Below are 115343 nucleotides of genomic sequence, written 5' to 3' on the forward strand. Positions count from 1 at the left end.
CGACTGTCACCGTATTATTGATTGGTTTTCCTTTGCGTAATACCGTCACTGTAATTTTGGTACCTGGTTTTGCCTCAGCAATCATATCCATCGCGGCTCGAACTCCTGCGACTGGCTTTCCATTAATTTGCGTGAGAACATCCCCGCGCTGCAGTCCTGCCTTAAATCCTGGCCCATCAGGATCTAGGTTTTCAATCACTAATCCACGAAGTTCGCCTAAATTAAGTAGCCTGGCGGTGACCGTATCTACCTCTACGGTAGATATACCCAAATAGCCACGCATCACACGCCCGTGTGTTACTAGGTCTTGCATTATTCGATGGGCTAAGCGATACGGGATGGCGAAGCCGATGCCTGAATTATCGGAGTTGCCCAGTTGATAGGATGCTGAGTTGATGCCGACTAATTCACCATTGGTATTCACCAAGGCTCCGCCAGAATTTCCTGAGTTAATTGCTGCATCAGTTTGTAATAAATCCTGACGGCCATTACTATCTGGTCCCATAGTGCTTAATCCAATGCGACCCGTCGCACTAATTATGCCTTGTGTGATGGTTTGGCCAACATTATATGGATTACCTATAGCAAGAACGACATCCCCAACTTGAGGAGATAGTGATTCCTCTTGAGGAATAACAGGGATATTTTCAGCATTGATGCTGAGTACAGCAAGATCTGTCGGAATATCGGAGCCAACTAAATCAGCTGTAAATACGCGGCCATCCTGCAAGGCAACAATAATTTGGTCGGCTGAGGCAATCACATGATAGTTGGTTAAAATATGCCCTTTGTTCGTCATGATAACGCCCGAGCCAAGGCTTTCAGGTTTGAGTTGTGAATCTGTTCGTACATTAGTGTCTTGATAGCTGCGGGTATAAATGTTTACAACAGCTGGGCCTGCATTTCTGGCTGCTGTAGCGTAACTCAAAGGGGCTTGGTTTCTCTCGGCTGATAGAATGGAGGTAGAGTTTGGCGTTAGTTCTGGGAGCGCGAGAAGCAAAGCGGCAGCAACACCTGCGCCTAATAATACTGATTTAGCCAAGTAACTGATCGAAGATGGTATTTTCATAGCGTTAATCAAGTCATTGAGCGATTAAAGCAGAATAACATAGAAAGAGAGGGATGAGGCAAAGGCTGGCCCGATACCAGCATGGATATCGGGCCAATAGATGTTTAGCGGAGGACCAGATACAGAGAGGAGTCACCGCGAATAATATTGAGGGCTAAAACGTCAGAGCGGCCTTTTATCGCCTTACTGAAGTCGCTCATATTGTTGACCCGCAGGCGGTTGATACCGGCAATGATATCGCCTTTACGCAACCCGATTGCAGCCGCAGGAGACTTAGGGGCAACTTCGGCTACTTCAACGCCTTGTGGTTGCTGTCCTTTCTTGGTGTTCTCCAATTTGGCACCTTCCAACGCGGGGTGGATAGATTTTGCGGGTGCTGCCATCTCATCGGATTGCTTCAGGGTCACCTGGATTGTTTGCGGTTTTCCATCACGGATGATACCGAGATTTACAACTTTACCCGCTCCCATAGTTGCAACTTTTGCCCGGAGTTCACCAAATGAGCGGACCGGGTTGTCATTGATGCTGACGATGATATCCCCGGCTTTGATGCCTGCACTATCAGCCGCAGATCCTGACATCACTTGGCTGACGAAAGCGCCATTTTGCTTATCGTAACCAAATGCTTTGGCGAGATCCGTGGTTAATTCACCCCCCATCACACCCAAGACACCGCGGCGAACTTCTCCATATTTTATAATTTGATCGGTTAGATCTTTTACCATATTGGATGGTATCGCAAACCCTATTCCAATATTCCCCCCATTGGGGCCTAGAATCGCAGTATTGATACCGATAAGTTCACCACGAAGATTAATTAGTGCGCCACCCGAATTCCCCGAATTAATTGCTGCATCAGTTTGAATAAAGTTTTCGAGGTTTTCGATATTCAATCCGCTGCGGCCCAGCGCACTCACAATACCGGAAGTGACGGTTTGTCCGAGGCCGAATGGATTTCCTATTGCGATGGCAAAATCACCTACTCGTAGTTGATCTGAATTGGCGAGCTTAACCTGGCTAAGGTCTTTGGCCTTAATTTGCAAAAGGGCTATATCGGATTGCTGATCTTCACCTATCTTCTTCGCAGTAAATTCTCTGCCATCTTTCAGCGTTACCTTTATTTCGTCTGCTTCCTGAATGACGTGGAAGTTGGTGATGACATAACCTTTATCCGAGTCAATGATGACGCCTGAGCCGAGTGCCTGAAAGGGTTGCTCCTGGATTTGATCCGGAGGCAAGTCAGGGCCGAAGAAAAAGCGGAATTGCTCCGGAATAGCTTGCTTGGTGACCTTTTTCCCGGACACTGAGATATTAACGACTGCGGGTGTGACGCCTTCCAAAACTGGAGCCAAGGTGGGCATCTCCTGCCCATTCATTACAAGCGGGAGAGCGGCTTGAGCCGTGGTAGAGCCGAAAGATAGACCAACACTGATGGCAATAGCGGACAACATTAAGCGTGTGGATCGAGTCATTGATTACAACTCCTAATAAAGACAAGTGATGAAAATGTCACAACACTATGACTATCGGTTGTAATGAATAGTTCCTAGCCCAGTTTAGTTCTGTCTGTCAAAAGTCCTGAACGCTCACCGGAATAGTCAAGAGGCTGGGATTCAGGAGCTGACTCAGTCGTCTCTGTATCGTCGGCCTTGGTGTCATGCCGGAACAGTGGGCTGGCATGAGGAACCAGCTTTTCACTTTGCTCTGCAAAATGCTGGCTGAGACGTTGGTAATGTTCATCTAGTTGCTCAAACATGACTGCGGTGCTGGTGAAGTGATCACCCATTTCCCGCTTGTACTGGGTCAATTCTTTTCGTGCCTTAGTCAGCTCATTGTGTAGTTTTGTTGCATCTCCGGCCCTAGATGTGGCTCTGCCAGCTACAAAACCAATGATGACGCCAATGAGGACAAAAAGAATGGTGGTGAATTCAGTCATGACAGTACCTTGTATACGACAAGTAAGGGTGCTTCAGTCCATGCACTATACCGTCAAGCTCTCCTGGTGGGTACTCTTCAGCATCATTGGTATTTGATTGATCACATGTCTTGAGGCTCGACTCGGCTCAGATGGCAAGAAATGAACAATAAAATCGCCAAGATTGCACGAATGCCTTGCCAGAGTGTGCTTTTGTTAGTCAAAATATTGCGCCTTTGGGTTATGGGGGCATCCATTTCCAAAGGCGGGCCGGGCGTGTTGCAAATTTCACGGGCAATGAAATCTGCAGGTGATTTCTTGGGCGACTTCACTTATAATCGCCCGGCCCACGTTACAGGCCACCAATCTGGTGGTACTAGCAATCGCGATCTGACTTGTATTCGAAGGGATACGGGTGGTCTTTAATTTGTTATGTGCGGCATCCGCCGGACGTAATGTTCATCTTTCAAACAGTAATTTGGGTTAACTGTAATGAAAACTTTCGTTGCCAAGCCAGAAACCGTTAAGCGTGACTGGTATGTTGTTGATGCCGAGGGCAAAACCCTGGGGCGCATCGCCACTGAGATCGCCAGCCGTCTGCGCGGCAAGCACAAGCCAGAATACACCCCGCACGTTGACACCGGTGATTACATCATCGTTATCAACGCTGAGAAGGTTGCTGTTACTGGTAAGAAAGCTTCCGACAAGATGTACTACGCTCACTCCGGTTTCCCGGGTGGCATCAAGTCCATCAGCTTCGAGAAGTTGATCGACCGCAAGCCTGAGATGGTTATCGAAGCTGCTGTTAAAGGCATGTTGCCGAAGGGCCCGCTGGGTCGCGCCATGTTCCGTAAGCTGAAAGTTTACGCTGGTGGCGAGCACAACCACGCTGCTCAACAACCTCAAGTTTTGGACATCTAATTCGGGATCTGGCAAATGGCAGAAAATCAATACTACGGTACTGGCCGTCGCAAAAGCTCTACCGCTCGCGTGTTCGTAAAGCCAGGCAAAGGTAACATTGTTATCAACAAACGTTCTCTGGAAGAGTACTTCGGCCGTCCGACTGCCCGTATGGTAGTTCGTCAGCCGCTGGAACTGGTCGAGATGACTGAGAAGCTGGATCTGTTCATCACCGTTGTTGGTGGTGGTATTTCCGGTCAAGCTGGTGCTATCCGCCACGGTATCACCCGTGCGCTGATGGAATATGACGAAAGCTTGCGCCCAATTCTGCGCAAAGCTGGCTTTGTTACTCGTGATGCTCGTAAGGTTGAACGTAAGAAAGTCGGTCTGCACAAGGCCCGTAAGCGTCCTCAGTACTCCAAGCGTTAATTCGTTTTGGGTATTTAAAAGCCTCGGCATGCCGAGGCTTTTTCATTTCCGAAGATTTGCATAGCCGCCCTATCGAGGGATGGTTTACTGCCTTTAGAATCCAGATCCCGAGTCTTAGTCCTATACGCAATAGTCTTGCTGGATGTGAAGGGCGCGCTTGGTATGAATTTAATGCCGAAGATCCTGCTCAAGTGGGGCGAGATCTGGTACACTTGCTCACCTATTCTGCAGTGCAAGTCTGATTCAAGAGACCATTACTGCCCCTCAACAGGGACAGGATCTGGCACAATCTTGAAAGCAACGCATCGCTGCATGATGCCAACTTGGTTCCCTATGTATCTGGTGGAACTAACTAACTTTTTGGCAATGAAGGTCTATTCCTTCATTGCTTTTCTCTGCTTGTAAATGGAGGGGTCGATGGCTTTTGCTGCCAATAAACGCTCTATCATGACTCTGTTTTCTGGGGCGAACGACATGTTCAGCCACCAAGTGCGTATCGTGCTGGCCGAAAAGGGCGTCAGTGTCGATATCTGCCATGTTGATATGGCTAACTTGCCGGAAGAATTGTTGGAGTTAAACCCCTACGCCTCAGTACCGACGCTGGTCGATCGTGACTTGGTTCTCTATACCTCACGGATCATCATGGAGTATCTGGATGAGCGTTTTCCTCATCCGCCACTGATGCCTGTTTATCCGGTGGCGCGTGGCAATAGTCGCTTGATGATGCATCGTATTGAGCTGGATTGGTACTCGCTAGTGGATAAGATCATGGCGAATGGCGATGAGGCAGAATCTGCGCGCAAAGAGCTCCGTGAAAGCTTGCTAGCCATAGCTCCGATTTTTGCCGAATACCCATATTTCATGAGTGAAGAGTTCAGCCAGGTGGATTGTTTTATGGCTCCGCTGTTGTGGCGTTTACCTCAGTTGGGTATTGAACTGACCGGCAAAGGTGCCAAAGAGCTCAAGAACTACATGACACGTCTGTTTGAACGGGAGTCGTTCCAGGCGTCCCTGACCGAAGTTGAACGCGAACTACGTAACGGATTCTGAGCATGGAACACCAGATGACCCCCAGTCGTCCCTATCTGTTACGAGCTTTCTACGATTGGTTGCTCGATAACGATATGACGCCGCACTTGCTGGTGAACAGTGAAGTGCCGCATGTGCAGGTACCACGGCAATTTGTGCAGGATGGACAGATTGTTTTGAACATAGCGCCACAAGCTGTGATGTCATTTGCGATGGGTAAAGAGTCATTGAGTTTCAATGCTCGTTTTGGTGGTGTGCCGTTTCAGGTTTATATCCCCATGGCGGCTATCGTTGCTATTCACGCCCGCGAGAACGGGCTTGGCACTTTTTTCCCGCCTGAGCCTGCCTATGAGGCTTGGTTGGCGAGCGATGCAACGGAGCAATCGGTCAGTATTGAAGTGCCGGATGATGAACCCGAACCTCCGAAACCGTCAGGCCGCCCCAGCCTACGTATCGTCAAATGAATCGGTTTATTGCGCTATCTTTAGCCTCGCACAAATAAAAACGCGCCCTTGGGGCGCGTTTTTTTACATCCGTCATCTCTGGATTAGTATTGAATAACCTCATCGGCGGCACTGCCCAACTGTACATCTCCTCCTGTCGCAGAATCATTACTGTTGGCGGGTAATGATGTGCTGCTGGAGGTCTGGGTTGTAGAGCTCTTGCCGCCATTTTGAATATATTCGAATACCTTGATGACCTTCTTTACCCCTGAGACGTGGCGCGCCAAATTAACGGCTTTTTCAGCTTCATCACGGGTCACCAGGCCCATCAGGAATACTTCGCTGTTTTCGGTAACCACTTTGAAGTGCGTGCTATCGATGCCCTTGGTGGTCAACATTTCTGATTTGATCTTCGATGTGATCCAGGAGTCTTGGCTCTGAACGCTAAATCCAACTGGTTTACGGATCCGTAACTCATTGTATACATGACGAACGCCGTCGATTTTGCTGACCAGTTGTTCGGCATCGCGGCTGAATTGGCCATAGGGTGTCTGTCCGACCAACAGGACTTTGCCATTCACGCTAACCGCGCTGATACGACTGGCTTTATCCATATCCTTGCGCGAAGCGATTGTATTGGCCGCTTTAAGTTCAATATTCTGGTCGTCGATAACGGAGCCCACAGTGCGTCGATCATTGGCGATGGATGCTGTCGTGGCGGCGCCTGCCACAAAAACTCCCGCACACCCTTGCAACAAGGACAGGCTTGCTACGGTTACCAGTAGCAGTCGATTTTTCATGCGTGTTTCTCCAATCACATCATTGTGGGAACAGGGTGCGATCGATGAGATCACACAGACATTGCAAACAGAGTAGATTGACCTCCAGGATGCGGGGCATGTTGGCTGATGGAACCCGTATCTCTACATCACTGGGACCCAGCAAACCGGCGATTTCTCCACCGTCGCTACCGGTCAGGGCGATGATGGTCATATCACGGCTCAAGGCTGCCTCGGCGGCTTTCACTAATGCCTTTTCCCGGCCATCTCCCGCCAAGACCAACATGATATCGCCACGTTGACCGAGGGCGCGTATCTGCTTGGCATATACATCGGCAAAGCCGCTATCGGCGGCTACTCCGCTGAGAAGGATACTATCGGCCGAGAGTGCCAGGGCCGGGAGCGAAGGGCGCTCGGTTTCGAAACGATGCACCAATTGACTGACAAACAATTGACTGAGTGCTGCGGCAGGGCCATTGCCGCAGGCCAGGATCTTGTTGCCGTTCAACAGACAGATGGTCAGCATCTGGGCCGCGGTCTGGATATCATCCGACAGGGCTTCGGCGGCTGCGATCTTGGTCTGAATACTCTCGGTGAAGTTCTCTTTGATACGATCCAACTCTAGGTCCCCTGAATAGCATTTTTGTACCACTGGCAGGCATCATCACCATCGAAGGCTACAACATCGAAGCGGCATGCCTGATTTGACTCGTTCCATCCTTGCTGCAGCAAGAATGTTTGGGCGGTAAGCCACAGTTTTCGCTGTTTGCTCCGGGTGATGGAGGCTGCGGCTCCACCGTGACTGCGGGAGGCGCGATACCGGACTTCGACGAAGACCAGGTAGTGCGCATCCCGCATTATGAGGTCTATCTCTCCGCTACGGCAGCGAAAGTTTTTGGCGATGAGTATCAGGCCCTGCCGGGTGAGAAAGTGCAGGGCCAGAGCTTCAAACTGTTGCCCTTTCGGGTTATTGAGCCGCAGGCTCGGCAACAGGTTTCGCAATCTCATGGCTTGGCTCGCTCTTTTCGATGCGGATCCAGTGCAGTTGACGGCGTACAACGCCCTGTTCATTGATGCTCAAGGCACCGGTTAATCCTTCGCGTTGTTGCCCCGTTGCGGCACGGAGCTCGGCAAGATGCGGTAACAAGCTGATGCTGTCGTAGCCCATGGCGAAGAAACGTAACAGGTCATTATTGGCTTGCGGCCACAAGGTGAGCACCTTGTCGCGCAGGGGCGAACTGGAGTCCAGCATCCAGGGCATATCGCCCAGCTGCATACCCAGCACATTCTGGGCAACTCCAGGATTATTCAGGCCCGGATTACCCTTGGCACCCAGATAATAGGTGGGGGGGGGCGCAAAGGGGCTCTGGGATATATCGATAAACGATTTAATGATCCCGGCTTCCAGAGGGGAGGCGTAGATATAGATCGCATCGACATCCTGGCGGTTGAAAGCCTGAGCAAACACCTTCTGGCCAATACTCTTCTGTAAGGCATCAATTCGTTGCTGGCTGGCACCGACCCCCATCGCCTGACGCAAAATGGCCTCCAGACTTTGCCGGTCGGTGAACCGAGCCACCAGTGGCGCGCCGCCGGTTTGTGGTTGCCATTGGTTCGTGAAGCCATCGACGACGCGCTGTCCCTGGGCTCCTTGCGGCACAATCAACAGCGGCAGACGTTTACCATCCTGACGAAGTTTTTCGGCCGCTTCTGCGGCATCTGCCGCAGGTGAGAGTGAAAAATAGAAGTGGGTGTCGGTAGTGGATTTGCCATCCGTTTCGTTGAGTGCGAGCAGGGGGACTTGCGGTTTCAACGCGATCAAGGCCTCGACCTGATCCTTGAGCAGGGGGCCGACAATGAACTCGGCACCCTCTTTCACGGCCTGTTGGTACAGGGCGGCTATGGGTTGGCTGGCGCTGTCGTAAAAGCGTAAGTCACCCTGCAACCCGGCTTCTTTATAGGCGGTGAGCATGCCGTTGCGCAGGGCATCCCCCTGGGCAGCCAGATTACCGGAGAGCGGGATCAGAATGGCAACTTGTTTGGGCATGCCGAAAGCAAGGGCTGTGGTTGCTGTCTCGCTGCTTGTCTGATCTTTTTGATACAGCTGACTACCGGGGTGATCCGGATACTCGGCCTGCCAACGGGCGTACTGGGTGGCAAACTGTTGCGGCTGATTGCCTAAGGTGCGTTGCAACACCGCTAGCGCTAACCAACCGGTCTGTATTTTTGGTGCTGGCTCGGCCATGGCTTGCTGTAAACGGGCGGTCTCTTGAGCTTGCAACAGGCTCCAGATCGTCTCGTTGTTAGTTTTTTGCTCCGCAGGCGACAGGTAATTGTTCAAGGCGATATAGGCTGGCAAAGCACTCAACGGGTTTGCTGTTTGGCTGAGTAAGCTGGCCTGCAACTTGTAGTAACTGGCGGTTGCATCATCGGACAAGGGGCGCAGATCGATATCGGCGATTTGTGCCAGCGCTTCGCCGCTCTTGCCTTGCTGTTGCAGGATCATCGCTTGGATGATGCGCTGTTCGTGCTTTTGCTTGGGCGTAAAGGCTTCTTTAGCCAACTGCTGGGAGAGTGCGGAGGCCTGTTGTAAATCGCCCGCCGCGATCAGGCTGCGAGCCGCGAGTGTTTCCCAGGTGAAACGATAGGCGGCATCGGATTGCGCCAGCTGCTGCAGATACCAATCCGACTTATGTTCGAGACGCGAAAAAGCGGACGGTGGCACTGTGGGCGCGCTATTGGAGTTGTCCGGCGTGCTGGCACAGGCGCTCAACAACAGGCTGAGCAGAACCAGAGACAGGAACTGTGATACGCTAAATGGCTTATTGAACCGATACAAAATTATTCCCCGACCGCAATGTGGTGTGCGACATAGTGTAATCGGGCCATTTTTCCGACACAATTGTTCGGCGAGGAGAAGCCATGCAATCGCCCCCCTCTCTTTACATAGTACCGACCCCGATTGGTAATTTGGCTGACATCACCCAGCGGGCCATCGAAGTGCTGACCATGGTCGATGTGGTAGCAGCAGAAGATACGCGACATTCTTCCGTGTTACTCAACCACTTGCAGATTAAAGCTAATCTGCTTGCGTTGCACGATCACAATGAACAGCAACGTGCAGATGCCTTGATTGCCAGGGTCCAGCAGGGGCAGTCTGTGGCGCTGATTTCTGACGCCGGAACGCCACTTATCAGTGATCCAGGCTATCATCTGGTCACTCGCTGCCGTGAGGCGGGTGTCCGGGTTATTCCGCTTCCCGGCGCTTGTGCTGCGATCACCGCTTTGAGTGCTTCGGGCTTACCCACCGATCGTTTTACCTTCGAAGGCTTTCTGCCAGCCAAAGAAAAAGCTCGGGATGATCGGCTGACGGAATTGTTGGATGAGACCCGGACCTTGATCTTCTATGAGTCACCGCGTCGCTTGCTCGAGACAGTACAGGCGGTTGCTCGACTCTATGGTGAACGACAAATCGTGGTAGCGCGTGAGCTGACCAAGACATTCGAGAGCTTCCATTCGCTGCCGGCACCGGCCATGGCCGAGTGGTTGGCTGCGGACAGCAACCGCTGCCGGGGAGAAATAGTGCTGATGATCGCAGGCGCCAAGCCGGATCCGGAGGCCATTCCCAGCGAAGTGTTGCGAACGCTGGCGCTGTTACAGAAAGAATTGCCGCTGAAGCGTGCCGCGGCGTTAACCGCCGAGATCCACGGAGTGAAGAAGAACGCGCTGTATAAACTGGGATTAGAGCAGGCTTCTGTTTACTCTGAAGGGACATAAGCCCTATAATCCGCGCCGGAGTTGGCCAGGGCAGTCGCTGCCTTGTCGTTGTACCTTCGGGTAGACGGATAGGGGAGAGGAAAGTCCGGGCTCCATAGGGCAGGGTGCCAGGTAACGCCTGGGAGGCGTGAGCCTACGACTAGTGCAACAGAGAGCAAACCGCCGATGGCCCGTCAGGGATCAGGTAAGGGTGAAAGGGTGCGGTAAGAGCGCACCGCGCGACTGGTAACAGTTCGTGGCACGGTAAACTCCACCCGGAGCAAGACCAAATAGGCTCCCATTGGCGCGGCCCGCGTTGGGGGCGGGTAGGTTGCTTGAGCCAGTGAGCGATTGCTGGCCTAGAGGAATGACTGCTACCGCGCAAGCGGCACAGAACCCGGCTTACCGGCCGACTCCCCCTCTTGAACAGGAAGCCCGGATTACGCGATGCGTACTCCGGGTTTTTTTTATGCCATTCGAAGAGCCATTTGCCGCTACTGGCGATGTTCAGGCATGCCGCGCCACGGATTGAGAGTGGCATCCAGGAATGCTGGTGATCGCAATGTAAAGAAATCGTGAGTTCTCTCGCATTTCCCTGCATTGCTTACTGCTTGCCATTTACCTGAAAAATAAGCGCCTTTTAGCGATTCACACGGTGGAACGCCAGTAATATCGCGGCTTGCAGCCATTTGCTCCCTTGCAAAGCAGGGGGGGCATCCTTACACTCTTGCGTGGGGAAAAGTGGTTTATTGTGGAATAAAGTAGATCAGCAGGAAGACATCCTATGCTACGCGGGGCTCACGCCATCACTCTCGATACTAAAGGTCGTTTGGCTCTGCCAACCCGATATCGTGAATGGCTGCGTGACGAATGCGAAAATCAGCTGGTTTGCACCATCGATATTAGTCATCCCTGTCTGCTCCTCTATCCATTACCGGAATGGGAGGAGATTGAAAAAAAGCTCAAGGCTCTTTCGAATGTGAATCCGCTGGAACGACGGTTACAACGCTTGTTGCTGGGGTATGCCAGTGAATGCGAACTGGATGGTAATGGCCGTTTTCTGGTTCCAGCTCCATTGCGCCAACATGCTGCGCTGGATAAGCAGGTCATGCTGGTCGGGCAACTGAATAAGTTCGAGATCTGGAGCGAAGCAGGCTGGTTGGCACAGGTTGATGCGGATCTAGAGTCCCTGCCCGCTGCCGATTGGTCCCAATCAGACAATTTACGGGATTTCTCACTGTAACCATGGAACAGACTTTTAGCCATGTAACCGTCATGTTGCATGAAGCGGTTGATGCGTTGGCGATCAAACCGGACGGTATCTATGTCGATGGCACCTTTGGTCGAGGTGGTCATTCGCGTCTTATTTTGTCGAAGTTAGGTCCCAAGGGGCGCTTATTGGCCATCGACCGGGATCCGTTAGCAATTGCCGAAGCACAGCGGATTGATGATCCCCGGTTCGAGATGATTCCTGGTGCCTTCTCCGGTCTGGTCGGTTATCTGGCGGAGCGGGGGCTTGCGGGCAAGATCGATGGTCTGCTACTGGATCTGGGAGTCTCCTCACCGCAATTGGATGATGCCGAACGCGGCTTTAGTTTCCAGAAGGATGGGCCACTCGATATGCGCATGGATCCGACCTCCGGTATCAGTGCCGCCGACTGGCTCGCCAAGGCTGAAGCCGACGACATCGCCTGGGTACTCAAGGAGTTCGGCGAGGAACGTTTCGCCAAGAAGATCGGACGCGCCATTGTTCATGATCGGGTGGAGAAGCCGTTTACGCGCACTCGGCAACTGGCCGAGCTGATTGCCCGGCTGATCCCCAACAAAGAGAAGAACAAGCATCCGGCTACCCGTAGTTTTCAGGCCATTCGTATCTATATCAATTCCGAGCTGGAAGAGGTGGAACGAGCAATGGAAGGGGCTCTGACCGTTCTGGCTCCGGCAGGGCGACTGGCGATTATCAGCTTCCACTCCCTTGAGGATCGTCTGGTTAAACAGTTCATCCGTAAACAGGAAAAAGGTCCCGAGGTGCCACGCGGACTGCCCTTGACCGAGGCCCAACTGGCCGTCGGCCGGACTATGAAGAGTATTGGCAAAGCCATGAAGCCCAGCGACGCCGAGATTGACGGAAACCCTCGTTCTCGCAGTGCCGTGTTGCGAGTGGCGGAGCGGTTGCAGGAGTAGGGATGGATACCCGTATCAATCTGGCACTGGAAATCCTGCGGGATCTGGGACGACATAAATTTCAGGTGATCCTGGTGCTGTCGATCATCGCGTCGGCCATGACCACCATAGTGGTGACCAACGAGACCCGTTTGCTTACGATCACTCTGAACCAGCTTCAGGATGAGCGGGACAAACTGGATATTGAATGGCGCCACTTGCTACTGGAGCAAAATGCATTGGCCGAGCACTCCCGAGTGAGTGATATCGCCAAGAGCAAGTTGCAAATGGCGCGTCCGTCGCCGCTTAAGGAACAGATCATCAACCAGCCATGAGTGTAAAACGTAAAACCAAAAAGCCGGATCACAGCTTACCGCAATGGCGGTTTTTGACGGTGATTGCATTTATTTTGCTGGGTTTTGCCGGTTTGGTGGCCCGTACCGGCTGGATCCAGATCGTGGATCCGGATCGCCTGCGTCTGGAAGGGGATCTGCGCTCGTTGCGGACTACCGCAGATGAGAGTGGGCGCGGCATGGTGACTGACCGCAATGGTGAACAACTGGCTGTGTCTGTGCCGGTGCAAGCAGTGTGGGCCGATCCCAAAGCGGTACATGAAAGTGGTAGTCTGGATAACACTCGGGCCTGGAAGGCCTTGGCCGAAGTGTTGGGGCTCGATGTCAAAGAACTGACCTCGCGGATTGCCGATCCCCGGCGTCGTTTTGTCTATTTGCAGCGGCAGATCACTCCTGCCGTGGCAGAGTATGTCAGCAAGCTGAAACTGGGTGGTGTCTATCTGCGACGGGAGTCCCGTCGTTATTATCCTGCGGGCGAAATTAGCGCGCATATAGTCGGTATGACCAATATTGATGGCTCCGGCATCGAAGGGGTCGAGCGCAGTTTCAATGAATGGCTCTCCAGCGTGCCGGCTGAGCGCAAGGTTCGCAAGGATCGCCAGGGGCGAGTCATCGAGAACATCGGGATCGTCAAGGAAGGCAAGAAAGCCAATAATCTGGTGCTGAGTATCGATCAGCGCCTCCAGTCTCTTGCCTATAGCTCGCTCAAGTATGCGACCGAGGTCAATAAGGCCACTTCTGGCTCCTTGGTGTTGCTGGATGTTACCACCGGGGAGGTGCTGGCCATGGTCAATACCCCCTCCTACAACCCGAATAATCGCGGGCAATATCAAGGCTTCCGTGCTCGCAACCGGACGGTAACCGATACCTATGAGCCAGGCTCAACCCTCAAACCGCTGGTGGCGGTTAGTGCGCTGGAGCATGGTGTCACCAACTGGAGCGAAGTATTCGATACCCGCCCGTTCAATATCGGCGGCAAACGAGTCACTGATAGCCATCGCATGGCACAGGGCAATCTGGGCGACATCCTCAAATTTTCTTCGAATATCGGCATGGCGCATATTGCCCTGCGCATGCCGCCACAACAGATCGTGGATACCTTGACTCAGTTTGGTCTGGGCGTGGATTCCGGGACCGGTCTGATGGGTGAAAGTTCCGGTATGCTGCCGGTCCGGCGTCGCTGGTCCGAGATTGAACGCGCCACTTTAGGCTTTGGCTACGGACTGCGCATTACACCGCTACAGCTGGCTTCGGCTTATGCCACTCTGGCTAATAAGGGCATCCGCAAACCCATCTCCATTCTCAAGGTCAATGAGGCGCCGCAGGGCGAGCAGGTCGTATCCCGTAAGGATGCCGAGGCGGTAATGCTGCAACTCGAATCTGTGGTAGAGCATGGCGGCACCGGTACCAAGGCGGAAGTTCCAGGGTATCGGGTTGCCGGTAAGACAGGGACCGCCAAGGTGGCGATAGCCGGTGGATATGGCAAGGATTACGTCGGTACTTTTGCCGGTTTTGCACCTGTATCCAACCCGAGATTTGCCATGGTGGTCATCATCAACGAGCCGCAAGCGGGTGCCTATTATGGTGGCATGGTCGCCGGACCGACCTTCGCGGAAGTAATGAGCGGCGCCTTGCAGCTGTACAACGTACCGCCGGACGCCCCCCAGACCATAGATCCCAATAAACCCCAAATTAGCCTGGCTCGTCAGGAGGTTAAAGTTGTCCCTCACACTTGATGCCTTGCTTGCTCCGCTCGGAATACTGGCAGATAGTATTCCGCTGCGACAGATGCAACTCGACAGCCGGGCCGTTCAGCCCGGCGACCTGTTTATCGCCCTCAAAGGGCACGCGGTCGACGGCCGCGACTATATTCCAGCCGCAGTCGCCTTGGGTGCCGCGGCCGTGTTGTATCAGCCTGATACCGACTTCGCGTTGCCGCCGTGTGACATTCCTTGCATTCCGGTTCCAGCATTAGCTTCTCACTTGTCGGCCCTGGCGGGCCGCTTCTACGGTGAGCCTGCCCAGCAACTGCAACTGGTCGGGGTGACGGGAACCAATGGCAAGAGCACCACCACCCAGTTAATCGCCAATTGGCGCAGCCTGTTGGGTGGTGTGGCTGGCGTGATGGGAACCATAGGTAATGGTCTGTTTGGCCAGCTGACACCTTGTGAAAATACCACTGCCAGCGCTGTGGCTATCCAGCAAGAGCTGGCTCACCAACTGGCTCAGGGCGCCGATCTGGTAGCCATGGAAGTCTCTTCGCACGGCTTGGTGCAACATCGTGTGGCAGCGTTGCCCTTTGCGGTGGCGGCGTTTACCAATCTCAGTCGGGATCATCTGGACTATCACGGCACCATGGCGGCCTATGCGGCCGCCAAACGCAGCCTGTTTCGTGGACTACCAGCATCGGATTGCGTTCTCAATGCCGATGATGAAGTAGCACAGCAATGGCTGCGCGAGATCCCGGAAGCGGTGACCTATAGCTTGGCGGCGGGCTCCGCACCTCGTGGTGCTCGTTTCATTGAAGCCATGGCGCTGACCTTCCATGACCGGGGCTTTTCGGCCGAGATTCGATCCTCATGGGGAAACGGAGTATTATCCGCGCCCTTGCTGGGGCGCTTTAATGTGGCCAATGCCCTTGCGGCGCTGGCGTCGCTGCTGGTTCTGGGATACGACCTCAAGGCTCTCCTGGCCGTCGCGGGAAAGCTGCAACCAGTCACCGGCCGGATGGAGTGCTTCGGAGGGGGCGAGCAACCGCTGGTGGTGGTGGATTACGCCCATACCCCGGATGGTCTGGAAAAAGCGTTGGAGGCTGCACGGCTGCATTGCCGCGGGCGCCTGTTCTGCCTGGTTGGTTGTGGCGGCGATCGGGATCGGGGCAAGCGCCCCATGATGGCGGCTATCGCCGAGCGCTTGGCTGATGTGGCGATCCTGACCGATGACAATCCCCGTACCGAGGATCCGGCGCTGATTATTGCCGACATGCAGGCGGGTCTTCAGCATCCCGAGCGGTTGCTGGTCGAGCATCAGCGGCCTCTGGCGATCCAACGAGCATTGGAGCAGGCGCAGGCTGGCGATTTAATCCTGGTGGCGGGCAAAGGTCATGAGGATTACCAGATCATCGGTAAGCAAAAATTGATGTATAGCGATCGGGATACGGTCGCACAATTATTGAAGGAGCAGGCATGATCCCGCTGTCATTACAGGATATCGCCAAGACGCTGGGGGCTACTCTGCAGGGGGATGACGCCACCATAACTGCGGTTACCACCGACAGTCGGCAGGTGAGTTCCGGATGCTTGTTCGTTGCCCTGCAGGGTGAACGCTTCGATGGCCATGACTTCTGTGCCCAGGCAGTGGCGGACGGAGCTGCCGCTTTGCTGGTCAGTGAGCCGCTGGCGTTGGATTGTCCACAACTGCTGGTGGCCGATACCCGTTACGCCTTGGGGCAGTTGGGCGCCATGGTGCGGAATCGACTGGTCCCCAAAGTCATCGCCATTACCGGTAGTTGTGGCAAGACCACAGTCAAAGAGATGTGCGCGGCGATCCTGAGTCAATGCGGGCCTGTACTCGCTACCCAGGGAAATCTGAACAACGAGATTGGTGTGCCGTTGACGCTGCTGCGTCTGACTCCGGAACATCAGTATGCCGTGTTGGAATTGGGTGCCAACCATCCGGGTGAAATCGCCTGGACCACGTCGCTGGTGAAACCGGATGTGGCACTGATCAACAACGTCGCCGCCGCCCACCTGGAAGGGTTTGGGTCCTTGCAGGGGGTGGCCTTGGCCAAATCTGAAATTTTCAATGGTCTCGATGATCGTGGCATGGCCATCGTCAATGCCGACAGTGAGTTTTATAGCCACTGGTGTGCCGATCTGGAACCGAACCTGCTCAGTTTTGGTTTGGATAACCGTCGTGCGGATTTTCTGGCGCGGGATATCACGACGGACGCATCAGGCTGCTGCAGCTTTACCCTGGTGAGTCCGCAAGGCGAGATGGATGTTGTATTGCCGATCCCGGGACGCCACAACATCGCCAACGCCCTGGCAGCCGCCGCGGCTACCGAGTCTCTGGGCGTCAGCCTGACCGTGATCAAGCGAGGTCTGGAGGCCATGAGATCGGTCAAGGGACGGCTCTGCGTCCAGCAGTTGCCCGGTGTGACTTTGATTGATGATACCTACAACGCCAGTGCGGAGTCGGTACTGGCGGCAATTGATACTCTGGCAGCCATGACTGGCTACCGGGTACTGGTGTTTGGTGACATGGGCGAACTGGGGCTCGAAGCTGAGGCTCAGCATCGGCGGATTGGTGTGCACGCCAAGCTGGCGAAACTGGATGCGGTGTACACAGTCGGTCAGCTCTCGGCCTTGACCTCAGCTGAAGCGGGAGGACGGCATTTTGCCGATAAAGCATCCCTGCTCCAGGCTCTGGAAGAGCTGTTATCCCAACACCCGGCAATCACCTTATTGGCCAAGGGAGCGCGGAGTGCGCGTATGGAAGAGGTGGTTGAGTTCGTGAAAACTATTAAGGAGCAGGCATGTTAGTCTGGCTGGCGGAGTATTTGACGCCCTATATTTCGCTATTTCATGTGGTCTCGTATCTGACCTTCCGCGCCATCATGGCGATCCTGACCGCGCTGGGCGTAGCCCTGTGGATGGGACCGCATCTGATCCGCCGTCTGCAACTGCTGCAGATCGGACAAGTGGTGCGTAACGATGGCCCTGAGTCCCATTTCAGCAAGCGCGGCACGCCAACCATGGGTGGCTTGATGATCCTGGCCTCGATCCTGATCTCGGTGTTGCTGTGGGCCAAACTCAGCAACCCCTATGTCTGGGTCGTGCTGTTTGTGCTTGTCGGTTACGGTGCCATCGGTTTTGTCGATGATTACCGCAAGGTGGTGCGCAAGGACACCAAGGGATTGATTGCGCGCTGGAAGTACTTCTGGCAATCCCTGGCGGCGTTGGCGGTCGGCGTCTATCTCTATGCTTCGGCGGGGAGTGATGCCCAGACCACCTTGGTGCTGCCGTTCTTCAAGAATTTCATGCCCGAGTTGGGGTTGCTATTCATCCCGCTGTGCTATCTGGTGATTGTCGGTTCATCCAATGCGGTGAATCTGACCGATGGTCTCGACGGTCTGGCCATCATGCCAACTGTGATGGTAGCGGCTGGCTTGGCTCTGGTCGCCTGGCCGACTGGCAACGTCAATTTTGCTGAATATCTGCATATTCCCTATATCGCCAATGCCTCCGAGCTGGTGATCGTCTGTACCGCCATCGTCGGTGCCGGATTGGGTTTCCTCTGGTTTAACACTTATCCGGCTCAGGTGTTCATGGGCGACGTCGGTTCGCTGGCCCTGGGTGGTGTATTGGGGGTGATCGCGGTGCTGATTCGGCAGGAGTTCTTGCTGGTGATCATGGGCGGGGTATTCGTGATGGAGACCCTTTCGGTGATCCTGCAGGTCGGCTCCTACAAGCTGCGGGGACAGCGCATTTTCCGCATGGCTCCAATCCATCATCACTATGAATTGAAAGGCTGGCCAGAGCCGCGGGTGATTGTCCGCTTCTGGATCATTACGCTGGTTCTGGTTCTGCTGGGTCTGGTGACCCTGAAACTGAGGTAACAAACGCAGATGAGCAAGGTGGTCATCCTCGGACTGGGGAAAACGGGTCTTTCGTGTGTGCATTACTTCCTGCGTCAGGGGATCACTCCTATGGTGTTGGATACCCGTGCCAATCCACCGGGACGTCAGGAGTTGCCTGCTGGTGTCGAACTGCTTTGTGGCGAACTGGATGTGGCACTACTGACCCAGGCCGAGCTCATCATCGCCAGTCCCGGGATCGCGCTGGCGACTCCGGCACTCCAGGCGGCAGCCGCTGCAGGCGTCGAGATTATCGGTGACATCGAGCTGTTTGTCCGCGATGCCCGGGCGCCTATCGTGGCGATCACCGGTTCCAATGGTAAGAGTACCGTGACCTCGCTGGTGGGCGAGATGGCCGCAGAGGCCGGGATCCAGGTTGGAGTGGGCGGTAATATCGGTACACCCGCACTGGATCTGTTACTAGAGCCTTGCGATCTGTATGTGCTCGAGCTTTCCAGCTTCCAGTTGGAGACTACTCATTCTCTGCGTGCGGCCGCTGCGACCATCCTCAACCTCAGCGAAGACCACCTGGATCGTTATGAGGGTATGGCCGGCTACCTGGCGGCCAAGCAACGGATATATGCCGGAGCACAGCACATTCTGGTCAACCGCGACGACCACGCCACCCAACCCCAAGCGGGAAGCGTGTGGCAAAGTTTCGGGCTGGATGCCGCCTCGTATGGCCGTATCCTGCACCAGGGGGCTCTCTGGCTGGCGGTACAGGGCGAACCCCAACTGCCAGTCAAGGAATTGAATATTGTCGGTGCCCACAACCAGATGAATGCACTGGCGGCCATGGCACTGTGTGATGCTGTGGCTGTACCGCGCGCCGCGCAACTGGCGGTGCTGCGCCGCTTCAGCGGTCTACCTCATCGCTGCCAATTTGTGCGTGAATATCAGGGCGTGCGCTGGATCAATGACTCCAAGGCCACCAATGTCGGCTCGACCCTGGCGGCAGTGGCTGGTCTGGCGGAGGCGGTCCAGGGACGTTTGATCCTCATCGCTGGCGGTCAGGGCAAAGGACAGGATTTTGCGCCGCTGCAAGCGCTGCTCGGTCACGGCATCGATCTCATGCTCTGTTTTGGTCAGGATGCTGATTTACTCTGTGCTCTTGGTGCGCAAACCGAGCGAGTTGCGGATCTGAACGCTGCCGTGGTTCGAGCCCAGGCCGTAGCGCAGCCCGGCGATTGGGTGTTGCTGGCACCGGCCTGTGCCAGTCTGGATATGTTCAAGAATTTCGAGCAACGGGGCGACTGCTTCACGGCTCTGGTGGAGGCGCTATGAGCCAGATGTTCGCCTGGATCTGGCAATGGCTGGTGCCGGAACGGCAGTCGATTTACGATCGACAATTGTTGGTGCTGGCCTTCAGTCTGATGAGTGTTGGCTTAATCATGGTCGCTTCTGCATCGATCACCGAAGGGGTGTCGTTGCAGAATGATGCGTTTTTCTTCGTCAAACGCCATCTGATCTTCCTGGTGCTCTGTTTGCTGTGTGGAGTTGGAACCCTGTATGTGCCAGTCCGCTATTGGCAGCAATGGGGGGGCCAGTTGTTGATTTTCTCTATTCTGATGTTGCTCCTGGTGCTGGTGGCCGGACACAGCGTCAATGGTGCCAAGCGCTGGTTGCCATTGGGGCCCTTTAATTTGCAACCGGCGGAAACTGCCAAGCTGGTGCTCATCACCTACCTCTCTGGTTATCTGGTGCGTCGCATTGACGAAGTCCGCGGACGCTTTACCGGGTTCGTTAAACCCCTGGCGCTGGTGTTCTGCATGGCGTTGTTGCTGTTGGCGCAACCGGATTTGGGCTCTGTGGTGGTGCTGTTTGTGACCACGCTGGGACTGTTGTTTCTGGCGGGTGCCCGGGTAATCCAGTTTGCCTTGATGATCCTGATGGGGGTGGCTGCGCTGGTGATGCTGATCCTGTTTGAACCCTATCGGATGCGGCGGGTGACTTCGTTCATGGACCCGTGGGCGGATCCTTTTGGCAGTGGCTATCAGCTGACCCAGTCCTTGATGGCTTTCGGTCGCGGTGGTTTCTTCGGCCAAGGGCTGGGGAATTCGGTGCAGAAGCTGGAGTATTTGCCGGAAGCGCATACCGACTTCGTATTTGCCATTTTGGGCGAAGAGCTGGGATATCTCGGAGTGCTGAGCGTACTGGCATTGCAGCTGGCTCTGGTGTTCAAAGCCTTGCAGATTGGTTACATAGCCCTGCAAGAGAAGAAGTTCTTTGAGGGCTATGTCGGCTGCGGGATTGGCATCTGGTTTGGTTTTCAGACCGTGATTAACGTCGGCGCTGCGGCTGGCATGCTGCCGACCAAGGGATTGACCTTGCCGCTGGTCAGCTACGGTGGCTCCAGTCTGATTGCGATGAGTATTGCCGTCGCCCTGTTGCTACGCATTGATTTCGAGATGCGGCGGGATCGGGTGCAAGTGTTACAAAAGGGAGCCGTATGAGCAAAACACTGCTGATTATGGCGGGTGGTACTGGGGGCCACGTCTTCCCGGGATTGGCGGTTGCCCATCAGCTGCAGGCCGAAGGGTGGCAGATCCACTGGTTGGGTACGGCGGATCGTATGGAAGCGCAGCTAGTCCCCGCTCACGGATATCCCATCTCGTTTATCGATATCCAGGGAGTACGAGGCAATGGCCTGCGACGCTTGTGCATGGCACCTTGGCGCATTCTCAAATCCATCTGGCAAGCTCGCCGGATAATCAAGTCCCTACATCCGGACCTGGTGTTGGGAATGGGCGGCTTTGCGGCTGGTCCTGGTGGCATTGCGGCCTGGCTGGCTGGCATTCCGCTGGTGCTGCATGAGCAGAATGCGGCTGCAGGCATGACCAACCGATTGTTGTCTCGTCTAGCCAGCCGTGTGCTGATGGGTTTTTCCGGTGCTTTCGGACGCGATATCCAGGGCGAGGTGGTGGGCAATCCGGTACGGGCTGAGGTTGTCGCCTTGGCGGCTCAGCCGTTGAGGTTGCCGGATCATCAACAACCGCTGCAGGTCTTGATTATCGGTGGTAGTCTCGGCGCCCGGGTTCTCAATGAGATGGTTCCTCAGGCTCTGGCTGCGGTCGATCAAGTTCGCATCCGGCACCAGACCGGCAAAGGCAACGCGGAAGCCGTGGAGATGAGCTATCGCGATCTGGGTGTCGGCGATGTTGAAGTCAGCGAGTTTATAAGCGATATGGCTCAGGCCTATCAGTGGGCAGATCTCATCATCTGTCGAGCCGGAGCCCTGACCGTGGCCGAAGTGGCCGCGGCCGCCGTCCCCGCCATTTTTGTGCCGCTGCCCCATGCGGTGGACGATCACCAGACCCGCAATGCCGAGAGTCTGACCCGTGAAGGTGCGGCCTTGTTGTTGCCGCAACGGGAGCTGACACCTACCCGGCTGGCACACCAGGTCGAAGAACTGAATCGGCATCGGGAACAATTAGTCGGTATGGCACAAGCGGCTCGCCGCGTTGCCATATTGAATGCCACGGAGCGGGTTGCTGCCGTGTGTAGACAACTAGTCAAATAATGAGAGAAGAGCATGACAAAGGTTGAACTGGCAAAACTACGTACCATGATCCCGGAAATGCGCCGGGTTCGTCGCATCCATTTTATCGGTATTGGCGGCGCTGGTATGGGCGGTATTGCCGAAGTTCTGGCCAATGAGGGCTACCAGATTTCCGGCTCGGATATCGCCAACAATGCGGTGACCCAGCGACTGAACCAGTTGGGCGCTACTATCTTTATCGGGCACGAAGCCAGTCATGTTGCCGGGGCGAGCGTGGTGGTCGTGTCGACCGCCATCAAGAACGACAACCCGGAAGTGGTTGCCGCCCGTGAACTGCGCATCCCGGTGGTGCGTCGGGCTGAGATGCTTGCTGAATTGATGCGCTACCGCCACGGGATCGCGATCGCCGGTACCCATGGCAAGACCACGACTACCAGTCTGGTCTCCAGTATCTATGCCGAAGCGGATCGGGATCCGACCTTTGTGATCGGCGGCTTGCTAAATAGTGCGGGAACCAATGCCCGTCTTGGATCCAGCCGCTATCTGATTGCCGAGGCTGACGAGAGCGATGCCTCCTTCCTGCATCTGCAACCTATGGTTTCCATTGTGACCAATATCGAAGCCGACCATATGGATACCTATGGTGGGGACTTCAACAAGCTCAAGGCAACCTTTATCGAGTTTTTACATAACCTGCCGTTTTATGGTCTGGCTGTGTTGTGCATCGATGACCCGGTGATCCGCGGGTTACTGCCGGATGTTGGTCGCGCGACTATTACCTACGGCTATAGCGATGATGCAGATGTCCAGGTTCTGGATTTTGTGCAGGATCACAACCGCAGTAGTTTCAAGGTTCGACGCCAGGATGGCTCCTTGTTGGCGGTCACCTTGAATCTACCGGGCCGCCATAATGCGCTGAATGCGGCAGCGGCCATTGCCGTTGCAACTGAAGATGGCATTGACGACGCGGCCATTACCGCGGCGTTATCTCGCTTTGAGGGAGTTGGTCGTCGCTTCCAGCACTATGGCGAGTTTGCCACTGGTCAGGGCCAGGTGATGCTGGTGGACGATTATGGCCATCATCCCAGCGAAGTCAGAGTCACCATTAATGCGGTACGTGCCGGCTGGCCGGAACGGCGCCTGGTAATGATCTTCCAACCGCACCGCTACACCCGGACACGGGATCTGTACGAAGATTTCGCTGAAGTGTTGTCGAAGGTGGATGTACTGATCCTGCTGGATGTGTATGCCGCCGGTGAAGAGCCGATCCCGGGCGCTGACAGTCGGGCTCTGTGTCGTTCCATTCGCCAGCGGGGTCAACTGGATCCGGTGTTTGTGGCGACTACCGCCGAAGTTCCCGCGGTGTTGGCCGGATTGTTAGCCGAAGGCGATCTGGTATTGACTCAGGGCGCAGGCAATGTCGGGGCACTGGCCCGCACTTTGGCGGATTTGCAGCTGAATGTGGAACAAATGAAGCAAAATGGCTGATGTTCGCTCAGGTTTTTACAAGCGTTGTTTTGACCAGACGGGGGCGGCCGATATAATGGCGCACTTGATTTTTCGCGATGCCGCATCAGGCAAGTACTAGGCGGCATCGACAATGGTTTGGGCAGGGGTAGGCGCAGCAAGATGAGTGGAACAGTCATGCGTACCCGCGGTGAGTTTTTGTTTGGCGTTTTGTTTTTTGTGGCCGTTATTTTTGGCTTGAGCTCGGCGGTCACCGATTTGAAACGCTGGTTTTTTGAAGAGGACCGGATCCCGGTCAGTGGCTTGGTGGTCCAGGGCAAGCTGGATTATGTCACGGTCGAGGATGTGCGTTCGGCGCTGCGCGACGAGCCTGCGGTCAGTAATTTTTTCAAACTGGATGTCAATCAGATCCAGCAGCGGATTGAAGACTTGCCCTGGGTGTACCAGGCCTCGATCCGGAAACGCTGGCCCGCTCTGCTGTACGTCTATGTGGTGGAACAATCGCCCTTGGCGTTATGGGGTGAGGATCGGTTGCTCAGTGACAAGGGCGGAATTTTCAAGGCGCCGTTAGAGCGTTTGAAGCGACCACTGGTGAAGCTTTCTGGCCCGGATGATATGGCCGAGCGGATCTGGGATGAATACAAGAGTTACGAACGAATTTTGGCTCTGAATGGCTATCATATCGAGTCCCTGAATTTGACTAAACGCCACTCGTGGGAGTTGCAGGTCAAGGGAGGGCCCAGATTGATACTCGGACGGGGTGATGCAAGAGCGCGTCTACAGCGCTTTATCGATGTCTATCCCTTGCTGGAGATGCGAGATCAAATCGCCTATCTGGACATGCGCTACGACACCGGAATTGCTGTAGGTTGGAAACCAATTGAAGGGACTGGCAATGACCAAGACCGCGGACAGAAACCTGATAGTCGGACTTGATATCGGCACCACCAAGGTTGCCGTATTAGTGGGAGAGGTCTTGCCTGATGGCGAGATCAATATTATCGGCTTGGGTACTCACTCGGCGCGCGGCATGGATAAAGGCGGGGTCAATGATCTGGAATCAGTGGTCAAGTCGCTGCAGCGGGCGGTTGATGAAGCCGAGATGATGGCGGATTGCCATATCTCGTCAGTATTTCTCGGTGTCTCCGGACGCCATATCGAGTGCCGTAACGAGAAGGGTATGGTCCCTATCTCCGATGAAGAGGTTAGCCAGGAGGATGTCGATAACGTCATCCATACCGCCAAGTCGGTACGGCTGCCGGAAGAGCATCGGGTGTTACATGTGCTGCCACAGGAGTACTCAATTGACTATCAAGAGGGAATCAAAAACCCGATTGGGCTGTCAGGGGTACGGATGGGAGCCAAGGTCCACCTGATTACGTGCCACAACGATATGGTCAAGAACATCGAGAAATGCGTGGAGCGCGTTGGTCTGCGTGTGGATCAGCTGATTTTCTCGGCCTTGGCGTCCAGCTATGCGGTGCTGACCGATGACGAAAAAGAGCTGGGTGTCTGTGTGGTCGACATGGGCGGCGGCACCATGGATATCGCCATGTTTACCGGTGGCGCCCTGCGTTATAGCAAGGTGATCCCCTACGCAGGTAATACTGTGACCAGTGACATTGCTTATGCCTTCGGGACGCCACCAGTTGATGCAGAAGCCATCAAGGTGCGGTACGGTAGTGCCCTGGGACGTCTGGTCAGTAAAGAAGATACCATCGAAGTTCCAAGTGTCGGTGGGCGGGCAGCGCGCAGCCTGCAGCGGCAGACCTTGGCCGAGGTGATTGAACCCCGCTACAGCGAGTTGCTGGGCCTGGTACAAGATGAAATATCCAGAATGCAAAACGAGCTGCGAACGCAGGGCGTCAAGCATCAGCTAGCTGCCGGTGTGGTCTTGACCGGTGGTGCCGCGCAAATTGAGGGCATAGTCGAATGTGCCGAACAGATTTTCCAGTGCCAAGTGCGTGTCGGTGAACCCGAAAACATTCGTGGCCTGACGGACTATGTACAGGCGCCGGTCTTCTCGACCGCCGTGGGTCTGTTGCAATATGGCAAGCTTCACCAGTCCAAAGGAAGCAGGGATAGTAACGTCAAAGCGAGCGTTGGTGGCTTGTTCCAGCGGGTCAGCAATTGGCTACGCGGCGAGTTTTAGATTTTGCGAGTAAGCAAATAGTGCGGAGAGAGAATCATGTTTACTTTTGAACCGGTAGGAAGCCAGGGTGATGATGCCGTCATCAAAGTAATTGGTGTCGGTGGTGGTGGTGGTAATGCGGTGGAACACATGGTGCGTGAAAGCATCGAAGGTGTGCATTTTATCGCCATCAATACCGATGCTCAGGCGTTGCGCAATTCCGGCGCCGAAACCACAGTGCAAATTGGTGGCAATATCACCAAGGGCCTGGGTGCTGGGGCAAATCCAGAGATCGGCCGCGAAGCCGCTCTGGAGAACCGTGATGACATCCGCCAGATGCTGGAAGGCTCGGACATGGTATTCATTGCCGCCGGTATGGGTGGTGGTACCGGCACCGGTGCCGCACCTGTGGTGGCTGAAGTCGCCAAGGAGCTGGGTATCCTGACGGTTGCGGTTGTGACCAAGCCCTTCAACTTTGAAGGCAAGAAGCGGATGAGCTACGCCCTGCAAGGGATTGAAGAGCTCTCCAAGCACGTTGATTCGCTGATCACCATCCCGAATGACAAGTTACTGAAGGTGCTGGGTAAGGGTGTCAGCCTGCTCGAAGCGTTCAAGGCTGCCAACGATGTGTTGCTGGGAGCCGTACAAGGGATCGCTGAGCTGATTACCCGCCCGGGCCTGATCAACGTCGACTTTGCTGACGTGCGTACCGTGATGCGAGAAATGGGGACCGCCATGATGGGTACCGGCCATGCGCGCGGTGACGATCGGGCAGAAGAAGCGGCCGAGAAGGCGATCTCCAGCCCACTGCTGGAAGATGTTGATCTGGCGGGTGCGCGCGGCATTCTGGTTAACATCACTGCGGGTATGGATGTGACCATGGAAGAGTTCGAAATCGTGGGTAATGCTGTCAAGGCGTTTGCCTCCGAGAATGCGACTGTGGTGGTGGGTGCCGTAATCGATCCAAACATGCAGGATGAACTGCGGGTGACCGTGGTTGCGACCGGGATTGGCCAGGATCGCAAGCCGGAAATTACCCTGGTGAAGAATGCTCAGAAGAGCGAGCGCCCACTGCGCTCCCTGATGCAGGATAATCCGATGCCTCAGTACGATGAGCGGCCAAAAGCTGTCAATGCCGAGCCGGTACAAGCCCGTGCCGAGCCGGACTATCTGGACATTCCCGCTTTTCTGCGCAAGCAAGCAGATTAATGGCGGAATGCGTCAGGAATGTGACGTGATTAGCATTTGCGCAACTCGTATGTTAATATGCATGCGAAGGGTTGGTCCGACCACCCGGCTGATCGAGGTGAATTGATGATTAAACAACGTACTCTCAAGAAAAGCGTACAGGCTACCGGTGTAGGGCTGCACTCTGGACGCAAGGTTTCCGTGACCTTTCGCCCGGCACCCGCCAACACGGGTATCCTTTATGTGCGCAGCGACCTTGAGCCTGCTGTCACCATCAAAGCAGAAGCCTCTGCGGTGCGTGATACAGTGCTGTGTACGGCCTTGGTCAACGAGCAAGGAGTCCGGATCTCCACGGTTGAGCATTTGTCTGCTGCCCTGGCCGCATTGGGCATCGATAATCTGATTGTCGAAGTCGATGCGCCCGAGTTGCCGGTGATGGATGGTAGTTCTCATCCGTTCATCTACTTGTTGCAATCGGCTGGCATTGAAGAGCTCAATGCGCCGAAGCGCTTTGTCCGCATCAAAAAAACGGTGCGGGTCGAAGATGGCGACAAGTGGGCAGAATTGCGTCCGTATGCCGGTGGTTTCCGCATGAATTTGCGCATCGACTTCCAGCATCCGGTATTTGATCCACGCAAGCAGGCTTTGAGCATGGAGTTCAGCGGCGCCGCTTTTGCTAAGGAGCTGAGTCGCGCTCGTACCTTTTGCTTCATGAAGGATGTCGAGTTCATGCACTCCAAGAATCTGGCGTTGGGCGGCAGTCTGGAAAATGCCGTCGTCCTGGATGAGTATCGGGTACTGAATGAAGAAGGCCTTCGCTATGACGATGAATTCGTCAAGCACAAGCTGCTGGATGCTGTGGGTGATCTGTACATGTGCAATCACAGTATTCTGGGCGAATTCAGTGCCTTCAAGACAGGCCATGCGGTGAATAACCAGTTGTTGCGCACCCTGCTGGCCGATGCTGAAGCGTGGGAAATGGTGACCTTTGAAGATGTCGCTGTTACCTCGCCCATCCCCTTCCTCGATGGGCAGTGGGTTACCGCGTAAATCAGCTGCGTCATATCGTTTTTGTAAAAAGGCACCGACTCTCTCCCCGGTGCCTTTTTCTTTGGGCTTTTTGCAACTGACGACTCGACGGTCCGGATATGCTACCCTCGGCGTCGGACTCGGTTTTTCCGACGCCGCTATTATGGGGCGTGGACTTGAATAATGAGTCGGGTGTCACCATATCCTCTTGGTTGTGTGATATCGGTTTGCTTTCCGTGTATTGATGGTCTAGGGGAAGCAAGCTGACCGCAGGGGATGGGTTAAGATAACCACCGTTTTGCCCGATTATCCTTACGCAATGACCCCATACCCTTGCGAAGTGTTCAAAACGGCGAGCTGATTATTTTCCAGAGTTTGGTTCTTGGTTTGGCAATACATGAGTCCTGAGTCAGGACGTGTGTTCTGTTGAGTGGCCTGTTTCATCCTGTGATGAAATAAGAAGAGTACAACCAGAGAGTTGGTTCGAGATGATTACAAATTTACTGACCCGCATTGTTGGTAGCAGCAATGACCGCACGCTGAAAAAACTGCGCAAAATCGTCAAGCAGATTAATGCCATGGAGCCTCAATTCGAAGCGTTGAGTGACGCTGAGTTGAAGGCGAAGACCGTCGAATTCCGCGCCCGTATCGAGCAGGGCGAAGAGCTGGAGCAACTGCTGCCGGAAGCCTTTGCGACCGTTCGCGAAGCCTCCAAACGGGTATTCGGCATGCGTCATTTTGACGTCCAGTTGATGGGCGGCATGGTGTTGAATAACAACCAGATTGCAGAAATGAAAACCGGTGAAGGAAAGACGCTGACTGCGACCCTGCCCGCTTACCTGAATGCTTTGACCGGTCGGGGCGTACATATCGTCACCGTGAACGACTATCTGGCGAAACGGGACGCCGAATGGAATCGTCCATTGCTGGAGTTTCTCGGTTTGACCGTGGGGTGCAACTTGCCGGGCATGAGCCCTCCCGAGAAGCATCAGGCCTATGCGGCCGATGTTACCTACGGCACCAACAACGAATTTGGCTTCGACTATCTGCGTGACAACATGGCGTTTTCACCAGAACAGCGTGTTCAGCGTCCGCTGTACTACGCATTGGTCGATGAAGTGGATTCGGTGCTGATCGATGAAGCTCGGACTCCGCTGATTATTTCTGGTGCCGCCGAGGACAGCTCCGAACTGTATATCAAGGTCAACAAGCTGATTCCGGCTCTGCAGAAGCAGGATAAGGAAGATAGCGAGGAGTATCGGGGTGAAGGTCACTATACGGTTGATGAGAAGGCGCGTCAGGCGCTGTTGACCGAAAATGGCCAGATCTATGTGGAAGAGTTGTTGAAGCAAAATGGGCTGCTGTCGGCTGAGGACTCTCTGTTCTCGGCGGCCAACATAACCCTGTTGCATCATGTCAATGCGGCCCTGCGGGCTCATACCCTATTCGAACGCGATGTGGATTACATCGTCAAGGATGGTGAGATCGTCATCGTCGATGAACATACCGGCCGTACCATGACCGGTCGTCGCTGGTCGGAAGGTCTGCATCAGGCGATTGAAGCCAAGGAAGGGGTGAAGATCCAGAACGAGAACCAGACTATGGCCTCGATCACCTTCCAGAATTACTTCCGTTTGTATGACAAATTGGCCGGTATGACCGGGACTGCGGATACCGAAGCTTTTGAGTTCCAGCAAATTTACGGCCTCAATACCGTAGTGCTGCCGACGAATCGCCCCATGGTGCGTAAAGACTCCGGTGATCTGGTCTATCTGACGGCCGAAGAAAAATATGCGGCCATAGTGCAGGACATCAAGGATCGGGTTGCCGAAGGGCGTCCGGTGCTGGTGGGTACCATCTCCATCGAAAACTCGGAGCTGATTTCTTCGGTGCTGAACAAGCAAGGGATCAAGCACCAGGTGTTGAATGCCAAATTCCATGCGATGGAAGCCGATATCGTGGCTCAAGCCGGTCGTCCGGGGGCTGTCACCATCGCCACCAACATGGCCGGTCGGGGTACCGATATCGTACTGGGTGGTAATTGGCAGGCTGAATTGGATAAGCTCGACAACCCTACTCCCGAGCAGATCGAATCAGCCAAGGCGGAATGGCAGAAGCGCCATGACGAGGTTATCGCCGCCGGCGGTTTGCATATCATAGGTACTGAACGTCACGAATCCCGGCGTATCGATAATCAGCTCCGTGGCCGTTCCGGTCGTCAGGGCGATCCGGGCTCTTCCCGTTTCTACCTGTCCATGGAAGATACTCTGATGCGTATTTTCGCCTCCGATCGCGTGACCGGCATGATGAAAAAGCTGGGCATGGAATATGGAGAGGCGATCGAACATCCTTGGGTGACCAAGGCCATCGAAAATGCCCAGCGCAAGGTCGAAGCTCGTAACTTCGATATCCGTAAGAATCTGCTGGAATTTGATGATGTGGCCAACGATCAGCGCAAGGTGGTCTACGAACAACGCAACGAATTGCTCGATACGGCCGACATCAGTGAAACCATCAATGCGATCCGCGCCGACGTCATCGATGGCGTGATTGATGAGTACATCACACCGCACTCACTGGACGAAACTTGGGATATTCCAGGGCTGGAGCAGCGCCTGCAAGCGGATTTCAATTTGTCTCTGCCGATTGCCCAGTGGCTGGCGGAAGATGACAAATTGTATGAAGAGCTGCTGCGCGAGCGTATCGTCCAGGAAGCTGAAACTTTATACAACGCCAAGAAAGCTCTGGTCGGCGATGAGGTGATGAACCAGTTCGAGAAGTCAGTGATGATGCAGACGCTGGACAACCTGTGGAAGGAGCATCTGGCGGCCATGGATCATCTGCGGCAGGGTATCCATCTGCGCGGTTATGCGCAGAAGAATCCGAAACAGGAGTACAAGCGCGAGTCATTCGAGCTCTTCACCCAGATGCTGGAAACCTTGAAGCAGGAAGTTGTCTCTATCATCTGCCGGGTTCAGGTTCAGGAGCGAGACGTGGATGCGTTGGAAGAGCAGCGTAGACGTGCTGAGGCAGCCCCGCGCACCTACACTCATGCCGATGCGGCGGCACTGAATGAAGAGGGCGAAAGCGAGCCTGCCAGCCCTGCTGCGGTGCAGACTCCCTTCGTGCGTGGTGACAAGGTGGGGCGGAATGATCCTTGTCCTTGTGGTTCCGGTAAAAAATACAAACAGTGTCATGGCCAATTGAGCTAACTGATTGGCATGTTTGGAAAAGGCGGCTTAGGCCGCCTTTTTTATGAGTCAAAGTGAGGCGATATGGAAAAGAAACGGATCTGGGTTGCAGTCGGGGTCGTCGAAAACACGGCTGGGCAGGTGTTTATCTGCCGCCGCTCGGATGGGCAGCATCAGGCGGGGAAATGGGAGTTTCCTGGCGGTAAAGTTGAAGCGGGTGAAACCATGCCTACCGCTTTGGCTCGTGAATTAGCCGAGGAGATAGGTATCGAGGTGCAGCAGAGTGAGCCTTTGCTGCAAATTGAACACGATTATCCGGACAAGTCGGTGTTGCTGGATGTCTGGCGGGTGACCGCATTTAGCGGCCAACCTTATGGCCGTGAAGGTCAACCCGCACTATGGGTCGATCGGCAGTCATTGCTGGAATATGAGTTTCCGGAAGCGAACCGCCCAATCACCGAACGAGTGATGGCGCAGGAGGACCCGGCTCCGATTTGATGAGTCGCAGAGGTTCGCGGCTCAGTCCTCGTATTCATCATCAAGGCCGAGCAGACTACCCTCTGGATCCTGGTTTTGGGCCGGGATCCGCTTCTCCTCATTAGCCCACTCCCCGAGATCGATGAGTTGGCAACGCTTGCTGCAAAAGGGGCGAAACGGGCTTTCCTCATTCCAGCTGACGGCTTTGCCACAGGTTGGGCATTGGACTACGGTGACCATATTCATTCTCCTAACAGCAGGCCAGCTGAAATTCGATATCGCCGGTTTCCAGTTCTCCTAACGGCAGGAAACGCACGGCGAAACGGCTCTTGTGGCCACTCATGGTCGGATAATGACCCTGGGACGGATCGACACGCAGCCGGATCAGCTCGGCACCTTCTGCATTGGCTTGATAAAAACCATTCCGCGCAACCTGAGCGCTAAAGCTGCCGCTATCGCGCCAAAGCTGGAGCAGGCGCTCTGTGGCGCGCATCAGCAGATCCAGCTCTTGAACCCAGGCCTGGCTATCTCGCAGACGTTTTTCCAGAGGAAGACCCAGCCAATGATGCAGGATCGGCACATCGAAGGGGCAGAGGCCGCCGGGGATGGAAAAGCGTTGCCGGATGGCACAGAGGAATTTGTCTTCCTTGAAACGGCTACCGGCGCGAACCGAGCGGGGTAACTCGTAAATCAATGTTGCCAATTCGCTCTGCAGGCTGGCCAGTTTGCTCAGGTCCACCTCGGGCAACTGGCTCCAGCTTTCCAGTTTTTGCCGCTGTTTTTCCAGATCTTTCATCAGATCTGTGCGGATATCGCAGCGCTCGGAAAGCTCGATGAAATCAAATAGCGCCTTGAAAAAATTGAACGACTGGGTCGACTGTTCCAGTTGTTGGCAGTTTTTCAATTGTTGGAACAGGGCATCGAATCGTAGATAGGTACGACTCTTTTCATTCAGCGGAAATTCGTAGGTGAGCATTAGGCTTGGACTCTTATCTCGGATGCGCAGAGTGTAATGGCATTCACTGCGGATGTTGAGCAGATAACGCTAAATAGGTGATATGTAGCTGTCTGACTCGCTCTCGCAAGGCGTCGAAGTCATTGCCTTCGTTGTCAATCCGGTCATCGCTGCGCTGCAGGCGCTCGGCTCTGCTCAGCTGAGAGTCCATGATGGCCTGAACCAGCTCGGGGCTATTGCCATCCCGCTGACAGGTGCGGGCAATCTGGGTCTGCTCGCTGACATCAATGCACAGGGTGCGCTGGACGGCCTGATCCAGACCATTTTCAAACAACAGGGGAGCCATCAGGATCACGTAGTCGCCGCTCGCCTCCTGGCAGCGCTGCAGCAGAGTTTGGCGGATCAGGGGGTGCAGCAATTGGTTCAGCCACTGCTTGTGTTGCGCGTCGGCAAAAATAAGCCGACGCAGAGTGGCTCGATCCAGCTCGCCTGCGGCATTGAGGACCTCGGACCCAAAGTGTGCCGCGATCTGCTGTAGCGCGGGTTGGCCTGGCGCCACGAGTTCTCGGGCAATCGCGTCGGCATCTACTACGGTTACGCCTTCGGTAGCAAACAGGTTTGCGACCGTGGTTTTGCCGCTGCCGATACCGCCAGTCAGCCCGAGGATCCAGTTACTCACGGTGATAACACCTCATAGCAGGCTCTGCAAATACCAGGTTGTAATGTCGTTACCCCAGAGCAAGGCGATCCAGCCCGCCATGGCGAGATAAGGACCAAAAGGGATGGGATTGCCTTGTTGGTGACGACGCAGTAGTAGCAGCGTGATGCCAACTATGGCGCCGACTAACGAGGAGAGGATCAGGATCAGCGGCAGCGCTTGCCAGCCCAGCCAAGCGCCAAGGGCAGCGAGTAGCTTGAAGTCACCATATCCCATGCCTTCCTTGCCTGTTAGCAGTTTAAAGCTCCAGTACAGGCTCCAAAGTACCAAGTAACCGAACGCCGCGCCCAGCACCGCATCTTGCAGACTGACAAAATGACCACTGATATTGAGCAGCAGACCCAGCCAAAGCAGGGGCAGTGTCAGCTGATCTGGCAGTAGCATCTTGTCCAGATCGATAAAGGTCAAGGCGATCAGGGTCCAAGTCAGCAGCAGGGCGCCGAGTAACGGCCAGCCGAGCGGGAAATACCAGGCAATAGCCGCAGTCGCTAGGCCGGTGCACAGCTCCACCAGAGGATAGCGGGCAGAGATTCGAGTCTGACAGCCCCGGCAGCGGCCCCGCAGCATCAGCCAGCTCAGGATAGGGATATTCTCCAGCGCCGTGATGGCATGGCCGCAATGGGGGCAGGCCGAGCGAGGAACCATCAGATTAAAGCGCTCTGGCGCCGCCGCCGGCTGGTTATCATCGGAGGATTTGTCAAAATAGTCGCGGTACTCCTGTTGCCAGCTGCGTTCCATCATGATGGGCAGGCGATGGATCACCACATTCAAAAAGCTGCCGACCAGTAGCCCAAGCAGGGTTAGAGTCGCCAGATAGAGAACGGGAAATTGTTCAGCCACTAGGGCCAGATCGTGGAATGACGGCATGGTGATTCTCAATAAAAAGGGGCCCACAGTGTGTGCCCCTGATGCATAAAAGTTGCTGTTACTTGATGACGCTACCCAGTTTAAAGATAGGCAGATACATGGCGACCACCAGACCACCGACCAGTACCCCCAAGACCACCATGATCAGCGGTTCGATTAGGGTGGCGAGGCCATCGACGGCATCGTCCACCTGCTGGGAGTAGATACCGGCGATCTTGGTCAGCATATCATCGATACTACCGGACTCTTCGCCGATCATCACCATTTGGGTGACCATATCCGGGAACACCTCCACTGTGCGCATGGCGATATGCATCTGCATCCCGGCCATCACCTCGTTGCGCACCGCCATCACTGCATCGCGATAGAGGGCGTTGCCGGAGGCGCCTGCCGCCGAGACCATGGCATCCACCAGCGGGATACCGGCGGCAAAGGTGGTGGAGAGGGTGCTGGCAAAGCGTGCCATACAGGCTTTGTGCAAGATCATGCCTATAATCGGCAATTTCAGCAGCGCCTTGTCGGTCTTATCGCGCACGGTTTGTGAATTGCGGTGGGCGCGTACGAACAAAAAGACGACTAGTGCCACACCGCCGAAGATGAAGTACCAAGAGTGTTGCAGGAAACGGGAGAGACCGATCACCATCTGGGTAAAGACGGGCAGCTCGGCACCGAAGCTCTTGAAGATATCTTCAAACTGTGGCACCACAAACAGTAGCAGGATAGTAGTGACGATTATGGCAACCCCCATAACCGCAGCTGGATACATCATGGCCTTTTTGATCTTGGATTTCAGCGCCTCGGCCTTCTCGCGGTAGGTGGCGATGCGGTCATAGATCTGCTCCAGAGCGCCGGATTGCTCACCGGCGGCGACTAAGTCGCAGTAGAGATCATCGAAATAGCGCGGATATTTTTTCAGCGCCTGAGAGAGCGGAATACCGCTTTCCACTTCGGCACAGATAGCGGCCAATAGATCGCGCATGCTAGTTTTCTCATGGCTGCTGGCCAGCAGGCGTAGAGTCTGTACCAGGGGGACGCCGGCCGAGAGCATGGTGGTGATCTGCCGGGAGATCATCGCGATATCCATCGGCTTGATGGCGCCGGAGTACTTGGAGAACAGCGACTGGCTCTTGCGGTGGATCTTACTGACATTGACCCCTTGCTTGCGCAGTTCGGCCTTCACCTGATTGGGATTCTCCCCCTGCATCTCGCCGGAGACCTTCTGCCCCTTGCGATTGATGCCCTGCCAGACATAGGGGTAGAACTTCTTGGCTTCGATCTTGTCGCGACTTCCGGGAGTGAGTGCCATGTTGCTTCCTTGTCTTTAAATGGCGCTAAATCGATATGGGCTGTAGATCAGCGGGCGAACTTGGTCTGCGGAACTTAGCCGCTGGTCACCCGATTGATTTCCGCTAGGCTAGTGATGCCGAGCCGCGCCTTATCCAGCCCAGATTGACGCAGGGTGCGCATTCCCTCTTGTTGTGCCAGAGTGGCGATCTGCAAGGAGTTGCCCCCTTCCATAATCAGATTGGCGATTGCCTCGGACATGGACATCATCTCGTAGATACCGACACGGCCTTTGTAACCACCGGAACACTCCGGACAACCCACGGGTTTGTACAGCTGCAACCCGGCATCCAGTTGTTGCTGGGAGTAGCCCAGAGCCAATAACTCATGAGCAGGAATGATCTCTGGCACCTTGCAATGGTCACATAAACGACGAGCCAAACGCTGAGCCATGATCAGGGTCACCGAAGAGGCGATATTAAAGGCTGGGACCCCCATATTCATCATCCGGGTCAGGGTCTCGGCTGCCGAGTTGGTATGCAGGGTAGAGAGCACTAGGTGACCGGTTTGCGCCGCCTTGATGGCGATCTCGGCGGTTTCCAGATCGCGGATTTCCCCGACCATGACCACGTCTGGATCCTGGCGCAAGAAGGCGCGTAGGGCGCTGGCAAAGGTGAGTCCCGCCTTGGGGTTGACCTGCACCTGGTTGATGCCCATCAAGTTGATTTCCACCGGATCTTCGGCGGTGGAGATATTGCGCTCTGAAGTGTTGAGGATATTGAGGCCTGTATAGAGGGAGACTGTTTTCCCCGAGCCGGTGGGCCCCGTGACCAGTATCATGCCTTGGGGTTTGGCCAGCGCCTTGAGGTAGGTTTCTTTTTGCTGCGGTTCATAGCCGAGCTGGTCGATATTCAAGCGGGCGGCCGAGGAGTCTAGGATCCGCAGTACTATCTTCTCCCCCCACATGGTGGGTAGGGAATTCACACGTAAATCCATGGCCTTGTTTTTGGAAATTTTCAGCTTGATGCGGCCATCTTGCGGCAGACGGCGTTCGGCGATATCCAGTCGTGACATGACTTTGAGGCGTGCCGAGAAGCGACTGGCCAGATTCACTGGTGGGCTGGCGATTTCGTGCAAGATGCCATCGATTCGAAAACGAATGCGGTACTTGGTCTCGTAGGGCTCGAAGTGCAAGTCCGAGGCGCCGCGCTTGATGGCATCCAGTAGCACCTTGTTAATATATTTAACAATAGGAGCATCATCATCGCCATCATCATTGGATTTGTTGTCGAGCTGACTACTCTCCTCGGCGACTTCCAAGCTATCCATATCGCTGTCGCTGAGATTATCCACCCCCAGCGCCTCGCTGACGCCTTCGGTCAGCTTCTGGATGGCTTTTTGCAGTTTCAACTCATCGACCAGCAGCGCTTCGGTATGCAGGCCAAAGCTGAAACCGAAATCCTCCAGTGCCGAGACATTGGTGGGGTCCGACATGGCGACATACAGGGTATGCCCCTGGGTATAGATGGGCAGGGCGTGGTGTTTGTCGATGAGCTTGCTATTGAGATATTTCTGCGGGATCTCGCCCAGATCGAAGGCGTCCAGATCCAACAGAGGTATCCCATACTCCTGCTCGCAAAACTCGGCTAAAGCCGCGCTGGCAAGAATTTTATTCTCCACCAGAAAAGTGACTAGGGGTTTGCGTTGTTGCTTGGCTTCGGCGCTATATTTGCGGGACTCTTCATCGCTTAATAGTGCCGAAGAAACCAAGCTTAAGGCTAAGCCACTATTGGGAGATGCTGTCATTAACGCCTTCCTGATGTTAACAAAACATAGGCTCATAATTCGTCTGAACTATGAGCCTATTCCCTCGACTAGTTTCAGCAGAGACTTCTTTCGGTGCAGGTACCTGTATCACGAGTCCAAGTAATCTGTTTGTTAGGTTGGACAGTCCCAACCATTACAAAAGTGGTGCCCGCGTCAAAATCAGTACCACCAGTTATTGTGATTGTTGCTGTCGTAGCATTAGTGGCAACCACATTAGTATTGGCAACAGCGTTATCTACTCGGGTTGCGGTCGCATTCGCAATGCCTGCAGCCAATGCGGCAGCGGCGGCATCGATACAATTGGCGTTTGTGCCTGTCAGATCAATATCTGCACCCGCTGTATCTGCACTTTGAACACAAACTTCTAAAGCTGTTTTGGCTGGACCCGCTGCCGCAACAGGTTCGGAAAATCGAGCGCGCAGTGTATAAGTTTGGTATGCAGGCAGCGCAATTGCAGCCAGGATGGCGACGATGGCCACAACGATCATCAATTCAATCAGGGTAAAACCAGTTTGCTTTTTCATTTCAGGTTTCCTTACGTTTGTAGTTCCTGAGGTAAGAGGCGGTCATGCCACCACAGCGCCGATAATAGCTCCATTTGCGTGCTTGGGTATATCCCTTACCGCGCCATGGTATGGCTGATAAGCCAAAACTGTGAGGCATCACAAAGAGTAAAGCGCAAAAAATCGAAAATAGCAGTAGCCGTGGGCTTTCACGAGAAAAGAAAAGGTTGTCAAGCCTAAAAACTGTAGGATTTATCTGATAGGAAAAACAATAAAAATGAAACGGTTACATTCATCAGACCTGCTGTTATCCCTCCACCATTTTTCCGGGGGAGGGAGGTGAGCTTAGGTGTTATTCCGCGGCAAAGCGCATCGAGAGATCCAGGGCATGAACATGCTTGGTCAGGGCGCCAACCGAGATAAAATCCACACCGGTTTGCGCGAAGCGGCGAATGGTTTGCAGGTTGACGTTGCCGGAGACCTCAAGCTTGGCGCGGCCCTGATTAATCGCTACCGCTTGCTCCATCATGGGCACTTCGAAATTATCCAGCATGATGATATCCGCCTGCGCGGCCAGCGCTTGTTGCAGTTCCTCGAGATCCTCGACCTCGACCTCGACCCGTTTGCCAGGATTCAACTGTCGTGCCGTCTGCACGGCTTCGGCGATACCGCCACAGGCCAGAATATGGTTCTCCTTGATCAGATAAGCATCATGGAGTCCCATACGATGGTTGGTGCCACCGCCGCAGGTGACCGCATATTTCAGCGCCGTACGCAGACCCGGTACTGTCTTGCGAGTATCCAGCAGTTTGCAGCGGGTACCGGCCAATTCCTGCATATAGCGGGCAACCAGGGTGGCCACACCGGATAGACTCTGTACGAAGTTCAGAGCGGTGCGCTCACCGGTGAGCAGGATACGCGCCGGGCCATGGAGCCGGAACAGTGTCTGATTCGGCGCAACGGTTTCGCCGTCCTTGACCAACCACTCCACCTGTACCTCGCCGCCGAGTTGGGCAAATACCTCATTGACCCAGGCGACGCCGCAGAAAACGCCCGGCTCCCGGGTGATCACGGTGGCACTATTTTGTTTGTCTGCGGGGATCAGCTGAGCTGTGATGTCGGCTCCGGCGTCCAGAATGCCGCCCAGATCCTCTTCCAGTGCGTGACGTACAGCGCGTTGAATATCCTGTTGCAACATGATGAGTCCTGTATCAAGTGGCCGGAGCAAGAAGGCAAAACGGCTCTGGCGCTTGGCAATCGAATGGGGGCAAGGATAGCATGAAGCCTGGCACCCTCCCAGCCTCGGCAGGCAGGTGATTGGCTCTGGGGTTTGTCGTTCATTGAGGAATAACATGACGCTACAGAAGATGGTGATCGAGGATGGTTGGCTGGTTCCGGCTCGACACCTCTGTTCTCCGCATCAGAATCCACGGCCTGCGGGTGAGGTGTCGCTGCTGGTCATTCACGGCATCAGCTTGCCGCCGGGCGAGTTCGGAGGTTCCTGGATTGACGATCTGTTTATGGGACGACTGGATGCCCATGCTCATCCCTATTTTGCCACGATCGCCGGTTTACAGGTCTCGGCTCACTGCCTGATCCGTCGGGATGGTGAACTGGTGCAGTATGTGCCGTTTTCTGCCCGCGCCTGGCATGCTGGTGTTTCCAGTTATGCAGGGCGTTCGGCCTGCAATGATTTTTCCATCGGTATCGAGCTCGAAGGCACCGACGACAGCGGCTATACCCCTGCACAATACGAGACTCTGGTGGCGGTGACCCGTGTATTGTTACAGCATTACCCCGATCTGACGCCGGAACGGATCGTCGGCCACAGCGATATAGCGCCGGGCCGCAAGACGGACCCGGGCCCGGGTTTTGACTGGGATCTCTATCGCCAACTATTGACCTCGGTTTGATACATCCACTCTGACGACGATTTACACCTCGCTCTGCCATTTTCTGTCGTGCGATACCTGCAACTTCACTCTCTTGGTCTGACCATCAGAATCATCTCCACTCCTTCAACTGGGTGATTCCGTTGACCGAGATCATTTTTTGTATGGACATTTGTTAATGAAGTTGCTAATTTTCGTTGCATATAGATGTATTGGTAATACCAATTAGCAGCCCATAATGCCCATTCGCAAGAACCAAGCCCCCAAACTGGCAGATGCTATCGTCGCTGAACTCGAGCAGATGATAGTGGATGGCAGCCTGCAACCCGGACAAAAACTGCTGCCGGAGCGTGAGCTCGCGGTGCAGTTTCAAGTATCCCGTCCGTCGTTGCGTGAGGCCATCCAGCGCCTGGAGGCCCGGGGATTGCTCTATCGGCGGCAAGGGGGCGGCACCTATGTACAGCAGGAGTTGAATCGTGGTCTGACCGACCCGTTGTTCGACTTGTTGCTGAACAACCCGGAGTCGCAATTTGATCTGCTAGAGTTTCGCCATGTGCTGGAAGGGGTTGCCGCCTATTATGCGGCGTTGCGTGGTACCGAAGTGGACTTCGAACGTATCCGCGTCGCGCAAGCCAATATCGAAGCAGCCCAGCAGCAAGCGGACTTGGCCGGTGAAGCCGAAGCGGTCACAGATTTTTATCTGGTGATGATGGAGGCTTCCCATAACGCCGTATTGCTCCATCTGGTCCGAGCGTTACGCACCTTGCTGGAGCGCAATATCTTGCGCAACATCGAAGTGTTGAACCAGCGCCCGGGCGTGGTTAACCGGATCCGCCGTCATAGGTCTGACCTGATTGCGGCGATCTTGGCCGGGCAACCGGAACAGGCGCGGGATGCCTGTCATGAGCATCTCGCCTTTATCGAGGACACCTTGCTGGATATTCAGCGGGAAGATTTGCGAACCCAGCGGCAAACTCGCCAGGTCCGCATGCGCCCGAGCTGACCACGAGTGTGCCCATATCGTCATTCAAAACAGCTATTGCCGTTAACGAGATAGGAAACAGCCATGTCTGAACTCCTCAGAAACGATGTGGATCCGGTAGAGACCCGCGAGTGGCTTCAAGCCCTTGAGTCACTGCTGCGTGAAGAAGGTCCGGAGCGCGCTCGCTTCATCATCGACCAGTTGGCCGAGCAGGCCCGCAAGGCCGGTGTCGATCTGGCCGCGGCCGGCAAGGGTGGCAGCATCCTCACCGACTACATCAACACCATTGCTACCAGCGATGAGCCGGCCTATCCGGGCGACAAGGAGCTGGAACGCCGTATCCGCGCTATTATCCGCTGGAATGCGGTCATGATCGTGTTGCGGGCGTCGAAGAAGGGGTTGGATTTGGGTGGGCACATGTCCTCCTTCGCCTCTTCTGCCACCGTGTATGAAGTTGCCTTCAACCACTTCTTCCGTGCCCGCAACGAGAAGGATGGCGGCGATCTGGTTTACTTCCAGGGCCACATCTCGCCGGGTGTCTATGCTCGTGCGTTTGTGGAAGGTCGTCTGACCGAAACCCAGCTGGATAGCTTCCGTCAGGAAGTGGATGGCCAGGGGCTCTCCTCCTATCCGCATCCGAAGCTGATGCCAACCTTCTGGCAGTTCCCGACTGTTTCCATGGGTTTGGGTCCTATTGGTTCCATCTACCAGGCGCGCTTCCTCAAGTATCTGACCGATCGGGGTCTGAAAGATTGCTCCGAGCAGAAGGTGTATGCCTTCCTCGGTGACGGGGAAATGGATGAGCCGGAATCCAAGGGCGCCATTACCGTTGCCGTCCGCGAGAAGCTGGACAACCTGATCTTCGTGATCAACTGCAACCTGCAGCGTCTGGATGGTCCTGTGGTTGGTAACGGCAAGGTCATTCACGAGTTGGAAGGTCTGTTCCGCGGCGCAGGCTGGGAAGTGATCAAGGTGATCTGGGGCAGCAAGTGGGATGAGCTGTTGCAGAAGGATACCTCCGGCAAGCTGTTGCAACTGATGAATGAAACCGTGGATGGCGATTACCAGACCTTCAAGTCGAAGAATGGTGCCTATGTTCGCGAACACTTCTTCGGTAAGTATCCGGAAACTGCAGCCCTGGTTGCTGACTGGACTGATGAGCAGATCTTCAGTCTGAACCGTGGTGGCCATGATCCGCGTAAAGTCTACGCGGCCTTCAAAAAAGCCAACGAGACCAAGGGCAAGCCCGTAGTTATTCTGGCCAAGACCATCAAGGGTTATGGCATGGGCGAAGCGGCCGAAGGCAAGAATATCGCTCACCAGGTGAAGAAGATGGAGCTGGACTCCGTGCGTCATCTGCGCGATCGCTTCCAGGTGCCGGTGGCCGATGAGCAACTCGAAGAGCTGCCATACCTGTCATTTGAACAGGGCTCTGCCGAGTGGAACTACCTGCATGAGCGCCGCAAGGCTCTGAAGGGGTATCTGCCAAGCCGTCTGCCGCAAACCACGGTCAAACTGGATATCCCTGAATTGTCAGCCTTTGATGCGCTGCTGGGTGAACAGAACCGCGAAATTTCTACCACCATGGCGTTTGTGCGTTCCCTGAACGTGCTGCTCAAGGACAAGTCAGTCGGTCAACGTATCGTACCGATCCTGGCTGATGAGGCCCGTACCTTCGGTATGGAAGGCCTGTTCCGCCAGATTGGTATCTACAGCCCGCACGGTCAGCAATATACCCCGCAAGACCGCGACATCGTCTCCTACTACAAGGAAGACAAGAAGGGCCAGATCCTGCAAGACGGTATCAACGAACTGGGCGCTATGTCCTCCTGGTTGGCTGCTGCGACCTCCTACAGCACCAACGACTGCCCGATGATTCCGTTCTACATCTACTATTCGATGTTCGGTTTCCAACGGGTCGGCGATATGTGCTGGGCGGCTGGTGACCAACAAGCGCGCGGTTTCCTGCTGGGCGCGACCTCCGGTCGTACCACGTTGAACGGTGAAGGTCTGCAACACGAAGATGGCCATAGCCACATCCTGGCGGGCACCATTCCAAACTGCATCAGCTACGATCCGTCATTTGCCTATGAAGTTGCGGTCATCATTCAGGATGGTCTGCGTCGCATGTATGGCGACCAACCGGAAAACATCTACTACTACATCACCACCCTGAACGAAAACTACGTTCACCCGGCGATGCCTGCCGGTGCCGAAGAGGGTATTCGCAAGGGTATCTACAAGCTGGAAACCGTGGCTGGTGACAAGAGCAAGACTGCGGGCCAAGAGCTGAGCGTCCAGCTGCTGGGTTGTGGTTCCATCCTCAACTACGCACGTCGTGCCGCCGTGATCCTGAGCGAAGAGTACGGTATCGGCTCCGATGTGTTCAGCGTCACCAGCTTCAACGAACTGGCCCGTGATGGTCAGGACGCCGATCGCTGGAACATGTTGCACCCGCAGAGCGAGCCTCGCGTGCCGTACATCGCCCAGGTGCTGGGCAAGGCTCCGGCGATTGCGGCGACCGACTACATGAAGGTGTATGGCGATCAGGTCCGGGCCTTTGTGCCGGCCGAAAGCTACCGCGTGCTGGGGACCGACGGTTTCGGTCGTTCCGATAGCCGTGAGAACCTGCGTCGTCACTTTGAAGTGAACGAAGGCTATATCGTGGTCGCGGCTCTGACCGAACTGGCCAAGCTGGGCCGGATCGATGTCGCGCTGGTGGCACAAGCCATAGCCAAGTTCGGCATCGATGCCGACAAGATCAACCCGCTGTACGCGTAAGGGGATGGGAATGTCTATCGAAATTTATGTGCCGGATATCGGCGGTGACGAGGTCGCGGTAACCGAGATCCTGGTCAAGGTCGGGGATACCGTGGATGCGGAACAATCCCTGCTGACCGTGGAAGGCGACAAGGCCTCCATGGAAGTTCCATCCCCGCAGGCGGGGGTGGTCAAAGCCATCAAGATTGCGGTGGGTGACAAGGTGAATACCGGCACCTTGATCATGGAATTCGAAGCGGCCGCTGCGGCTGCTTCCGCTCCAGCTCCGGTGGCTGCCGCCGCAGCTCCGGCTGTTGCGACTCCGGCTGTTGCGACTCCGACTGTGGCCGCGCTGCAGGATGTGCATGTTCCGGATATCGGTGGTGATGAAGTCGCGGTGACCGAAATTCTGGTCAAGGTTGGCGATGTGGTTTCGGCGGACCAATCCCTGCTGACTGTGGAAGGTGACAAGGCCTCGATGGAGGTACCGGCGCCGTTTGCTGGCACGGTGAAATCCATCCAGGTTACGACCGGTGATAAGGTCGCTACCGGCTCTCTCATCATGGTATTCGAAGTTGCTGGTGCCGCGACCGCCGCCGTAGCTGCCCCTGCAGCCGCGTCAGCGCCAGCTTCTGCAACTGTGGTCAGCGCCGAGCAGGCGGTCAAGGTTCCGGATATCGGTGGCGATGAAGTCGCTGTCACCGAAATTCTGGTCAAGGTGGGCGATGTGGTCACGGCCGACCAATCCCTGCTGACCGTGGAAGGCGATAAGGCCTCCATGGAAGTTCCAGCTCCGTTTGCCGGTACTGTGAAGGCTATCCAAGTCGCCATTGGTGATAAGGTCGCCACTGGCTCCCTCATCATGACCTTCGAAGTTGCAGGTGCAGCGCCTGTCGTGGCTGCTGCTCCGGTTGCTGCGACCCCGGCCTCGGCCCCTGTCGCTACTGCAGCGCCAGCGCCTGTGGTTGCCGCCAAGGCCGAAGAGAAGGGTGACTTTGTCGCCAATGATGCCTATGTGCACGCTTCCCCGGCGGTGCGTCGTCTGGCGCGGGAATTTGGCGTCAACCTGGCCAAGGTCAAGGGTTCAGGCCGTAAGGGCCGGATCCAGAAGGAAGATGTGCAGTCCTACGTCAAGGATGCCATCAAGCGTGCCGAATCGGCTCCGGCTGTCGGTGCTGCCTCCGGCTCGGGTCTGGGCGTACTGCCATGGCCGAAGGTCGACTTTGCCAAGTTCGGTGCTGTCGAAGAGATAGAACTGACCCGGATCCAGAAGATTTCCGGTCCGAACCTGCATCGCAACTGGGTGATGATCCCCCATGTGACCCAGTTCGACGAGACCGATATCACCGATCTGGAAGCCTTCCGCAAGGAACAGAACGTCATCGCCGACAAGCAGCAACTGGGCTTCAAGATCACACCGCTGGTGTTCATCCTGAAGGCCGCGGCCAAGGCACTGGAAGCCCATCCGCGCTTCTGCAGCTCCCTGTCGGAAGATGGCAGCAAGCTCATCATGAAGAAGTACATCCATATCGGTGTGGCGGTTGATACGCCAAACGGTCTGGTGGTTCCTGTGGTGCGCGACGTCAACAAGAAGGGGATCTACGAGCTGTCGCAAGACCTGGCCGAGATCTCCAAGAAGGCGCGTAACGGAAAGCTGACCGCTTCCGACATGCAGGGCGGTTGCTTCACCATCTCCAGCCTGGGTGGCATCGGCGGTACCAGCTTCACGCCGATCGTCAATGCACCGGAAGTGGCGATCCTCGGGGTCTCCAAGTCCGACTTCAAACCGAAGTGGAATGGCAAGGAGTTCGAGCCGCGTCTGACACTGCCGCTGGCGCTCTCCTATGACCACCGGGTGATTGATGGTGCCGATGGCGCCCGCTTCATCACCACACTGAGTGGGGCACTGGCGGACATTCGCCGTCTGGTGCTGTAACTGTGACCGGGCAGGCATGAGCCTGCCCCTTTGCTTCGCGTACCAAGCAAACTGACTGTATGCTTGCCGGGTAGAACAAGCGTTCAGCTCGGCAACCCATGTGAAAAGAGGTCATGATGAGCAATCAAATTAAAACTCAGGTGGTGGTGGTGGGCGCAGGCCCTGCCGGTTATTCCGCAGCCTTTCGCTGTGCCGACCTGGGGCTCGACACCGTATTGATCGAACGTTACAGCACCCTGGGTGGTGTCTGTCTGAACGTTGGTTGTATCCCCTCCAAGGCCCTGTTGCATGTGGCCAAGGTGATTGAAGAAGCCAAGGCCCTGGCGGCCCACGGTATCGTCTTCGGTGAGCCACATACTGATATCGACAAGATCCGTCTGTGGAAGGAAAAGGTCGTTGGCAAGCTGACGGGTGGTCTGGCCGGTATGGCCAAACAGCGCAAGGTGCAGGTCGTCAATGGCGTCGCCAAGTTTACGGCTTCCCATAGCTTGGAAGTGACTGCCAATGACGGCAGCAAGACGGTGGTCAACTTCGACAACGCCATCATCGCCGCCGGTTCCCGTCCGGTGAAGCTGCCGTTTATTCCCCATGATGATCCACGCGTTTGGGATTCGACCGATGCGTTGGAGCTCAAAACCGTTCCTGGAAAGTTGCTGGTTCTGGGCGGCGGTATCATCGGTCTGGAAATGGGTACCGTCTATTCAGCACTGGGTGCCGAGATCGACGTGGTCGAGTTTGCCGATCAACTGGTTCCGGCTGCCGATAAGGATGTAGTCAAGGTTTACACCAAACGGGTTGAGGGCAAGTTCAACTTGATGCTGGAAACCAAGGTGACGGCCGTTGAAGCCCGGGCTGATGGTCTGTATGTCTCCTTTGAAGGTAAGCATGCGCCGGCGGAACCCGTTCGCTATGACAGCGTGCTGGTCGCGGTTGGTCGGGTGCCGAACGGCAAGATGCTGGATGCTGAGAAGGCCGGTGTTGCCGTCACCGAACGGGGTTTCATCGAGGTCGACAAGCAACTGCGGACCAATGTGGCGCACATCTTCGCGATCGGCGATATCGTCGGTCAGCCGATGCTGGCACACAAAGGCGTGCATGAAGGGCATGTGGCGGCCGAAGTCATCGCCGGCAAGAAGCATTACTTCGATCCTAAGGTGATCCCTTCCATCGCCTATACCGAGCCAGAAATTGCGTGGGTGGGGCTGACCGAGAAAGAAGCCAAGCAACAAGGCATCAACTACGAAACCTCGGTGTTCCCGTGGGCGGCTTCCGGGCGCGCCATCGCCTCGGATTGTGCCGACGGTATGACCAAGCTGATTTTCGACAAGTCCTCCGGCCGGGTGATCGGTGGCGCTATTGTCGGCACCAATGGCGGTGAGTTGCTGGGTGAAATCGGTCTGGCCATCGAAATGGGGGCCGATGCCGAAGATATCGCGCTGACCATCCATGCCCACCCGACCTTGCATGAGTCGGTCGGTCTGGCTGCCGAAGTGTTCGAAGGTTCTATCACCGACCTGCCAAACGCCAAGGCGAAAAAGCGTTAAGCCGATACCTCCGTTCGCTGATCGGCGGTTGCGTTATACTCAAGGCGACTCCTTTTGGAGTCGCCTTGTTGTTTGGGGAGGTTCTATGTATCCATGGCTCATGGTGCTGATGTTGCTGATCAGTGGTTGTTCTGCTCAGGATCCGGTCCGCGTCCGGCGTGCAGATATCGAAGTGGGGGATACCCGCATCAGCGTGGATGATGGTCACTCGGGTAATGGCACCTTTTGTCCTCCCGGGCAAGCCAAGAAGGGTCGTTGCTGATATCTGGCTGTTTTGATGCGATCTTTGAATCGCTCATCTGGCAACATTATGCCTCACGGCTGCGCGCTCAGGGTTTTCGGTAGCCGGAAGTGACGAAAGAGCGTCATCTCCAGAGGTGCGGCCTCAGTGCTCAGCCGATAGCGCATTTGCCCACCATCCACGGTGAAGGTTAGTTCTCGACTGCTGCTGTTTCCGGCGTCGGAGCCGGTTATCACCATCTCGTCCATTCCGGTGCCCGTGCTCCCGCCAGCGTCGGAAGGTGACGCCTCTAGCGCTTGCTCCAACAAACGAAACAAGGCCCAGGGTCCTTGTGCGCTGATGCTGCGCGGTGAGCGTTGCCGCTCGGTCGGGATCAGCGTCAGCTTGCTGACACCCGTTCCCTCGGGATCATTTGGCCAGATGAGGTGGGTTCGCAGCCCGGCATCATGGTTGTAATCGAGTAGTTGCCCTTCCAGATCCAGGATACTGCGCCGTTTATTGGCCGATAGGTGCAAGGGTTGCAGCCAGAAGTTCATTTCCAATTTGCCTTCTGGGTTGAACAGCAGGCGTCGAATTTGTTCGACCTGGGTGACGGATGCCAACAGCTCGGTATAGGGATCCGTGGGCTCTGCGGTTTTCGTTGCCGTCGGTTGCTGATGGCCCGGCCAGGGGGCATAGCCCGTGCGCATTAGCCAGGGGGCTAGTTGTTGCTGATAGAAACGATCGAAGGTGCCTTGTGGCGCAAAGAAATGCTCCATATCCGCCAGGGAGACATCTGCGATATCGTTGGTGGCGAACGGATAACGGTTGGCGAGCCGTTGTTCATATTCGCTGAGCACCTGGGATTGCCATTGCTGCTCCAGAGCCTGTAGCGCCTCCTGATGCAACAGGTGTTCGGCTTGCTGTGCCCAAGTCGTGAACCAGTGGTCGAACGGTGCGGGTAGACTGGCCGCTTGTTGTTGAAACTGTGTCAATACTGATGGTGCAGTCTCAGTTTGCAGGGCGGCTAATGCGCTTGTTCCCTGATCATCGGCATTTAGCAGGGGCTGTAAATAGCGCTCCAGATTGCGCAGGTCCTGTTCCAGCTCGGCCAGTCGAGAAGGGCGCTGCTCCTGGGGCTGGCCGAATGCGAGCAAGGATTGCCATACGGGAACTGTTGGCGGCAGTGGAAGATGGTCTGGTGAAGTCTCCGACTCTGGCGGCGTGGTTGGGGTGGCGTTGGATGTCACTGGCTGAAGTGGCACCGGGTATGCCATCGACTGGGTCAAACGCTGCAGCAACTGTGACAGCGGTTGTTCTGGGTGAGTAAAGAGCGCCAATTGCTGCAGCACTTGCTCTTTGGTGTCGGCGGCGGGCATCACCACACTGTCCAGCGCGAGACGCCAACGGGCTTCAGCGTCGAGCTGGTAAGCTTCCCCAAGCTGCTGCCATAACTGCTGTTGATAACCGGGATCCAGGGGAGTTAAGGGGCCTCGAGTCCGATCATCTTGGCCCAAAACCCACAGCTCCAGTGCCGCCTGCTGCAGTAACCTGGATTTTTGGCTCATCGCATAGTGCCAGCCCTGGATGGTAAATAGCCGGGGTAGTTGCAGCGCTACATCCTGAGTGCTAACCACTGGTAGCAGGAGTCCTGCTCCCTCGCGATAGTGTGCGTTGGCACTCGACGCATCGGAGCTCATCATATCGGTACTCAGTGCATTGGCAACCTCATGTTCCGAGCCTGCATTTGGCCAGATTAATCGGCGTAGATCTACCGGCTCCGGCAGCTCCGCTGCCGCCATCGTCGTTAATTGTTGGTATAGGCGCTGATAGGCGGGAACGGTTTGTAACTCGCTTTGTGCCTGATGGATCGCCTGCGAAAAAGGTGCGTAATCGGTTCGCGCCAATTGGTCTCCAGTGGCTCGTTTGTGAGCCCAACGAGTGTATTGCAACGCCATTTGCACATGGCGCTGGAGTCGCTGCTGTCCCTGGTTATCCAGTATCCCGTAAGCTGCATGCCCCGTATCGAACAGAGCAGTCATCTGGTGTTGCAGGTAGCGGTCTAGCCACTCTGGTCGGTTGCGTGGGGGGGCATCCAGCAACCGAATCAGGGTCAGCCATGGTAGTTTCTCCTGACCGGCGGAGGCGTCCATTTGCTGAACCAGGATGCGCATCAGACGGGGCAATAGCTGATGTTCCAGCTGGGCCAGATAACGATTCTGCATCCCTTGCTGTAGTACTCCTCCCTGGTAAAGCCCCATCTCTTTGACGCGATCCAGGAGCGGTGTCGAAGGCGGTACGGCTTGCCCTAGTTGGACATCCAGCAGGTTATCCAGGATCAACACCTGGCGAGCTAGATCGCTATTCGGCGTCGGATGAGTCGATAACCCTAGGGGCTGAGTGGGCGTCAGGCGGGTTAGCCATTGCTGCAATCGAAGCTGGTTGACCTGGTAGAAATAGTGCCAACCGCCGAGCAGGGCCAAAGATCCGAGGAGCATCACGCCTAGCAGGACGCGCCGTTGCATGCGCTGATGGCGGGCATAACTTAGGGCTGGTGGGCACAAGGTCGATTCTGGCAGTACGACAGACTGCCAGTACCGGGCAATAAAACTTGGCTTCGACTTGTCATGAGGCACGGGTACGCCGCTTGCGCTCTGTAGTTGGTAATGGTCGTTGGTGGCATGAATCAGCATCGGGATCCCGTTGTGACTCTGTGCAAACAGCTCCGGTGCGGGCGACGGCTCACCATGACTGCCCAGGAAAAATCCTCGCAGCTGTATCTGTGGCTGAGAGTGGAGTAACTGCTGCAACCAGCGGCTGCTAGCAAGCTGCAGCTCTGTTAATTGCTGCGGCAGACGGAACAGGCTCGCTCGCCGGTGTGGTTGGTCGTGGCTGAGCAGCAATGACGGTAAGGCATGAGCCAACTGCTCCCGCCAGTGCTGCCAAAACCCCTGAAGTTCATCCTGCCAGTGATGGCTGTGCTGACTGAATTGCACGCCGAGCGGTTGCTGTTGGCTATCGGGGGGGAGGGCGTTAGACCAGAGCGTGAATCCCTCCAGCGCCTCCAGTCCAGTGGTGTAGCAGTAAAGCCGGGGATGGATCTGCAACTGCTCGGCAATTTCCTGCAGACGAACAATGAGCCGTCGGGTCTCTCTGCTGGCGTGTTGCTCTGGACTGAGTAGCCAAGCAGGATCCAGTAATAGCAGTATGCCATGCAGTGGCGCTCGGGGACGACATTGACGCAGTGCTGCATAGAGTTGCGCCCAGACGGCTTCGTCCGATACCTCGCCCTGTGCCCAATCTTGAATTCGAGGTTCGAGCAGAGTTGCTTCGGTGCCCAGCCAGGCTTGCAACTGTGCCGACCCAGAATCAACTTTATGAAAGCGCATGTTACCCCAAGGGGGCGAGTGTGCTGAGTCCGCATCGAGTTGTTGCAGCCACGCCTCGCTATTCAGGGCTGTGGGGTTGAGGAGCAAGTACCAGGGTCTTTGTTGCTGCTCCGGCTGTCGACCGAGCGCCGTGAGCCAGCCGAGATCCGTTGTCGGGGATTCGGCTGATGAGGATCCGGATTGCGGTGGTAGCCGTTGTCGACGCCAATAGAAAAATAGCGCCATACCGGCGAGCAGCAGCCAAAGCCAGAGTTGGGTCCACTGCCAGGTATCGAGCCAACTGATGTGGGTCCGGGTGAGCGGTTTCCAGAGCCAGAGCAGGATCAGGCTGCTTGCCCATCCACCGACAAGCCAGCGCCAGAGGGGTGCGCGGAAGGTGCGACGGAAACGGGATGTCAGGGCAGAGAGTGTCACCATGGCGGAGTCCTAAGCGTGGGATTCTGGAATGGGGCAGCGGCGGCAGTGTGCGGCCAGCTGCACCATGAGTTGTGGATTCCATTCCGCCAGGCTCAACTGCCGGGCATGCTGCTGCAGCAACCGGTAATAGTGAGCGGCGATGGCAGTTTGTTGTTGCTGTTCCAGATGGTGCGCCATCCCGAGTAACAGCTGGAACTGTTGCTCGGGTGAGGAGCTGTGTTGCAGCGCCTGCTCGATGCTGGCCATATCGGCAGGTAATGAATTGCCCTCGCTCGGTGCCGAGGTGATAGGGCTGCTGTGATGCAGCCACTGAACTCCTTCCGCGCTGAGTAGGGGCGTACCATCGACGAAGGCCAGATGTTCGAGTCCGGGTAGTCGTTGCAGCAACTGACGCAGTTCCTGAGCTATGGCGTGGGCAATGGTTGGATAACCCAGGCTCTGGGCTGCATGCGCCGATAGCCAGTGTCCTTCCAGCCAGAATGGCGATAGCGTCAGGCTCTGTTCAATCTGTTGCCATAGCTCGATAGTTGGTGTCGCCAGACCTTGTCGGTAGTCATGTCGACGGTCTGCATCGGGAGCTGCCAGCTGGGTGCGTTGCTGTGCCGAGTGGCTGGGTAAGGTCTCGATCCCGCTCCAGAGGGCATAGCGTCGTAGCCGGTACCCAATCGGGTGTGCCATATCGTGCTGGATCAGTTGCTTGGCCAACTCCAGCAGCGCCTGGCGTCGCGCCCGGGATGATGGAGGATCGGCCGTTGTGAATGCGGCCATCGCCTCAAGGTTGATGGCAGCAAGCGAAACTTGCGCCTCAGGGGTTGGGCGGGGTGTGACCTCCTCTGGAGCGACGGCCAGTACTGTGGCTGTCGGGTGAGTGGTGTTGATTACGGCGTCTGGATCCTGCTCCGGTAGCTGTTGTATGGCTTGACGCAGCTGCTGACTGGCGGTGGCAAGCAAGCAGTTGTCATTGGCGAGACAATGGTTTTCGAGCTGATGAGCTTGGAGTTCTAGTTGCTGTCGTTGTTGCGCAGGGAGTGGCTCCAGTCGTAAGCAGGCTGTTTGCAAACGCTGCAGGTTCTGGTGCAACAGTCGCTGCTGTCTATGTCCGCTAGCGCTGGTGGATGGCGCAGCATAGTGTTGCAACCAGAGTTGCAATAACTGTACAGCGAGCGTCAGATCGGCGGCATCGGCGGTCTGCAGCAGAGCGCGTAGCAATTGAGTGACCAGCCGAAGATCCTTGCTGCGCTGCTCCAGCAGTTGCAGCGCGAATTCGCAAACCTGGGGGATATCCACCTGTTCATGCTGCAGACTGCCTAGTTTGAGCATGGCGGTTTCAATGTATTCCCAACGCGCATCAGCCAGAAAACCCTCCGTCGTAAACGGCGTTCCGAGTGCCGATGAGACCAGATCAGAATGTTCCGCCAGAGGGGCAAGCAGGCGCTGACACCAGGGATGCAGTTCTGCTTCACTTCCGATTGCATCCGGAGCCGGAGGGGTCGTCGAGAGTAAATGTTGGTCGATCACCAGTGACACTCCCGTCGCAATGGCGCTATGGCCGTCGACAAATCGTGCAGGTCGAATTGCAGGTGCGGTGTGGCGTCGAGCTTGAACTGTACCTGCTCGGCACCTAACCAGCTCTTGAGCTGGGCGATGGCCGGAAGGCCGCGGCCCGATTCCAGTACTTGCCGTTGCTGACGCAAAAACCAGTGGACTGGGTATGGTTGACCGTCCAGCAACAGTACGGGGGCGCTGGCGGTGACAGGTAACGGCTGTTCCAGATGCACGGACAGATGAGTGATCCGCTGCTGGCAACGGATCATCAGACGCGCTCCCGGGATGCGTTGCTGCAGCGAGAGCGCGTCGGGCTGAATATCCAGCTCGAACGCCGATGTCGTCAGCGGGGAGGCCGGAGATGCAACCTTGGGGTCACCCGATACGAGGTGTGGGCTATGTTCGAGCAATTCAGGTGTTAGATCTCGAACCTGCTGATCGTAACAAGCCAGCCGTACCAAGGGTGATAGCAACCGGTAGCAAGTCGTGATGGCGTGCTGTTGCCCTGCGGCGAGTTCAGATGCCGAGGTGATGCTCCCGGGCCAGAGGCAGACATAGCCAATGAAGAGGAGCCGTTTCATCGCAGCTCCAGCTTTTGGCATTTATGGTCCAGAGTGCGCTTGGGCAAACCCAGACTGGCTGCGGCCAATCCTCGATTCCCCTGATAGAAATCGAGACGGGCGCGGATGACGTCGGCCTCGAAACGGCGTAGGGCCAGTCGCAGATCGCGGATATGCTGGTAGCTATCGCCATGTTCCTGGCTGGTTTGCAGGCGCTGTTGCCAACTCGGGGGCAGGTTGTGCCACTGCACGACAGCGCCATCCTCGGTGTGGGCACAGGCAACCTCCAAGAGATTCTTGAGCTCGCGAATGTTGCCTGGAAAACCATAGCTGCCCAGCAGGGAGAGCAGTTCCGGTGCCAGCCCAGGTAACAGACGTTGATGCTGTTGTGAAAATTGCCGGATGAAGTGCAGGCTCAAAGGCTGCAAGTCATCTGGACGCTCCCGTAACGGAGTCAGCTGGATTTGACACTGGCACAACCGATGGTAGAGATCGACCCTGAAGCGTCGCTCGGTGAGCTGCTGATCCAGTGGTTGGTGGGTGGCGGCGATCAGCCGGAATTCGCTCGGTTGTTCCTGTGAACATCCCAAGGGGCGATAGCGGCGACTCTCCAGAACGCGCAGCAGTTTGGCTTGCATGGTCAGTGGCATATCACCTATTTCATCCAGAAACAGGGTTCCGCCGTGAGCTTGAGCCAGCAGGCCGGCTTGTGGTGCCGATGCTCCAGAAAAGGCGCCTTTTTGAAAACCGAAGAGCTCGCTTTCGATGAGATTCTCCGGAATGGCGGCGCAGTTGATGGCGATGAAGGGCGCGTGCTTGCGTGGCGATAGGTCGTGCAACAACCGGGCGACCACATCCTTGCCGGTACCCGTTTCGCCCAGCAGCAAAACCGATAATGTATGCTGACTGGCTTGCTGTACCTGCTGACGGAGCAGTTGGGTGTGCGGTGATTGGCCAAGCAATCGTTGTTCCAGCAAGCAGGTCGGCAGGGTCTGTTTCCCCTGTTTTTTAACTTCCAGGGCCTTAACCCCTGGGCTCCTGGCGAGAGAGGACTTCATCTCGGAGGTCCGCTGCGGCGGCAAGCTGTATTCGTTGTTTATAGCGGTGGTAGGACTGGCGGCGGCAGTCATCCTTTGTTGGTACTGTTGCTGACTTGAGCGAAGCCGCTGTTGCAGTGAGGCGTCTTGCTGCCAATCCCTGATCCGCGTTGCCGTACCAAACAGCGCCAGTAGGCCCCAGCAGTGACTTGAATTTCCCAGGGCACACAGCAGAACGCCGCCGTCGGCGATAATGGGCGAGAGTGCGGAACAATGCTGGTGGATCCGGGCCAGCGGGCTGCTATTTAGGCGAGCCCAACCCTGAGTGCCACTCTGTTGCAGATGGTGCAACCAGAGATTACAACCGTGCTGCATCCCTGACGGGGGTTGTAATCCGCAGGCCGACGCCAACTGCCACTCGATGCGTTGGCCTTCTGCGTGTGGCTGACCAAACAAGATGTCATCCGGCTGGTAATGACGCCGGATTGCCATCAGCAACTGCTCCGCTACGACCTGCTCATGTGGTGGCATAGGCCGGGACATCGACCTGGTCATGCTCTGGCTCATAACGGACTCCCGGCGGCGAGGCTTGCCATCAATAATTGCACGATCTGCTGACTTTGCTGCTGCAAGCTCTGGTGATAACAAAGAAAAACCAACATCAGGATCAGCACTATGGCCAGGGCATAGAGCAGCAGAGAGAGCGGTGCTTCTGCATGATGCGGCTTGGGTTGTGAGGGCGAGATCCAGTGCAAATCGCTACTTGCCGACGGGGTCGGGTAGAGTTGCTGATGCAGACGTTGACGTAACTGTCGTAGTGCTACTTCCCCCTGTGGCAAAACCCGGTAACGGCCTTCGTAACCCAGATCCAGGCATATCAGGAAAAACTGCAGCACATCGCGGTGGCGTTCAGGAGCCGTCCTCAATTCTGACAGGCGGATGAAGAAGCGCTCACCGCCCCAACTTTCATTATGAAACCGGGTCAGCAGCGAGTAACCGGCCCAGATGCCCTGATGGCCCCAGGGCTGACTCATCACGGCTTCATCGAGCGAGCAGCACAAGGCGTAGCGGCAGTCGACCCAGGTTTGGGGCTCGATACCTTGGGCGTTGAGGTGTGCTTCCAACTGCTGAATCTCGTCGGCCACTTGTCGATACAGTCTGCTGTCTTGCTCGGGTCGGTAATGTTGCCGGATATTCACCATCAAATTCAGCAGCGGTCGGGCTGATTCGATCAATAGATTCTCGGTCCAGGATTGAACCGGAGCAGTCGAGGCCCAGCGCAGCGCAGATGCTGGTTGTCGGAACTGAGTGAGATCGGCCAGTGCGACACCGGCTAAGCGGGTGCCGGATTGTGGGAACAACGGTTGGTGTACGGTCGAGTTGATCACATCCATCTTGATTCTCCTGTCGCTAGTTTTAGTCGCGGATCGCCCAGAGCTGCAGCTCCAGACCTGGGAATTCACCGGCTACATGGAGAGCCAGTTGGGCGCTGCGGATCAGCGGGGTCCAGTCAGGATGTTGTCGATCCAGTTCGAAGTAGCTGAATCCGGCGTGGTAGGGCAGATGACGGGGGGCTACCGGCAAATGCCGCAACGGTAGGCCGGGCAGTTGTAAGGCGATCCGCTCCCGGATCTGCTCCGGATCGGCAATCTTGCTTTGTAGAGGAAATTGCTGCTGTAACTGCTCTACCGGTAACTGTGCCTTGACCGCCAGAACCAGGGCGATAGGACCCAGCGCCGAGGCTTCATGCAAGGAGGCCTGGCGAATACCGAATGCCGTAACCTGTAGTGGCAGAGCGAGCGCTCGCGGGGTAACCATAGTACCCAATGAGGTACGGATGGCATTGAGCAGCGGGATAAAGCAGCTTCCCGGATCCTGATGCTGGTAGTTCGCGATGGCAGAGGGGTGTCGACTCTCGCTCATCAGAGTGGCCAGCTCGGCATGGAGTTGCAACAGGGTCGAGAACAGTCGCTCCGGGTGCAATTGTGGAAGCTGTTGTAAATGCTGGAGTAGCAATTGATAGCGTTGCAGTAGCTGCAACAGTAAAAAATCATGCCATTCGCTAATTTCTTGCTGGTGCGGCGTGGCCAGACGCTGTCTCAGGCTCTGGGCGCGCGTGGTCAGGAGCCCGGTCACTTCGATCAAGCCGCGTTGTAAGGTCGGGATGGCATGTACGACCAAGCTGCATGGCATAAACGCCGGGTCCAGCAATAGGCTGCCATCACTGCGGTGCCCCAGCAGGCGGGCTATGGGGATCCGGGTCTGGCCCGTATTACCCTGATCCTCCAACTGCAATTCGGGTTGCAACCGCTGCAGCGTGACTTCCACTGGGGGCGAGCTCTGGGCCTGTCGATCGACCATCGGATGCGCATGTTGCTGGTAGCGTCTCATGGTTGAGGCTGTGGTGCCTGGGCCATCCAGAGCCAGCGTCAGGTAGATCACCTGATTCGCACGAGTAGCGGATGGCACTAGCAGCGGAGCCGGGATCGCGTCTTCATCGGGAAAGCGGCAGAGGGTACCATCGGCGAACAGCACGCAGCCCTGCACCAGCGCGAATTGGCCGATGCCCAGGTGTTCCTGACTCAACTGCAGCTGCAACACGCCATAACTGAAGTTTCCGAGTGCGGTGACCCGTTGATGCAGTTGGTCACTCCAGTACCGCTCCTGTTGCTGGAAATGCTGGGGGCGGATGAATAACCCCTCGTGCCAGACGACGCTATTGTGAGACGACATGCTTACTCCTCATCTTGCTGCAGACGAATGGTGTGGTTCTGCAGCTGGACTAGCAGGTGATAGTGATGTCCCATGGGCGTTAGCTTGAGCAGCTGCCGCCATTGGGCATGTTCCGGATCGGCATAGTGCGCAACCACCCCCAGATAGCGGGTTTGCTCCAGAAGAGGCATAGCGGCTAGGTAGCGAAATTGTCCGGGAAGCAGGCTGTAATCCTGATGATCGAGATAGTTCTTGCCCAGAGCGGCCGGCAGATCTCTGTGTATCTGGTCGTAGTCACTGGCCAATAGTCGGGACTCTTCCGCCAACTGCACCAGCTGCAGGGCAATCGGGTGTGCTGTGCCTTCGGCATCGGCATTGACATCCGGCTCGGCGAGCAAGGTGATGCTGACGGTAGAGGGCTGGGATTGGCTATCGCCGACTTGAATATCTGGGTTCATGAGTACCCGCCCCAGTTTGCCCAGCGTGCTACATCCGCATAGCAGGCCCAACAGGGTGGTGACGAGCAGGAGGCTGATGGCGAGTTGCCGCCGCTGGCTGTTTCGCATAGGGGTTACTCCTCGACGCTGAACCGTAAGCTGGGGGTTGGATGGGGATGACCCAGAAAGTTACTCCAGCCCAACCGGACTTCTGGATCCTCTCCCAGCTGCCATAGGGGGGACTGATCGCGGGCCAGCTCCAGGACTAGATCCCAGGCCAGCAGGGCGTGTACTTGCTGAGTGACCAGCAGCTTGAGTCGTTGATAGAGGTCGCCGTTGGGCAGTAGGCGATAGAACTGCTGCCGTGAGAGTTGTTGCAGTCGCAGGCGGAATTTACCGGCGCAATCGGCTATCTGGCTGCCCAGCAGGCCATCATGACCGAGCCGACAGGCTTGCACTCCCAAACGGTTTTGTTGCCCCGCAGGGATGGGGACCTGCCGCCGTTGCCAGGGTTGAAGCTGTACACTCGGAAGCTGCAGGCTGTGCTGGATCAGGCTGCACAGTGCCGCGGCAGATGGTGCTGGGGCAGTGCGTAATCGGGAGTTGGCCAGCCACTGTTCGGGCTGGAGTGGCAAACCAGGAGCGCCGCGCATGGCCAGCAGGCAGCGGGAAAGTGAATCCGCGCCTGCGCGGAAGCGCAGTTCATAACGGTATTTGCGCCAGCCCCGGTACAGCAACATGAGCCAGCGATGATGAAACAGATCCAGCAAGGCGATTAGTCGGGGTTGCTGGTGGGCATGCTGCCAAGCCAGTTCATCCAGATAGTAACCGGGTAAGGGTGATTGACTACCGTGCAGCCCGAGAAACCCGACCTCGAGTCGGGGGCTGGAGTTGATATCCAGAGTCAGCACATCGGCACAGGGAAAGCCGAGTCCGGGTGAGACCCGAAGCTGCAGTCGATCCGGTTGCGGCAATTGCTCAGGGTCTAGCTGCAACAGGGCCAGCAGTTGCTCAATCAATGGCCCGAGATGGTAGGCGTGCGCATGATGAGCCAACTGTGTCAGGGGAAGGGTGTTCATAACAGCGGTTGCCTCCCGACGGTGGCGGGCCACTGGTAACGGCTCTGGGCATCGAGATTGATGACTTCCAACTGATGAAAGCTATTGATACTGGCGTAGTGCGTCAGAAAGTGAGCCAGCACACTGCCGAACAGATAGAGCTCCCCCTCGCCGCCAAAAGGTTGGCCATGAATGCTCAGGGTGGTGTGGAGTCCGCGAATGGGTAAGCCATCATGGAGCCGTTCGATGGATTGGGTGCTGATGTGCTCGATTGCGCTAATCCGCGCCCGGTTGTGGGATGGCCGGTCGGCATCATCCTGGCGGTCATAACAACTCAATAATTGCTGCAGCCGTTGTGGCTCCAGCAAGGAAAGGTAGTGGTGGGATAGATTGTTCAGCAATTGCCAGTGCAATTGATCGTTCGAGGCCGGGTAACGGATCCTGGTTGGGCGCAGCAGATTATGAAACCGGACAAAATTCGGCGAGCTGCCCGTGGCGATATGCAGAGCCCCAGGCGGCAGCCTGGATGCCAACTGGCGGTCACAGCAGGTCAGGGATATCGAGATGGTCTCCTCCTGAAACAGGGTCTGTGACGGCTCTGGCCCGATGAAGCTCAGACAGTAGTTCATTCCTTGTCCCGACACCTTAGCGCTCTGATTGAGCTTGTACCGGGGCTGAGCCGTTTGTGGTGGCGATGGGGGCTGTTGAAATCGGTGGAAGGGCAGATACTCCCGTAGACTTGCTCGCGTGCCATCCTGGTTATTTCGTTCACGGCTGAGCATGGGTTGGCGCCAGCCCTGCACGCTGTCGATGCTGAACAACTCGTAGGCATTCGGGGTCTGATGGGATAGATGCAGGGGATAGTCGTGATGTCGGCCATGCCGATGGATCGGTTCGGCATCGAGCGGGAAGAGGTTCACCGCTGGAATGCAGTTGAGCATTATGCTCTGGCGGGTGATGTGCACATGGCCGGGCAACGGCTGCGAAAACTCGAATCGTAGGCGAACCTGCGCGACGGGCTTGGGGGGCAGTGGTGGTAGATCCGGCTTGAGGGCGAGACACAAGAAGGCAGCGGGAAAGCTGAAATAGTCCTGCAGCAGGCGGTGACCGTCGATGTGATCATCCGGCTCGGGCAGCAAGGCATCTGCGGGAGCAAAGCCACGGGCCCGCAAGCAGCTGGGGTGTTGCGACCAGTTGTCGGACTCGGTTTCGATCACTAATTGTCGAAGGTGCTGACACAGCCAAAGATAGAGTTCACAGGCTGCAGGCTGTTCATCGCCAAGGTATAGCTGCAGCTTCTCCAGCTCCAGTTTGCTCTGGCAGAGTTGGGTGTGCAGCTTCAGCGTCAGAGTGAGTGTGAGCCGCGTCGGATCCAGGCTCAGCAGGCCGTCGGCGGGATAGACCCAGCCCGGTCGACAGGTTCGGAAGCGGCAACTCCGGCCATCGATCGGATCGCTTGCGACTTCACAACCCGCTTCCAGTCGCATCGGTTGACTGATGGTGTGGGGAATGGGCAGGAATTGCATCATGGTCAGGCTCGGAATGACGCGCAATAGTTGGGGGGCGACCAGTTGCAGTACCCCGAGACTTAGCTCGGGAAAGCTGTCATCCATGCGAGCACGCAGACTGGCAGTCAGAAATGCCACGCCTTCCAGCAGTCGCTCCACATCCGGATCTGCCCCGGGCCCGGCCAGATAATGACTCAGCTCGGGATGTGCTCGGGTGAGGGCTTGTCCCTGCTCCCGCAGGTAACGGAGTTCTGCCTGAAAATAGTGCTCCATGCGCATCAGTTCACCATCCGGTAACGACGGTTGCTGTCCAGTTGCAGAGTCAAGCTGGCATGCCTGGCCTGTTCGGCAAAACGGATCTGCCCTTCGATCTGGAATTGTAGTATCAGGGGATCCCGACTCGGCTCCAGGCGCTCGGAGTGGGAGACCCGGACCTGTTGTAGACGGGGTTCGTAGTGGGTTATGCACTGCCGGATCTCTTCCGCCAGCCGGGTCCGCAGATCGGTGCAACCCAGAGCAGTTGCATTGAAGTCGATCAAACCCAATGCGGGGGCACCACGACAGCTGTCGGGCCGACTATTGAGCAATAACTCCAGATGTTGCTGGATGGATTGCAGAGCGCTGGCTACCTGTTCGTCGATGGAACCGGGCTCCCGTTGGATCAGTCGTTCAAGTAGCCGGGAGCGAGGGGCGCAAGAGTTGGGCATTCGGGTTACTCCTTATCGAGTCGACCAACCAGTGAGAGTTCGAAACTGGCACCCATGTATTTGAAATGAGGGCGAACGGCGAGTTTGACCTGATACCAGCCTGTCTCGCCTTCCACCTCGGAGACCTGGACACTGGCACTGCGCAGAGGGCGACGACTGCGCACTTCGGCGGGAGGATTTTCCTGGTCGGCCACGTATTGACGGATCCAGCCGTTGAGCTCGCGTTCCAGATCCTGGCGCTCCTTCCAGGCTCCCAACTGCTCGCGTTGCAGAACTTTCAGGTAGTGCGCGAGGCGATTGATGATGAACAGATAGGGTAACTGGCTACCAAGCCGGTGGTTGGTCGCCGCCTGTCGCCCCTCTTCGGTATTGGGAAATACTTTGGGTTTCTGCACCGAGTTGGCCGAAAAGAAGGCGGCGTTATCACTCTCCTTGCGCATAGTCAGTGCGATAAATCCCTCTTCGGCGAGCTCGTATTCCCGACGATCGGTGATCAGTACTTCCGTCGGGATCTTGGCCTGCAACTGCCCCATGGCCTCGAAGAGATGGACGGGTAAATCATGGATAGCGCCTCCGCTTTGCGGCCCTATGATATTGGGACACCAGCGATAGCGAGCGAAGCTGTCGGTTAGCGCTGTGGCCAGTAAAAATGCTGTATTCCCCCACAGATAGTGGTGATGGTCGGCGCTGGTCTGTTCCTGATAGTGGAATCCCTTGATGGGATTATTGCTTGGGTCATAAGGCAGCCGGACCAGGAACCGCGGAGCCGTCAATCCCAGATAACGGGCATCTTCCGATTCGCGCAGGCTGCGCCATCGAGTATGGGCAGGCCCCTCGAAGACCGATTTCAGATCCTTGATGGCCGGGAGCTCACTGTAACTGTCGAGGCCGAAAAAACTGGGCGCCGCCGAGGCAATAAACGGGGCGTGGGCCATGGCGCCAACCGCGGCCAGATATTGCAGCAACTTGATATCCGCCGCAGAGTGATTAAAGGCGTAGTCGCCAATCACTGCCGCAATTGGCTCACCGCCGAACTGACCGTAACCACTGGCATAGAGGTGTTGGTAGAACCCGGACTGCGTCAGCTCGGTGGCATATTCAAAGTCATCCAGCAGTTCTTCTTTGGTCGCATGCAGCAGTTGGATGCTGATGTTTTCGCGGAAATCAGTACGGTCGACAAGGAGTTTGAGGGCGCGCCAGGAGGACTCGAGCTCCTGAAATGGCGGGGCGTGCAGAATTTCATCCATCAGTCGGCTCAGCTGGCGATCGAGTTCAACGATTAAGTGATCGACCCGGGTCTTGTTCACCGTATCCCGGATGGGATCCGAGGCGCAGGCATGAGCCATCAGGGCGGCGACGCCGCGTCCGGTAATGGCATATCCCTCATCGTCAGGCATCAGGCGCGCTTGGCAGAGCAGGTCATTCAGCAAGGAAGGCGATGAGTGGGCAAGTGGTGTTGGGGTGGTCAGGGGCATGATGCATCCTTGGCATTGGGGTATCAGACTTGGCGGGGCGGGCCTGTTAGGGCTCCAAATTCAGCAGCGACACTTCCTGGAGTAACTGAGCCCGGGTTTCCGGATCTCCGAGCAGCTCGCACAGCCGTTGACGAAACGCTGGAATATTGCCAAGTGGACCTTTGAGGGCGACTAGCGCTTCACGCAGTTGCAGCAATTTGTACAGTTCCGGCACCTGCTGGGCGATACGATCCGGCGTAAAGTCGGCGAGCGATTCGAACTGCAGGGTGATAGGGAGTTCACTCTGTTCAGCGCCTTGCAGGTGGTTGGGGATCGCAAATGTCAGCTGTAGCGCCGATTCTTTCATCACCGCATTGAAATTCTGTTTATCGATGTTGATGCAGCTGCGCTGTTCCAGCGGGATCCTGGTTTGATTGCCGCGTAAATTACCGACCACGAGCAGGGCCAGCGGGAGTTCGATGTCACCCTGATGGTTGCCAGTGGCTGGCTGGTACTTGATGTTGATGCGTTCTTTCGGGGCAACGCTGGTGTCGTGGTGATGGCTGGGCATTGATCCTGGCTCCTGAAATCCATAGTGGATGGAGCGAGATACTAGGCAGCGAGCGTGGCATTGGCTGCTGCGATTAGTGGCAGCATAGCCATTCTATTAATGGGGATTTTATGACGACAATGCGATGGAAATGAAAACAGGAAGGGATGATGTAAATAACCGTTGATTATTTTGTCAACAAATAGGCAATAACCAATTTGTCCCTAGAAATTATATACCGACTTTTATTAATTTATTGTTTTTGAAAGGGTTGCGTTTAAGTGTTGATTGTTATGCGATTATCCTGTTTTATTGTTCGGCGTTGAATGGAATATTCAATTGTGTGGTTGGATATAACGCTAAAGTATCTTGCCAGCGGTGCCGTTTGTATAAATTTGAATGATGATGACAAGCGCTGGTTGATTTGCTGACAGGGTGTCGCGTGGATAGCGCGGCCAATTGCGATCATGGTAGCCGCCTGGGCGATTTCGCCATGTCGGTCTGGATCATGCTCGACTGGACAATGAGGCAGGGCATGCTCTTTGCTAGGTTAAGCACCTCTTTGAGCCGGGGTTGCGCACTGGCACAGGCTATAGCGCAATTGTTCGCGCCAGAAAAGTCTCGTTCAGGGCTATATCATGTGTGGCCAAGGATTAAACGATAGGTTGGGAGTAGGAATGCCACAGTGGCTTGAGCGGTTGAAATACCAATGGAATGGCTGGATGGACCGCACCACAGCCAGTTTGCGTCCATCTGTCCCTGCTCCGGCATATTCCCGTTTGGCTCTGCTCTCTTCTGCTGCCACTCTGTGTGACGAGAATGGCATCATTCTCGCGGTCAATGCTCCGTTTGAAGCACTCAGCGGTTACCGAGCCGAAGAGCTGGTCGGCCAGTTGGCGCCGGCCTTACGCTCAGGACTCTACGACACTGGGTTTATGCTGCTGATCCAACAGGCGGTTGCCGAGCGCGGGGTGTGGCAAGGTCAGGTGCTCAGTCGCCACAAGAGTGGTCGCATGCTGGCTGAACAGTTAACGGTCTGCCGTTACCAGCATGGTGCCGATCCCCATTTGTTATGTCTGGTCGGTTTGATGCAGGAGAGCAGTAGCCTGCATGGTCCATCCCCCGTCTCGGTTCGGGTGCTGGATCCGCTCACCGGGCTGCTGGATAGACCCGGCTTCTATGCCGAACTCGATCATCAGTGCCAAACCGGCGCTGCATTTGGTTTACTGTCGCTGGATCTGAAAAACTTCTGCAATATCAATACACAATTTGATCATCAAACCGGCGATCTCTTGCTACAGCAGTTATCGGATCGGCTGCGTCTCCTGGTGGGTAGCCGGGAGTTACTGGGGCGAGTGGGTGGCGATGGCTTTGCGCTGCTGCTTCCTGGTGTCACCTCCGAGGTCGAGTTGGCCGCTTGGGCGGATCAGTTACTCGCTCGCGTGCATAGTCGATTCGAAGTCGGGCCCCGCAAGTTACGGCTGTCGGGAACTGTTTCGGGTGCTCTCTGGCCCCGGGATGGTCAGGATAGTCAGCAGTTGCTGCGACATACCGATCTGGCGCTGTTCGAAGCGCGGCGCCAGCAACGCAGTTACCTCTGTTTTTCTGAACAGATGTTACAGGGGATCGCCGAACGTGAAGCCATGCAGCGCCACCTGTTACAAGCGATCAATGACGGTGAGATTTCACTGGTTTATCAGCCGATCTGGGATAACCGCTTAGGGCGGGTGGCCAAACTGGAGGCTCTGGCCCGGTGGCAGCATCCCGAGCTGGGTGCTGTGTCGCCGGTTGATTTCATTCCCCTAGCCGAGCAGAGCGGTTTGATCCAGATCCTGGGTGAACAATTGCTGGAGCAAGCGTGTCGTGATCTACGGCGCTTGCATGATGCGGGCTACGACTGGTTGCAGGTGTCGGTCAACCGTTCGACCCTGGAGTTCAACACCCTGAGTGCCGATGGTCATGAGTGGTTGTCCGTGCTGGCCAAATATCAGTTACCTCCTGGACAGTTGATTTTTGAAATTACCGAATCGATTTTCATGGATGGTCATGAAGAACATCTGTGTCGCATCCAGGCGTTGCGGGATGCGGGTTGCCAGATTGCCATCGATGATTTTGGCACCGGCTTCTCGGCGTTGAATTACTTACGTCTCTACCCCATGGATCTGGTGAAGATCGATCGTTCTTTTGTGCAACAGATCCCGCTGCATACCCAAGATCGCCTGTTATTGCAGGGATTGATTTCGATTGTGCATAACCTGGGTATGCAATTGGTGGTCGAAGGAGTGGAGCGGGAAGAGCAGCAAGCCTTTATTTGTGAGCAGGGCTGTTCTTTTACTCAGGGTTATCTGTTCAGTCGGCCGCTGGCCTGGCCGGATCTGCTGTCCTATTTGCAACAACACCACCCATCTGAGATCACCAGCCACAGCGAGCGGGTAGGATCTTCCGTCCTGATATGAGTCTTGCGGGTAAATTTGCCCTGTTTTGAGTCGTCGCGCTCATTTGGTGCCCCATGGCTGCGCAATGTCGCACCAATCCCTCGCTACCCCTTGCCCTTTGTTGGTACGTTGCTTGCTTATTGTCTGACTCATCAATGGATTGAGTATGCAAATAACAAGGAATGGTTATGCAGTTACACAGCAACGACATGGCATTGAGCTCCGCAGAACGGCACTGGCTGCCCTGGTTTGGCAAGACGGGGAAGTTGACGATGCGCTGGGCCTATCGACGCAATCGGGATCGGGTTGAGGCCATGGAGAGTGCTTTCAATAGCTTTGCGACGACCCGTCAGGCTCTGCTGGTGCAATGGTGCGAACAGCAATGGAGCCTGTTGGCCAGCCTGGCTGATGTGGTGCCAGTGCTCTCGCAGTTGGATCGGAGCTGGTTGGCTGACAAGCAGAATTTGCTCCCTGATGCCACCGAGTTATTTGTCATTGACGTTACTGGCCAACTGCTGGCCAGCTCCCGTGAGCTGCACGGTCGGCAAGAACCAATTTCAGCTAAGGTTCTCGAGCGTCTGGCTGCCGGACGCTTCTTGCATGGTCCATATCGGGATGAACGCACCCGGTTGCTGGGGCCCAGCAGCTCTTCCTTCCATGATGCAGTCACCTTGATGTTCTATCAGCCGATCTTTAAGGCTGGACAGCGGATTGCCACCTTGTGTGCCCGGATCCCCAATGATGTGCTGGGGGATCTAATCCAGCGCGAAGCGGGGCATATCTTCCACGAGTCGGGTGACAACTACCTGTTCATGGTCAAGTCGGTGCTGGATCCCTCCATTGAACCCGGCGTGGCATTGTCCCGTTCACGTTTCGAGGATCGCACCTTCAGCCTGGGCGATAACCTCAAGGATGGCGTGCAGACGGCGTTTGGGGTAGTCCGGGTGCGGGAACATACCGAGCTGGAGCTCAAGTTCAATGATCCGGCCACGGGGCAACTGCATCCCGGGGTCCGTGAAACGATTCGTCACGGTCATAACCTCTATGTCACTTACCCAGGGTATTCCGATTACCGGCATATTCCGGTCATTGGCAAGGGGATCACTTTCCAACTGCCCGGCTCGCCAGATACCTGGGGCATGATGTGCGAAGCGGATTTAGAAGAGGTCTACCGCTATCGCTCGGTCAGTTATCGTCTTCTCCAGGGTGCTTTGCTAACTATTATTCCCAGCTGGGCTGTCGCCCAACTTCTGGTCCAGTGGCTGTCGCTTGCCCAACCCCAGGGCATAGCCTTGCAAGCTGTCGCGCTGTTGTTGGGCGGCTGGTGCTTTAATCGCCGTTATGCCAAGCCCTTGGCCAGCCGCTTGCGTCAGGTCATCGGCATGTTACGGCGTATTGCCGAAGGGGAGGCGAATTTGCGCTTGCGGCTGGATCGCTCGACCCTGGTGAGTGACGAGACCGGCGTCATGACCCAGTGGGTCAATAGTCTGGTGGATAACCTGGATGCCACGCTGGGCAACGTGATGGTGACCAGCCGGACGTTGGAGCAGGACAATTTGCGCATGCAGCAACATAACGGCAGTAGCGCCCAGGCCGTGGATCAGGTGATGGCGGCCATGCAGCGGACGCTCGGATCCCTCGAGGCACAGATGGGGCGTTTGAACTCCGCCTCGGTCACGGCGGAAGATATGCATCAGGCGATGACCCAACAGGCAGAGGCGGCGCGTCAGCAATTCTCGGTCGTTTCCAGTCGGACGCGCTCGATTCGTGAAACCGTGAGTACCTCCACCCAGACGATCGAGCAGCTCGGGGCCAGTACCCGGGAGATCGGTAATATTGTCGGCGTGATCCAGTCGATTGCCGCACAGACCAATTTATTGGCATTGAATGCGGCTATCGAAGCCGCTCGGGCCGGGGAAGCGGGGCGGGGCTTTGCGGTGGTGGCGGATGAAGTTCGCTCGCTGGCTGAAAGGACCAGCAGCTCGACGGCGGAAATCGAAGCCATGATCGTCAAGGTGCAACAACAAGCCGCCGATGCCGTTCAGGTCATGGAGAAGGGGATGGGCAACATGGAGGAGGGACTGCGGATTGCCGAACAGGCGGCCGGTGATAACGCTGGTCAGAGCCTGATTGTCGAGAAGCTGTTTGCCACCATCCACGAGCTGACTGATCACGGCCGCGAACATGCCGAAGAAGCGGCTGGGGTGGCGGATGTTGCCGGAGCCATGAAGATGGCGCTGGATGATCTCAGTCAGAGCGTAGCCCAGACCCATCACACCATTGCCAGATTGAGCCTGATGGCGGGCCGCTTCCAGGTCAGCCAACGCAGCGCGGTATGAGTATGGCGCTGCCAGCCGCCTAGGCAGTGGCACGCTCTCTGGTACAATGCACAGGCTCCCGCGATCGGGAGCCTGTTGCTATGGGGTTGTTGCATGTTTGTCATTGAGATCATCGCTGAGTGTCCATCAAGGCAAGCAGATGCCGAGCGTCTGACGAGCGAACTGGGTGGATTGATGCTGTCGGCTCCCTTCGCTCTGGTGTGGACCGAGAGCCGTCTCGAGCTGCGCAAGCTGGATGAGCCGCTGCTGGGGGCGGTATTTGTCGATTTCGTCGAGGGTGCTGTGGCTCATCGCCGCAAGTTTGGTGGCGGACGAGGGCAGTCGATAGCCAAGGCGGTGGGTTTGAAAGCGGGCGCGAACCCGCTGGTGGTGGATGCGACCGCCGGGTTGGGACGGGATGCCTTTGTGCTGGCCTCGCTGGGGTGCCAGGTGGTGATGCTGGAGCGCAGTCCAGTGGTGGCAGCCTTGCTCGCTGATGGTCTGGCGCGGGCCTACGCCGACGCCGAGATTGGCTTTTGGATGCAAGAACGCATGAGCTTGCTACCTGGCCCCGCCTTGCAACGGCTGCAGGAGTTAACCATTACTCCCGAGGTGGTCTATCTCGATCCCATGTTCCCGCATAAGAAAAAATCGGCACTGGTCAAAAAGGAGATGCGAGTCTTCCAATCGCTGGTCGGGCCCGATCTGGATGCCGATGCCTTACTGCCAGCCGCCTTGGCCGTGGCCAGCAAACGGGTGGTGGTGAAGCGCCCGGATTATGCCGGTTGGCTCAATGAAATGAAGCCTAGCAGCGCCATCGAGACCAAGAGCAACCGCTTCGACCTCTATATCCAGGCCGCACTGCGCGGGAGCTGAATCTGGTTTCGGCCTGAAGCCTGTCGTTGATTTGCACCTCAGGCGGGCACGGATTCTGTCGTGCTCTGGCCTTGCAGGGTTTGAGTGATCAACTCGGCCTGGGCCTGAATATGGCGAGCCACCTGCACCGATTGACTGGACATGCTCGACGACTGTTGACGCATGCTGTGCATCAGATCGGCGAAGGCTTGCAACTTTTCCACCTGACTTTGGGCATTGCCGGCTCCTTGATCGGCCACCACGGCGGTGCTGCGCGCCGTTTCCCGAACCCCTTGCGCCGTCTCCCATAAGCCATCGGCATGCCGTTGTTGCTGTTCGGATGCATCGGCAATGGCATGGATGGTGTCACTGAGCTCGCTGGAGGCGCCCTTGAGCCGGGTAAAGATGGCCAGGATCTGCGACAGGGATTTTTGCGTGCTGCCTGACAAGTGGCGAACCTCATCGGCGACCACCGCAAAGCCGCGACCGTGCTCACCAGCGCGGGCGGCTTCGATGGCCGCATTCAGCGCTAACAAATTGGTTTGTTCGGCGATATGACTGATGACATCGACAATGGCGGTGGCATTTTTCATCGACTCATCCAGTAATTGTAAAGAGCCTTGGCTGGCTTCGATCGCATCACCGGTGCGACGGGTGGCCGCTTGCAGTTGTTGCACCAGATCCTGACTGTGCAACATCGAGGTCTCGTTGTGGCGCGCGTGTTCGGCGATGTCGTTGGCGACCTGATGCACCTCACTGGCTAGCAGATTCAGTTCGTCCATCATCTCTTGCCCCACCGCGATGGCACCATCGGATTGCTCGGCATGTTGCCGGATCTGCTCGACCTGACTGACCATGCCCTCCAGGGTCTGGGAAATTCGCCTCAGCTGCAGCCCCTTATCTTGCTGTTGTTGGCTGAGCAGGTTCATCAACTGGTTGAAGCTGCAGGCGATCTCTCCCAGCTCACTGTGGCGGTGTTGTACCGGCAGGGGCTCTGGCCGTCCTGTGGTGACCAGGTGGCGGAAAGCGTTACGCAGCACATGCAGGCGGGATACCACCAGCCGTTGCTGAAACAGGAAGGAGAGCAGCGCAAACAGCACCAGAATGCCGACCAGCACGATCAGGGTCAGGCCCAGCTGTTGCAGTTGTCGGGTCTGGCTCTGTTGCAGATCCTTGCCGATCTGCAGGATGTCATTCTCCAGTTGGCGAAAGTCCGTGGTCAATTGAAGTTTCATTTGCTGCTGCTGTTCCAGCATGCGCCGGGTGTTCTCCAGCTCCTTGGGATAGCGATTCAACAGACTGGCCAGTTCGGCCTTGGGCTCTTCCCCCTGATCGGCTGCGACCGCGGTTTCCTCGCCGAGACTGGGAAAATCATCCTCGCTCTCGGCGTGGACGCCCAGCAGGGGCAGGGCCTGCAACCGGGCCAACTGCTGCTGCAAAGAGTCGAGTTCAAACTGCAGGGATTTCAGTAGGCGGCTATCGTGTTGGGCCATCAGGTTCTCGCGCAACTGCCCGAGCTTGGCAATTCCCGAAGCCATACTGGCGGTCAGGCTCAGGTAAGCACTGCTCTGTGGATGCTGGGCGGCGAGGGCATAACGGGTGAGGATCCCCAGGTTGCTCATCAGCTCGCTTTCGGCATTCTGCAGCAGTTGCTGGCTATTGCCGGCCAATTTGCCCGCAGCCAGGTATTCGCCCCCCATCTTGGCATTGAGTTGCTGTAACTGTTGTGGGGTGTTGCGCTGTGTGGTGGCGGGCAGTTGCGCGAGCAGGCTGCCTGCTTGCGTCAAGGATTGGCGGGCCTGAGTCAATCGACTGGCATCACCGGTCAGCAGATACTCCCCGATCTGGCGCTGGGCATCCTGGCTGACGGTGCGTCTGAGCTGCTCGAAGTGGATACCTTGTTGCTCCTGGCTGAGGCGTTGGCTCCAGCCGGTATAGAGACTCCAGCATAAAATGGAGGCGAGTAGCAGCAGCAATAACGAGCTGAGCAGGGAAAAGTGAGCGATCTTCATGGCGGCATCCTCTTCGGTTTGCCGCGAGTGTATGAAGGGATAATGACAAATAGATGACAGGGGCTGCTGGGCCCAGGACCGACGGGGATATGTCGGATGCCTTTTGACGGCGAGCTACTCTCGTGGGGTAGCGAGCAGCTGCAACTGTTGCTGTTTGATCTGCATATACTGCTGTTGCAGATCCAGGGCATGCCACTCAAACTGTCTCAGCCGATGGCCTAACTCATGGCGCTCGGCATCATCCTGGCTGTGGCGGTAACTTTTCCACACCCGCTCCCGCTCGTCTTGCAGTCGATCCAGTTCATCGGCAATCTCATCCAGCTGTTGTTGTACCTGATACTCGGCTCGGCCGCGCTCGTAGCGTTGACGGAAGCTGGCATCATTCGGGCAGACTCCATGATACTCATCGCCATTCTTGCCCTTGGCATAGGCCAATTCCGGAATGCAGTAGAAGGCTAGCCCCTTGTCGTAGCCGGCTTGCCAGCGTTCCAGGTCGGGCGTGATCGCATACTCGGCGCAGGACTTATGGTATTCATCCAGGCGAGTGCGGGTCCGACCGGCCTGGCCATCCTGGTAGCCCAGACCATACCAATCGCCAAGGCGACACTGTTGCTCGGACAGCGCGCTACAGCCACCGAGCAGTAATAACGCGAGGATCAGCGGCCAACGCATGGTCTCGACTCCCTGGGGATTAGTGCAGACTGGGATTCAGTACATCACCTTCCACCGCCACGGGTGGCCGGAGTTCGAGCAGGGTCTGTTGCAATTGGAATTCGCTCCACTCCAGCTCCTGGAGCCGGGACTTAGAGGCGGCATCCTGCTTGCCGCGCAACAGGGCATGTTCCTGACGGATCTTCACCAGATCATCCTCGGCTTTTTGCAGTACAGCCCGTTCCTGAGCCTTGGCTTGCTCGGCATGGTAGCGAGTGGCAAATTCTGGAATGGCCAGACAAGGTCCCTGATAGGGCTGACTGCTGGTAGCCAATTGTCTGGCTTTGTCCATGGGGCAGGTCTGATTCAGGTGGCGCTGGTATCCTCGCTGCCAGGGCGCGATATCCAGATAGACGCCCTGATCGCGGCAGGCACTGGCGTAGCGTGCGCCATCAGCATAGGGCATGCCGCGCATGGCATCGGCGTAACCACGGCCATACCAATTCAGGTTTCTGCATTGATCTTTGCTGACGATACTGCAGCCAGTCAAAAGCAGCAGACAGGCGATAAAAAGGTGTCTCATCCTGATCCTTGTGGGTCACTCGGTCGGGGATCGCTGCCAACCTGCAGGCTAGCTTTGCGATAAGGGTATGGCGGCTATTCTCCCATGCCCGGAGGTCAATGCGAAGATCGGGATCTGTGATTGGCTCCAGCTTTTTTTTGTGAAGCAGATCAAGTATCCGTTACACTCATAATTCACTCCATTTGGAACAGGCGTCCATGCGAACCTCTCATTTATTGCTGCTGATCATGCTGGGGGCTCTCTCCGGGTTAACACCTTTGGCGGTCGACATGTATTTACCGGCGATACCCAGTATTGCCGAGGATCTGGCCGCCAGTGTCGAGTCGGTGCAGCTGACCATCAGTACCTTTTTAATTGGCTTTGCCATCGGCCAGTTATTCTATGGGCCTATGGCGGACAGCTTCGGCCGCAAACCGGTGATCCTGTTCGGCGTGGCACTGTTTGCTCTGGCTTCCATTGGTTGCGTGTTTGCGGAGAGTTTGCCGGTACTGTTGCTGTTCCGACTGCTGCAGGCTATCGGCGGCGCCGCCGGTGCCGTGGTGGTCAATGCGCTGCTGCGTGATCTGTTTAGCCCGGATGAGGTGGTGCGGGCCATGACCATCGTCATCCTAACCATGACCCTGGCCCCTCTGGTGGCTCCGCTGCTCGGCGGTGCCATGCTGGCATTGGGTTGGCACTCCATTTTCATCTTGCTGGCTCTGCTGGGGGCTCTTCTTTGGGTGGCTATTCTGGTGTGGATCCCCGAGACCTTGAAGCCCGAGCTGCGGCAGCCATTGCGCTTGGGTAGCGTGCTGAGTAACTATTTCCGGGTTTTGTGTCATCGCAAGGCGATGGGGAGCCTGCTGGCCAGTACCTTCTCCTCCGCCGGTATGTTTGCCTTTATCAGCGGCTCGCCTTACGTCTACATCCAGTATTTTGGCGTGCCAGCTCAGCACTATGGGCTGCTGTTTGGCTTGAACGTGCTGTTTTTGATGGGAATGACCTTTATCAATGGTCGCCTGGTCAAACGGGTGGGCTTGCTGGCCATGTTACGGCTGGGGTTGGTCTTGAGTGCAGTGGCCGGTCTGGCACTGGTGATCAATGGTGTTACTGGCTGGGGCGGTTTGTGGGGGATCGTGGTTCCAGTCTGCTGCTATGTCGGACAGTTGGGAATGATCGGTGCCAATGCTACCTCCCATGCCCTCGGCTTTTTTCCGGCGAATGCCGGGACGGCTTCTGCCCTGGCCGGCTCGCTGCGTTTTGGCGTCGGTGCTCTGGCCGGGGTGGCGGTGAACAGCGTTCCGGCGACCTCGGCATTGCCCATGGCTGGAGTGATGGCGGTGTGCGGGGTATTGGCCCTGATCGCACACCTCTGGTTGGGTCGTACTTTGCGTCATCCGGCCCGCGCCGGATAACTCCCCGATTTACCGCATTCTCCTGACTTTTGCCGCACTCACGTTACAACGGGAGTGCGGCTGCGGTGCATTTTAGAGCGAGACCGGTTGTTCCTGGCGCAACTGTTTGGCAGCAATCACCATGTTCGCCAGGGCGGTTCGAGTCTCCTCCCAACCCCGGGTCTTCAACCCGCAATCTGGATTGACCCATAGGCGTTGTGCCGGAATATGCTCCGCGGCTTTGCGCAGCAGGCTGACCATCCAGTCAACACCCGGTACATTCGGGCTATGAATATCATAGACGCCGGGGCCAATTTCGTTGGGGTAGGCAAAGGATCGGAAGGTCTCCAGTAGCTCCATATCCGAACGGGAGGTTTCCAGGGTGATGACGTCCGCATCCAGTGCGGCAATCGCATCCATCACATCGGCAAACTCGCAATAGCACATATGGGTGTGGATCTGGGTGCTATCACTCACTCCGGCGGCGGTCAGCTGAAAGGCCTGCACCGCCCATTGCAGATAGTCCGCCCATTCGGCCTGACGTAGTGGTAATCCCTCGCGAAGTGCCGGTTCGTCAATCTGGATGATGCGGATCCCGGCCTGCTCCAGCTCGCAGACTTCATCCCGCAACGCCAGGGCCAGTTGCCGGGCTATAGTTTCGCGGCTCACATCTTCCCGCAGAAAGGACCAGCAGAGCATGGTCAGTGGGCCGGTCAGCATGCCCTTCATCGGTTTGGTCGTCAGCGACTGGGCGTAGTGGCTCCAGGCAACCGTGATGGGGTGCGGGCGACTGATATCGCCGCTGATGATGGGAGGTTTGACGCAACGGGAGCCGTAGCTTTGTACCCAGCCATTGCGGGTAAACAGATACCCGGCCAGTTGTTCACCAAAGTACTCGACCATGTCGTTACGTTCCGGCTCACCGTGTACCAGAACATCCAGATCCAGTGCTTCCTGCTCCCGTACCGCATAGGCTATCTCCTGTTGCAGGGCGGTCTCATAGTCGTGAGCACTGAGTCGTCCTTGCCGGTGTTCCTGGCGCAGAGCCCGGATTTGGGTGGTCTGCGGGAAGGAGCCTATGGTCGTCGTTGGCCAGGCGGGCAGGTTCAAGGCATGTCGTTGCTGAATGGCTCGCTGGGCGTAAGGACTCTGACGCCGGGCCTGTGCTGGGGTAATGGCAGCCACTGCAGCCTGTACTGCCGGGTTGTGAACCCGGGTCGAACGGTCTCGAGCACGGATGGGTGCACTATAGGCTTGCAGGCGTAGGAGCTGATCCGGCTGTTCCTCATTGAGAGCCTGTGCCACGAGTTGCAGCTCGACACATTTCTGACGGGCAAATGCCAGCCAACTACGGGCCTCGGTATCCAGCGCGGTTTCCTCTTGCAGATCCAGCGGGCAGTGCAGTAGCGAGCAGGAACTGGCGAGCCAGAGACGTTCCCCCAGATGTGTCGCTAGAGGCAGCAAGCGCTGATGTTGTTGCTCCAGATCCGCACGCCAGATATTCCGGCCATTGATGATGCCCAGCGAGATAATCCAGTCAGCGGGCAACTCGGCCAATCGGGATGGCGTGGGCCAGTGACCGGCGACACAATCCAGATGAACCCCTTGTACCGGTAAGCGCCGGATCAGTGACCAATGGTGATCGACCGAGCCGAAATAACTGGTCAGCAGCAGACGGCAATGTCCTTGCAGGGCATCATAGGCCCTGTGGTAAGCCTGTTGCCAAGCATCTGGCAAGTCGAGGACCAGAGCGGGTTCATCGATCTGCACCCAGTCACAGCCCGCGGCCGCCAGCCGAGCCAACACAGCACCATAGACGGCGAGCAACTGCGGCAGCAGTTCCAGCCGATCGAACGGTTCGCCTTTGACTTTTCCCAGCCACAGATAACTCACCGGACCGAGCAGAACCGGCTTGACGGTATGACCCAGGGCTTGAGCTTCGGTGATTTCGTCAAACAACTGGGTCCATTCCAGACTGAACGTTTGGTGACGAGAAAACTCGGGTACCAGATAGTGATAATTGGTGTTGAACCATTTGCTCATTTCACTGGCAGCCGCGGTATGCCCGCTGGGAGCCCGGCCGCGAGCGATCCGGAACAGGGTGTCGAGATCGACGCTACCATCCTGGTTGCGATGGCGAGCCGGAATATTGCCTAGCAGCAGTGAGGTGCCCAGCACCTGATCGTACCAGGCAAAATCGCCGACTGGCAGCAGATCGATGCCGGCATCCGCCTGCCATTGCCAATGGCGTTGGCGTAATTCCCGCCCCGTCGCTAGCAAGTCGGCTTGGCTGCTGTTCCCGGACCAGTATTTTTCCAGGGCTTGCTTGAGTTCACGTTTTACACCGATGCGTGGGAAACCGAGGGTATGAGTAAGATGAGCCATGTTTTTCTCCGTTTAGACGTCCAGATGTTTACATGGCTATTTTTGTCGATTAGCGTAATGGAATGCTATCGCAACTTTTGCAACCGTCAGTTGCAGGATCCTCATGATCGAATTGAAACACTTACGGACCTTAGTCACGTTACGCGAAACCGGTAGTTTGAGTGGCGCAGCCCAACGACTTCATCTGAGTGTCTCCGCCTTGTCTCATCAACTGGCTGAACTGGAAGCCCGGCTGGAGGGGCCTTTGTTTTTACGCAAGAGCAAGCCGTTGCAATTTACCCGTGAAGGGCAGTGGTGTCTGGAATTGGCCGATGAGTGCTTGCCGCGAGTCGATGAGGTTCTGGACCGTTTCGAGCAGTCTAAGCATCCGGTTGCGACGCTGTTGCGACTGGCGATCGAGTGTCATAGCTGTATTCACTGGCTTACTCCCGCTCTTGCGGGATGGTCAGCGAACGGGGGACCGGAGCTCGAGTTTGTCACTGGGCAAAGCTTTGAGCCCCAGTCCGCGTTACTACTTGGTGAGCTGGATCTGGTACTGACGTCCGATGTTCAGGCGTGTGCCGATATCCACTACCAGGCTCTGTTTGATTACGAAATGCGTTTGATTGTCGCACCAACCCATCCACTTGCCCTGGTCTCTGATGTCACACCCGAGAGAGTGGCGAGCGAAACCTTGCTTAGTTATCCGGTTGCCCACTCGCGTCTGGATGTGGTGCGACATTTTTTGCAACCAGCTCACCTGGCACCCGCGCGGATCCGTCAGGTCGAGAATACCCTGATGCTGGTGCAGATGGCGGCGGCGGGTTGGGGCGTTGCAGTGCTGCCGGATTGGGTTAGCCGGGATTTTGAAGCGCAAGGGCTGGTGGTTTCCCGACGACTGGGAGCGGGGATCTGGAGTCGACTCTATGGCGCATCACGGGTCCGGGAGCGCCAAAACAGCAACTACCTGGCACTGTTCGAGCGCATACGGCAAGCCGCGAAACCGGCGCTATAACGGTTACAATCAAGGTCCCTCCGGATTTATTAGGGTTTGATTGCAATCGATCTTTCCGTGCCTATAGTAGGCTCCGTTACTTTTCCGGTTGTTACAGGAGCTTCAGCATGCGTAAACCTTTCCTTCTTGCGTTACCGATCCTCGTGGTTTTGGTCCTACTGGTGCTCAATCATAATGCCCCCTCTGTGGCCCAAGATTCCGAAGCTGCACAGGTGGATCTGTCCCGTCTTTCGGCGACCGAAATTGGCAAGCAGAGTAAAGCGGCCATCATGGATCTGCTGCAGAGCGAAAAGCCGGATGTGATCACCAAAGATGCGAAACAACTCCGGCTGCTGGCTCAGGCGCCTGCAGCACGCAGTGCAGATGCAGCCCGTTCACTGGAGTTGATCGCGGGTCTGGAAAAGGGACGCTTGACCTTGTTGAGTCAGCGATTCTCCCTGCGTCAGGAGCGTGACGCCCTACTGGCGTCGATTCAGCAGGGAAATTTGGCTGTGGAGATGATCGTCGCTCCCATGGTGGGCTCTGATGCCTATTTGGGGGGCATCTATCAGCAATATAAAGATTACTCAGCCACCATGACGCTCGTGATTACGGCGCTGTTTGCCGATCCGGAACTTGAAAACCAGAAGTTAGCGGTTACTCGTTTGCGGGGGATGGCACCGACGGCGATCGACAATATCCGAGTGTTAAGTCTGGAAATTGCCGCATTGCAGAACAATGCTCAGCTCAAAACCGGGATCGACGCGTTGCAACAGATGATCAAGCCGGAACAGGGCTGCATTGCTCGTTGGCTTTGGTTGCAGGAACAAGAGCAAAAATTGCAGGACCTGGCCGAACAACTGCAGCATCAGATGAGCGGTCGTTGAGTCATTGCTCCGTGGTAGAAGGCCCTGCGGGGCCTTTTTCATTTGTGTCCTTTGTGATCAAGAAAAGGCTTTCGATCAAGAGTTTGCCCTATTGGCGCGATCTAGTGTGGAGGAGATCAAAAAAAGGATTAATTGCTGCGGGAATAGGCAAGTCGCCATAGTAATATGAAAAAAGTCAGAAGCCCTCACTTACTTTGTGGCGGTGGTGAGGAGTCAAGACTCCAGGACGTAAGATTCAAATGCGCAATGGAATGTGCTTCGGAATGGTAATGCCCACTCCCAACTCAGCCATCTTGTATGGTCAGAGTGCTGCCGTTGCCCACAAATGCTGATCCCGGGGTAACCCAAGGGTCGCGATATTTGTTCCGATTGTCCCTGTGTTATGTGACAAGCGGAATAATCCACATCTGGCATACCTGACTTTTTATGGTCATGGGTGCTGACCGGAATGTACTCATTCCCTGTTTGGTGGCGATTACTATGACAAAGAGTGCATCTTCATCCGTTGAGACCCGATTGGAGTCTGGTCTCAATGCGTTCAAGAATGGTGACTATCTTCAGGCTCTGGACAATTTACGCCCCATGGCTGAAGCCGGTGATGTCCAGGCCCAATATCAGATGGGAGTCATGGCGGCAGAAGGCTTGGGCATGAGCAAAGATGAGCTTGTCGCCCAAGAGTGGTTCCGTCGCGCGGCCGCGCAAGGTTCCTTACCTGCACAACGCAGTCTGGAGCGTCTGAATACGGTGCCGGCTCGCGTTGCGTGGCAGATGAGCGCTGCTACTGCAAGTAATCGTCAAGTATCGGCGCAAAGTTCCGGCATCAAGAAAGTTGAGCGCATAGTGGAAAGCCCGGAGCCGAAAAAAAAGCGGGTCAGCTGGAATGTCAGCGGTTCTGTTGCCACAGATATTGAGCATGAGGCCCCGCCCGTGACTCCGGTACGGGCAGCGCCAGTCACCAATGAAGTTACTTGGCGCATGAACACTGCAACCCACTCACCTCAGTCAGGATTGTCCCAACTGCGGCAGGCGGCGGAGCAAGGCGATGCCGAGTCCCAATACAGTTATGGTATGACTCACGCCTATGGTCGTGGTGTGGCGGAAGATCCGACCCAAGGAGCCTTCTGGCTCAATCGCGCTGCAGAGCAGGGACACTTGCTGGCTCAGCTGAATTTGGCGCAGCTGTTCATGCAGGGCAAGGGCGTCTCGCACGATGAATTGCAGGGGTTGGTCTGGTATCGTCGGGCCGCCGAGGCGGGTTCGATAGAGGCACAATACCAGATGGCGGTTGTCAGTCGGAACCCTGACTCTCCCTTCTATGATGTCGCACAAGCCATGCACTGGTTGCAACGTGCGGCTGAACAGGACCATGCGGATGCCCTGTGTCTGCTGGGACAGATGTACCAGTTAGGTGAGGGTGTCGAACAGGACCTGGACAAGGCGCGTAGCTATTATCAGAGTGCGGCAGAAAAAGAGAGCTCCGAGGCGCAATATCGCTTGGGGCAACTCTGGGTTGAAGGGCGAGAGCCCGATTATCCGCAGGCCTTGTATTGGCTCCGACGCAGCGCCGACCAGGGGAATGCCAATGCTCAATTGGCATTGGCCAAGATGTATGAGCATGGACTGGGTGTTCCCCAATTCCATCAACAGGCCACAGATTTATACCTAAAAGCGGCTGAGCAGGGATTGGTTGAGGCTCAGTACCGTCTGGCCTGTATGTGTCTGCATGGCATGGGGATTTCAGAGGATGTGCAACAGGCTTTGCTCTGGTTCCGTAAATCGGCTGATGCTGGCTTGGCGGATGCCCAATATCAGTTGGGACGCCTGCTGGAGCTGAATCTGGTGGATCACGAGAGTGATGATGACAGTGAACGGGATAGTAGCCGTATGTCACGGAGCGTCTCCTGGACGCAAACCGGCCGCAGCAGCGCCCCCTCACCGCAAGCCTGGAAAGAGGCGTTTGTCTGGTATAAACGAGCTGCGGATCAGGATCATGTCGATGCCCAGTACGCACTTTCCATGCTGTACGAGCAGGGGCGCGGTGTAGAGGCGAATGCAAGCCAGTCGTTGTACTGGGTGCGGAAAGCCGCAGAGCAAGGGCATTCAGGAGCTCAATTGCGCCTGGCTTGCCGCTATGAAGCCGGAGCCAGTGTTGAACAGGATGAGGAATTAGCATTCCATTGGTATCGCAAAGCGGCAGAACAGGGCGATCCCGCGGCCCTGTATGCGCTTGGATTGCAGTACGAGCGTGGGCGGGGTATCAAGCTGGATGAACAGCAAGCAGTCACCTGTTATATCCAGGCGGCGGCCCAAGGTCACCTCAAATCCCAGTTCAAACTCGGGTTTGCCTATGAGCATGGACGAGGTGTCTGCCAGGACCGCATCAAGGCGGCCGAATATTACCAGCGTGCAGCTGAAGCGGGTCACGCCGAGTCACAATTCAACTTAGCCAGCATGTATCTGCAAGGGGATGGCGTCCATCTGGATTCTTCCAAGGCGGCTTTGTGGCTGAATAAAATTGTTGAGGCCGGAGATGCCCGAGCGCAATTCATGCTGGGGCAGCTGTATGAGACCGGTGCTGGTATTGCCCAGGATGAACTGAAAGCGGCAGAGTTATATCGCAAGGCGGCTGATCAGAATGAACCACGGGCTCAGTTGGCGTTGGGTCGGATGTACGAACGGGGACGTGGCGTGACGCGCAGTTTCCGCGAGGCCGCCAATTGGTATCAGAAAGCCGCGGAGCAAGGGTCCGCTGAAGGCCAGTTCATCCTGGGTGGTTTTTACCGGATGGGTCGAGGCGTGCAACAAGACTATCGTCAGGCTGTACAGTGGTTCCGGAAATCGGCTGAGCAGGGAAATCAGCAGGCTTATCTGGCGTTAGGGCGACTTTACGAACTGGGTCAAGGCGTCTTGCAGGATCATCTACAGGCGCTTTCATTCTATCGCCGGGTAGCGGCTGAAGGAGTGGCCGAGGCTCAGAATCGCTTGGGCACTATGTACCGCCAAGGCTTGGGCGTTCAGCAGGATGATGCCGAGGCCGTTGCCTGGTTCAATAAATCGGCTGCGCAGGGTGATCCGCAGGGCTGTTCCCAGTTGGCAGAACTCTGTCTGCAGGGGCTTGGTTGCGAGGTCGATAGTGGTCGTGCGTTGCAGCTATTCCGTCAGGCCGCGGAATTAGGGCATGCCGATGCGCAATACCACCTAGCCATGTTGTTCGAAACCGGGCGAGTGGTTGAGTTGGATTATCAGCAGGCGGCAAGCTGGTATCGTCTGGCGGTCGATCAGGGACATGCTAAAGCGCAGTACCAACTTGGGGTCATGTTCCAGGAGGGCCGAGGAGCGCCACAGAATTTCCACCAAGCGGCGGCTCTGTTCTCCCGGGCTGCAGAGCAAGGGCATGCCCTCGCGCAGTACAACCTGGCTTGCCTGTATCAGCAGGGGGTGGGTGTGCCACAGGATAATCAACAGGCCTATGTTTGGAGTTCGTTGGCGGTTGCCGGCGGTTGCCGTCTCAGTGAGGCACAACAGCTCCGAGACAATATGGCGCGATTGCTGAACGCTGCACAATTAATCGAGGCGCAGCGTGAAGCAACCTTGTTTTTTGAGCAGTGGCAGATGCAGGTGTAATTAACCAGTCAACGATTACGAGCACAAAAAACGCCGGTTATAAAACCGGCGTTTTTTTCATGTTTGCTGCTTCGAATCTTATTCTGCTTCTTCGAATCGTGCCGCGACCAGTTGCTCGACGGCGTCCATGACCGCCTCGGCATCCGGACCTTCGCAGGTGACATGAATACTGGATCCTTGAGCGGCCTCAAGCATCAATAACCCCATGACGCTATCTGCGCTGGCCTCTTTTTCTTCATTGCTGACCATGATGGTTGCCTGATAGCTGGCGGTGAGTTGCACTAGTTTGATGGCAGCACGGGCGTGAAGTCCGAGTTTGTTGATGATGGGTAGTCGTTTCTCAATGCGAGGCATGGGATTTCTCCAGCGTTCGATGACGGACCTGGACGGTCTTGTTTCTGGCGCGGAAACTGGCGGCTAACAGTTCGGTGATGAACACGGATCTGTGTTGCCCTCCAGTACACCCGATGGCAACCGTGACATAGCTACGGTTGTTCCGCTCCAGATGGGGAAGCCAGTTACTCAGCAGGGTTTCGATCTGCTGGCTGTAGAGCATGACATCCGGCTGTGCTTGCAGGTATTCACGGACTGGTGCATCCAGCCCGGTCAGAACCCTGAGCTCAGGAACCCAGTGTGGATTAGGGAGAAACCGGGCATCGAATACGAAATCTGCATCTTTGGGGGTGCCATGTTTGAAGCCGAACGACTCAAAGACCAGAACCAGTTCTTTTTCTTTGCGTCCCAAAACTCGTTCACAGATCTGCTCGCTGAGGTCGTGAATGCTCAGCATGCTGGTATCAATCCGCAGATCCGCCGTGGATGACAGGGGCGCTAGGAGATGGGTCTCTTGTTGGATGGCTTGATCCAGCGAGAGGTGCTTGCGCGACAGTGGATGTAAACGCCTGCTTTCGCCATAGCGACGGATCAGCGTGGCATTATCGGCATCGGTAAAAATACTGGAAAATTCGATATCGCTGGCCTGACGGATTTGGCCCAGCAGGTTATCAATATCACCGCTTTCATCCGGCATGTTACGCACATCAATGCTGACGGCGAGTTGGTCATAACGATCCCGGGCTTCCAGCACCAATTGGGGCAGTAAGGTAACCGGAAGATTATCGACGCAATAGTAGCCCAGGTCTTCTAGGACACGCAGGGCTATGGTTTTTCCCGAGCCAGAGCGGCCACTGACCACGATCAATTTCATGGGCGCCTCAGGGGGCAATCATCAGTTGATAGAGCGCTTCGTCATTCTCGGCCTGGCGGAGTAGACGACAAAAAGCCTTGTCATTCAACTTGCTAGCGATAAGTGAGAGCGTCTTGAGATGGGTTTTACATTCACTTTCCGGTACCAGCAGGGCAAACAGGATGTCGACAGGCTGGTTATCGATCGCATCGAAGGCAATGGCTTGATCCAGTGTCAGAAATACCGCTGTCAAAGGGTGTCCGTCCGGGATCCGGCCATGAGGAATGGCGATGGCGCCGCCAATGCCGGTACTGCCCATCTTTTCACGGGCCAACAGGCGTTCAAATAGTTCTTGCTCATCCAATCCTAACCGCTGGGCGGCCAGTTCACTGATGAGTTCAATGGCGCGTTTTTTACTGGAACAAGGGACTGCACTTTTGGTGCAGTCCCTGCTGAGAAAGTCCTGAATTAACATAGTTACTTACTATTCAATTTTTCTTTGTGCTTGATGATCTGGCGATCCAGCTTATCAATCAAGGTATCGATTGCGGCATACATGTCGGCTTGCTGGGAATTGGCAAAAATCTCGCCCCCATTGACGTTGAGTTTGGCTTCGGCGATCTGGTTGAGCTTTTCAACCGTGAGAATGACTTGAACATTATTGATCTGTTCGAAGTGACGCTCCAGCTTGGCAAATTTGCTATTTACGAAGTCACGCAGCGGGTCGGTAATTTCGATGTGATGACCTGACAGGTTAATTTGCATAACGTCTTCCTTTTGTTTGGCCTACAACAGGCGTTTGCGCTGACTGGATGGCGGTATTGACAAGGACTCTCGATACTTAGCGATGGTCCGTCTGGCTACCATAATACCTTGTTCAGTAAGCAAATCCGCGATCTTGCTATCGCTTAAGGGTTTTGCTGTATTTTCCGCCGCGACCAGCTTCTTGATCAAAGCCCGGATTGCGGTGGAGGAACACTCCCCTCCATTATCAGTATTGACGTGACTTGAGAAAAAGTACTTAAGTTCGAAGATTCCACGAGGCGTATGCATGAATTTTTGTGTGGTCACGCGCGAAATGGTCGACTCATGCATTTCTACCGCTTCGGCGACATCATTCAGAACCATGGGCTTCATGGCCTCTTCGCCATATTCGAAGAAGTCTTGCTGCTGCAACACGATACAATTGGCTACTTTCAGCAGGGTCTCATTCCTGCTCTCCAGGCTCTTGATAAACCATTTGGCCTCTTGCAAGTGTGAGCGGATGAACTGACTGTCACTGCTGTTTCGCGCGCTGCGGGCCATGGAGGCATAGGTTTCGTTGATGCGAATTTTCGGCATGGCGTCCGGGTTTAATTCCACCACCCACTTGCCCTGTTTCTTGCTGACTGCGACATCCGGAATCACATATTGGGAGTCGCTTTGGATGATACTGTTGCCGGGCCGCGGCTCCAGATGCTGGATCAGATCCAGTGCTTCTTTGAGCTCGCCCTCTTTGAGCTGCATCTTGCGAGCCAGATTGCGATAGTCCCGACTGGCCAGCAAATCCATATGCTCTTGCAGGATGGTTTTAGCTTCTTGAAGCCAAGGCGTGGTCTGTGGATATTGTCCCAGTTGGATCAACAGACACTCCTGGACGGAGCGGGAGGCGACACCGATGGGATCAAAGTGCTGCACTCGTTTGAGTACGGCTTCGACTTCATCCAGTTCGACTTCCTGTTCATCGGACTGCACTGCTTCAAGAATATCTTCCAGAGTGGCCGTCAAGTAACCGGATTCATCAATGGCATCGATGATCGAGAGCGCGATTGCCTGATCCAGCTCGCTAAATGGCGTCAACTGCATTTGCCAAAGCAGATAATCTTGTAGTGTTTCTGTGGTTTCACCCTGATAGACAGGCTCATCATCGCCGCTGGGTAAGCCACTGGCCTGATGGGTTCCTGCGGTATACAGCTCATCCCAGGTGGTATCCATCGGCAACTCATCCGGCATGTTTTCCTGATTGAGTGCGTCGCTGGTGTTGAGCTGGCTACCATCCTGTTCATCTCGCGCTTCGTCAGCGGCTTGGGCATCGTCCCGTTCTTGCTCCGACATGGGCTCCAGATTATCACTCTCCTCCTGCTCCAGCAGGGGATTGGCATCGAGTGCCTGCTGGATCTCCTGTTGGAGCTCCAGTGTGGAGAGTTGTAGCAAGCGTATGGCTTGCTGAAGCTGTGGCGTCATGGCCAATGACTGACCAAGGCGCAACTGTAAAGTCGGTTTCATTAGTATCGCTCTTTCCTTAAATCGACAAACCGGGTCCTGCAGAGAGTGTTACCTATAGGGTGAATCCTTCTCCCAGATAAACTTTTTTCACCTGTTCGTTGTTGAGGATGTCGCTTGGTGCGCCCTCGGCAATAAGCTTGCCATGACTGACGATATAGGCTTTCTCGCAGACATCCAAGGTTTCTCGTACGTTATGATCGGTAATTAATACCCCAAGCCCACGATCGCGTAAATGTTCGATGATGCGTTTGATGTCGATCACCGAGATAGGGTCGACACCGGCAAATGGTTCATCTAACAGGATAAATCTGGGGTCTGCGGCCAGAGCTCTGGCGATTTCCACCCGTCGTCGTTCACCGCCGGAGAGGCTCATGCCAAGGCTATGGCGGATATGACTGATGTGAAACTCCTCGAGAAGAGACTCCATCTTGTCCGTTCTTTCCTCCCGGGTGAGATCACCACGGACTTCCAGTACACCCATTAAATTTTGTTCCACCGTGAGGCGACGGAAGATCGAGGCCTCCTGGGGGAGGTAACCAATGCCGTTTCTGGCGCGTTCGTGCATTGGCAACGAGGTGATGTCGATGTCATCGACCGTTACGCTACCGCCATCTTGGGGTACCAGGCCGACAATCATGTAGAACGAGGTGGTTTTGCCGGCGCCATTAGGCCCGAGCAAGCCGACGACCTGCCCTGTTTCCACTTGTAGGCTGACGTCACTGACTACGGTGCGGCTTTTATAACTCTTCTTCAGAGCGCTGGCTTTTAACAACGACATCTTATTGACCATCCTTCTGACTGGTCTGCTCTTGCAACTGTTCCGGCAAGAAAACGGTCTTGACTCGTGAGCCCTTGGCGGTACTTTCAGCTGCCATTTGCTGCTTCTGGATGTCATAGCGGATGACATCGCCGCTCACTTCATTATCTTCCTGCTGCAATTTGGCCTTGTCGCTGAGCACAACCAGCTTCTCTTTGAGCTTGTAGTGCAGACGGTTGGCGCTGGCCTTGACCGGTTTACCATTATCCAGGACCTGGAAGAAGGTCGCTGGAGTACCGTAGGCGATCATCTCTTCTGCACCCTTCTGGCCATTGCGAATGACCTCGACTTTACTAGCCGTGATTTTGATGGTGCCTTGAGTGATCACCACATCATCGAGAAACGACACCTTGTTGTCGCCCAATTCGGCCAGTTGTCGTTGTGAGTCGACATATATTTTTTGCTGATAATCGGTTTGTTTGGCTATCCCGGCGCTGGAAGCCAGCAGCAGACAGCAAAGCACCTTAGCGGGCTTGGTTAAAGTAAATCGCATGACTGTTGTCCAATAGTTCATAGCTGTTTTGGTCCAGTTTTCCCAACAAACCAACCCCTTCATTGCGGAAGCCGGGTCCTTCGATCACGACTTTCAGATTGGTGCGCATCTGCTGGTTAGTTAGGTCCAGCTCCATGTAGTCGGTGGTCAGTCGTTCGGCGATGGGCTGCGGGCTCAGATTCTTCAGGATCACCTGATTGCGCAAAATAGCGCTATCACTGTTGTTTAGAACCCCCTTCTCGCCGCTGAGCTCCCATAGTGGTTTACCATCAGTACCCCGGGTCGTGATACGCGGATGCTCCAGTTCGCTCATCTCTAACTGAGCGTAGTGTTCGGCGTAGTCGGCGGCCAACTCTTCCTTGAGGTGCCCTTTGGCATCGTAATGCTGGGTTCTCAAGGCCTTGGCGGTAAAGGAGGGCTGGTAGATCGAGCCGTTCAGGGCCTGGCTGTTGTCACTTTCCTGATCGAACCAGCGCCAGAGCCCCAAGGCGAGGAGAAACATCAGACCAATCAGCCAATTCTGGCGACTCATACCGATGCCCCTTGTGCCTGATCCAGTGCCTGATTGGCTTGCAGCAGCAGATCGCACACTTCACGCACCGCACCTTCGCCACCGCGTAGCCGGGTGATGTAACGAGCGGCTCGTTGTGCTAACGGGTGCGCATCCGCCACGGCAACGCCCAGACAACTGGCCTGCATGACTGGAATATCAATCACATCATCGCCAATGTAGGCCGCCTGATTGGCTTCCAGACCGAGGACATCCAGCAGATCCTGAAATGCGGGCAGCTTGGCGCCTTGGCCCTGATAGAGATGCTCAATACCCAACGCCGCCATCCGATCGCTGACGATTTTCGAGCTCCGACCGGTGATGATACCGACCTCAATGCCAATATCGCGTAGTGCCTTGAGACCAAAGCCGTCTTTGGTGTGGAACGTCTTGAGTTCCTCCCCCTGATTGCCCATGTAGATGCGGCCATCCGAAAGGACGCCGTCCACATCGCACACCAGCAGCCGGATCTGTCCGGCACGAGCGAACACATCGGTGCTGACCGGGCCATACAGGGTCTCGATTTGGCTCATCAGACAACTCCAGCTTTCAGCACATCGTGCATATTGAAGGCGCCGATTGGACGGTTACTCTTATCGACGACGACCAAGCCGTTGATTTTTTTCGTTTGCATCAATTGTACGGCCTCGGCAGCCAACATTTCGGCTGGGACTGTCGTACAACCGGTTTTCATCACACTCTCGATACGAGTCTGATGGATGTCAACGCGCTGATCCAGGATCCGGCGCAGGTCACCATCGGTAAACAACCCGGCCAAGGTACCGTCGGCATTGAGGATGGTGGTCATGCCCAGTCCCTTGGCACTGACTTCCAGCAGAGCATCACGAATGGATGCCTCGCGCGAGACGGCTGGCAGCAGGTCACCGCTGTGCATCAGATCGGAATTGCGCAGCAACAGCTTACGGCCCAGGGCGCCACCAGGATGCGACATGGCAAAGTCTTCACTGGTAAATCCACGAGCCTCCAGCAAGGCGACGGCCAGGGCATCTCCCATGACCAGCGTGGCTGTGGTACTGGCGGTGGGGGCGAGTCCCAGCGGACAGGCTTCTTCGGGGACCCGGATACACAGATGAATATCAGCCTCGTTGCCCATGGTGGAAGCGGGATTGCTGGTCATACAGATGAGCGGGTTACCCCAGCGTTTCAGAACCGGCAATACCGCCAGAATTTCGCTGCTTTCTCCCGAGTTGGAGATGGCGATGACCACATCCTGCGGGGATATCATTCCCAGGTCGCCATGACTGGCTTCACCAGGGTGGACAAAAAAAGCCGCCGTACCGGTACTGGCGAAGCTGGCAGCCATTTTGCGCGCTATATGGCCGGATTTGCCCATGCCCATGACGATAACTTTTCCGGTGCAGCGGAGCATCAGGTCACAGGCACGAGTGAATTCATCATTGATATATTCCTGCAGCCCGCGCAAGGCTGCGATCTCGGTTTCCAGCACCCGGAGACCCACCTTCCGGTAATCGAACGATTTGGACATTATTCTGACTCCACAACAACTTACTGGCCGATTATATGAAACTCGAGGGGCAGAAGCGAATAACAACGCGTTAGCCAAGTTAAACCTCAGCCATACAGAACAAGTTCCATACTGGCTTCCAGTTGCGAGTTGGATCACACCCCCCTACAATGCGCACACTTACTAGCGCATCAGGGAGCTTCATTTGAGTGATGATTTGATCCGCATCTCCGGGCTAAGCTTCAGCCACGGTGAAAGGCTGTTGTACGATGATATCAGCCTGACGATTCCACGGGGCAAGATTACCGCCTTCATGGGGCCAAGCGGCATCGGCAAAACGACCTTGCTGCGGTTGATCGGCGGTCAAATCAAACCGGATGCCGGCCAGATCCTGTTCGATGGCCAGAACGTGCCGGAACTCTCCCGTCGTGAATTGTATGACTTGCGCAAGCGCATGAGCATGCTGTTTCAAAGCGGCGCGCTGTTTACCGGACTCAACGTGTTTGACAACGTGGCTTTCCCGCTGCGTGAACACACCCGATTACCGGACGAGCTGTTACGAACTCTGGTGTTGATGAAGCTGGAGTCGGTCGGTTTGCGTGGGGCTGAGCACTTGATGCCATCTGAACTTTCCGGTGGCATGGCCCGTCGCGCGGCTCTGGCGCGCGCTATTGCGCTGGATCCCGAGCTCATCATGTATGATGAGCCGTTCGTGGGTCAGGATCCCATTACCATGGCGGTTCTGGTCAAGCTCATCAAGCAGCTGAATAACACCTTGAATATAACCTCGGTGATCGTCTCTCACGATGTCCCCGAGGTCATGAGCATTGCTGATTATGTCTATCTGATTGCCAATCGCAAAGTGGTGGCCCATGGCACACCCGAGCAATTGCGCGAAGAAGCCAATCCAGAAGTGGTGCAGTTTATCCACGGTCTCCCTGATGGTCCGGTTCCCTTTCATTATCCGGCCAATGATTACTTGCAGGAACTTTGAATGTTGTTAGAGCCTATCTTGCGTCTGGGACGCACTGGCATTCGTAGCCTGGAGGCCATCGGGCGGGCGGGGATCATGCTGTATCACGCCCTGGTCGGGCGACCACAACCGGCTAAACATTTTCCGTTGTTGATCCAGCAGCTCTATGTAGTGGGTGTGCAGTCGGTGTTGATCATCCTGGTCTCCGGACTGTTCATCGGCATGGTGCTCGGCTTGCAAGGCTACAACGTACTGGTTGAATTCAAGGCGGAAGGCAGCTTGGGTCCTCTGGTTTCTCTTTCCTTACTGCGTGAACTTGGACCTGTGGTTGCCGCCCTGTTGTTTGCGGGGCGAGCGGGTTCGGCCTTGACGGCGGAAATCGGTCTGATGAAGGCGACAGAGCAGCTTTCCAGCCTGGAGATGATGGCCATAGATCCGTTGCGGCGTATTGTGTCCCCGCGCTTCTGGGCCGGAGTGATCAGCCTGCCATTGCTGGCCTTGATGTTCAGCTTGATTGGCATCTATGGCGGCAAGCTAGTGGGTGTCGATTGGCTGGGGGTCGATGAAGGGACCTTCTGGTCTGGCATGCAGGCGGCTGTGGATTTTGGTGAGGATGTGATGCAGGGATGTATCAAGAGCCTGGTATTTGCATTGGTAGTGACCTGGATTGCGTTGTTCAACGGCTATGATGCCAAACCGACTTCGGCCGGCATCAGCCAGGCTACGACGCGCACCGTGGTTCACTCCTCACTGGCTGTGCTCGGCCTCGATTTTATTCTGACTGCGGTCATGTTTGGGTGAGTATGATGAAATTCAATAAGATAGAGTTTGTCGTTGGCTGTTTCATGCTGGCTGGGATCCTGGCAGGCGTGCTGTTGGCACTCAAGGTCGCCGGTCTGACCTTCGACGATGGCCGTACCACGTACGCCCTGTATGCCCGCTTTGACAATATTGGTGGCCTGAAAGTACGTTCGCCGATCAAGATCGGCGGGGTAGTGGTCGGCCGGGTCGCCAATATCCAGATTGATAACAAAACACTGGCCCCGGTTGTCGAGATGCAGATCCAGCAGCAGTTCAATGCTCTGGCTAGTACCACCACGGCATCCATTCTGACCTCGGGCTTGCTCGGAGAACAATATATCGGTCTGACACCCGGCTTCATGGATGAGGAGATGGGGACTGAGGTGTTGAAGGATGGCGATCGGATTGAAGACACCAAGTCAGCCATCGTATTGGAGGACTTAATCGGTAAGTTCCTCTACAGCCAAAGCAACAAGTGAGGCTCATCCTATGTTGAAAAAATTGATTGGTATTCTGCTGCTGGCTTGTCTCGGTAGTTCGGCACAAGCAGCCTATCCTGCGGATCCCTTTGCGTTGATCAATGAAGCGGCCAACCGCACCTTTGACCGATTGAATAAAGACCAGCAGAAGATCCACAGCGAACCCGGTTATCTGCGAGTGGTGATCCGCGATGAACTGATGCCCTATGTCGACAATAAATTTGCCGCCTACAAGGTTATTGGCAGCAACATCAAAGAGACCACACCGGCACAACGCGACCGCTTCACCCTGGCATTCACCGATTACATCATCGCCACCTATGCCGATGCGCTGGCGAAATATGATCAACAAAAAATCAAGGTTGAATCACCTCGTGATTTGGGTGATGACAAGGTGGTCTCGGTGAATGTGGCGGTGCTGGATCCGGGTAAACCGGATATCAACGTCATCTTCAAGTTGCGTCAAAACAACAAGACGGGTGAATGGAAGGCATTCGACATGGTGGCCGAAGGGATCAGTCTGCTCTCCTCCAAGCAGTCCGAGCTCGGCGGCATGATCCGGGATAAAGGTATTGATGCGGTTAGCCAGATGCTGGAAGAGCACAATAAGAAGCCAGTCCAACTGCCAGGCAAAAAATCGTGAAAATTAGTGGTGTGATCGACGCCGAACGAGTTGCGGTCTGGTGGACGCAACGTGACTCCCTGTTTACCAACAATCAGCTGGATCTGGCGGCGGTCACGCATATTGATTCCGCCGGATTGGCCTTTCTGGTCAAGTGGGGCAAAGCCCGGCAAGCAGCTGGTGAACTCATGCGCCTGACCGGGGTTTCCGATAGTTTCGCCAAGCTGTGCTCTCTGTATGCAGTCGAGCCACTCTTTGACCTGCAATCCCAGCCCTAATTACGAGACGAGAAATGATGCAACCTACCGAGATTGAGAGTATCCTGCGGGCCGCATTGTCACTGGATGAGGTCTATGCCCAGGGTGATGGTGGCCACTTTCAAGTGATTGCCGTATCCCCGCTGTTTGCCGACATGAGTCGGGTCAAGAAACAGCAGACCGTCTATGCGCCCCTCTCGGAGCATATTGCCTCCAATGCCATTCATGCGCTGAGCATCAAGGCTTTTACTCCCGAGGAGTGGAAGCGCGAGAAGAAATTTATCATGCCCTCCTGAGGGAACGGATCTGATGGACAAATTCAAGATTTATGGTGGTTGCAGCCTGAACGGTGATGTGACCATTTCTGGCGCCAAAAATGCTGCGCTGCCAATACTGTTTGCTTCCTTGTTGTGTGACGAAGAGATCCATCTCAGCAATGTACCTCATCTCAAGGATGTGAATACTACGCTGAAATTGCTGGAAATCTTGGGCGCGACTGTTCAGCGTAACGGCTCTGTTACTGTACTGGCCGGCGCGGTGAACCATCACATCGCACCCTATGAACTGGTCAAGACCATGCGTGCCTCGATCCTGGCGCTGGGCCCGTTGACAGCCCGCTTCGGCATGGCGGATGTTTCTCTGCCGGGCGGATGCGCCATTGGCGCTCGTCCGGTTAATCTGCACATTCACGGCCTGGAGCTGATGGGTGCCAAGATTGTGGTCGAAGAGGGCTACATCAAGGCACGTGTTGATGGTCGCCTCAAGGGGGCGCACATCCTGATGGATATGGTCTCGGTCACCGGGACGGAAAACCTGATGATGGCCGCTGTCTTGGCCGATGGCCGTACCGTGATTGAAAATGCGGCCCGCGAACCCGAAGTGGTTGACCTGGCCAATTTCCTGATTGCGCTGGGTGCCAAGATCCAGGGGGTCGGCACTGCCACTCTGACCATCGATGGTGTCGAAAAACTGCATGGCGGCGAATACCGTGTGCAGCCTGATCGTATCGAAACCGGCACCTTCCTGGTTGGTGCTGCTATCTCCAATGGCTGCATCACCTGTCACCAGACCGATCCTTCCTTGCTGGAAGCCGTGTTGGTGAAGCTGGAAGAAGCCGGTGCCCTTATTGAAAAGGGTAAGGACTGGATCAAGCTGGATATGCGTGGTCGCACCCTGAAGCCGGTAAATATTACCACGGCTCCCTATCCGGCATTTCCGACCGATATGCAGGCGCAATTTACGGTGCTCAATGCCGTGGCCAAGGGAACCGGTATGGTGACGGAAACCATCTTCGAGAATCGTTTCATGCATGTTCCCGAGTTGGTGCGTATGGGCGCGGATGTTGAATTGCAAGGCAATACCGCAGTATGCCGGGATACCGATCACCTAAGCGGTGCCCAGGTGATGGCCACGGATCTGCGCGCCTCCGCCAGTCTGGTGCTGGCCGGCTTCGTTGCCGAAGGGATCACCATGGTGGATCGTATCTACCATATTGATCGTGGCTATGAAGACATCGAAGGCAAGTTGCGTGGGCTCGGTGGCAAAATCGAGCGTATCCACGGTGAACCGGTCTAACTGCCATCATTTGTTGCTCAATTGATTTCAAGCCCCGCCATCTGTGCGGGGTTTTGTTTTTGGGCGCGGTACAAAGAAAACGGGCCAAAAAGACAAAGAAAACGGGCCAAAAAGGCCCGAAAAAGTGAGGAATGAAGGCCGCCGAACGTGGTTGGAGCCGGCGACCCGAGGTTGTTCAGTTCCTGCACTCACTACTGGCTCCTGTAGTAGCGAGTGCAACACCGGGAGCTCGTGACAACTACCGGAATAATCTGCTGAAATAACCTGACGTGGTTATATTCATTGTTTACGGTAAAATATTCAATAAAGCTAAGTATAAAAGCCAGTGTTGGTGAATATTATCTATTAATGGTGAGATATTTGATTTATTCGTTAAAAATGAAGGGGCTTCATGAGCGAGAATCATAGAATCGATAATCTGGATCGCAGCATTCTGTCCGCCTTGCAGCTGGATGCTCGAATTCCGTATGCCGAATTGGGTAAGCGCTTCAGTGTGAGTCCGGCGACGATTCATGTCCGGGTGGAGAAGATGAAACAAGCCGGCATTATCACCGGTACCCAGGCTTTGGTGAACGTCAAACAGCTAGGCTATGACGTTTGTTGCTTCATCGGCATCAATCTGAAGAGCGCCAAGGACTATGCCTCGGCGTTGGCGCAGCTGGAGCGGCTGGAGGAGGTGGTCGAAGCCTACTACACCACGGGTCATTACAATATCTTTATCAAGATCATGACCCGTTCAATCGATGAGCTACACAGCTTGTTGACCAACCGGATCCAGGCAATTGATGAAATCCAGTCCACTGAAACCCTGATTTCATTGCACAATCCGATTTCACGCCAAGTCGTGCCTTGAGGCAGATCAGAGTAGCAGTATGCTACAGAAGGTAATCAGCATGACAACAATCAGGGTCACGCTGATCAGGGCATATTTCAATTCTTGGATCATGATTTTCTCCGGTGCTCATGGTGGACGGGGAGTGGCGCACTGAATATGCGGCTACGCTCGCCCTCTGGTTATAACTGATCCCCAATGGGATCGGATCCTGTTTACGAGCAGAATGTTCGAGCCATCACGCCTTTGAGGGATTATCCGAGCATCACTGGCGTTTGGCCAAATGGTGAACAATAGTCAACTGGAGTTCGATTGTTCAGTCTGGAGGCGGATATGCTTCGTCAAATGGTTATACCCCCCTTGCTCGCATTTGCCCTGCTATTTATCGTCAGCAATCTGGTCCATTCCTTCTAGTTTTTCGAAGCAGCTGTTTTATCTCGTTTTTAAGCGTTGTTTTGTCTATCCTCGGCCACGAGTATCCCGATGCACTCGCGTCGGGATACTCGTGTTTTTTATCTAATGACGAGGGATACAAGATGGAAGATCTCTGGGCATTGGGGCATGCCGACGATTCATTCGGTGGCTCTGTGCTGGGCAGTAAAGGAACCCAATGGCTGTGGTTTCACGACCGGGATGAAGTCCTGGATTACTTGGTCAGTGATTATGTCGACTTGCTGGCCGACACTGGCGAGCTGGATGAAGAGCAAGCCGAGTCCGCTCGTGAGCGGTTTACCGATCTGGTCGATTCTTGCGAGAGCGATGAACAGCTGGTTCGCGAACTCAACGAGCTGAGTGTCGAGTTACGACGCATCATCTGGTTTGGCTCGTTATCTGAACTGGCGACCAGCTATCGCGACTTTGCCATGTCCCTGCGTCACTACTACTGGCAGCAATTGGGGGAGGAGGATGAACCTGATGCCGCTGTGGAGCCCGAGCAGTGGGGGGAACTGGTCGAAATGCTGGATGATTTCCTGATTGAGGGCCGCTTTCACTGATTCTCGTGGTCCGCTGACTTGGCAAACATCGATGCATGAAGGATACTGTTTTTATATACATGCATTCAGTGCCGAGTGATGCGACTCTATATTGCCGAAAAGCCCAGTCTTGGCCGTGCCATTGCCGAGGTATTACCTAAACCGCACGAGAAAGGCGAGGGCTATGTGCGTGCGGCGAATGGCGACGTGGTCAGCTGGTGTGTCGGCCATCTGCTGGAACAGGTCGCGCCGGAAGAGTACGATCCGCGCTTCAAGTCCTGGCAGTGGCAGACCCTGCCGATCATCCCCGAGCGTTGGCAGGTCAAGCCGCGGAACAGTAGCCGCAAGCAACTGGGCATCTTGAAACAGTGGGTCAAGCAGGCCGATGAATTGGTGCATGCCGGAGATCCGGATCGGGAGGGGCAGCTCCTAGTGGATGAGGTCATCGATTATCTGGCCGTGCCGAAATCCAAACGGGATCAGATGCTGCGCTGTCTGATCAGCGATTTGAATCCCCCCGCCGTCCGCCGCGCACTGGAGACGCTACGCAGTAACCGGGAGTTTCTGTCCCTGAGCACCTCGGCCTTGGCGCGATCTCGTGCCGATTGGCTATATGGTATCAACATGACCCGGGCTTATACCTTACTGGCTCGTTCCAGCGGCAGTCAGGCTCTGCTCTCCGTAGGGCGTGTGCAAACCCCCATCCTCGGCTTGGTCGTTCGTCGTGATGCCGAAATCGATGCATTCAGCAGCAAGCCCTATTACACGGTTCTCGCTCACATCGTCACTGATCCTGGTGTGCATTTTACGGCGGAGTGGCAGCCATCGGCGGCGTGCCTACCCTGGCAGGATGAGGAGGGGCGGGTACTCTCGCGGGCTCTGGCGGATAAGGTAGTTGAGCGGATCGGCGGTCAGCCGGGAACGGTTCAAGAGCATCAGAGCAAGGTGGTCAAGCAGTCAGCCCCACTGCCCTATAATTTATCGGCACTACAAATCGATGCCTCTCGGCAACTGAATCTGAGTCCGAAACAGACGCTAGATCTGTGCCAGCAACTCTATGAGCGCCACAAACTCATCACTTATCCCCGTTCCGATTGTCGGTACCTGCCCAGCGAGCATCATCGACAGGCCAGCCAAGTCGCGGCGGCGATCGGTATGGTGCAGCCCATATTGCAGCCAGCAATCCAGAGCGCGGATTTCCAGTTACGCTCCGCCGCCTGGAATGACAGCAAGGTGTCAGCCCACCACGGGATTATTCCCACTGGACGCCGGATGAATGGCGAAAGCTTGAGCCGCCAGGAATTAGCGTTATATACGCTCATTGCTCGTCACTATCTGGCACAGTTCTATCCACCATTGCAGCGCCGGGAAACCCAGATCGGTATCGAGATCGCTGGTGGTCAATTTTTGGCTAAGGGGCGGGAAATTCTGAGCTCGGGCTGGAGAGTTGTCATATCGGCTGAGCGGGCGGATGAAGAGCCTGAGTCGCGGCTTCCGCTGTTGCAACAGGGGGATGTTGTGCACTGCGAGCGGGGCGAGCGGATTGACAAGCAAACCCTTCCGCCAAAACCGTTCACCGATGCCACCCTGCTGGCGGCCATGACGGGCATAGCCCGCTACGTGCAGGACAATAGCCTGCGGCAGATATTGCGGGAGACCGATGGCCTGGGAACGGAGGCGACTCGAGCCGGCATTCTGGAGTTACTGTTTCAACGCGGTTTTTTACAACATCAGGGCAAAAGCATCCGCGCCACCGAAATGGGTAAGGCCTTGATCCGGGCCTTGCCGGTTGCAGCCAGTTTGCCGGATATGACGGCGCGTTGGGAGCGAGCGCTGTCAGCCATTGAACAACGGGAGTTGCCCTACCAGAGCTTCATGCAGCCGCTGCAGCAAGAGCTGAGTCGATTGATCGCGGAGGCGCAGTCTGGGCGCGAGTCGGTTCGTGAGCTCTTTGCGGCCATGCCTGCAGCGCCAATTCGAATCGCAGGGCAAGGTTACCGGCAGAGAAAAGGCAAATCTTCGTCATCTCGTCGCCCGCCCGCACCACACTCTGCTGTTGATGCATCCCCAGCTCCCTCCCGCGCACCACGAAAAACTTCGGGCCGCAAGCAAAGAGCAAAAACAGCTCTTCCCTGACTGTATTTCGAAACAAGCAGCGCCGGAGACATGGGACCTCTGTCGGAGGGTACAGCCCGATTGCACTATGGGGTACACTCAACGACCTTATGGTAAGGAGTGGTTTATGACCCCGAGCGCGCACTTTGACCTGACACCTTGTAATACCTTTGGCATGAAAGCTCATGCCGACTGGGGACTGGCTTTCAGCTCCCTGGCCGAATTGCAGCAGGCCCTGCAGGATGAGCATTGGCGTAATCTGCCCCGGCTGGTCCTGGGAGGAGGAAGCAATGTCTTGTTCACCAGTGACTTTTCGGGTTTGGTTTTGGTAAATGCCATGAAAGGGATCTCGGTGACCGAGTCTGATGACGCCTGGTTCCTGCATGTCGCGGCCGGAGAGAATTGGCACCAGCTAGTACAATGGAGCCTGAGTCAAGGTATGGCGGGCCTCGAAAACATGGCTCTGATCCCGGGTTCGGTTGGGGCTGCCCCGGTACAAAATATTGGTGCCTACGGCGTTGAAGTGTGTCGTTACTGCAGTTACGTTGACGTATGGGATCTGGATCTGCAACAACAGCTACGGCTTCCGGCTCAAGACTGCGGATTCGGATACCGGGAGAGTCGTTTCAAGCAGGAATGGCAGCAGAGCCGGATCATCACTGCGGTCGGATTTAAATTGCCGAAACGGTGGCAAGCCGTTACCGGCTACGGACCGCTACGCGAGCTCGGGCCTCAGGTCACGCCCCAACAGATTTTTGATACCGTGTGTCAATTGCGGCTCGATAAATTACCGCAACCTGAACAATTAGGGAATGCCGGTAGTTTCTTCAAGAATCCGACGGTCAGCGCTGGAAAAGCTACCGCATTGCAAGCCGACTATCCGCTTATGCCCATTTATCCGAAGGCGGATGGTTCTGTGAAACTGGCCGCGGGCTGGCTGATTGAACAGGCTGGACTCAAGGGGTTGGCGATGGGGCGCGCGGCTGTTCATGCCCAGCAGGCCCTGGTCCTGGTGAATCTGGGTGGCGCTGCGGCATTGGAAATTGTGAAACTGGCAAAACATGTTCAGCAGCGGGTCTATGAACAATTTGGCATCGAGCTGACTCCGGAAGTGCGTTTCATGGGCGCAACTGGCGAGGTGACTCTGGATGAGGCCTGCTCATGCGCCGATTGACGGAGAGACAGCAACAATTACTGCAATTACTGGCGGATGGTGAATTTCACTCCGGCGAACAAATTGGCCAGCAATTGGCAATCAGCCGTGCGGCTATCAGTTTGCAGGTGAAGGGGCTTAAGGCTCTGGGGCTGGATATTTTTAGTGTCACCGGCAAAGGGTATCGCCTTGCCAGACCTTTGGAGTTGCTCGATGCCGCTTATCTGGAGCAGTTACCGGGGGCGCCTATTCATTGCATCGCCGTGATTGATTCGACTAATCAGTACATGATGAGTCGATTGGCGGATTGGCAAAAAGGTGAGTGCCTATTAGCGGAGTGTCAAACCTCAGGCCGTGGCCGCCGCGGGCGACAATGGGTTTCGCCATTCGCTGGACAGATGATTATGAGCCTGTACTGGCGCCTGGAGTCGGGATTTGCCGCTGCTATGGGCTTGAGTCTGGTGGTTGGCGTGACGCTGGCAGAAACCCTGCAAGCGCTGAATTATCCCGATGTTGGCTTGAAATGGCCGAATGATCTGTATGCACGTGGCGAAAAGTTGGCTGGGATCTTGGTGGAGATGTCGGCGATCGCCGGTGGTAGTTGCCATGTGGTCATTGGTGTTGGATTGAATCTGGCAATGCCTGTTGAATTGGGTACCCATATCGGTCAGCCCTGGACCTCGCTATCAAGATTGCGCAGTGGACCATTGCAACGTAACCAGTTGACGGCTGTGTTTATCCAGAACTTGCGGCAAGCGCTGGTGAGGTTCGAGCAGGAGGGATTGACTCCCTTTGTTGAACGGTGGAATCGTCTGGATATCTATCGTGACCAATCTGTCCAACTCTTCCTTGGGGAACAGCAGATATCCGGGGTGGTGCGCGGGATCAACCCGCAGGGTGGTCTGGTTCTGGAGCGGAATGACACGCTGGAAGTCTATATGGGCGGGGAGATTTCGCTGCGCGGGAGCTGAGCATCCCGCACATGCTCCCCGAACACTATTTCCGCAGTTTAACCTGCTCGATGGCATGGGCTGCGCCTTTGGTCAGGATCAGACTGGCGCGCTCACGGGTTGGCAAAATATTCGACTTCAAATTCGGATAGTTGATTTCGTCCCAGATGGTACTGGCGATGGCGACGGACTCGGCTTCTGTTAACGCCGCATAGTGGTGAAAATAGCAAGTCGGATCGGCAAAGGCACCCTTGCGGAACCGCAAAAAGCGCTCGATATACCAATTTTTCAACAGCGATTCTTCGGCATCTACATAGATAGAAAAATCGACAAAATCAGAAACAAATACATGATGCGGATCATGGGGATAATCCATACCGCTCTGCAATACGTTCAACCCTTCAATGATCAGGATATCGGGTTGCTCGACCCGCTTTTCTGCTTCCGGAACTATGTCGTAGATATGGTGGGAATAAACCGGTGCGCTGACACTTTCAGAACCAGCCTTGATATCTGCAACGAAATTGACCAGACGCCGCATGTCATACGATTGCGGAAAGCCTTTCTTTTTCATCAAGCCACGAGCTTCCAGCTCCTGATTTGGATACAGAAATCCATCAGTGGTGATGAGTTCGACTTTCGGGTGTTCCGGCCAGCGATCCAACAGTGCTTGCAAAATCCGCGCTGTCGTACTCTTGCCGACGGCGACGCTGCCGGCAATGCTGATGACGTAGGGCAGGTGAGAGGGCTGGGTGCCTAAAAACTGCTCGATGACCTTGCTGCGACTCTGGCGCGCCTTCACGTACAGATTCAATAAGCGTGACAGGGGCAGATATATATCGCGTACCTCGTCCAGCGAGAGCTCATCATGGATCCCGCGGAGCTGGATCAGATCCTGCTCGGTCAGTGTCATGGGGACCGCCGCGCGCAGCTCAGACCACTGATCACGGGAAAAACTCAGATAAGGAGACAAGTGGCCTGTATCGATCGTCATGCAAAACTCCCTTTTTAAGCAGGGCGACATTACACCAAGGGGGGAGGGCTCACAAGCCGCAGGGGAATGGCTTGAAAGGAGTTTTTGTACTTTTAGCGCGTTCTAGCCAAAAAAACAGCAACCATCCGGTTGCAAGGAATCAATTTCATACCCTAAAATGCCCGCGCTCGTGCATGGGTCTGTGTTGTTGTCACAGAACCACGCCGCAATCCGGAGGGGTTCCCGAGCGGCCAAAGGGATCAGACTGTAAATCTGACGGCTCTGCCTTCGAAGGTTCGAATCCTTCTCCCTCCACCAGTTTTCAGGGTTTGAGGTTGTTGGTCTGAAAAACAAGCGGGCATCGTATAATGGCTATTACCTCAGCCTTCCAAGCTGATGACGCGGGTTCGATTCCCGCTGCCCGCTCCAATATCCACTGCGATAAATAAGTTCCTATCTACTCAGTTGCTGGAACTTTGCTGGTGGATATGCCGTTTGTCAGTCAACACCTTGAGTTTATTCCAGTAGCGACTTGTGCTGTGGCTAGCCACCACTTGAGCAGTGATAGTTAGAGGGACGAGCATGTCTAAAGAAAAATTTGAACGTACAAAACCCCACGTTAACGTAGGTACTATCGGCCACGTTGACCACGGTAAGACCACCCTGACTGCCGCCATCACCGCAGTGCTGGCCAAGACCTACGGCGGTAAGGCCTTCGCTTTCGACCAAATCGACAAGGCGCCGGAAGAAAAGGCTCGTGGTATCACCATCAACACCTCTCACGTTGAATACGACACCCCGGCACGTCACTACGCACACGTTGACTGCCCAGGCCACGCCGACTACGTGAAGAACATGATCACCGGTGCTGCTCAAATGGACGGCGCTATCCTGGTTGTTGCTGCGACTGACGGCCCGATGCCGCAAACTCGTGAGCACATCCTGCTGGGTCGCCAAGTAGGCGTACCGTACATCATCGTGTTCCTGAACAAGTGCGACATGGTGGATGACGAAGAGCTGCTGGATCTGGTCGAGATGGAAGTTCGTGAACTGCTGTCCGAGTACAACTTCCCAGGCGACGATACCCCGATCATCCGTGGCTCCGCGCTGAAGGCGCTGGAAGGCGACGCGGCATGGGAAGGCAAGATCATCGAACTGGCTGCTGCACTGGATTCTTACATTCCTGAGCCAGAGCGTGCGATCGACCAGCCGTTCCTGCTGCCAATCGAAGACGTATTCTCTATCGCTGGCCGTGGTACCGTAGTAACTGGTCGTGTAGAGCGCGGCGTAGTGAAGGTAGGTGAAGAAGTATCTATCGTTGGTATCAAGGAAACCACCAAGACCACTTGTACTGGCGTAGAAATGTTCCGCAAGCTGCTGGACGAAGGCCGTGCTGGTGAGAACGTTGGCGTTCTGCTGCGTGGTATCAAGCGTGAAGACGTAGAGCGTGGTCAAGTACTGGCCAAGCCAGGCACCATCACCCCGCACACCAAGTTTGAATCTGAAGTGTACGTTCTGTCCAAGGAAGAAGGTGGTCGTCATACTCCGTTCTTCAAGGGCTACCGTCCGCAGTTCTACTTCCGTACCACCGACGTAACTGGCACCATCGAACTGCCGGAAGGCGTAGAAATGGTAATGCCAGGCGACAACATCAAGATGGTTGTCACGCTGATCTGCCCGATCGCGATGGACGACGGTCTGCGTTTCGCAATCCGTGAAGGTGGCCGTACAGTAGGCGCCGGCGTTGTTGCCAAGGTTATCGAGTAATCCTGGCTGACAAACGCGTCACAAGGCCCCTATAATAGGGGCTTTGTTTTGCAGGGGCGTAGTTCCAATTGGTAGAACAGCGGTCTCCAAAACCGATGGTTGGGGGTTCGAATCCCTCCGCCCCTGCCAGCTTACCTCGCCGAGCGCGGGGCTTTCGCGTCTTTTAAATAAGTAAATTATGAAACAGGTAGGTTGTATGAGTGTGAATACTGAGAGCCAGGGCGGCAGCAAGGCCAAAGATACCCTGTTGTGGAGCCTGGTTTTCATCATCCTGGCGGCTGCGATCGTGGGCAACTATGTCTTTAGTGAGCAAGCCTTGTTTATCCGTATCGTGGCGGTTGTTGTTTCAATTGTCATCGCGGGTGTCGTAGCGCTGCAAACCGGAAAAGGCAAGTCTGTTCTCGACTTCGCCCGAGAGTCTCGCATCGAAGTTCGCAAAGTGGTGTGGCCAAGCCGTCAGGAGACCATTCAGACAACTCTGATCATTTTCGCGGTAGTTGCTGTCGTCGGGCTGTTCCTGTTCCTGCTGGATGGCGTGCTCATCTGGGCGGTGGATTTCATTACCGGAGTTAAGGGTTAAGCCATGAGTGAACAACGCATGAGATGGTACGTCGTACAGGCTTTCTCCGGCTATGAAGGCCGGGTTGCCAAATCTCTGAAAGAGCATATCAAGATGCATGGCATGGAAGACAAATTTGGTGAGGTACTGGTACCGACCGAAGAAGTCATCGAAATGCGTGCCGGGCAAAAACGCAAGAGTGAACGTAAGTTCTTCCCTGGTTATGTCCTGGTCCAGATGCTCATGGACGAAACTTCCTGGCACTTGGTTCGCAGCGTTCCACGTGTCATGGGCTTTATCGGCGGCACCTCAGACCGTCCGGCTCCCATTTCTGATAAAGAAGCGGATGCTATCTTGAATCGTCTGCAAGAGTCGGTGGATAAGCCGAAGCCGAAGACGCTGTTTGAACCGGGCGAAATGGTTCGCGTCAGTGATGGCCCGTTTGCCGATTTCCAGGGTGTGGTCGAAGAAGTCGATTACGAAAAGAGCCGCCTGAAGGTATCTGTATTGATATTCGGTCGCTCTACTCCGGTCGAACTCGATTTCGGCCAGGTCGAAAAAGCCTGATTTTTACGCAAGTAAACTTGTCAGGGGTAGTGGATCTCTCTATAATTCGCTGCCCCTTTTTTCTTGGGGAGCCGATGAGGAGCTCGAAAGAGGTCTGAGGCGCTAGAACCCATTTTGAGGTATTTAAAACATGGCTAAGAAAGTCACAGCTTATATCAAGCTGCAAGTTAAGGCTGGTAGCGCAAACCCGTCGCCACCTGTTGGTCCGGCTCTGGGTCAGCACGGTGTGAACATCATGGAATTCTGTAAGGCGTTCAACGCTCGTACAGAAAAGCTGGAGAAGGGCGCTCCGACTCCGGTCGTGATCACCGTGTACAGCGATCGTTCTTTCACCTTTGAAACCAAAACTCCGCCAGCATCTTTCCTGCTGAAGAAGGCCGCCGGTATCACCTCCGGTTCTTCCAAGCCACACAAGGACAAGGTAGGCAAGGTTTCTCAGGCTCAACTGCTTGAAATCGCCAAGACCAAGGAACCGGATATGACCGGTGCCGATCTGGAAGCGATGGCTCGCTGCATCGCGGGTTCTGCCCGTTCCATGGGCCTGGTAGTAGAGGGTTAAGACAATGGCTAAACTGACCAAGCGCATGCGCGTGATCCGCGAAAAGGTTGATGGTACCAAAGAGTACGGCATCACCGAAGCCGTTGCCCTGCTGAAGGAACTGGCTACTGCTAAGTTCGTTGAAAGTGTTGACGTTGCTGTCAACCTGGGTATCGATGCTCGTAAATCTGACCAAAACGTCCGTGGCGCCACCGTTCTGCCGAACGGCACCGGTCGTACCGTGCGCGTTGCCGTATTTACCCAAGGTGCCAATGCCGAAGCCGCCAAGGCTGCTGGCGCTGACCTGGTAGGTATGGACGATCTGGCTGAGCAGATCAAAAAAGGCGAAATGAACTTCGACGTCGTTATTGCTTCCCCGGATGCAATGCGCGTTGTTGGTCAACTGGGTCAAATTCTCGGCCCGCGTGGCCTGATGCCGAACCCGAAGGTTGGTACTGTAACTCCTAACGTTGTCGAAGCGGTTAATAACGCCAAGGCCGGTCAGGTCCGTTATCGTAACGACAAGAACGGTATCATCCACACCACTCTGGGTAAGGTTGATTTTACCGCTGAGCAACTGAAGCAAAACTTGGAAGCGCTGCTGGTTGCCTTGAAAAAGGCCAAGCCGTCTACCTCCAAGGGTCAGTTCATCAAGAAGGTAAGCATCTCCACCACCATGGGTGCCGGTGTTGCCGTTGACCAAGCTACTCTGGATACCAACGCTGCTTAATTGAGCGTTTACAGGTTGCGGAATTTTAGTTAGAATTCCGCGCCTTATTTGGTTGGGGGTCTCGACTCCCGTCCAAGACCGCAGGAGGCGTGAGCCTTAATTCCCTGCGTAGACGGTGCCGGACACCAGCGAGAAAGATTTACTTTCTTCTGGATTCTGCCACCGAGTTCTCCCCCACAAAGGGAGTTGTTGTCAGTTCTGGGTTCGCCCAGATTAAACTCCAGGAGTTAAAGCCAATGGCATTAGGATTCGAAGACAAAAAGGCGATTGTCGCTGAAGTCAGCGAAGCTGCCAAAGGCGCACTGTCTGCTGTTGCCGCCGATTCCCGTGGCGTAACCGTAGCCAAGATGACCACTCTGCGTAAGTCTGCTCGTGAAGCAGGCGTATACATGCGCGTCGTTCGTAACACTCTGCTGACTCGTGCAGTAGAAGGTTCCGATTTCGAGTGCATGAAAGACGTATTTGTTGGTCCGACCCTGATCGCTTTCTCTAACGAACACCCGGGCGCTGCTGCTCGTCTGTTCAAAGAGTTTGCCAAGGGGAACGATAAGTTCTCCATCAAGGGTGGTGCGTTCCAGGGTGAATTCATCCCTGCAGCTCAAATTGATCGTCTGGCAACGCTGCCGACCTACGAAGAAGCTCTGGCGAAGTTGATGGCTACCATGAAGGAAGCCGCAGCTGGCAAGCTGGTTCGTACTATCGCAGCTCTGCGCGACAAGAAAGAAGCCGAAGCGGCCTAATTCTTGTAACAGATTGCTTTCACATTAAATTTTCTACGACAGGAACTTTTTGTCATGTCTATCACTAAAGACCAAATCATCGAAGCCGTTGCTTCCATGTCCGTAATGGAAGTTGTTGAACTGATCTCCGCTATGGAAGAGAAGTTCGGTGTTTCTGCTGCTGCTGCAGTAGCTGCCGGTCCGGCCGCTGTTGAAGCCGTTGAAGAACAAACTGAATTCAACGTTATCCTGACCGCTGCTGGTGCCAACAAGGTATCTGTAATCAAGGCTGTCCGCGCTGCTACTTCCCTGGGCCTGAAAGAAGCCAAGGATCTGGTAGAAGCCGCTCCGACTCCGGTCAAGGAAGGCGTCAGCAAGGACGAAGCCGAAGCTCTGAAGAAAGAGCTGGAAGCGGCTGGTGCTTCTGTTGAAGTTAAGTAATCTGTACCCCTACAGATTAGCGGCCTGAATATTTTTCAGGCTAGGGCTGGTGAATAATTGTTCACCAGCCCTTTTGCGCTGTAATCTAACGGGATCTCCGCACCGTTTAATTCCGTTAGATGCCGTCAGCGCGCCAGATTGTTGAACTTGGTCTGGTATACAAAGCGGTGTCGAAAAAAGAACTGTCCTCGTCGGGGACAGCGTGGGTCACTTTTCAGCGAGCTGAGGAACCCTATGGTTTACTCTTATACCGAAAAAAAACGCATTCGTAAGGACTTCGGTAAGCGCGATCAAGTTCTCGATACGCCTTACCTTTTGTCCATTCAGTTGGACTCCTTTAAACAGTTCCTTGAAGCCGACCCGGAAGGGGCATACGGGCTAGAGGCAGCTTTCCGCAGCGTTTTCCCGATCACCAGCTATTCAGGCACGGCAGCACTGCAATATGTGAGCTACCGTCTGGGTGAGCCGGTATTTGACGTAAAAGAATGCCAAATCCGAGGCGTGACCTACTCCGCCCCGCTGCGCGTTAAGTTGCGTCTGGTGCTGTTTGATAGAGAAGCAGCTGCCGGTACTGTCAAGGACATCAAGGAACAAGAAGTCTACATGGGCGAAATTCCGCTCATGACGGACAACGGTACCTTCATTGTGAATGGTACTGAACGGGTCATCGTCTCCCAGCTGCATCGTAGTCCGGGTGTCTTCTTTGATCACGACAAGGGCAAGACCCACTCCTCCGGGAAGGTGCTCTACAATGCTCGCGTCATTCCTTACCGTGGCTCCTGGCTGGACTTCGAGTTCGATGCCAAGGATAACCTGTTCGTGCGGATCGACCGTCGTCGCAAATTGCCGGCGTCCATCATGTTGCGCGCACTGAATTTCACCACTGAGGAAATCCTGGCGACCTTCTTCGAAACTATTAAGTTCGAGATCAAAGAAGGCAAGCTCATGATGGAGCTGGTGCCTGATCGTCTGCGCGGTGAAACCGCCATTTTCGATATCGTGGTCAATAACGAAGTCGTGGTGGAAAAGGGACGTCGCGTAACCGCTCGTCACATCCGTCACCTGGAAAAAGCCGACGTCAAGCAGATTGAAGTGCCAGTGGAATATGTGGTTGGTAAGGTGTCCGCTAAGGATTATGCCAACGCTCAGACTGGCGAAATCATCGCAGCTGCCAACACGGCACTGAGTCTGGAAGCGATCGCCAACCTGTCTCAAGCTGGCCACAAAGAGTTTGAGGTCCTGTTCACCAACGAACTGGATCACGGCGCTTATATGTCCGAGACCCTGCGTATCGATTCTGCTACCAACCGCCTCGAAGCGCTGGTTGAGATCTATCGCATGATGCGTCCAGGCGAGCCGCCTACTCGCGATGCGGCTGAACAGCTGTTTGAAAACCTGTTCTTCTCGGAAGATCGCTACGATCTTTCTACCGTCGGCCGGATGAAATTCAACAGCCGCCTGAATCGTGAAGAGCAGACTGGTCTGGGTATCCTGACCAAAGAAGACATCGTGGATGTCATGAAGAAGCTCATCGATATCCGTAACGGTAACGATGAAGTGGATGATATCGACCACTTGGGTAACCGCCGGATTCGTTCTGTTGGTGAAATGGCCGAGAACCAATTCCGCGTGGGTCTGGTTCGTGTGGAGCGTGCCGTTAAGGAACGCCTGTCTCTGGGTGATCTGGATGCGGTGATGCCGCAAGACTTGATCAATGCCAAGCCGATTTCGGCAGCCGTGAAAGAGTTCTTCGGTTCCAGCCAGTTGTCCCAGTTTATGGATCAGAACAACCCGTTGTCCGAAGTGACCCACAAACGCCGTATCTCTGCGTTGGGCCCGGGTGGTTTGACCCGTGAGCGCGCCGGCTTTGAAGTCCGTGACGTACATCCGACCCACTACGGTCGTCTGTGCCCTATCGAGACCCCGGAAGGTCCGAACATCGGTCTGATCAACTCCTTGGCGGTCTACTCGCGCACCAATGATTACGGCTTCCTCGAGACTCCGTATCGTAAGGTTGTGGATGGCGTGATCACCGATGAGGTCGATTACCTGTCAGCCATCGAAGAAGGCAACTATGTCATTGCCCAGGCAAATGCCAATGTGGACGATGCCGGCAAGCTGAAAGATGAGCTGATTCCGTGCCGTCATAAGGGTGAATCCACCTTCATGAACGCCGATCAGATCCAGTACATGGATGTGAGCCCGCAACAGGTAGTTTCTGTCGCTGCGGCCCTGATCCCGTTCCTCGAACACGATGACGCCAACCGTGCATTGATGGGTTCAAACATGCAACGTCAGGCCGTTCCGACCCTGCGCGCTGACAAGCCGCTGGTTGGTACCGGGATGGAGCGTGCTGTAGCGGTTGACTCCGGTGTAACCGTGGTTGCCAATCGTGGTGGTATGGTTGATTACGCCGATGCTTCCCGTATCGTCATCAAGGTCAACGAAGATGAATTGCTGCCTGGCGAAGCCGGTATCGACATCTACAACCTGACCAAGTACACCCGTTCTAACCAGAATACCTGTATCAATCAGCGCCCTTGCGTGCGTTCGGGTGAGCCAGTGGTTGCTGGTGATGTGCTGGCCGATGGTCCGTCAACCGATCTGGGTGAACTGGCGCTGGGTCAAAACCTGCGCATCGCCTTCATGCCGTGGAACGGCTACAACTTCGAAGACTCGATCTTGGTGTCTGAGAAGGTGGTACAAGAAGATCGTCTGACCACGATCCATATTCAGGAACTGGCTTGTATCGCTCGTGATACCAAGCTCGGCCCTGAAGAAATTACAGCCGATATCCCGAACGTCGGCGAAGCGGCGCTCTCCAAACTGGATGAGTCCGGCATCGTTTATGTCGGTGCCGAAGTGCAGGGTGGCGACATTCTGGTTGGTAAGGTAACGCCGAAGGGCGAGACCCAATTGACCCCAGAAGAGAAGCTGCTGCGCGCCATTTTCGGTGAGAAGGCCTCGGATGTGAAGGACTCTTCATTGCGGGTGCCGAACGGTGTCTACGGGACCGTGGTGGACGTGCAAGTCTTTACTCGTGATGGCGTGGAAAAAGACAAGCGCGCCAAAGAAATTGAAGACATGCAACTGCGTGATGCCAAGAAGGATTTGACCGAAGAGTTCAAGATCCTGGAAGACGGTATCTACAGTCGTGCTCGTTCGCTGCTGGTTCATTCCGGCTTCAGCGATGCCAAGCTGGAAAGCCTGGGTCGTGCCAAATGGCTGGAACAGGCGCTGGAAGACGAAGGCCGTCAGGTTGAACTTGAACAGATCGCTGAGCAATACATAGCGCTGCGTGAAGAGTTTGACCGCAAGTTTGAAGCCAAGCGTCAGAAGATCATCCAGGGTGATGATCTGGCTCCAGGCGTGCTGAAGATCGTCAAGGTCTACCTGGCCGTGAAGCGTCGTATCCAACCAGGTGACAAGATGGCCGGTCGTCATGGTAACAAGGGTGTTATTTCCAAGATCTGCCCGATCGAAGATATGCCCCATGACGAGTATGGCCGTCCGGTTGACATCGTCCTGAACCCGCTGGGTGTACCATCGCGGATGAACATCGGTCAGGTTCTCGAAGTGCACATGGGCCTTGCGGCCAAGGGCATCGGCGAGAAGATTGATCGCATGATCAAGGAACAGCAGGATCTGGCCAAGCAACGTGAATTCTTGCAGAAGGTTTATGACTTGGGCGAATGCCGTCAGAAGGTAGATCTGTCTACATTCTCCGACGATGCCGTTCGCACCCTGGCAGAAAACCTGCGTAAGGGTATGCCGATTGCGACACCAGCCTTTGATGGTGCTAAAGAGCACGAAATCAAAGCGATGTTGAAGCTGGCTGACCTTCCGGAATCTGGGCAGATCACTCTGTTTGATGGCCGTAGCGGCATGCCGTTCGAGCGTCAAGTTACCGTGGGCTATATGTACATGCTGAAGTTGAACCACTTGGTCGACGACAAGATGCATGCGCGTTCCACCGGTTCCTATAGCCTGGTAACTCAGCAACCGCTGGGTGGTAAGGCGCAGTTCGGTGGTCAGCGGTTCGGTGAAATGGAAGTGTGGGCCCTCGAAGCTTACGGTGCTGCGTATACCTTGCAGGAAATGCTTACCGTCAAGTCAGACGATGTGAACGGTCGGACCAAGATGTACAAGAACATCGTGGATGGCGACCACCGTATGGAGCCGGGCATGCCCGAATCTTTCAACGTTTTGTTGAAGGAAATTCGCTCACTGGGTATCAACATCGAGCTGGAAGAAGAATAAGGGGTCCGCCGCCCCTTATTAAGCCGAGATTGACAAGGGCGCCCCATTCGGGGCGCCGAGATTGAACTCCTGACGGGAGACACACGTGAAAGACTTACTAAAGTTTTTGAAAGCCCAGAGCAAGACCGAAGAATTTGATGGTATCAAAATCGGTCTGGCTTCCCCGGACATGATCCGCTCCTGGTCTTTCGGTGAAGTGAAAAAGCCGGAAACCATCAACTACCGGACTTTCAAGCCGGAGCGTGATGGCCTGTTCTGCGCCCGTATTTTCGGGCCGGTTAAAGATTACGAATGCCTGTGTGGCAAATATAAGCGTCTCAAACATCGCGGTGTGATCTGCGAAAAATGCGGCGTTGAAGTGACCCAGACTAAAGTACGCCGCGAGCGTATGGGCCACATCGAACTGGCGTCTCCTGTAGCGCACATCTGGTTCCTGAAGTCCCTGCCTTCTCGTATCGGTTTGCTGCTGGACATGACCCTGCGTGACATCGAGCGGGTCCTGTATTTCGAATCATTTGTCGTGATCGAAGCCGGTATGACTGCGTTGGAACGTGGTCAGATGCTCTCGGAAGAGCAGTATCTGGATGCGCTGGAAGAGTATGGTGACGAATTCGAAGCCAAGATGGGTGCCGAAGCAATACTGGAATTGCTGCGTGCCATCGATCTGGAGCAAGAAATCGCCCAAATGCGTGAAGAGCTGGATCAAACCAACTCCGAAACCAAGCGCAAGAAGACCACCAAGCGTCTGAAGCTGATGGAAGCCTTCCTGTTCTCTGGCAACAAGCCGGAGTGGATGGTGATGACAGTGCTGCCTGTGTTGCCGCCGGATCTGCGTCCGCTGGTACCGCTGGACGGCGGTCGTTTCGCGACCTCTGACCTGAACGATCTCTATCGTCGTGTCATCAACCGGAACAACCGCTTGAAGCGTCTGTTGGACTTGGCTGCGCCGGATATTATCGTGCGCAACGAAAAGCGTATGCTGCAGGAATCTGTCGATGCTCTGCTGGATAACGGTCGTCGTGGCCGCGCCATCACAGGCTCCAACAAGCGTCCGCTGAAGTCCCTGGCCGATATGATCAAGGGTAAGCAAGGTCGTTTCCGTCAAAACCTGCTCGGTAAACGTGTCGACTACTCAGGTCGTTCCGTTATTACCGTAGGTCCGACCCTGCGTCTGCATCAGTGCGGTCTGCCGAAGAAGATGGCGTTGGAGCTGTTCAAGCCGTTTATCTATGGCAAGTTGGAAGCTCGTGGTCTGGCGACCACCATCAAGGCTGCCAAGAAGATGGTCGAACGCGAAGAAGCTGTCGTATGGGATATCCTGGACGAAGTGATTCGCGAACATCCGGTCATGCTGAACCGGGCTCCGACTCTGCACCGTCTGGGTATTCAAGCGTTTGAACCGACCCTGATTGAAGGGAAGGCGATCCAGCTGCACCCGCTGGTGTGTTCGGCATTCAACGCCGACTTCGACGGTGACCAGATGGCGGTCCATGTACCGCTGACTCTGGAAGCCCAGCTCGAAGCCCGTGCCCTGATGATGTCGACTAACAACATTCTGTCACCGGCCTCTGGTGAACCGATCATTGTTCCTTCGCAGGACGTGGTCTTGGGTCTGTATTACATGACCCGTTCCAAGGTGGGTGCCAAGGGTGAAGGTATGGTCCTGGCTAGTCCGAAAGAGGCTGAGAAGGTCTACCGCGCTGGTCTGGCTGCGCTGCATGCTCGCGTCAAGTGCCGTATTACTGAATACACCAAGACCGAAAATGATGAGCTGATCGCCAAGACTGAACTGAAAAACACCACTGTTGGTCGTGCCATTCTGTCGCTGATCCTGCCGAAGGGTATGGAATATGCGCTGATTGACGAGCCGAAGCAGCTGACCGATGCCGAAAAGGCAGAGTTGGCTGCGCATCCGGAGACCTGGTTCAAGTCCGTTTCCAACAAGGCATTAGGTAAGAAGGCAATCTCCAAGTTGCTGAACACCTGTTACCGGAAGCTGGGTCTGAAAGACACCGTCATCTTCGCTGACCAACTGATGTACACCGGTTTCCACTATGCCGCGCTGTCGGGTTCCTCGGTCGGTATCAACGACATGGTTATCCCGGATGCCAAGAAGCCGATCATCGAAGCGGCTGAGGCTGAAGTTGCGGAAATCCAGGAGCAGTTCCAGTCCGGTCTGGTTACCGCGGGCGAACGCTACAACAAGGTCATCGATATCTGGGCAAGCGCTAACGAACGCGTTTCCAAGGCGATGATGGAAAATCTCTCCAAAGAGACAGCGGTCAACCATTTGGGCGAAGAAGAAGAGCAAGCCTCTTTCAACAGCGTCTTTATGATGGCTGACTCCGGGGCGCGGGGTTCTGCTGCCCAGATCCGTCAGTTGGCGGGGATGCGGGGCCTGATGGCCAAGCCGGATGGTTCTATCATCGAAACGCCGATCGTGGCGAACTTCCGTGAAGGTCTGAACGTACTCCAGTACTTCATCTCTACTCACGGTGCTCGTAAGGGTCTGGCAGATACCGCACTCAAGACTGCAAACTCCGGTTACCTGACTCGTCGTCTGGTCGACGTGGCACAAGACATGGTCATCACCGAGCCGGATTGCGGCACGACTGAAGGTCTGTGGATGATGCCGCTGATCGAAGGTGGTGATGTGGTTGAGCCGTTGCGTGAGCGCGTGCTCGGTCGTGTTGTCGCTGAAGACGTACTCAAGCCTGGTACTAACGAGCTGCTGATTGCGCGTAACACTCTGCTGGATGAGCAGTGGTGTAACATTCTGGAAGCCAACTCCGTTGACCGCATGAAGGTTCGTTCTGCGATCACCTGTGAGACCGACTTCGGTATTTGTGGTCACTGCTACGGTCGTGATCTGGCTCGCGGTCATCTGGTTAATGCCGGTGAGGCGGTCGGTGTCATCGCGGCGCAATCTATCGGTGAACCGGGAACCCAGTTGACCATGCGTACCTTCCACATCGGGGGGGCTGCATCGCGTGCGGCGGCTGAAAGCAGTGCTACCGTGAAGAACACCGGTGTTATCAAGCTGCAAAACGCCAAGTTCGTCGAGAACAGTGGTGGCAAGCTGGTTATCACCTCGCGTTCATCCGAACTGACCATCATGGATGACTTGGGACGTACCAAGGAAAGCCACAAGCTTCCGTACGGTTCTGTGTTGGAAGTGAAGGATGGCCAATCGGTCAAGGCTGGCGAAATTGTTGCCAACTGGGATCCGCACACTCACCCGATCATCACGGAAGTGGCAGGTCGCATCAAGTTCATCGATCTGATCGACGGTATCACTGTGAGCCGTCAGACCGACGAGCTGACTGGTCTTTCCTCTCTGGTGGTTTTGGACGTCAATGAGCGTTCATCCTCCGGTAAGGAACTGCGTCCGACGGTGAAACTGGTGGATGCCAACGGTAAGGATGTATTGATTCCGGGTACCGAAGTCTCCGCGCAGTACTTCTTGCCAGGTCAGGCCATCGTCCAATTGGAAGATGGTGCCCAGGTAAGCGTGGGTGACGCGGTTGCGCGTATTCCACAAGCTTCTGGCGGTACCAAGGACATCACCGGTGGTCTGCCACGGGTTGCGGACCTGTTCGAAGCGCGTCAACCGAAGGAACCGGCTATTCTGGCCGAGATCTCCGGTACTATCTCCTTCGGCAAGGAAACCAAGGGCAAGCGCCGTTTGGTGATTACGCCGACGGATGGTGGTGAAGCGTACGAAGAGATGATTCCGAAGTGGCGGAACCTGAACGTCTTCGAAGGTGAAAAAGTTCAACAAGGTGAAGTACTGGCCGACGGTCCTGAGTCCGCTCATGACATTCTGCGTCTGCGCGGCATCAGCCCGGTTGCGAACTATATCGTCAACGAAGTGCAGGACGTTTACCGTCTGCAAGGCGTTAAGATCAACGACAAGCACATCGAAGTGATTGTCCGTCAGATGCTGCGTAAGGGCGAGATCATCGATGGTGGTGACACCGAGTTCCTCGAAGGGGAACAAGTCGAAGTGGCTCGTGCCAAGATTGCTAACCGCAAGCTTGAAGCAGAAGGCAAGCGTCCGGCGACTTACCGTCGTGTGCTGATGGGGATCACCAAGGCCTCCTTGAACACTGAATCCTTTATTTCTGCCGCTTCCTTCCAGGAAACGACTCGCGTGCTGACCGAAGCCGCAGTGTCCGGTAAGAAGGATGACCTGCGCGGTCTGAAGGAGAACGTGATCGTTGGTCGTCTGATCCCGGCTGGTACTGGCTTTGCTTACCACGAGGCTCGTCACAAGAAGCGTAAGGCTGCTGCACAAGCTCCGGCGCCACAAGTGACGGCTGACGAGGCTGAGCAAAATCTGGCAGACCTTCTGAATGCGGCGGGCAGTTTCGACGCCGAGTAATATCAGAACGATGCACTATTCAAGGGCCCTGCGGGGCCCTTTGTTATTTTGTGCTCGTGAAGCAGTGATGCTTTGATGGTGAGCGAGGCTTGACTCTGCCGCCGAGACAGCGAAAACTTCACCGCGTATTTTCCCGTCGCGGCGGGTTTTGTGTGAGTAAGCAAGGAGCATACAGATGCAAAAAGAAGTCATCAGTACCAATCAGGCCCCGGCGGCGATTGGTCCTTACGTGCAAGCGACTCGTTTGGGCGATCTGGTTTTCACATCTGGCCAAATCCCGCTCGATCCGGCGACGATGGAATTAGTCACGGGGAGCGTTGAGGTTCAAGCTGAGCAAGTGATGAAGAACCTGCTGGCCATTCTGACCGCCGCTGGCGCCACCGCGCAGAGTGTGGTGAAGACCACCTGTTTCTTGAAAAATATGGAAGATTTTGTCGCGTTCAATGGTGTTTATGCCAAGTATCTGGGCGAAGCGGCTCCAGCTCGCTCCTGTGTCGAAGTGGCTCGTTTGCCCAAAGACGTGCTAGTCGAAGTGGAAGCGATTGCCTACGTCGTTCGCTAGTCTCGGGGGTTTGTTATGGCATTGAGTTTTGCGCTACTGGTCTGTGGCGCGCCTTATGGCACCGAGTCGGCTGCGCAGGCCTATCTGTTTGCCCGTGAGCTGCTCGTTCAGGGACACACCCTGAAAAAGGTGTTTTTCTATCAAGAGGGCGTGCTCAATGCCAATTTCCTCACTAGCCCCGCCAGTGATGAGCAAAACTTGGTGGCGGCTTGGGTCTCGTTGGCCCGTGAACACGCGGTCGAACTGGATGTCTGCGTCGCAGCGGCCTTGCGCCGGGGAGTCCTGGATGGTGATGAAGCTCATTTGGCCGGTTTGAGCGTGGCCAATGTCGAGGCTCCCTTCGTACTTTCCGGGCTTGGACAGCTAGCCGAGGCAGCCCTCGGTGTAGATCGACTGGTTCAGTTTTAAGGAGTGGCTATGCACCAGATTGCTGTCCTGTTTCGCACTGCCCCCCATGGCTCGGCGGCTGGCCGGGAAGGGCTCGATGCCGTATTGGCTTGTTCGGCTCTGACCGATGAAGTAGCGCTATTTTTCCTCGGCGATGGGGTGTATCAGCTGATTGCTGGTCAGCAGCCCGCTGCAATTTTGGGACGAGACTATACTCCGACATTCAAGATGTTGGCATTGTATGACGTCGAACAGGTGTATGTGTGTACCGAGTCGCTGCAAGAGCGGGAGCTAAGCACGGAACAGTTATTGATTCCGGCGCAAGTCATTAGCCGCCAGGATCTCCAGGCCCAGTTGCAGGATTCTGCAGTTCGTCTGGTTTTTTGAGGATTGAGCCATGTTGCACATTGTTCGCCAGTCACCCTTTGATAGCCGAGTTCTTGATGAGTGCCTGAATTTGATCGCCCCGAGTGATAGCCTACTGCTGGTGCAAGATGCCGTGATCGCTGCTTGTGTGTCAGATCCCGTATCTCGTCTGCAGACTGCAGGGGTGCCGATCTACGTGTTGGCCGAAGATTTACTGGCCCGCGGTTTATGCCCTATGGCGGGTGAGATAGTCGATATGGCGGCATTTGTGCGCCTGGTTGTCGAGCAGGGCTCGCCGCTGCGCTGGTGATTGATCATGAATGCAGATCACCACCTGGATCACTAAATCGTCACTTCCCATCTATACTCTGTGAGTTTCGCGCCGCTTTTCGATGGCTTTGTGATCACGCTCTGTATAAATCTTGACTCACCTAGCACATGCGCATAGAATTTCGCGTCCCCGTGTCTGCGGGGAGGATTTTTCATATGTTTGTAAAGCTATTAGGAGCTTTTTGATGGCAACTATTAACCAGCTGGTTCGTAAGCCGCGCGTTAAGCAAGTTGTGAAAAGCACCGTTCCAGCCCTGGATGCGTGCCCACAGAAGCGTGGCGTGTGTACTCGCGTATACACTACCACCCCCAAGAAGCCGAACTCCGCTCTGCGTAAAGTATGTCGCGTTCGTCTGACCAATGGTTTTGAAGTCACCTCCTATATCGGCGGTGAAGGTCACAACCTGCAAGAGCACTCTGTAGTGCTGATCCGTGGCGGTCGTGTTAAGGACCTCCCGGGTGTGCGTTATCACACTGTTCGTGGTGCGCTGGACTGTGCCGGTGTTAAAGACCGTAAGCAATCCCGCTCCAAGTATGGCGTGAAGAAGCCTAAGTCTTAATGGATTCCTCCGTTAAGTAAGGCCAAACGTTAATTACGTTATTTAGAAAATTTATATTTTCTAGTTTTGGGTAAAACCTGAAGTTACGAGGAATACAAAATGCCAAGACGTCGCGTTGTTGGTCAGCGTAAAATTCTGCCGGATCCCAAGTTCGGATCTGAGCTGCTGGCTAAGTTCATTAACGTCGTAATGGTTGACGGCAAAAAGTCCGTCTCCGAAAGCATCGTTTACGGTGCGCTGGATATTATCGCTACCAAG

The 115343-nt window shown here is 55.5% G+C and carries 104 protein-coding genes, 3 tRNA genes, 1 other RNA gene and 1 pseudogene (1 of these 109 running past the window's edge); 66 read left to right on the forward strand and 43 right to left on the reverse strand.

Going from position 1 to position 115343, the window contains the following annotated elements:
• From degS to ACZYUB_RS01845, 3 genes are all read right to left on the reverse strand, one after another.
• Positions 1–1069 (reverse strand): outer membrane-stress sensor serine endopeptidase DegS (gene degS / locus ACZYUB_RS01835; protein WP_463945075.1); only part of this gene is annotated, 1069 nt, incomplete at its 3' end.
• A 104-nt stretch (positions 1070–1173) separates the two neighbouring features.
• Positions 1174–2541, reverse strand: coding sequence for a Do family serine endopeptidase (locus ACZYUB_RS01840; protein WP_463945077.1), 1368 nt, complete (start codon positions 2539–2541; stop codon positions 1174–1176).
• A 74-nt stretch (positions 2542–2615) separates the two neighbouring features.
• Positions 2616–3005 carry a Z-ring associated ZapG family protein gene (locus ACZYUB_RS01845; RefSeq protein ID WP_463945079.1) on the reverse strand — a complete coding sequence of 130 codons (390 nt, stop codon included), beginning with the start codon at positions 3003–3005 and terminating at the stop codon, positions 2616–2618.
• Positions 3006–3476: 471 nt separating this feature from the next.
• Between ACZYUB_RS01845 and rplM the strand changes: the two genes are divergently transcribed.
• The 4 genes from rplM to ACZYUB_RS01865 all read left to right on the forward strand — a co-directional run bounded on the left by rplM (position 3477) and on the right by ACZYUB_RS01865 (position 5806).
• Positions 3477–3905 (forward strand): 50S ribosomal protein L13, encoded by a 429-nt coding sequence (gene rplM / locus ACZYUB_RS01850; RefSeq protein WP_463945081.1) that lies wholly within the window; start codon positions 3477–3479, stop codon positions 3903–3905.
• A 15-nt stretch (positions 3906–3920) separates the two neighbouring features.
• Entirely contained in the window at positions 3921–4313 is a 393-nt protein-coding gene (rpsI, locus tag ACZYUB_RS01855; RefSeq protein ID WP_463945082.1) for a 30S ribosomal protein S9, read from the forward strand.
• 417 nt (positions 4314–4730) lie between these two features.
• A complete protein-coding gene (sspA, locus tag ACZYUB_RS01860; protein ID WP_463945083.1) occupies positions 4731–5363 on the forward strand; it encodes a stringent starvation protein SspA in 633 nt (210 codons plus the stop codon).
• Between the two features lie 14 nt (positions 5364–5377).
• Positions 5378–5806: a ClpXP protease specificity-enhancing factor gene (locus ACZYUB_RS01865; protein ID WP_463945518.1), complete on the forward strand. Its 429-nt coding sequence runs from the start codon at positions 5378–5380 to the stop codon at positions 5804–5806.
• Between the two features lie 206 nt (positions 5807–6012).
• On the opposite strand, the pseudogene dolP reads toward ACZYUB_RS01865, so the two are convergent.
• The 4 genes and pseudogenes from dolP to ACZYUB_RS01885 form a co-directional block, all read right to left on the reverse strand.
• Positions 6013–6585 (reverse strand): annotated as a pseudogene (gene dolP / locus ACZYUB_RS01870) (division/outer membrane stress-associated lipid-binding lipoprotein); the annotation flags it as partial.
• A 19-nt stretch (positions 6586–6604) separates the two neighbouring features.
• The gene (locus tag ACZYUB_RS01875; protein WP_463945085.1) at positions 6605–7183 is read right to left on the reverse strand and encodes an SIS domain-containing protein; all 579 of its coding nucleotides are present in this window, start codon (positions 7181–7183) and stop codon (positions 6605–6607) included.
• 2 nt (positions 7184–7185) lie between these two features.
• Positions 7186–7572, reverse strand: coding sequence for a YraN family protein (locus ACZYUB_RS01880; protein ID WP_463945087.1), 387 nt, complete (start codon positions 7570–7572; stop codon positions 7186–7188).
• Positions 7532–9403: a penicillin-binding protein activator gene (locus tag ACZYUB_RS01885; RefSeq protein WP_463945088.1), complete on the reverse strand. Its 1872-nt coding sequence runs from the start codon at positions 9401–9403 to the stop codon at positions 7532–7534. The genes ACZYUB_RS01880 and ACZYUB_RS01885 overlap by 41 nt, the downstream gene beginning before the upstream one ends.
• 83 nt (positions 9404–9486) lie before the next feature.
• Here ACZYUB_RS01885 and rsmI point away from each other — a divergent pair, with 83 nt between their 5' ends.
• The 19 genes from rsmI to mutT all read left to right on the forward strand — a co-directional run bounded on the left by rsmI (position 9487) and on the right by mutT (position 31477).
• Positions 9487–10341, forward strand: a complete 855-nt coding sequence (gene rsmI / locus ACZYUB_RS01890) for a 16S rRNA (cytidine(1402)-2'-O)-methyltransferase (RefSeq protein ID WP_463945090.1) — start codon at positions 9487–9489, stop codon at positions 10339–10341.
• A 17-nt stretch (positions 10342–10358) separates the two neighbouring features.
• An RNA gene (gene rnpB / locus ACZYUB_RS01895) (RNase P RNA component class A) lies at positions 10359–10741 on the forward strand.
• Between the two features lie 363 nt (positions 10742–11104).
• Entirely contained in the window at positions 11105–11563 is a 459-nt protein-coding gene (gene mraZ, locus ACZYUB_RS01900) for a division/cell wall cluster transcriptional repressor MraZ (RefSeq protein WP_463945091.1), read from the forward strand.
• A 2-nt stretch (positions 11564–11565) separates the two neighbouring features.
• Positions 11566–12504 (forward strand): 16S rRNA (cytosine(1402)-N(4))-methyltransferase RsmH, encoded by a 939-nt coding sequence (gene rsmH / locus ACZYUB_RS01905; RefSeq protein WP_463945092.1) that lies wholly within the window; start codon positions 11566–11568, stop codon positions 12502–12504.
• Positions 12505–12506: 2 nt separating this feature from the next.
• Complete coding sequence (ftsL, locus tag ACZYUB_RS01910; RefSeq protein ID WP_460881526.1) at positions 12507–12818, forward strand: cell division protein FtsL; 312 nt, start codon at positions 12507–12509, stop codon at positions 12816–12818.
• Entirely contained in the window at positions 12815–14572 is a 1758-nt protein-coding gene (locus tag ACZYUB_RS01915) for a penicillin-binding transpeptidase domain-containing protein (RefSeq protein ID WP_463945095.1), read from the forward strand. The genes ftsL and ACZYUB_RS01915 overlap by 4 nt, the downstream gene beginning before the upstream one ends.
• A complete protein-coding gene (murE, locus tag ACZYUB_RS01920) occupies positions 14556–16025 on the forward strand; it encodes a UDP-N-acetylmuramoyl-L-alanyl-D-glutamate--2,6-diaminopimelate ligase (protein ID WP_463945097.1) in 1470 nt (489 codons plus the stop codon). Before ACZYUB_RS01915 ends, murE begins: the two co-directional genes overlap by 17 nt.
• Complete coding sequence (gene murF, locus ACZYUB_RS01925; protein ID WP_463945098.1) at positions 16022–17380, forward strand: UDP-N-acetylmuramoyl-tripeptide--D-alanyl-D-alanine ligase; 1359 nt, start codon at positions 16022–16024, stop codon at positions 17378–17380. Before murE ends, murF begins: the two co-directional genes overlap by 4 nt.
• Positions 17374–18456: a phospho-N-acetylmuramoyl-pentapeptide-transferase gene (gene mraY, locus ACZYUB_RS01930; protein WP_463945100.1), complete on the forward strand. Its 1083-nt coding sequence runs from the start codon at positions 17374–17376 to the stop codon at positions 18454–18456. The genes murF and mraY overlap by 7 nt, the downstream gene beginning before the upstream one ends.
• A 9-nt stretch (positions 18457–18465) precedes the next feature.
• Entirely contained in the window at positions 18466–19758 is a 1293-nt protein-coding gene (murD, locus tag ACZYUB_RS01935) for a UDP-N-acetylmuramoyl-L-alanine--D-glutamate ligase (RefSeq protein ID WP_463945101.1), read from the forward strand.
• On the forward strand, positions 19755–20927 hold the full coding sequence (ftsW, locus tag ACZYUB_RS01940) for a cell division protein FtsW (RefSeq protein WP_463945103.1): 1173 nt from the start codon (positions 19755–19757) through the stop codon (positions 20925–20927). Before murD ends, ftsW begins: the two co-directional genes overlap by 4 nt.
• The gene (gene murG / locus ACZYUB_RS01945; RefSeq protein WP_463945105.1) at positions 20924–21994 is read left to right on the forward strand and encodes an undecaprenyldiphospho-muramoylpentapeptide beta-N-acetylglucosaminyltransferase; all 1071 of its coding nucleotides are present in this window, start codon (positions 20924–20926) and stop codon (positions 21992–21994) included. Before ftsW ends, murG begins: the two co-directional genes overlap by 4 nt.
• A 12-nt stretch (positions 21995–22006) precedes the next feature.
• Positions 22007–23461 carry a UDP-N-acetylmuramate--L-alanine ligase gene (murC, locus tag ACZYUB_RS01950; RefSeq protein WP_463945107.1) on the forward strand — a complete coding sequence of 485 codons (1455 nt, stop codon included), beginning with the start codon at positions 22007–22009 and terminating at the stop codon, positions 23459–23461.
• A gap of 141 nt (positions 23462–23602) precedes the next feature.
• Positions 23603–24376, forward strand: coding sequence for a cell division protein FtsQ/DivIB (locus tag ACZYUB_RS01955; protein WP_463945108.1), 774 nt, complete (start codon positions 23603–23605; stop codon positions 24374–24376).
• Positions 24336–25592: a cell division protein FtsA gene (gene ftsA, locus ACZYUB_RS01960; protein WP_463945110.1), complete on the forward strand. Its 1257-nt coding sequence runs from the start codon at positions 24336–24338 to the stop codon at positions 25590–25592. Before ACZYUB_RS01955 ends, ftsA begins: the two co-directional genes overlap by 41 nt.
• Positions 25593–25628: 36 nt before the next feature.
• Entirely contained in the window at positions 25629–26780 is a 1152-nt protein-coding gene (gene ftsZ / locus ACZYUB_RS01965) for a cell division protein FtsZ (protein WP_460881537.1), read from the forward strand.
• A gap of 105 nt (positions 26781–26885) precedes the next feature.
• The gene (gene lpxC, locus ACZYUB_RS01970; RefSeq protein WP_463945111.1) at positions 26886–27809 is read left to right on the forward strand and encodes a UDP-3-O-acyl-N-acetylglucosamine deacetylase; all 924 of its coding nucleotides are present in this window, start codon (positions 26886–26888) and stop codon (positions 27807–27809) included.
• Positions 27810–28276: 467 nt separating this feature from the next.
• Entirely contained in the window at positions 28277–31000 is a 2724-nt protein-coding gene (secA, locus tag ACZYUB_RS01975; RefSeq protein WP_463945113.1) for a preprotein translocase subunit SecA, read from the forward strand.
• A 63-nt stretch (positions 31001–31063) separates the two neighbouring features.
• A complete protein-coding gene (mutT, locus tag ACZYUB_RS01980) occupies positions 31064–31477 on the forward strand; it encodes an 8-oxo-dGTP diphosphatase MutT (RefSeq protein WP_463945114.1) in 414 nt (137 codons plus the stop codon).
• A 21-nt stretch (positions 31478–31498) separates the two neighbouring features.
• Here mutT and yacG read toward each other — a convergent pair whose 3' ends face one another.
• The 8 genes from yacG to nadC form a co-directional block, all read right to left on the reverse strand.
• Positions 31499–31696: a DNA gyrase inhibitor YacG gene (yacG, locus tag ACZYUB_RS01985; protein ID WP_463945115.1), complete on the reverse strand. Its 198-nt coding sequence runs from the start codon at positions 31694–31696 to the stop codon at positions 31499–31501.
• Positions 31697–31706: 10 nt separating this feature from the next.
• Entirely contained in the window at positions 31707–32432 is a 726-nt protein-coding gene (zapD, locus tag ACZYUB_RS01990) for a cell division protein ZapD (protein ID WP_463945116.1), read from the reverse strand.
• A 43-nt stretch (positions 32433–32475) separates the two neighbouring features.
• Positions 32476–33090 carry a dephospho-CoA kinase gene (coaE, locus tag ACZYUB_RS01995; protein WP_463945117.1) on the reverse strand — a complete coding sequence of 205 codons (615 nt, stop codon included), beginning with the start codon at positions 33088–33090 and terminating at the stop codon, positions 32476–32478.
• Between the two features lie 12 nt (positions 33091–33102).
• Complete coding sequence (locus tag ACZYUB_RS02000) at positions 33103–33996, reverse strand: prepilin peptidase (RefSeq protein WP_463945119.1); 894 nt, start codon at positions 33994–33996, stop codon at positions 33103–33105.
• Positions 33997–34054: 58 nt separating this feature from the next.
• Positions 34055–35302 carry a type II secretion system F family protein gene (locus tag ACZYUB_RS02005; RefSeq protein ID WP_463945120.1) on the reverse strand — a complete coding sequence of 416 codons (1248 nt, stop codon included), beginning with the start codon at positions 35300–35302 and terminating at the stop codon, positions 34055–34057.
• A gap of 74 nt (positions 35303–35376) precedes the next feature.
• A complete protein-coding gene (gene pilB, locus ACZYUB_RS02010; RefSeq protein WP_463945121.1) occupies positions 35377–37086 on the reverse strand; it encodes a type IV-A pilus assembly ATPase PilB in 1710 nt (569 codons plus the stop codon).
• Positions 37087–37160: 74 nt separating this feature from the next.
• Complete coding sequence (gene tapA / locus ACZYUB_RS02015) at positions 37161–37631, reverse strand: type IVa pilus major pilin TapA (RefSeq protein WP_463945123.1); 471 nt, start codon at positions 37629–37631, stop codon at positions 37161–37163.
• A 331-nt stretch (positions 37632–37962) separates the two neighbouring features.
• Positions 37963–38808, reverse strand: coding sequence for a carboxylating nicotinate-nucleotide diphosphorylase (nadC, locus tag ACZYUB_RS02020; RefSeq protein ID WP_463945124.1), 846 nt, complete (start codon positions 38806–38808; stop codon positions 37963–37965).
• A gap of 154 nt (positions 38809–38962) precedes the next feature.
• Between nadC and ampD the strand changes: the two genes are divergently transcribed.
• From ampD to ACZYUB_RS02050, 6 genes are all read left to right on the forward strand, one after another.
• Complete coding sequence (gene ampD / locus ACZYUB_RS02025) at positions 38963–39523, forward strand: 1,6-anhydro-N-acetylmuramyl-L-alanine amidase AmpD (RefSeq protein ID WP_463945126.1); 561 nt, start codon at positions 38963–38965, stop codon at positions 39521–39523.
• Positions 39524–39740: 217 nt separating this feature from the next.
• Positions 39741–40505 (forward strand): pyruvate dehydrogenase complex transcriptional repressor PdhR, encoded by a 765-nt coding sequence (pdhR, locus tag ACZYUB_RS02030; protein WP_463945128.1) that lies wholly within the window; start codon positions 39741–39743, stop codon positions 40503–40505.
• Between the two features lie 63 nt (positions 40506–40568).
• Complete coding sequence (gene aceE / locus ACZYUB_RS02035; protein ID WP_463945130.1) at positions 40569–43265, forward strand: pyruvate dehydrogenase (acetyl-transferring), homodimeric type; 2697 nt, start codon at positions 40569–40571, stop codon at positions 43263–43265.
• Positions 43266–43275: 10 nt separating this feature from the next.
• Positions 43276–45180: a pyruvate dehydrogenase complex dihydrolipoyllysine-residue acetyltransferase gene (gene aceF, locus ACZYUB_RS02040; RefSeq protein ID WP_463945132.1), complete on the forward strand. Its 1905-nt coding sequence runs from the start codon at positions 43276–43278 to the stop codon at positions 45178–45180.
• Between the two features lie 116 nt (positions 45181–45296).
• The gene (gene lpdA / locus ACZYUB_RS02045) at positions 45297–46724 is read left to right on the forward strand and encodes a dihydrolipoyl dehydrogenase (protein WP_463945134.1); all 1428 of its coding nucleotides are present in this window, start codon (positions 45297–45299) and stop codon (positions 46722–46724) included.
• Positions 46725–46809: 85 nt separating this feature from the next.
• Entirely contained in the window at positions 46810–46986 is a 177-nt protein-coding gene (locus ACZYUB_RS02050; RefSeq protein WP_463945136.1) for a hypothetical protein, read from the forward strand.
• 53 nt (positions 46987–47039) lie between these two features.
• Here the strand turns inward: ACZYUB_RS02050 and ACZYUB_RS02055 are convergent, their stop codons facing one another.
• Genes ACZYUB_RS02055 through tssB form a run of 12 tightly spaced genes read right to left on the reverse strand, consistent with a single transcriptional unit; the run spans position 47040 to position 62339 of the window.
• Positions 47040–50750, reverse strand: coding sequence for a type VI secretion protein IcmF/TssM N-terminal domain-containing protein (locus ACZYUB_RS02055; protein WP_463945137.1), 3711 nt, complete (start codon positions 50748–50750; stop codon positions 47040–47042).
• A 9-nt stretch (positions 50751–50759) separates the two neighbouring features.
• Complete coding sequence (tssA, locus tag ACZYUB_RS02060; RefSeq protein WP_463945139.1) at positions 50760–52268, reverse strand: type VI secretion system protein TssA; 1509 nt, start codon at positions 52266–52268, stop codon at positions 50760–50762.
• On the reverse strand, positions 52265–52876 hold the full coding sequence (locus ACZYUB_RS02065) for a type VI secretion system-associated protein TagO (protein WP_463945141.1): 612 nt from the start codon (positions 52874–52876) through the stop codon (positions 52265–52267). The genes tssA and ACZYUB_RS02065 overlap by 4 nt, the downstream gene beginning before the upstream one ends.
• Positions 52873–54459: a sigma-54 interaction domain-containing protein gene (locus ACZYUB_RS02070; protein WP_463945143.1), complete on the reverse strand. Its 1587-nt coding sequence runs from the start codon at positions 54457–54459 to the stop codon at positions 52873–52875. The genes ACZYUB_RS02065 and ACZYUB_RS02070 overlap by 4 nt, the downstream gene beginning before the upstream one ends.
• Positions 54456–55286, reverse strand: a complete 831-nt coding sequence (gene icmH / locus ACZYUB_RS02075; RefSeq protein ID WP_463945144.1) for a type IVB secretion system protein IcmH/DotU — start codon at positions 55284–55286, stop codon at positions 54456–54458. Before icmH ends, ACZYUB_RS02070 begins: the two co-directional genes overlap by 4 nt.
• A 22-nt stretch (positions 55287–55308) precedes the next feature.
• Entirely contained in the window at positions 55309–56625 is a 1317-nt protein-coding gene (tssK, locus tag ACZYUB_RS02080; RefSeq protein ID WP_463945146.1) for a type VI secretion system baseplate subunit TssK, read from the reverse strand.
• A gap of 2 nt (positions 56626–56627) precedes the next feature.
• Positions 56628–57170, reverse strand: coding sequence for a type VI secretion system lipoprotein TssJ (gene tssJ / locus ACZYUB_RS02085; RefSeq protein ID WP_463945148.1), 543 nt, complete (start codon positions 57168–57170; stop codon positions 56628–56630).
• Positions 57171–57175: 5 nt separating this feature from the next.
• Positions 57176–58120, reverse strand: coding sequence for a type VI secretion system baseplate subunit TssG (gene tssG, locus ACZYUB_RS02090; RefSeq protein WP_463945149.1), 945 nt, complete (start codon positions 58118–58120; stop codon positions 57176–57178).
• A complete protein-coding gene (gene tssF, locus ACZYUB_RS02095; RefSeq protein ID WP_463945150.1) occupies positions 58117–59886 on the reverse strand; it encodes a type VI secretion system baseplate subunit TssF in 1770 nt (589 codons plus the stop codon). Before tssF ends, tssG begins: the two co-directional genes overlap by 4 nt.
• On the reverse strand, positions 59886–60314 hold the full coding sequence (tssE, locus tag ACZYUB_RS02100; RefSeq protein WP_463945151.1) for a type VI secretion system baseplate subunit TssE: 429 nt from the start codon (positions 60312–60314) through the stop codon (positions 59886–59888). The genes tssF and tssE overlap by 1 nt, the downstream gene beginning before the upstream one ends.
• Before the next feature lie 5 nt (positions 60315–60319).
• Positions 60320–61789, reverse strand: a complete 1470-nt coding sequence (gene tssC, locus ACZYUB_RS02105) for a type VI secretion system contractile sheath large subunit (protein WP_463945152.1) — start codon at positions 61787–61789, stop codon at positions 60320–60322.
• Positions 61790–61835: 46 nt separating this feature from the next.
• On the reverse strand, positions 61836–62339 hold the full coding sequence (gene tssB / locus ACZYUB_RS02110; protein ID WP_463945154.1) for a type VI secretion system contractile sheath small subunit: 504 nt from the start codon (positions 62337–62339) through the stop codon (positions 61836–61838).
• A gap of 656 nt (positions 62340–62995) precedes the next feature.
• On the opposite strand from tssB, the gene ACZYUB_RS02115 reads away from it, so the two are divergent.
• The 3 genes from ACZYUB_RS02115 to ACZYUB_RS02125 all read left to right on the forward strand — a co-directional run bounded on the left by ACZYUB_RS02115 (position 62996) and on the right by ACZYUB_RS02125 (position 67947).
• Complete coding sequence (locus tag ACZYUB_RS02115; protein WP_463945156.1) at positions 62996–64774, forward strand: putative bifunctional diguanylate cyclase/phosphodiesterase; 1779 nt, start codon at positions 62996–62998, stop codon at positions 64772–64774.
• A gap of 167 nt (positions 64775–64941) precedes the next feature.
• On the forward strand, positions 64942–67092 hold the full coding sequence (locus ACZYUB_RS02120) for a methyl-accepting chemotaxis protein (RefSeq protein WP_463945157.1): 2151 nt from the start codon (positions 64942–64944) through the stop codon (positions 67090–67092).
• Positions 67093–67185: 93 nt separating this feature from the next.
• A complete protein-coding gene (locus tag ACZYUB_RS02125) occupies positions 67186–67947 on the forward strand; it encodes a class I SAM-dependent methyltransferase (RefSeq protein ID WP_463945159.1) in 762 nt (253 codons plus the stop codon).
• 38 nt (positions 67948–67985) lie between these two features.
• On the opposite strand, the gene ACZYUB_RS02130 is transcribed toward ACZYUB_RS02125, so the two are convergent.
• The 3 genes from ACZYUB_RS02130 to ACZYUB_RS02140 form a co-directional block, all read right to left on the reverse strand.
• Positions 67986–69938 (reverse strand): methyl-accepting chemotaxis protein, encoded by a 1953-nt coding sequence (locus ACZYUB_RS02130; RefSeq protein WP_463945161.1) that lies wholly within the window; start codon positions 69936–69938, stop codon positions 67986–67988.
• Positions 69939–70052: 114 nt separating this feature from the next.
• Positions 70053–70610, reverse strand: coding sequence for a DUF2799 domain-containing protein (locus ACZYUB_RS02135; RefSeq protein ID WP_463945162.1), 558 nt, complete (start codon positions 70608–70610; stop codon positions 70053–70055).
• 19 nt (positions 70611–70629) lie between these two features.
• The gene (locus ACZYUB_RS02140; RefSeq protein ID WP_463945163.1) at positions 70630–71172 is read right to left on the reverse strand and encodes a DUF2799 domain-containing protein; all 543 of its coding nucleotides are present in this window, start codon (positions 71170–71172) and stop codon (positions 70630–70632) included.
• Positions 71173–71369: 197 nt separating this feature from the next.
• Between ACZYUB_RS02140 and ACZYUB_RS02145 the strand changes: the two genes are divergently transcribed.
• Positions 71370–72566, forward strand: coding sequence for a Bcr/CflA family multidrug efflux MFS transporter (locus ACZYUB_RS02145; RefSeq protein WP_463945164.1), 1197 nt, complete (start codon positions 71370–71372; stop codon positions 72564–72566).
• Between the two features lie 72 nt (positions 72567–72638).
• On the opposite strand, the gene metE is transcribed toward ACZYUB_RS02145, so the two are convergent.
• Complete coding sequence (metE, locus tag ACZYUB_RS02150; protein WP_463945166.1) at positions 72639–74930, reverse strand: 5-methyltetrahydropteroyltriglutamate--homocysteine S-methyltransferase; 2292 nt, start codon at positions 74928–74930, stop codon at positions 72639–72641.
• Between the two features lie 103 nt (positions 74931–75033).
• Between metE and ACZYUB_RS02155 the strand changes: the two genes are divergently transcribed.
• The 3 genes from ACZYUB_RS02155 to ACZYUB_RS02165 all read left to right on the forward strand — a co-directional run bounded on the left by ACZYUB_RS02155 (position 75034) and on the right by ACZYUB_RS02165 (position 80414).
• Positions 75034–75924: a LysR substrate-binding domain-containing protein gene (locus ACZYUB_RS02155; RefSeq protein ID WP_463945167.1), complete on the forward strand. Its 891-nt coding sequence runs from the start codon at positions 75034–75036 to the stop codon at positions 75922–75924.
• A 107-nt stretch (positions 75925–76031) separates the two neighbouring features.
• Positions 76032–76790, forward strand: a complete 759-nt coding sequence (locus tag ACZYUB_RS02160) for a hypothetical protein (RefSeq protein WP_463945168.1) — start codon at positions 76032–76034, stop codon at positions 76788–76790.
• Positions 76791–77270: 480 nt separating this feature from the next.
• Positions 77271–80414, forward strand: a complete 3144-nt coding sequence (locus ACZYUB_RS02165) for an SEL1-like repeat protein (protein WP_463945170.1) — start codon at positions 77271–77273, stop codon at positions 80412–80414.
• A gap of 78 nt (positions 80415–80492) precedes the next feature.
• On the opposite strand, the gene ACZYUB_RS02170 is transcribed toward ACZYUB_RS02165, so the two are convergent.
• Genes ACZYUB_RS02170 through kdsD form a run of 10 tightly spaced genes read right to left on the reverse strand, consistent with a single transcriptional unit; the run spans position 80493 to position 87232 of the window.
• A complete protein-coding gene (locus ACZYUB_RS02170) occupies positions 80493–80768 on the reverse strand; it encodes an HPr family phosphocarrier protein (RefSeq protein WP_463945172.1) in 276 nt (91 codons plus the stop codon).
• Entirely contained in the window at positions 80755–81621 is an 867-nt protein-coding gene (rapZ, locus tag ACZYUB_RS02175; protein ID WP_460881773.1) for an RNase adapter RapZ, read from the reverse strand. Before rapZ ends, ACZYUB_RS02170 begins: the two co-directional genes overlap by 14 nt.
• A 7-nt stretch (positions 81622–81628) precedes the next feature.
• Positions 81629–82075 carry a PTS IIA-like nitrogen regulatory protein PtsN gene (gene ptsN, locus ACZYUB_RS02180; protein ID WP_463945174.1) on the reverse strand — a complete coding sequence of 149 codons (447 nt, stop codon included), beginning with the start codon at positions 82073–82075 and terminating at the stop codon, positions 81629–81631.
• Between the two features lie 2 nt (positions 82076–82077).
• Positions 82078–82365, reverse strand: a complete 288-nt coding sequence (gene hpf / locus ACZYUB_RS02185; protein ID WP_460881775.1) for a ribosome hibernation promoting factor — start codon at positions 82363–82365, stop codon at positions 82078–82080.
• A gap of 21 nt (positions 82366–82386) precedes the next feature.
• Positions 82387–83865 (reverse strand): RNA polymerase factor sigma-54, encoded by a 1479-nt coding sequence (locus ACZYUB_RS02190; RefSeq protein WP_463945176.1) that lies wholly within the window; start codon positions 83863–83865, stop codon positions 82387–82389.
• A 52-nt stretch (positions 83866–83917) separates the two neighbouring features.
• Positions 83918–84643: an LPS export ABC transporter ATP-binding protein gene (gene lptB, locus ACZYUB_RS02195; protein WP_463945178.1), complete on the reverse strand. Its 726-nt coding sequence runs from the start codon at positions 84641–84643 to the stop codon at positions 83918–83920.
• Between the two features lies 1 nt (position 84644).
• On the reverse strand, positions 84645–85175 hold the full coding sequence (lptA, locus tag ACZYUB_RS02200) for a lipopolysaccharide transport periplasmic protein LptA (RefSeq protein ID WP_463945180.1): 531 nt from the start codon (positions 85173–85175) through the stop codon (positions 84645–84647).
• The gene (gene lptC, locus ACZYUB_RS02205) at positions 85147–85707 is read right to left on the reverse strand and encodes an LPS export ABC transporter periplasmic protein LptC (RefSeq protein ID WP_463945182.1); all 561 of its coding nucleotides are present in this window, start codon (positions 85705–85707) and stop codon (positions 85147–85149) included. The genes lptA and lptC overlap by 29 nt, the downstream gene beginning before the upstream one ends.
• Positions 85704–86258 carry a 3-deoxy-manno-octulosonate-8-phosphatase KdsC gene (gene kdsC, locus ACZYUB_RS02210; protein ID WP_463945183.1) on the reverse strand — a complete coding sequence of 185 codons (555 nt, stop codon included), beginning with the start codon at positions 86256–86258 and terminating at the stop codon, positions 85704–85706. Before kdsC ends, lptC begins: the two co-directional genes overlap by 4 nt.
• Positions 86258–87232, reverse strand: a complete 975-nt coding sequence (gene kdsD, locus ACZYUB_RS02215) for an arabinose-5-phosphate isomerase KdsD (protein ID WP_463945185.1) — start codon at positions 87230–87232, stop codon at positions 86258–86260. The genes kdsC and kdsD overlap by 1 nt, the downstream gene beginning before the upstream one ends.
• A gap of 184 nt (positions 87233–87416) precedes the next feature.
• Here kdsD and mlaF point away from each other — a divergent pair, with 184 nt between their 5' ends.
• The 7 genes from mlaF to murA are packed head-to-tail and all read left to right on the forward strand — an operon-like array spanning position 87417 to position 91918.
• The gene (gene mlaF, locus ACZYUB_RS02220) at positions 87417–88205 is read left to right on the forward strand and encodes a phospholipid ABC transporter ATP-binding protein MlaF (RefSeq protein WP_463945187.1); all 789 of its coding nucleotides are present in this window, start codon (positions 87417–87419) and stop codon (positions 88203–88205) included.
• Positions 88206–88985 (forward strand): lipid asymmetry maintenance ABC transporter permease subunit MlaE, encoded by a 780-nt coding sequence (mlaE, locus tag ACZYUB_RS02225; protein ID WP_460881783.1) that lies wholly within the window; start codon positions 88206–88208, stop codon positions 88983–88985. It begins immediately after the preceding gene.
• A gap of 5 nt (positions 88986–88990) precedes the next feature.
• A complete protein-coding gene (gene mlaD, locus ACZYUB_RS02230) occupies positions 88991–89464 on the forward strand; it encodes an outer membrane lipid asymmetry maintenance protein MlaD (protein ID WP_463945189.1) in 474 nt (157 codons plus the stop codon).
• Between the two features lie 10 nt (positions 89465–89474).
• Positions 89475–90107, forward strand: coding sequence for a phospholipid-binding protein MlaC (gene mlaC / locus ACZYUB_RS02235; protein WP_463945191.1), 633 nt, complete (start codon positions 89475–89477; stop codon positions 90105–90107).
• Positions 90104–90364 (forward strand): STAS domain-containing protein, encoded by a 261-nt coding sequence (locus ACZYUB_RS02240; RefSeq protein ID WP_463945193.1) that lies wholly within the window; start codon positions 90104–90106, stop codon positions 90362–90364. Before mlaC ends, ACZYUB_RS02240 begins: the two co-directional genes overlap by 4 nt.
• Positions 90365–90381: 17 nt before the next feature.
• Positions 90382–90639 carry a BolA family iron metabolism protein IbaG gene (ibaG, locus tag ACZYUB_RS02245; RefSeq protein ID WP_460881796.1) on the forward strand — a complete coding sequence of 86 codons (258 nt, stop codon included), beginning with the start codon at positions 90382–90384 and terminating at the stop codon, positions 90637–90639.
• A gap of 13 nt (positions 90640–90652) precedes the next feature.
• Positions 90653–91918 (forward strand): UDP-N-acetylglucosamine 1-carboxyvinyltransferase, encoded by a 1266-nt coding sequence (murA, locus tag ACZYUB_RS02250; protein ID WP_463945195.1) that lies wholly within the window; start codon positions 90653–90655, stop codon positions 91916–91918.
• A gap of 17 nt (positions 91919–91935) precedes the next feature.
• On the opposite strand, the gene ACZYUB_RS02255 is transcribed toward murA, so the two are convergent.
• Positions 91936–92106: a hypothetical protein gene (locus ACZYUB_RS02255; protein ID WP_463945196.1), complete on the reverse strand. Its 171-nt coding sequence runs from the start codon at positions 92104–92106 to the stop codon at positions 91936–91938.
• 203 nt (positions 92107–92309) lie between these two features.
• Here ACZYUB_RS02255 and asnC point away from each other — a divergent pair, with 203 nt between their 5' ends.
• The 5 genes from asnC (at position 92310) to birA (ending at position 97963) form a co-directional block, all read left to right on the forward strand.
• The gene (asnC, locus tag ACZYUB_RS02260; protein WP_463945197.1) at positions 92310–92771 is read left to right on the forward strand and encodes a transcriptional regulator AsnC; all 462 of its coding nucleotides are present in this window, start codon (positions 92310–92312) and stop codon (positions 92769–92771) included.
• A gap of 515 nt (positions 92772–93286) precedes the next feature.
• On the forward strand, positions 93287–93745 hold the full coding sequence (locus ACZYUB_RS02265) for a hypothetical protein (protein WP_463945198.1): 459 nt from the start codon (positions 93287–93289) through the stop codon (positions 93743–93745).
• A gap of 78 nt (positions 93746–93823) precedes the next feature.
• Positions 93824–95860: a DNA topoisomerase III gene (locus ACZYUB_RS02270; protein WP_463945199.1), complete on the forward strand. Its 2037-nt coding sequence runs from the start codon at positions 93824–93826 to the stop codon at positions 95858–95860.
• A 106-nt stretch (positions 95861–95966) separates the two neighbouring features.
• Positions 95967–97013, forward strand: a complete 1047-nt coding sequence (murB, locus tag ACZYUB_RS02275; protein ID WP_463945200.1) for a UDP-N-acetylmuramate dehydrogenase — start codon at positions 95967–95969, stop codon at positions 97011–97013.
• Positions 97001–97963, forward strand: a complete 963-nt coding sequence (gene birA / locus ACZYUB_RS02280) for a bifunctional biotin--[acetyl-CoA-carboxylase] ligase/biotin operon repressor BirA (protein WP_463945202.1) — start codon at positions 97001–97003, stop codon at positions 97961–97963. Before murB ends, birA begins: the two co-directional genes overlap by 13 nt.
• Before the next feature lie 25 nt (positions 97964–97988).
• On the opposite strand, the gene coaA is transcribed toward birA, so the two are convergent.
• Positions 97989–98936: a type I pantothenate kinase gene (gene coaA, locus ACZYUB_RS02285; protein ID WP_463945204.1), complete on the reverse strand. Its 948-nt coding sequence runs from the start codon at positions 98934–98936 to the stop codon at positions 97989–97991.
• 212 nt (positions 98937–99148) lie between these two features.
• Between coaA and ACZYUB_RS02290 the strand changes: the two genes are divergently transcribed.
• The 18 genes from ACZYUB_RS02290 to rpsG form a co-directional block, all read left to right on the forward strand.
• Positions 99149–99233, forward strand: a tRNA-Tyr gene (locus ACZYUB_RS02290).
• Between the two features lie 36 nt (positions 99234–99269).
• A tRNA-Gly gene (locus ACZYUB_RS02295) sits at positions 99270–99344 on the forward strand.
• A 153-nt stretch (positions 99345–99497) separates the two neighbouring features.
• Positions 99498–100682, forward strand: coding sequence for an elongation factor Tu (gene tuf, locus ACZYUB_RS02300; protein WP_463945206.1), 1185 nt, complete (start codon positions 99498–99500; stop codon positions 100680–100682).
• 52 nt (positions 100683–100734) lie between these two features.
• Positions 100735–100811 (forward strand) — tRNA-Trp (locus ACZYUB_RS02305).
• Between the two features lie 67 nt (positions 100812–100878).
• The gene (secE, locus tag ACZYUB_RS02310; protein ID WP_460882074.1) at positions 100879–101262 is read left to right on the forward strand and encodes a preprotein translocase subunit SecE; all 384 of its coding nucleotides are present in this window, start codon (positions 100879–100881) and stop codon (positions 101260–101262) included.
• Positions 101263–101265: 3 nt separating this feature from the next.
• Positions 101266–101808: a transcription termination/antitermination protein NusG gene (nusG, locus tag ACZYUB_RS02315; protein WP_460882075.1), complete on the forward strand. Its 543-nt coding sequence runs from the start codon at positions 101266–101268 to the stop codon at positions 101806–101808.
• A gap of 130 nt (positions 101809–101938) precedes the next feature.
• Positions 101939–102367: a 50S ribosomal protein L11 gene (gene rplK / locus ACZYUB_RS02320; RefSeq protein ID WP_463945208.1), complete on the forward strand. Its 429-nt coding sequence runs from the start codon at positions 101939–101941 to the stop codon at positions 102365–102367.
• Between the two features lie 4 nt (positions 102368–102371).
• Entirely contained in the window at positions 102372–103076 is a 705-nt protein-coding gene (gene rplA / locus ACZYUB_RS02325; RefSeq protein ID WP_463945209.1) for a 50S ribosomal protein L1, read from the forward strand.
• A 236-nt stretch (positions 103077–103312) separates the two neighbouring features.
• Positions 103313–103816, forward strand: a complete 504-nt coding sequence (gene rplJ, locus ACZYUB_RS02330) for a 50S ribosomal protein L10 (RefSeq protein ID WP_460882078.1) — start codon at positions 103313–103315, stop codon at positions 103814–103816.
• A gap of 54 nt (positions 103817–103870) precedes the next feature.
• On the forward strand, positions 103871–104236 hold the full coding sequence (rplL, locus tag ACZYUB_RS02335) for a 50S ribosomal protein L7/L12 (RefSeq protein ID WP_460882079.1): 366 nt from the start codon (positions 103871–103873) through the stop codon (positions 104234–104236).
• A gap of 234 nt (positions 104237–104470) precedes the next feature.
• Positions 104471–108496: a DNA-directed RNA polymerase subunit beta gene (gene rpoB, locus ACZYUB_RS02340; protein ID WP_463945211.1), complete on the forward strand. Its 4026-nt coding sequence runs from the start codon at positions 104471–104473 to the stop codon at positions 108494–108496.
• 85 nt (positions 108497–108581) lie between these two features.
• Complete coding sequence (gene rpoC, locus ACZYUB_RS02345) at positions 108582–112880, forward strand: DNA-directed RNA polymerase subunit beta' (protein WP_463945213.1); 4299 nt, start codon at positions 108582–108584, stop codon at positions 112878–112880.
• A 175-nt stretch (positions 112881–113055) separates the two neighbouring features.
• Positions 113056–113442, forward strand: a complete 387-nt coding sequence (locus tag ACZYUB_RS02350) for a RidA family protein (RefSeq protein WP_460882082.1) — start codon at positions 113056–113058, stop codon at positions 113440–113442.
• A 15-nt stretch (positions 113443–113457) separates the two neighbouring features.
• Complete coding sequence (tusD, locus tag ACZYUB_RS02355) at positions 113458–113850, forward strand: sulfurtransferase complex subunit TusD (RefSeq protein ID WP_463945215.1); 393 nt, start codon at positions 113458–113460, stop codon at positions 113848–113850.
• Between the two features lie 9 nt (positions 113851–113859).
• Entirely contained in the window at positions 113860–114216 is a 357-nt protein-coding gene (gene tusC, locus ACZYUB_RS02360; protein ID WP_463945217.1) for a sulfurtransferase complex subunit TusC, read from the forward strand.
• Between the two features lie 10 nt (positions 114217–114226).
• Entirely contained in the window at positions 114227–114505 is a 279-nt protein-coding gene (gene tusB, locus ACZYUB_RS02365) for a sulfurtransferase complex subunit TusB (RefSeq protein ID WP_463945219.1), read from the forward strand.
• 205 nt (positions 114506–114710) lie between these two features.
• A complete protein-coding gene (gene rpsL, locus ACZYUB_RS02370) occupies positions 114711–115085 on the forward strand; it encodes a 30S ribosomal protein S12 (RefSeq protein WP_463945220.1) in 375 nt (124 codons plus the stop codon).
• A 99-nt stretch (positions 115086–115184) separates the two neighbouring features.
• On the forward strand, positions 115185–115343 hold the 5' portion of the coding sequence (gene rpsG / locus ACZYUB_RS02375) for a 30S ribosomal protein S7 (protein WP_460882087.1). 312 nt of this gene lie beyond the right edge of the window; the window shows 159 of its 471 coding nt (coding positions 1–159); its start codon is at positions 115185–115187; its stop codon lies beyond the right edge, outside the window.

The sequence above is a fragment of the Pseudaeromonas sp. HNCC25DJ182 genome, from assembly GCF_055413365.1.

Excerpts from the sequence above, each read along its gene's own strand:
- ACZYUB_RS02190 (WP_463945176.1), bottom strand. The coding sequence starts at position 83,865 with ATGAAACCGACTTTACAGTTGCGCCTTGGTCAGTCATTGGCCATGACG.
- rsmH (WP_463945092.1), top strand. The coding sequence starts at position 11,566 with ATGGAACAGACTTTTAGCCATGTAACCGTCATGTTGCATGAAGCGGTT.
- icmH (WP_463945144.1), bottom strand. The coding sequence starts at position 55,286 with ATGGATGTGATCAACTCGACCGTACACCAACCGTTGTTCCCACAATCC.
- rplM (WP_463945081.1), top strand. The coding sequence starts at position 3,477 with ATGAAAACTTTCGTTGCCAAGCCAGAAACCGTTAAGCGTGACTGGTAT.
- ACZYUB_RS02130 (WP_463945161.1), bottom strand. The coding sequence starts at position 69,938 with ATGAAGATCGCTCACTTTTCCCTGCTCAGCTCGTTATTGCTGCTGCTA.
- tusC (WP_463945217.1), top strand. The coding sequence starts at position 113,860 with ATGCACCAGATTGCTGTCCTGTTTCGCACTGCCCCCCATGGCTCGGCG.
- tssF (WP_463945150.1), bottom strand. The coding sequence starts at position 59,886 with ATGCGCATGGAGCACTATTTTCAGGCAGAACTCCGTTACCTGCGGGAG.
- hpf (WP_460881775.1), bottom strand. The coding sequence starts at position 82,365 with ATGCAAATTAACCTGTCAGGTCATCACATCGAAATTACCGACCCGCTG.
- rplJ (WP_460882078.1), top strand. The coding sequence starts at position 103,313 with ATGGCATTAGGATTCGAAGACAAAAAGGCGATTGTCGCTGAAGTCAGC.
- ftsA (WP_463945110.1), top strand. The coding sequence starts at position 24,336 with ATGACCAAGACCGCGGACAGAAACCTGATAGTCGGACTTGATATCGGC.
- ACZYUB_RS02155 (WP_463945167.1), top strand. The coding sequence starts at position 75,034 with ATGATCGAATTGAAACACTTACGGACCTTAGTCACGTTACGCGAAACC.
- metE (WP_463945166.1), bottom strand. The coding sequence starts at position 74,930 with ATGGCTCATCTTACTCATACCCTCGGTTTCCCACGCATCGGTGTAAAA.
- ACZYUB_RS02145 (WP_463945164.1), top strand. The coding sequence starts at position 71,370 with ATGCGAACCTCTCATTTATTGCTGCTGATCATGCTGGGGGCTCTCTCC.
- ACZYUB_RS02170 (WP_463945172.1), bottom strand. The coding sequence starts at position 80,768 with ATGCCTCGCATTGAGAAACGACTACCCATCATCAACAAACTCGGACTT.
- ACZYUB_RS02070 (WP_463945143.1), bottom strand. The coding sequence starts at position 54,459 with ATGAGCCAGAGCATGACCAGGTCGATGTCCCGGCCTATGCCACCACAT.
- lpxC (WP_463945111.1), top strand. The coding sequence starts at position 26,886 with ATGATTAAACAACGTACTCTCAAGAAAAGCGTACAGGCTACCGGTGTA.
- asnC (WP_463945197.1), top strand. The coding sequence starts at position 92,310 with ATGAGCGAGAATCATAGAATCGATAATCTGGATCGCAGCATTCTGTCC.
- mlaD (WP_463945189.1), top strand. The coding sequence starts at position 88,991 with ATGAAATTCAATAAGATAGAGTTTGTCGTTGGCTGTTTCATGCTGGCT.
- murF (WP_463945098.1), top strand. The coding sequence starts at position 16,022 with ATGATCCCGCTGTCATTACAGGATATCGCCAAGACGCTGGGGGCTACT.
- tusB (WP_463945219.1), top strand. The coding sequence starts at position 114,227 with ATGTTGCACATTGTTCGCCAGTCACCCTTTGATAGCCGAGTTCTTGAT.
- mlaC (WP_463945191.1), top strand. The coding sequence starts at position 89,475 with ATGTTGAAAAAATTGATTGGTATTCTGCTGCTGGCTTGTCTCGGTAGT.
- murB (WP_463945200.1), top strand. The coding sequence starts at position 95,967 with ATGACCCCGAGCGCGCACTTTGACCTGACACCTTGTAATACCTTTGGC.
- tssK (WP_463945146.1), bottom strand. The coding sequence starts at position 56,625 with ATGTCGTCTCACAATAGCGTCGTCTGGCACGAGGGGTTATTCATCCGC.
- rapZ (WP_460881773.1), bottom strand. The coding sequence starts at position 81,621 with ATGAAATTGATCGTGGTCAGTGGCCGCTCTGGCTCGGGAAAAACCATA.
- ACZYUB_RS02055 (WP_463945137.1), bottom strand. The coding sequence starts at position 50,750 with ATGGTGACACTCTCTGCCCTGACATCCCGTTTCCGTCGCACCTTCCGC.
- ampD (WP_463945126.1), top strand. The coding sequence starts at position 38,963 with ATGACGCTACAGAAGATGGTGATCGAGGATGGTTGGCTGGTTCCGGCT.
- ACZYUB_RS02050 (WP_463945136.1), top strand. The coding sequence starts at position 46,810 with ATGTATCCATGGCTCATGGTGCTGATGTTGCTGATCAGTGGTTGTTCT.
- nusG (WP_460882075.1), top strand. The coding sequence starts at position 101,266 with ATGAGTGAACAACGCATGAGATGGTACGTCGTACAGGCTTTCTCCGGC.
- tusD (WP_463945215.1), top strand. The coding sequence starts at position 113,458 with ATGGCATTGAGTTTTGCGCTACTGGTCTGTGGCGCGCCTTATGGCACC.
- ACZYUB_RS01915 (WP_463945095.1), top strand. The coding sequence starts at position 12,815 with ATGAGTGTAAAACGTAAAACCAAAAAGCCGGATCACAGCTTACCGCAA.
- ptsN (WP_463945174.1), bottom strand. The coding sequence starts at position 82,075 with ATGTTAATTCAGGACTTTCTCAGCAGGGACTGCACCAAAAGTGCAGTC.
- rpsI (WP_463945082.1), top strand. The coding sequence starts at position 3,921 with ATGGCAGAAAATCAATACTACGGTACTGGCCGTCGCAAAAGCTCTACC.
- tssG (WP_463945149.1), bottom strand. The coding sequence starts at position 58,120 with ATGAACACCCTTCCCCTGACACAGTTGGCTCATCATGCGCACGCCTAC.
- ftsL (WP_460881526.1), top strand. The coding sequence starts at position 12,507 with ATGGATACCCGTATCAATCTGGCACTGGAAATCCTGCGGGATCTGGGA.
- rsmI (WP_463945090.1), top strand. The coding sequence starts at position 9,487 with ATGCAATCGCCCCCCTCTCTTTACATAGTACCGACCCCGATTGGTAAT.
- tuf (WP_463945206.1), top strand. The coding sequence starts at position 99,498 with ATGTCTAAAGAAAAATTTGAACGTACAAAACCCCACGTTAACGTAGGT.
- tapA (WP_463945123.1), bottom strand. The coding sequence starts at position 37,631 with ATGAAAAAGCAAACTGGTTTTACCCTGATTGAATTGATGATCGTTGTG.
- ACZYUB_RS02270 (WP_463945199.1), top strand. The coding sequence starts at position 93,824 with ATGCGACTCTATATTGCCGAAAAGCCCAGTCTTGGCCGTGCCATTGCC.
- murA (WP_463945195.1), top strand. The coding sequence starts at position 90,653 with ATGGACAAATTCAAGATTTATGGTGGTTGCAGCCTGAACGGTGATGTG.
- ACZYUB_RS02160 (WP_463945168.1), top strand. The coding sequence starts at position 76,032 with ATGCGTAAACCTTTCCTTCTTGCGTTACCGATCCTCGTGGTTTTGGTC.
- ACZYUB_RS02165 (WP_463945170.1), top strand. The coding sequence starts at position 77,271 with ATGACAAAGAGTGCATCTTCATCCGTTGAGACCCGATTGGAGTCTGGT.
- ACZYUB_RS02125 (WP_463945159.1), top strand. The coding sequence starts at position 67,186 with ATGTTTGTCATTGAGATCATCGCTGAGTGTCCATCAAGGCAAGCAGAT.
- ACZYUB_RS02265 (WP_463945198.1), top strand. The coding sequence starts at position 93,287 with ATGGAAGATCTCTGGGCATTGGGGCATGCCGACGATTCATTCGGTGGC.
- tssJ (WP_463945148.1), bottom strand. The coding sequence starts at position 57,170 with ATGCGAAACAGCCAGCGGCGGCAACTCGCCATCAGCCTCCTGCTCGTC.
- ACZYUB_RS02065 (WP_463945141.1), bottom strand. The coding sequence starts at position 52,876 with ATGAAACGGCTCCTCTTCATTGGCTATGTCTGCCTCTGGCCCGGGAGC.
- coaA (WP_463945204.1), bottom strand. The coding sequence starts at position 98,936 with ATGACGATCGATACAGGCCACTTGTCTCCTTATCTGAGTTTTTCCCGT.
- mraY (WP_463945100.1), top strand. The coding sequence starts at position 17,374 with ATGTTAGTCTGGCTGGCGGAGTATTTGACGCCCTATATTTCGCTATTT.
- ibaG (WP_460881796.1), top strand. The coding sequence starts at position 90,382 with ATGCAACCTACCGAGATTGAGAGTATCCTGCGGGCCGCATTGTCACTG.
- secA (WP_463945113.1), top strand. The coding sequence starts at position 28,277 with ATGATTACAAATTTACTGACCCGCATTGTTGGTAGCAGCAATGACCGC.
- zapD (WP_463945116.1), bottom strand. The coding sequence starts at position 32,432 with ATGCTCACCTACGAATTTCCGCTGAATGAAAAGAGTCGTACCTATCTA.
- ACZYUB_RS01880 (WP_463945087.1), bottom strand. The coding sequence starts at position 7,572 with ATGAGATTGCGAAACCTGTTGCCGAGCCTGCGGCTCAATAACCCGAAA.
- mlaE (WP_460881783.1), top strand. The coding sequence starts at position 88,206 with ATGTTGTTAGAGCCTATCTTGCGTCTGGGACGCACTGGCATTCGTAGC.
- rplA (WP_463945209.1), top strand. The coding sequence starts at position 102,372 with ATGGCTAAACTGACCAAGCGCATGCGCGTGATCCGCGAAAAGGTTGAT.
- tssE (WP_463945151.1), bottom strand. The coding sequence starts at position 60,314 with ATGCCCAACTCTTGCGCCCCTCGCTCCCGGCTACTTGAACGACTGATC.
- rplL (WP_460882079.1), top strand. The coding sequence starts at position 103,871 with ATGTCTATCACTAAAGACCAAATCATCGAAGCCGTTGCTTCCATGTCC.
- nadC (WP_463945124.1), bottom strand. The coding sequence starts at position 38,808 with ATGTTGCAACAGGATATTCAACGCGCTGTACGTCACGCACTGGAAGAG.
- kdsD (WP_463945185.1), bottom strand. The coding sequence starts at position 87,232 with ATGTCCAAATCGTTCGATTACCGGAAGGTGGGTCTCCGGGTGCTGGAA.
- pilB (WP_463945121.1), bottom strand. The coding sequence starts at position 37,086 with ATGACAGCATCTCCCAATAGTGGCTTAGCCTTAAGCTTGGTTTCTTCG.
- ACZYUB_RS02115 (WP_463945156.1), top strand. The coding sequence starts at position 62,996 with ATGCCACAGTGGCTTGAGCGGTTGAAATACCAATGGAATGGCTGGATG.
- ACZYUB_RS02120 (WP_463945157.1), top strand. The coding sequence starts at position 64,942 with ATGCAGTTACACAGCAACGACATGGCATTGAGCTCCGCAGAACGGCAC.
- ACZYUB_RS02005 (WP_463945120.1), bottom strand. The coding sequence starts at position 35,302 with ATGGCACTCACTCCCGGAAGTCGCGACAAGATCGAAGCCAAGAAGTTC.
- ACZYUB_RS01865 (WP_463945518.1), top strand. The coding sequence starts at position 5,378 with ATGACCCCCAGTCGTCCCTATCTGTTACGAGCTTTCTACGATTGGTTG.
- lptB (WP_463945178.1), bottom strand. The coding sequence starts at position 84,643 with ATGTCGTTGTTAAAAGCCAGCGCTCTGAAGAAGAGTTATAAAAGCCGC.
- tssC (WP_463945152.1), bottom strand. The coding sequence starts at position 61,789 with ATGCCCCTGACCACCCCAACACCACTTGCCCACTCATCGCCTTCCTTG.
- murG (WP_463945105.1), top strand. The coding sequence starts at position 20,924 with ATGAGCAAAACACTGCTGATTATGGCGGGTGGTACTGGGGGCCACGTC.
- mutT (WP_463945114.1), top strand. The coding sequence starts at position 31,064 with ATGGAAAAGAAACGGATCTGGGTTGCAGTCGGGGTCGTCGAAAACACG.
- tssB (WP_463945154.1), bottom strand. The coding sequence starts at position 62,339 with ATGCCCAGCCATCACCACGACACCAGCGTTGCCCCGAAAGAACGCATC.
- aceE (WP_463945130.1), top strand. The coding sequence starts at position 40,569 with ATGTCTGAACTCCTCAGAAACGATGTGGATCCGGTAGAGACCCGCGAG.
- pdhR (WP_463945128.1), top strand. The coding sequence starts at position 39,741 with ATGCCCATTCGCAAGAACCAAGCCCCCAAACTGGCAGATGCTATCGTC.
- ftsZ (WP_460881537.1), top strand. The coding sequence starts at position 25,629 with ATGTTTACTTTTGAACCGGTAGGAAGCCAGGGTGATGATGCCGTCATC.
- murD (WP_463945101.1), top strand. The coding sequence starts at position 18,466 with ATGAGCAAGGTGGTCATCCTCGGACTGGGGAAAACGGGTCTTTCGTGT.
- ACZYUB_RS02135 (WP_463945162.1), bottom strand. The coding sequence starts at position 70,610 with ATGCGTTGGCCGCTGATCCTCGCGTTATTACTGCTCGGTGGCTGTAGC.
- rpsL (WP_463945220.1), top strand. The coding sequence starts at position 114,711 with ATGGCAACTATTAACCAGCTGGTTCGTAAGCCGCGCGTTAAGCAAGTT.
- ACZYUB_RS01845 (WP_463945079.1), bottom strand. The coding sequence starts at position 3,005 with ATGACTGAATTCACCACCATTCTTTTTGTCCTCATTGGCGTCATCATT.
- sspA (WP_463945083.1), top strand. The coding sequence starts at position 4,731 with ATGGCTTTTGCTGCCAATAAACGCTCTATCATGACTCTGTTTTCTGGG.
- yacG (WP_463945115.1), bottom strand. The coding sequence starts at position 31,696 with ATGGTCACCGTAGTCCAATGCCCAACCTGTGGCAAAGCCGTCAGCTGG.
- lptC (WP_463945182.1), bottom strand. The coding sequence starts at position 85,707 with ATGAGTCGCCAGAATTGGCTGATTGGTCTGATGTTTCTCCTCGCCTTG.
- birA (WP_463945202.1), top strand. The coding sequence starts at position 97,001 with ATGCGCCGATTGACGGAGAGACAGCAACAATTACTGCAATTACTGGCG.
- lptA (WP_463945180.1), bottom strand. The coding sequence starts at position 85,175 with ATGCGATTTACTTTAACCAAGCCCGCTAAGGTGCTTTGCTGTCTGCTG.
- ACZYUB_RS01840 (WP_463945077.1), bottom strand. The coding sequence starts at position 2,541 with ATGACTCGATCCACACGCTTAATGTTGTCCGCTATTGCCATCAGTGTT.
- ACZYUB_RS01955 (WP_463945108.1), top strand. The coding sequence starts at position 23,603 with ATGAGTGGAACAGTCATGCGTACCCGCGGTGAGTTTTTGTTTGGCGTT.
- murC (WP_463945107.1), top strand. The coding sequence starts at position 22,007 with ATGACAAAGGTTGAACTGGCAAAACTACGTACCATGATCCCGGAAATG.
- aceF (WP_463945132.1), top strand. The coding sequence starts at position 43,276 with ATGTCTATCGAAATTTATGTGCCGGATATCGGCGGTGACGAGGTCGCG.
- ACZYUB_RS02350 (WP_460882082.1), top strand. The coding sequence starts at position 113,056 with ATGCAAAAAGAAGTCATCAGTACCAATCAGGCCCCGGCGGCGATTGGT.
- rplK (WP_463945208.1), top strand. The coding sequence starts at position 101,939 with ATGGCTAAGAAAGTCACAGCTTATATCAAGCTGCAAGTTAAGGCTGGT.
- ftsW (WP_463945103.1), top strand. The coding sequence starts at position 19,755 with ATGAGCCAGATGTTCGCCTGGATCTGGCAATGGCTGGTGCCGGAACGG.
- kdsC (WP_463945183.1), bottom strand. The coding sequence starts at position 86,258 with ATGAGCCAAATCGAGACCCTGTATGGCCCGGTCAGCACCGATGTGTTC.
- ACZYUB_RS02000 (WP_463945119.1), bottom strand. The coding sequence starts at position 33,996 with ATGCCGTCATTCCACGATCTGGCCCTAGTGGCTGAACAATTTCCCGTT.
- ACZYUB_RS02140 (WP_463945163.1), bottom strand. The coding sequence starts at position 71,172 with ATGAGACACCTTTTTATCGCCTGTCTGCTGCTTTTGACTGGCTGCAGT.
- secE (WP_460882074.1), top strand. The coding sequence starts at position 100,879 with ATGAGTGTGAATACTGAGAGCCAGGGCGGCAGCAAGGCCAAAGATACC.
- rpoB (WP_463945211.1), top strand. The coding sequence starts at position 104,471 with ATGGTTTACTCTTATACCGAAAAAAAACGCATTCGTAAGGACTTCGGT.
- lpdA (WP_463945134.1), top strand. The coding sequence starts at position 45,297 with ATGAGCAATCAAATTAAAACTCAGGTGGTGGTGGTGGGCGCAGGCCCT.
- mraZ (WP_463945091.1), top strand. The coding sequence starts at position 11,105 with ATGCTACGCGGGGCTCACGCCATCACTCTCGATACTAAAGGTCGTTTG.